This is a genomic window from Dysgonomonas sp. Marseille-Q5470, assembly GCF_951230145.1.
GTDB lineage: Bacteria > Bacteroidota > Bacteroidia > Bacteroidales > Dysgonomonadaceae > Dysgonomonas.
Window position 1 is genome coordinate 1 of the sequence record NZ_CATNVE010000010.1, and the last position, 115,343, is coordinate 115,343.

A 115,343-nucleotide genomic window follows, 5' to 3' on the forward strand; every position below is an offset into this window, starting at 1 on the left:
AAAGAACAGAAGATTATGTAAACTATCTCACAAAATAAGGATTGATTATCAATAAATTAAAAGCAATTATTTACATAATCTTTTTGTTTACATAAACGGAATTATGTAAAGGTTGACATAATTCTGTGAATGCAAATACCTTAGATATCCCAACATTATAGCCGGAGGGTATCACAGATTGTGACACCCCTATGTTTATCAATTTCATAGCTTCTTCATCCGTCAGTTCAAACATAAAGTCTTTTGGAAAACGCTCTATATTTCTTCGAACAGCCTGTTTTAAAACTCGGGTCTCAACCTGATAGAGTTCTGCCAAATGAAAATCAATCATCACACGTAAGCCGTGAACTTCAAATATTTTATTCTGAATAATTTGTAATTCCATATCAATTCAAATTTTTAAATGATGGTTTTCCTGTGTTAGCATTGAATACTATGATCATTTCAGATTTAGCTTTTGCCTTTTCGTATTCACAAAAAGCATTGAATACCCACTCCCGAAAAGCTTTGGTATATAGGGATTGAATACGGAAACTTAAGAAAATAATAACCTCTAGGTTATAATAGGTACGAATATATTCTTCTTTTTCATTTCGGGTATATCTGTATTCTTTTGTCACATCTACTTCTTTTAATAAACTGTCCCTAAAAATAGCCTTTAGATTTTTGCTGATTGTAGGTGTATATATGCCAAACAGATCAGCAATTTCATTTACTGTCATCCAAACTGTACCATCTACAATTTTTACTTCAATAATTGGTCTGTCAGTATCTATATCTGTAAACTTTATATATCCTGTTTCCATAAATTCAACTAGATTAAACAATAGCTTTTTTTGATTCGTAAGTTTTTAGTTTTCCCGCAATAGCATTCATCTCATTGGCTATCTTGTTATTAGTTATCCGGGCATATATTTGCGTTGTCTGGATTTTTGTATGCCCCAGCATTTTCGATACAGACTCGATCGGAATACCCAACGATAAAAACGTCGTTGCAAATGTATGACGGCTCATGTGATAGGTGAGGTGCTTCTCAATACCGCACAAATCGGCGATTTCCTTCAAGTAAGAGTTCATCTTCTGATTGCACATTGTCGGAAGAACTTTGTTATTTTTTTGTTTCCCCCTGTATTTCTCGATTATAGAAAGTGGTATATCCATCAAAGGAACGGTTATATCGGTATTCGTTTTAACACGCTTCTTCATAATCCATAAATTATCATCAAAATGAGGTTTTATATCGTCATACGCTAATTCGTATATGTCTGCATATGAAAGTCCGGTGAAGCAGGAAAATATAAATATATCCCTTACTTTTTCGATCCGGCCAATAGAGAAGTCTTTTTCAATAATCGCTTTTATCTCTTCTTCTGTCAGATAGCCCCTATCAACCTTCTCAAAATGAATTTTATAATTCGCATAAGGGTCTGCAATGATCCAACCATTGTTCTTTGCTATATTGATAATCTTCTTTAGAAGCCTCATATTGCGCCCGATTGTATTGGTCTGGCAATTTCCTTCAATTCTGAGATAAGTTTCAAAATCCGTTAAGAAATTGTGTTTAATATCCTTCAGTTTAATATCCTTCAGATTGTATTTGAATTTTAAGAATGTCTGAATCTTTTTATAGACACATTTGTATTTTTGCAGAATAGCCGGAGAGAATTTTGTGCCGACCAGTTTTTCCATATCTTCATTGTGCTGACGGTAGACTTCCAAAAGATAGATTGGAATATCATTAGGAGAGGAGGAGATACCCAGAATGCTGTTTTTCAATCCTTCTGCAGAAACAATCCCGTCACGATCGAATATCTCGTTGTATTTTTCATTGATAAGGCTGGTATAAGAATCTATAATCTTATTGATACTTAAAGCTTCTCTGCTTTTACCGATTGCTCTGCCTGTACTTGATTCCCATATACCTGTATTTATTGCAGCTTTTATATTAAAACTGACCTTTTCCTGAGAGATGGTAATCCGACAAAAGATAGGTGCTGTTCCGTCTTTTTTAAGTTTGTCTCGACGGATGTAATAAATGACATTGAATGTACTTTTCATAACTACTCATTTTAAATTACAAATAAAACATTATTGTTTTTCGAATGAGTAAATCTTGTACTTCCAAAAACGTCTGATACACTGCCAATTAAAGACAAATTAGGGTGAACACTTTTTTCGGTTAGGGTGAACACTTTGGGGAACGAATTAAGGCGTTCGATGCCCGTTCTATGTCTTTTTCTGGCTATATGGATAAAAAGAAAAATCCTACAATATATTGATATTGTAGGATTTAACTAACTTTTTTCGCCTATTGGCTTTAACTTTGGCGGTATGGACGGGACTCGAACCCGCGACCCCCTGCGTGACAGGCAGGTATTCTAACCAACTGAACTACCACACCATTTTATTTTTGCTTTTTTATTAGCAGCATTTCCTCTCAAATGCGATGCAAAGATAGGATAAGGATTTGAATCCTGCAATAGATTTACAAAGATTTTTTAGAATAAAATTTAACATCATTGTGTTTCAAAGGATTAAAAATAAAGAAAAATTATCGGCTTAAGTATTCTATGAAAATTTAAATGGAAAAATATAAATAAAAAAAAGTTTACGAGAATTGATACTTAAAAAAGTAGCAACAGAAACAACATTTACAATATTGATCTCTACCAAATTTATGACTTCACTAAATATTTTTTGAAATATTTTATACTTTATTTTGATTTATAAAATATTTTGTCATATTTTTGCAAATAAATAAATCAAAAAGAAACTCATAACCCATATATCTAATCAAAATGAATAATAAAGATGAATTTTAATATCTTTAAATATTTTGATTATGGAAACTCTAATTTTAGGTAAAAAAGGTTGTCTGGCTATAGTATTATTTGCTTTCCTCTCTACTTTATCCGTAAAATCGCAATCAGTTAATATTGATTTCGGAGCCGATTTAGTAAGTTCCTATGTATGGCGCGGTTATAAGCAAGCCGGAGCCAGTTTTCAACCAACATTAAGTGCTAGTGTAAATGGATTTTCACTAGGTGCATGGGCTTCTACAGATTTTACTAGCGAAAATGGTAAAAAAGAAGTAGACTTTACTGCCGCATATGAAAATAGCGGATTTAAAATTGCTGTTACAGATTACTGGTGGGATGGAGAAGGTCAGTATCGATATTTGAGTAGTCCTCACGGAAGTAACAATGGACATTATTTAGAAACATCATTAGGCTATACACTGCCCGAATCATTCCCTTTGAATGTTACATGGAATACATTCCTATTAGGCAAAGGAAATAAGAAAGAAGATGGTAAAAATTCTTATTCTACTTACATCGAATTAGCTTATCCATTCTCTGTTGCGGGAGTAGACATGGGAATATCAACAGGATTCACACCTTGGGAAAGTGCTGTTTATGGAACAAATGGATTCAATTTCACTTCTATATCTTTAAAAGCATCCAAAAGTTTAAAAGTTACAGACTCATTTTCTTTACCAATATTTGGGCATATCATCTGCAACCCAAATCTTGAAGATATACATTTTGTATTTGGTATGTCTTTTAAGTAAGAACCTCCTTATTATAAATAAAACACTTTATCATTTTTTATATGAAAAAAATTGAAGCAATCGTTCGCAAATCAAAATTTAATGAAGTCCGCCGAGCATTACATGAAGCAGATATCGACTTTTTGTCATGGTGGGAAGTCAATGGACAGGGAAGTGCCCGTCAAGGTTTAATATTCAGAGGTATAGCATATGATGTAAATACAATAGAACGTATCTATATCGCTTTTGTTGTGAGAAATATAAATGTAGAAAAATCAATTAATGCCATTTTAGGTTCAGCTTTTACAGGCGAAAGCGGAGATGGTAGAATATTCGTATCGGCAATAGAACAATCAATCCGTATACGCACCGGAGACCATGGTGACGAAGCCTTGTACGACAAGGATGAAGAGGATGAAGAGAGTAAATAAAGATTAGGTTAAAAAGCTTTAGGTAAAAAATAAAAATATGAAACATCGATTATTCAAATACGTCACTATTATATTGTTTATAGCTATGGTTTTACCCACAGCTGTATGGGCACAGGATTCTCTTACAACTGTTGCTGACTCTTTAAAAACAACAACGGCTATTCCCGTAGAAGCTGTTGCAGCAGCTACGGAAGAACCTACAGTTTTAAATTCAGGGAATACTGCATGGATTATAGTAGCTACTGTGCTTGTTATGATGATGACAATTCCCGGGTTAGCATTATTCTATGGAGGTCTTGTTCGTCAAAAAAATATTTTGAGCATCCTTATGCAGTGCCTTATGGCTACCGGTATAATTAGTATTATCTGGGTAGCTTTTGGCTACAGTTGGGTATTTGGTACTAGCTTTATGGATTCCGGCAGTCCTCTAGGTCAAATTATCGGAGGATTTGATAAGGCATTTTTACATGGTATAAAATTAGACACATATATGAGCGGAGTTGGCATTCCTGAGATTTTGTTTGCCTTATTCCAGTGTATGTTTGCAGTTATCACTCCGGCTTTGATTATTGGTGCCTTTGCTGAAAGAATCAAGTTTTCGGGTTATGTGGTTTTTATCATCCTATGGTCAATCATCGTTTACAACCCAATGGCTCACTGGGTATGGGGCGGTGGATGGCTAATGAAAATGGGTGCCATTGACTTTGCCGGAGGAACTGTGGTACATATCAATGCCGGTATATCTGCTCTTGTTATGGCTATCATGTTAGGACGCCGAAAAGGATACAGAACAATAGGTCACCCTTTTACACCGCATAACATCCCATTTGTATTCATAGGTACATCTCTACTATGGCTCGGATGGTTTGGATTTAATGCAGGTAGTGGACTTGCAGCTGACGGATTGGCAGCGAATGCATTCCTTGTAACTCATTTAGCTACATCTGCCGCCGCTGTGATATGGATGGCTCTGGAATGGATTCTTTATAAAAAGCCAACTATTGTAGGATTTTGTACAGGTGCTGTTGCAGGGCTTGTAGCAATAACTCCCGCAGCAGGAACTGCTGATGTACTCGGAGCTTTTGCCATAGGAGGAATTTCTGCTTTAGTATGTTTCTTTATGGTTGCTTATGTAAAACCAAAACTTAAATACGACGATTCTTTAGATGCTTTTGGTGTACACGGTATAGGTGGTATAGTTGGATCTATACTTACCGGCGTATTTGCCACACGAGCTATCACCGGCCCGGAGGGCGTTCAAGGAGCATTATACGGAGATTGGAATCAATTATGGATACAGGTTGTTGCAACTGGAGCTTCAGTTGTATACAGTGCTGTTCTAACATTCATACTATTCTTTATTGTTAATAAAACTATTGGACTGAGGGTAAGCAAAGATGACGAGTCTACCGGACTTGACATCTCCCAACATGGAGAAATTGCTTACAGCGAAGAAGAATAACTAGAAATCGCACTATTAAACACAGAAAATGTACCATGCAAAGAAAATATCTTTGCATGGCATTTTTTTTCTAAAAAGAGGGTAGGGGGCTTATCTTTATTACTCTGCACTCAGATCTACAACTTCAGCATCAGGTGCGTTTTTAACAACAGATGCAATACCGTTATCGCGGCTAGCTACACTTTCGTATAATTCGCTCGTTCCTATAATCTGCCCATTCGTAGCTTTTAGATTAAAATATGGTTTACCATTTTTTGATTCTAGTTTCTCAAACCGAGATTCAACCTGGCTATTTTTTCTTACAGATTCAATGCCATTTTTGCAGTTTTCTTTTTTTGTGTATCCTTCACTACTTAATATAACTTGTCCATTGCCTGCTTTAAGATTAAACTGGAATTCACCATTTTTTCTCTTCGAAATTTCAAATTTTCCCATTTTGTTGTGTTTTAAAAGTTCATATTAAAGTAAAACACTAGTTTATTATAAAAAGTTTATTATCAATCTCTATTCAACTATAATAAATTACTGATAAAAAAATAGCAGTAGAAAAAAATCTACTGCTACATATATACTTTCTATTTATAGAACTTTTTAATAGTCTTTTACTTCCCAACCTAAAGCACTTGCACCAAGTACGGCAGCATCGCTTTCTTTAAGCTCAGACATTAAAAGTTTAATTTTGTTACGGAATATAGGCAACATATTTTCTTCCATATGCTTGCGCACAGGATCAAAAATAAATTTGCTTGATTTGGTTAATCCTCCAAATAGTATAATCGCTTCGGGACTAGAAAATGCTACAAAGTCTGCAAATGCCTCTCCAAGCATCTGACCAGTAAACTCAAAAATTTCTTTTGCCAAAACATCACCTTTCACAGCAGCATCGTACACATCTTTTGATGTTATTTCGCTCGGATCAAGTTCTCTTAATAAACTTGGGTCTTTTCTTGTTTCAAGGAACTCTCTCGCTGTGCGTGCTACACCGGTAGCAGAACTGTATGTTTCAAGGCAACCTTTTTTACCACAACCACACATACGTCCATTACGTTGAATTGTAGTATGACCTAGTTCGCCTGCAAATCCATCGTGGCCATATACCAACTGCCCATTTACGACGATACCACTACCAACGCCTGTACCTAGTGTAATAACAATAAAATCTTTCATTCCACGAGCTGCTCCATAAGTCATTTCACCTATAGCCGCTGCATTCGCGTCATTAGTTAATGCCACAGGTACATTTAGTTTGTCTGTCAGCATCTGAGCCAATGGAATAACACCTTTCCATGGAAGATTAGGTGCAAATTCGATACAACCTGTAAAGTAATTTCCGTTTGGAGCTCCAACTCCAATACCTTTGATATTGCTTGATCCTCCAACCTGATCTATAATTTCTTGAACTCCGGCTGAGAGATTTGTTACATATTCGTTGATTTCTTTATAAGCACCAGTTTTGATAGAACCCTGATTAATGATGTGTCCACGTTTGTCTACAACACCAAAAACAGAATTGGTTCCACCAATATCAATCCCAATAGCATATGGTTTCTCCATGATTTATATTAATGTTAATTCAACAATGAAATTATTTCTATTAAAGTGTACAAATATAATGATTTCTAAGAAAATATTCGGTTATAAATCTGCAATAATATACGTTTCCTTATCATTTAGATATCTTCTGATAAATATCTAAGACTTTATTAGCAGCAGCAAATGAGCTTATCTGAGAATTAAGTACTTGTTCTTCACATATCCTTAATTCCTTTTGTATGACAGCATTGTTATAAAAATTATTCTTTAACCGTTCGTTAATCGTTTCATACATCCAATAGCGAGATTGATCGTTACGTTTATGCTCAAAATAACCATTTTCTTTGACAAATGCAATATATTCATCAATCATATTCCACACTTCATCTATACCTATCTCATAATATCCGGAGTAAGTTAAGACTTTGGGCACCCATCCTGATTCCGGAAGAGGAAATAGGTGTAAAGCATTCTTAAAATGAGACTGTGCTAAACGAGACTTCTCTATATTATTACCATCAGCCTTGTTTATAACAATTCCGTCTGCCATCTCCATTATACCACGCTTGATACCTTGCAATTCATCTCCGGTTCCGGCTAATTGTATAAGTAAAAAGAAATCGACCATAGAGTGTACAGCTGTTTCAGACTGCCCAACACCAACTGTTTCTATTATAATACGGTCAAATCCAGCAGCTTCACAGAGTATAATCGTTTCTCTCGTCTTGCGAGCTACACCACCTAAGGATCCGGCAGAAGGGGAGGGGCGTATAAACGCATTTTTTTCAACAGACAAACGTTCCATACGAGTCTTATCTCCAAGTATACTTCCTTTAGTCAATTCACTTGATGGATCTATAGCAAGAACCGCTAGTTTATTATTTTTTTTCAGAATATGCATTCCAAATGCATCAATAGAAGTACTTTTTCCGGCTCCGGGTACACCTGTAATACCAATTCGAACAGAATCGCCTGTATATGGCAAACATTTTTCTATAACTTCTTGTGCTATAGCCTGATGTTCTGGTTTAGAACTTTCAATAAGTGTAACTGCCTGTCCAAGAATAGATATATTTCCCTTGCGAATACCATCAACATATTCAGACACAGAATACGTTTTGCGTTTAAATTTCTTGAAGCTATTTAGATAAGGATTAATAGTCGGTTGCTCTGAAGTGCCTTTATTTACACTTAATCCTTGAAATTGTTCATCGTTCTCAATATGATCCATAAATTCTATTTTTGAATGCTAGTGAATAGATTTTTATAAAATCTAGAATTATAATCAAAGATAACTAAAAAAGAGAGAGGCGATATAACTTGTGTTTGTAATAATAGATTTTAAATACCACAATTAAACATAATAGTAATTATATAACAAACAATAGCCTTTTAAATTTGGCTATTATTCGCTATGCTATTTTTAAGATTCTATCTAAAGATAATAAGGGCAACGTCAGAATTTATTAAAACCTTTCTAGATATACTAGGTAAAAAGATCCGACCAAAAAGATTCCGTCGTTTAGTATTTAGCATAACTATATTAATGTTTTCTTTTTTGATAAATTCATTAATCGAATCCGCCATGTTTGGACCATCGATAAGTTGATAGCTAACATTCAGTTCCGGATATTTATCGATAAAATACTTCTTCATTTCAGCAAGCTCAGCCTCAGACCATTTCTCATCTTTTTTGTTTATTACATTTACATGTGTAAGCGTTATTCTTACATTAGGATAAGGCTTCAATATATTAACTAAGAAATCAAAAGCGTCCAGATCCCTTTTCTGAAAGTTTGTAAGAAAAGCTATATTCTGAAAATCAAGAGTATTTTCAATCGTAAAGTTCTCCGGAATAGCCATCACAGGCACATTGGTCATCTCAATTATATCAGCCGTTACATTCCCTACTACATTCCTCTTATTGTTACTTAAACCTTTAGTACCTAAAACAAGTAAGAATGGTTTATATTCTTCTACAAAGTTTTCTATCTCTTCACTAATGAGTCCTTCACGTAACGAATAGGAATAATTTATAGGAGGAAATTCTTTTTGTGTAATTTTCTCATCTATTTCATTACAAAAATCAAGCATTCTCCGTCTAGCTACACTTAGTACATCACTTTCATCATTTTTGTTTAAATTATCAGCAAATGGGAATGTAATTGGAAAATGTACCCGATATACATGCAGTATTTTCACTTTAGCATTCGTTTGTTGCGCTATGGTAAATGCTGCATGACAAGCCTTTATTGAGTAACTGGAAAAGTCTACAGCGACTAGAATGCGTTTTCGTCCGTCATCTATTTTAGATATCTTCTCATCATCATATCTGAATAGTTTTTTATTTTCAATTACAGATATGGCATTCATTAAATCTTCTTTATCTACACGTACGGCCAACCCCAGGCTTGTATCGTCAGTATTTTGCGAAACATTCACAAGATGTGTGTTAATACCCCTTTCTTCCAAAACCTGCTTTAAGATATAAGCTTTCTGAGGAGTATGTATGGCTATTGTTACTAATTTATCTTCTTTCATGTCTTTACGTATTTAAAGTTCGCTTCTAACAAATTTACAAAAAACTATCCACAATAAAAGTGATAAATAGCCTCAATATTAACAAGAAGCAATAAAGTTTCACCTTATTTAAACATATGATAAAACAAAAGCGTCCGGAACTAAAAAGTTCCGGACGCTTATTATTATTTATAGTATAAATATTATTGCTTATCTGATATACCTAGCTCTTTTTGAACTGCTTCATATTCAGCTGATTTATCTATATTCAATAGACTCAAGTTATAATATACATTTTGTAATTTCATTAATGCAGGTTTGATATCTAAATCAAAATCAGCACCTCTGGCTTTCAACAAATCTCTATATTTTTCAAGATATGGTAAAGATTTCTGGTAAAAGTCTGCAGTTTGCTTATCTAACTGTGCTTGTTCACTTCTACTATTTGTTTGACCAGCTTTTTCTTTTACATCCTGAGCCTGAAGTATATACAACACGCCTAAGCCTTCAAGGGCTTTCTCACAGTTAGCATCAGCAGCGATAGCTTGTAGATATGCAGGTTCTGCACTTGCATAATTTTTTTGCTCAGCATACAATGATGCTTTTACTCCTATCAATTCACAAGTATTGCTTGGATCGTTAGCAATCGCTTGATCCAAATAAGCCATAGCTTCTGCCGTCTTGCCTCCTCTAATGAACTCATTGATCAAGTTTGGTGTGAAATATTTATTACCAGGGAATTTCTTAGCACCATCATTCAATACTTGTACAAACGCAAGACTATCATTTACTTGTTGGTATTCACTAGCTAAGAGTTCATATGCATCACTTTCCTTATAAGTACTGTTCTGAACGTAAGGTTCAGCGATAATCTTCTTCAATAGTTTGATAGAACGGTCATGATCTGCCGATTGGATAGAGCTAATAACAGCATAATATTTGATAGTCTGATAAACACTATCTTGTGTATTGAAGTCTCCTTTTGTATCTTCAAACATAGCTAAAGAAGGAAGCTCCCAGTATCTTTCAAAAAAGTCAGTTGCTCTCTTAAAATCTCTCTTCTCGTTATAGTACACACCTCCATTAATATAGAACCTGTGTCCATCTCTCATATTTTTAACAATATCCTTTCTGAACTTGTTCTTTACCTGTCCTTTTTCATTTGGTATCTGACCTAGTTCATCAGCTTTGATATATGGATCATACATATTGTAAAGTCCAATATACATCTTTTCTTCATTCCCTCCTTTACCGGTGATCTCTTTTTGCATTTCTAAAGTTCGTTCATCATCAAACGCTTTGTACTCGATATCACCTGCTATTTTCCATGTTTCTGGATCATTCACAGTTTCAGGATTAGTGAGTGCGGGTTTGATTAATTCTCTTGCTTCATCAACGTTCTTCATTGCGGATTTTGCATCTTTCACAGCTTTTTTCTGGGCAAAAGAGAATCCTGCAAATATGCATAATGTTATTAATAATAAACTTCGCTTCATAATTATTTTTTTAGTTCATATATCAGTTATTTATTTCCTCATTTTCATCCAGGGTTGAGTTATTCTGGGTATCTTCATCCAACTCTATTTCGGCAAGTTCAATATCTTCTTCATCTTCGGAATCGACCTTACAAACAGATGCTATTTCATCATTCCGTTTTCCTAAATTTATGAGTCTAACGCCCTGTGTAGCACGTCCCATAGTGCGAATATCTGAAACTTTTAGACGAATTGTAATACCAGACTTGTTAATTATCATTAAATCGTTATCATCAGTAACACTATTTATAGAAACGAGCTTACCGGTCTTATCTGTAATGTTCAATGTTTTAACACCCTTACCTCCCCTACTGGTTATACGATATACAGGAATAATATTGCCATCTTCATCAAAAAGATCATTTCCTTCTTCGTCTTTATCATTCAGATTAGTACGTTTTCCATATCCCTGCTCTGAAACTACCATGATAGTATGAGTTTTCTGATCTTCTTTAGACATAGCCAACATTCCTATCACTTCGTCTTGTCCATCTTCATCTATACGCATACCCCTTACTCCGGTAGCAGTACGACCCATCTCACGAACATCTGATTCATGGAAACGAATTGCTCGTCCATTACGATTTGCTATGAGAATTTCACTGTCTCCATCAGTCATCAAGACTTCAATCACTCTGTCATCTTCACGAATAGTAATTGCGTTGACCCCATTCTGGCGAGGACGAGAATATGCTTCAAGTCTGGTTTTCTTGATAACTCCTGCTTTTGTACAGAATACAAGGTAATGGCTATTAATGTAATCAGTATCACTAAATCCTCTGACACGAATAAATGCCGTAACCTTATCGTCCGATTCAATATTCAGCAAGTTCTGTATAGCCCTTCCTTTTGAATTCTTGGTTCCTTCCGGAATATCAAATACACGCAACCAAAAACATTTACCTTTTTGAGTAAATAATAATATATAGTTGTGCATCGATGCCGGATAGATGTGTTCAATAAAATCTGCGTCACGTGTTTCAGAACCTTTAGCTCCTACTCCACCTCTGTTTTGTGCACGGAACTCGGTAAGAGGTGTACGTTTGATATATCCGAAATGAGATACTGTTATAATCATCTCATCATTTGCATAGAAATCTTCAGGATTCAGTTCTTCAGATGCATATACAATCTCTGTACGACGAGCATCACCATATTTATTCTTTATTTCTATCAGTTCATCTTTGATTACCTGCATCCGAAGATCTTCGTTCGATAGGATTTCGTTCAGGTAAGCAATTAGTTTCTGTATTTCGTCATATTCATTACGAAGTTTATCTTGTTCAAGTCCGGTTAATTGACGCAAACGCATTTCAACGATTGCACGAGACTGTATTTCGCTCAGGCTGAATCTATTCATTAAACTTTCAATAGCTTCCTGAGGCGATTTAGAAGCCCTTATAAGAGCTATTACTTCGTCTATATTATCTGATGCAATAATTAATCCTTCCAGAATATGAGCACGCTCTTCGGCCTTACGTAAATCGTATGTAGTTCTGCGGATAACAACATCTATTCTGTGTTCAACGAATAATGATATCATATCCTTAAGATTCAACGTTCTAGGACGTCCCTTTACCAAAGCAATATTATTAACACTAAATGAAGATTGTAGAGCTGTAAGCTTATACAATTTATTTAGTACAACATTCGCATTAGCATCACGCTTGATATCTACAACTATACGCATTCCTTGGCGATCAGACTCGTCGTTAACATTACTGATACCATCCAGCCTTTTTTCTCCAACCAGGTCAGCTATATGCTTGATTAATTCAGCTTTATTTACCAGATAAGGAATTTCGGTAATTACTATTTTTTCATGATTACCTTCTGTCTCTATTTCGGCACGACCGCGCATAACCACACGTCCTCGCCCTGTTTCAAAAGCATCTCTCACTCCTTGATAACCATATATAAACCCTCCTGATGGAAAATCAGGCGCTTTGATATATTGCATCAAACCATCTGTATCGATATCTCTATCGTCTATATATGCTACAATAGCATCAATAGACTCTGTCATATTGTGAGGAGCCATATTCGTAGCCATCCCAACAGCAATACCCGAAGCTCCATTTATAAGCAAATTAGGTATACGTGTAGGAAGCACTGTCGGCTCTTGTAACGTATCGTCGAAGTTTAATTGAAAATCAACAGTTTCCTTGTCAATATCTTTTAGCATTTCTTCGGCCAAACGACTTAACCTGGCCTCTGTATAACGCATGGCGGCGGGACTATCACCATCTACACTCCCCATATTACCCTGTCCATCTACCAAAAGGTAACGCATGCTCCATTCTTGGGCCATACGCACCATTGCAAAATAGACAGAAGAGTCTCCATGTGGGTGGTACTTACCTAACACTTCCCCTACAATCCTTGCGGATTTTTTGTGCGGTTTGTTTGACGTATTACCTAGCTCACTCATACCATAAAGGATACGACGGTGAACAGGCTTAAATCCATCTCTTACATCGGGTAATGCACGGGATACAATTACTGACATAGAATAGTCGATATATGCCGACTTCATTTCGTCTTCAATATTGATCCTGATAATTCTGTCCTCTGTTTCTGCCATTATCTTAAGTTAAAATTTTTATTTTCAAATATTTGTAAAGTACATTTACACTTTGTTTTTCTGACAATTAAAAAACATGCTAAGATACAAATTTTGTTTGTATTAGAAAACATAATAACATAAAAAAAGCCCGACAGAAACTTACTTGTCGGGCTTTTCATTATTATAAATATATCAAGTATTTACTTCCGATTATTCATTTCTTCCATGACAGTTTTTATACTTTTTCCCACTGCCACAAAAACAAGGATCATTGCGCCCCGGCTTTTTGTCTACTTGTATAGGAGCTGTAACTCTTGGCCGTTCCTGAGCTGCTTGCCCTTGCCCCGGAGCCGAAGCTCTTTGTTGTCCATCTTCTATATCATTACGTTCGGTACGGTAACGGCTATAGTCAGTCTTTTGTTCCGGTTCTGCCTGACGTACTTGTTCCGGTTCACGAACAGGTATCTGTCCACGCATAAGAATTGTTACAGCTTTACTATTTATGCTGTTTAACATACTCTTAAACAGATTGAAAGACTCAAGTTTATAAATCAATAATGGGTCTTTTTGTTCATAGCTGGCATTCTGAACGGATTGGCGCAAATCGTCCATTTCACGAAGATGTTCTTTCCACTCTTCATCGATTGTATGAAGGACTATTGATTTTTCAAAAGATTTGATCACATCTTTAGATTGTGTTTCGTATGCCTCTTTCAGATTACAAGAGATATTATAAACACGTCTTCCGTCTGAGATAGGAATAAGAATGTTCTCGAATTTATCACCTTGTTCTTCGTAAACCTGTTTGATTACCGGATTGGCAATTTCGGCTAAACGATCCATCTTATGTTTGAAGTTCTGGATAGCCTTATCATATATCATATCGGTCAATGTATCAGGCTTGGTAGAACGGAATGTCGCTTCATCAACAGGTGGCTCTGTTGTAAACAAACGTAACATATCAACCGTCAATCCTTCATAATCGAGATTATCGGCATGTTGCTCTGTTAAACTCACAGCCGTATCATATATCATATTCACGATATCGATACCAATACGTTCTCCCATAAGAGCATGACGGCGACGTTTGTACACAACTTCACGTTGAGAATTCATCACATCATCATATTCCAATAAGCGTTTACGAATACCAAAGTTGTTTTCTTCAACTTTCTTCTGAGCTCTTTCTACAGACTTGCTAAGCATATTATGTTCAAGCATTTCTCCTTCTTTGAAGCCCATACGGTCCATCATTCCGGCAATACGTTCCGATGCGAACAAACGCATCAAATCATCTTCTAACGAGATGTAGAATACGGATGAACCCGGGTCTCCCTGACGCCCTGCACGACCTCTCAACTGACGGTCAACACGACGAGACTCATGTCTTTCTGTACCGATAATCGCCAACCCTCCTGCTTCTTTCACACTTGGTGCAAGCTTGATGTCGGTACCACGACCGGCCATGTTTGTTGCGATAGTAACAGCTCCTGGTTGTCCGGCAAGAGCTACGACTTCAGCTTCACGCTGGTGCAACTTAGCATTCAATACATTATGCTTTATCTTACGCATGGTAAGCATCTTACCCAGCAACTCAGAGATTTCGACAGATGTTGTACCCACAAGTACAGCACGACCTTCCCCTACCAGTTTTTCTATTTCTTGTATAACCGCTGTATATTTTTCACGTTTTGTTTTATATATACGGTCATTCATATCCTTACGCGCGATCGGTCTATTGGTAGGAATTACAACCACATCCAATTTGTAGATATTCCACAACTCACCTGCTTCTGTCTCAGCTGTACCGGTCATACCCGAAAGCTTATGATACATACGAAAATAGTTCTGCAATGTAATAGTTGCAAATGTCTGTGTTGCAGCTTCTACTTTAACACGCTCTTTAGCCTCTATCGCTTGGTGCAATCCGTCCGAATAGCGGCGACCATCCATGATACGTCCTGTTTGCTCATCAACAATCATTACCTTATTATCGATAACCACATACTCATCATCTCTATCGAATAAAGCATAAGCTTTTAGCAACTGGTTGACTGTATGTACTCGTTCCGACTTGATAGAATAGTTTTGCATCAACTCGTCTTTCTTTTCTGCTTTTTGACTGTCAGTAAGCGATTGATTTTCCAAGTCAGATAATAGAGACCCGATATCAGGCAAAACAAAGAACAATGGGTCATCAGAATTACCTGTAAGCAAATCGATACCTTTATCTGTGAGCTCTATGCTGTTATTTTTTTCATCTATAGTGAAATAAAGATCATCTGTAACAATATGCATATTACGCATTTGTTCGCTCATATAGTGCTCTTCAGTCTTCAACATAGATGCCTTTATACCCGGTTCACTAAGGAACTTGATAAGAGGCTTGTTCTTTGGTAACCCTTTGAATGAACGATATAACAACAACGATCCTTCTTCTTGCTCTTTCTTATCACTGGAAGCCATTTTTGCTTTTGCTTCAGCAAGTAATTTAGTACAAAGATCTCGTTGTGCTTTTACGATAATCTCTACACGTGGACGAAATTCTTCAAACAACTGTTGTTCACCCCTAGGTACAGGCCCGGAAATAATCAATGGTGTACGAGCATCGTCAATCAATACGGAGTCAACTTCGTCAACAATCGCATAATTATGCTTACGCTGAACAAGATCTGACGGATTGATTGCCATATTGTCACGTAGATAATCGAAACCAAACTCATTGTTTGTCCCGAAAGTAATATCTGCTTGGTATGCTTTACGACGGCCTTCTGAGTTAGGCTGATGTTTATCGATACAATCTACAGAAAGTCCGTTAAACATGTAAATTGGTCCCATCCACTCAGAGTCACGTTTTGCCAAATAGTCATTCACTGTAACCACATGCACACCATTACCAGTAAGTGCATTAAGGAATACAGGCAAAGTACCTACTAGGGTTTTACCTTCCCCTGTAGCCATTTCGGCAATTTTACCTTTATGAAGCACAACACCACCAAACAGCTGTACATCATAATGGATCATATTCCATTGTATTTCTGTACCTCCTGCTTGCCAGTGATTTTGATATATAGCTTTATCTTCCTCTATACGCACGAAGTCATGATCTACAGCCAGCTCTCTATCAAACTCTGTGGCTGTAACTATAATCTCTTCATTCTCAGTCAAACGGCGAGCGGTCTCTTTTACAATAGAAAAGGCTTCGGGAAGTACTTCATCTAGTACTTTCTCATACTTGTCTGTTATTTCTTTTTCCAGCTTATCTACTTCTACCCACACATCCTCACGTTGATCAATATCCAGTGATTCGATATTGGCTTTGAGTTCTGCTATTTTATTCTTTTCTGCTGCTACGTACTCCTGAACTTTTTGTCTGATCTCCATTGTCTTTGCACGCAATTCATCGTGTGACAGACGTTCAATAGAAGGATATACAGCTTTGATACGGTCTACATACGGATTGATTTCTTTTAAGTCTCTTTGAGACTTATTTCCGAATAATGATGTTAAAATGTCAGCGAATCCCATATATTTAGTTAGTTTATTTTCTTTTTATTTTGTTTGTTTTATTGTACTACCAAATTAACTCCGGTAAAGGCTCTTCTTTTGCTCCATTGGGGGACCTTATACGCATTATATATGTTACCGAAGGAGCTATTTCTGTAGCTTTAATCGTCCTTCTTATTCTGGCGGGCTTAATATTATTGCCAAAGAAAATCACAGGGCTCACAATCGCATTATTACGAGTCTGCTTTTCTTTAAATGAAGCATCTTGCTCGTTTACGATTTTATAGCCGGGCTGTAATTCGACAAATAGATCGCCAGAGTTCTCTTTAGTATAGCCATTCTTGTAATATTCCATTACAGGATTCCACTGACCGTGCTGTATTTGATATGAAGTATATACTTCTTGCACACCGGTAAATTCAGAAACAAACTCTGCCGCTTTTTCCTGTATTTCTTGTAATGATATATTTTTACTCTTTATCAGTTCTCTGTTCAGATAAACCTGTCCTTTATAGAATTTATCAACCCATTGCCCATCTCTCCCATATATAGCCATTAAGTACATATTCAGCAAAGCTTCGCAACGATTGACATAGAACTTATTTTCTGGGATATTTGAATTTGATAAAGCTGAGGACATTGTATGTTCCGACGAATTGTAATATCCGGTAGATGTGACAAAGATCAACGTATTTTTAAGACCGACAGTCTTTTCGACCTCGTCTAACAACTTTTCTATCTCCTTGTCAAGGCAGCTATAAATATCTTGTATCTCGTATGAATAATCGGAAACTCCGGGAAAGTTCCCTGCATAGAATGTCAAAGACAAAAAGTCAGGATTAGTGCGTTTACCTAATTCTGCTTTAGAAAGCAAGGTCATAGCCGAAGATCGCACATTCTCATTGACAGCAGGAATTTGTTTCGCTAAAACATAAGTCTGCTTATCTCCTCCCATAAAGTGCTGGAAAGACGATTCGCTTTGCTCGTAAGGAAAAGCCTTATATGTACTAACTTCCTTAGAAGGACGCCAATACATACTCCAAACCTTAGATGCAAAGTTTGTTGTACTACGATTATCCTGATCTACCGACCAATAAAAATCCTTATAATAAGTAGTTGAAGCCCATTTGCCGGTATAATCATCTATCCAGAAAGCAGAATTGCCTCTTTTGCCGGATGATATCAAAGCCTGAGCTATTTGAGGAGCAAAGGAATATACGTCAGATTTTCCTTGCGATGCCATCTTCAACTCATCTGTTATAGTAGAGGTTTTGATAGCCAAAGGAGAAACTTTATCCTGTGTATAGTTACCTAAGAAAGCTTCATCTGTAAATGTCGAGACCTCTTGCTTCTTAGCTACAATGTACTTTTTATTTCCTACGATACCATGATAAAAAGGTGAAGCACCAGTGTATATAGTGGCAATTGCAGAGGCATCGTCTAAATTTGGAAAATCAAATTTTATATTCTGATATACCAGTCCTTCATTCAAGAGACGTTTGAAGCCCCTTTCAGAAAATGAACTTTGAAAGAGTTCTAGATAATCACCTCTCAGCTGATCAATAGTTATTCCAATCACCAACTTCGGCACCTCGTGAACAGAAGTCTGTGCCTGAACAGATGTTATGGTTAATACTGCAACTAAAGAGGTTAGTATTCTTATCATTTTCGCCTAGGCAAGCTATAATCAGCTCTTTTCTTTAACTTTTTAAGTTGTAAAATATTCATCCCCGATCTTATACACAACGATAAGATGAATGGGATAAAGGCTATCTCTAATTGTTGTGGTATCAAACACCATGCCAAAAGAAAAGCCAAAAGTGCTACAAAGTTAATAAAATGATAACAACTTATGAATTTTGAAAGTGATTTTACAAAGAATAAACAAGCAACGATTAATTGGAGCGGATTTAACCACACTATATTCCAGTTTGGATTAACACATGGATGAATGGAAAAGAACATCAAAAAGAAAATTACACATCCTCCAATTCCTGCTACAATAAACAATAGTGTATCATAAATTCGTCCTAATGTAAACCACCTTTTTTTATAGACTAAGAAAGACAAGAGTGTAGTAATCAACAACAAGATACAACCGGCATACAGTGGTTGTATGTGACTTTCTGATGAAACTAATTCTTGTGGCGTCAAAAGTTGCTGCTCTTTTAAAATGAAGTTTCGGTATGTCCCATCTGTATTTCTAATGTGAGCCCCTTCGTTGGCTTTCATCAAATAAGCCGGTAAAAAATCCTTTTGTTTGTCTGTGATTACCTTATCAGCATCTGCTCCAATTATGATATCTATACCAAATTTAGTCCATGGCTGTATTCCAACGCACTCCCACACTAGGTCTCTGTATGTTTGTTGCTTATCAGTTGGAGTGTATTCTATTTCTCCCTGTACATATTTCTCTACAATATCACGAGGTCGAGTAGCACAGTTATCATAGAAGAAGTTATAAAGATACTCCCTGTTTTCGGGAATAGAGTTTTGAGCTAAAGCATCAAATATCTCTTGCTTTTCTTTCAAGGTCAAATTATAAACCTGCTCGGTAACTCCTACACCTCTTTGTCCATACTCTTCTATGTAATACTTGAAAGGTATAGAGCCAACCATATAATAAGTTTCTCCCTTGACAAACCTATATATGAAATTATCGCTATTGAAGTCAAATAAGCCGTAGTTGAACACGACATCTAAATGTTGTGTTGTATCACAAACCCGAATAGCCGTATGCCCAAACAAAGCATAGATCTCTTTTTCCCATGCAGAGCTAGTCAGTAAACTTATTTGAGCTGTATCACTAAGAGTTATGGGCGACCGGAATGTATTCTGCTGTGACCGTAATCCCTGCGAAAAGGATGCTATGATCAAAAAAACAATAAAGAATAGGTTTCGCATTGTATTATTAGCGGATTTTATTCACAAATATAAAACAATAAGCGATAGAATTTATTTATAAGTATATATATTTTATTTCGAGTTGTGAATTTTACTTAAAAACAAGAGCTACACAAAGAACTTAATTCAAAAACAAGAGTTTATAAACGAATATAATTCTATATTTTTGTTTCTGTTAATTATAAAATTAGGTTACAATTATGAAAAAAGGTTTATTAGCCATTGCGTTATTTTGTTTAATAAATTGTGTCTCTGCCCAGGATATACAATTAGTTTCTCCAACCAAAACAGGAGGAAAACCCTTGATGGAGGCGCTGAATGAACGTCAGTCTCATAGATCATTCGAATATAAAGAAATGCCGGCCCAAACCCTATCCGATCTTCTTTGGGCTGCTTATGGTTTCAACAGAGAAGATAAACGGACAGTTCCTTCGTCCCAAAACCGTCAGGAAGTTGATGTATATGTAATGCTGAGCTCAGGTATATATATTTATGATGCAAAAGACAATGTACTAAAGATGAAAGAGAAAGGCGATTTCAGAAAAGCGCTTGGACAGCCCAACATTTCGGACAATGCCTCATTGACTCTAATCTATATGGCAAATATGGATAAAGCATCTAACCGAGAAGCCGGATTTATCGACAGTGGGTTTATTGCTCAGAATGTATACTTGTATTGCGCTTCAGTAGGTTTAGGCTCTGTAGCAAGGGGATCATTTACTCGCCCCGACCTACATAATACATTGAAACTTACTAACAAACAAGAAATAACATTCGTTCAACCGGTAGGATACATTAAGTAAATATCAAATTTACAGAAGCATAGAAGAGAAAGGCGTTAGCTTTTCTCTTTTTTTGTTTACAGCCCGTTTATTTCTGATAATACCATACAAGCTGTCTCTACATTTGGAATGCTCTGTATGCTCACCGAACGCCTTCCGTTCCTGTCTTTCAATTCGCACTTACGAGGATACTTCTGGATGTAATTGAGTAATTTATCGAACGCTTTCGACTGATAGTATGGTGACTCCGAATTTGTAACCAAGAATAAACTCATTCTTCCATTTTTTAAAACGACCTTTTCGATACCCAGTGTTTTGGCTATAGATCGAAGCCGAACTACCAGAATCAACTCTCGACCTTCGGGTGGAATTTTTCCGAAACGATCTTCGAGACGCTCTGTAAATTGCATTATATCCGACTCTTTCTCCATATTATCGAGCTCCCGATAGAGAGTAATACGTTCCGAATCATTTGGTATATAAAGAGCAGGGAACAAAAGTTCAAGATCACTTTCTATCTGAACATCATCAACAAAGTTTTCTCCCGAAATCTTATTATCTTCATCAGCCTCATGATAGAGTTCTGCAAACTCATCATTTTTGAGCTCATTGACTGCTTCCGTCAATATTTTCTGATAAACTTCATATCCTAAATCTGCGATAAAACCACTCTGTTCTGCTCCAAGCAGATTTCCGGCTCCACGAATATCCAAATCCTGCATAGCAATGTGGAATCCATGACCCAGTTCCGAGAAGTTCTCAATTGCTTGCAATCGTCTTCTAGCCTCAGGAGTCAAGGTATGCAACGGAGGCGCTAATAGATACGCAAAAGCCTTCTTATTGCTTCGTCCAACACGTCCACGCAATTGATGCAGATCGCTCAAACCAAAATTCTGAGCATTGTTTATTATTATCGTATTTGCATTAGGAATATCAATACCCGACTCCACAATTGAAGTTGCTATCAATACGTCATATTCTTGGTTTACAAAGTCTATAATAATCGATTCCAGCTTGGTGGGATCCATTTGTCCATGCCCAACGGCAATACGAGCATCAGGAACCTCTCTCTTTATTATATCTTCAAGTTCATGTATATTCTTTATCCTGTTATTGATAAAGAATACCTGCCCGTTACGGCTCATTTCAAACTCTATCGCTTCACGAATAATCAACGGATCGAATGTATGTACTTCAGTCTGTATCGGATACCTGTTTGGAGGAGGCGTTGTTATTGCAGACAAATCTCTTGCTCCCATTAACGAAAACTGCAATGTACGTGGAATAGGCGTAGCTGTCATCGTTAAAGTATCCACATTGGACTTCATTTGCTTCAATTTCTCTTTTACAGCAACACCAAACTTTTGCTCTTCGTCTATTATAAGCAAGCCCAAATCTTTAAACTGTATATCTTTGCCAACAATGCGATGCGTACCAATCAGTATATCAACTTTTCCTTCTTTCAGATCGTTTAGAACCTCTTTAATTTGTCCTGCCGACCGTGCCCTGCTGATATATTCTACACGGCAAGGAAAGTCTTTAAGCCTCTCTTTAAATGTTTGATAGTGCTGATAGGCTAAAACTGTTGTAGGAACCAATACTGCAACTTGCTTATTATCTGTTACGGCCTTAAATGCAGCCCGAATAGATACTTCTGTTTTTCCAAACCCAACATCGCCGCAAATCAAGCGATCCATCGGTTTGCTGTTCTCCATATCAAGTTTTACATCGGCAGTTGCTTTTACCTGATCGGGGGTATCTTCATAAATAAATGAGGCTTCGAGCTCATGCTGTAGAAAAGAATCGGGAGCAAAGCTAAACCCTTCTTCTTGTCGGCGTTTGGCGTATAGCTGTATAAGGTCGCGGGCAATATCTTTTACTTTATTTTTGGTTTTCTCCTTAATCTTATTCCATGCCCCTGTCCCTAATTTATTGATACGTGGCGGCTCGCCTTCTTTCCCTCTATATTTTGATATTTTATGTAAAGAGTGCAGGGAAACAAATATTACGTCATTATTCAAATAAATGAGTTTTATCAACTCCTGCATCTTCCCATTCATATCAGATCTTACAAGCCCACCAAATTGCCCTACACCATGATCGATATGTACGATATAATCTCCTATCTGAAACTGTTGAAGTTCCTTTAAAGAAAGAGCAAACTTCCCTGAACGTACCCTATCGGATTTAAGATTATATTTATGATAACGGTCAAAAATTTGATGATCGGTAAAACAGCAGATTTTTAAAGTTTCGTCAATAAACCCTTCTGATAGAGTCCTCTCCACAGGTGTAAAATTGATATTATCTCCCCTGTCTTCAAAAATAGACTTTAGCCGTTTCTGTTGCTTCTCACTGTCACTTAATATATATATAGTATAATCTCTATCGAGATACTTATGAAGAGTTTCACTGATCAGGTCAAAGTTTTTATGAAACGAAGGTTGTATATCTGTTTTGAATTCGACAACAGCTTCTACCTGTACTTTGTTCCCGAAATGAATATGCTTGAATCCCTTAACCAACGCATCATATTCATCCCTTAACGTCAACTTATTTTGTAAATCTTTCTCATATTCAGGATTATCCAGAATAGTAGAATCATTATATACACTCTCTACCTTGTCGCTAGCCCATACAAAATCCTTAAATGCAATAACCGTATCATTCGGAATCAGTTTCAACAATGACTCCCGATCCATATTCGACTTTTGCATGTCAGGGATAATCTGTATCTGGTTTAGTTTCTCTTTCGACAACTGTGTTTCGATATCAAAAGTTCGTATTGTACTCACTTCATCTCCAAAAAAGTCGATACGATAAGGATATTCGCTCGAAAAAGAAAAAACGTCCAGTATACTTCCCCTGATAGCATATTGTCCCGGTTCATATACATAGTCAACGTATTCAAATCCAAAACTATCCAACATCTCAGATACGAAATTACGATCGATCTCTTCATCCACCGACATCTGTATCGTATTCTTCTTCAGTATATCTTTAGCTACAGCCTTTTCGGCTAAAGCTTCCGGATATGTTACGATTATCAGGTTTTTATCTTCAACCTGTAACTGTCCCATGACCTCGGTACGAAGAATTTCATTGGCAGCATCTATCTGTCCGTACTTTATCGCCCGTTTGTATGCCGAAGGAAAGAATAAAACTTTATCCGAGTCTAAAATCTGATTCAAGTCGTGATAAAAATACCCCGCACTTTCTAAGTCGTTTAGCACAAACAAATAGCAGCTATCTGTCTTGTGAAACAAAGCTGTAGCAAGCATAGACGCTGACGAACCCTGCAAACCTTTAACATAGATATCTTTATGCTTAGACAATAAATCTATTATTGCGGGTATATTTTTGTGAGTCTCAAAAATCTGTTGTAGTATGGATAATTTTAGCACTGTAAAAAATTTAATTGGGATGCAAAATTAATAAAATTATTGTTGTGTTGTATTTGCAACGTGTTTATAATATGGATATAATATATAAATTTTATCAATCCTAAACATTTAATACCTCATATCAACTCAATGTAAATATTACTCTCAAAAAGTGACAAACCACACAAACAACAACATACTACATATCAATAATATACAAACAAAAGGTGACAAAAGTGACACTTTTTATAAAGGTTTTATACTGTCACTTTATACACACTCGAAAACCTCTACCATTAGACAATTTTACACGAATATTGTAACATCAATTGCAAGTGCTGAAGCCAATCCATTAAGAGATATTTAATGACTAGTTTCCTAGTCAACTTAAAAAAAATGGGATAAAATTTGTTTTTAAAAAAAAGTTTATAACTTTGTGATCACTTTTATAGCGAAATAATGACAAATTGCTTTTTACATATCCTCAGTCTCATTGATATTCTCCTCGTCGGTCAGAATAAATGAGAAAGGTATGTATATGAAGTTAAGTATATAATAAGGAAATTAACATAGGCCTTTCTCATTCAATGGGAAAGGTTTTTTTTTAACTGTATGTATAATTGTTATGGGATTTGAATTAAGAAGTTCGACTAGTACACAAGGACGGCGTATGGCCGGGGCCAGAGCCCTATGGAGAGCCAATGGCATGAAAGAAGAACAAATGGGAAAACCTCTCATTGCTATCGTCAATTCATTTACTCAATTTGTCCCGGGACACGTACACCTTCATGATATAGGCCAGAAAGTAAAAGCAGAAATTGAAGCTTTGGGATGCTTTGCTGCCGAATTTAATACCATAGCTATAGACGATGGTATTGCCATGGGACACGATGGAATGTTATACTCTCTTCCATCACGAGATTTGATTGCAGATAGTGTAGAATATATGGTGAATGCTCACAAAGCAGATGCAATGGTATGTATTAGCAATTGTGACAAGATCACTCCCGGTATGCTGATGGCAGCGATGAGATTAAACATCCCAACTGTATTTGTATCCGGAGGACCAATGGAAGCAGGAGAGCTTGACAATAAACACCTCGACCTGATAGATGCGATGATAAAAGCTGCGGATGATACCGTTTCCGATAAAGAAGTAAACGCCATAGAACGTGCGGCATGTCCTACATGCGGATCTTGTTCGGGCATGTTTACTGCTAACTCGATGAACTGCCTGAACGAAGCCATAGGGCTTGCATTACCGGGCAATGGAACAATCGTTGCCACTCATGCAAACCGATCTAAATTATTCCAAGATGCTGCAAAACAGATTGTAAATAATGCTTACCGTTATTACAGAGACGGTGACGAATCGGTACTTCCCAGAAATATAGCTACCAAAACGGCTTTTCTGAATGCTATGACATTAGATATAGCGATGGGAGGTTCTACAAATACGATCCTTCACCTGCTAGCCATAGCACAAGAAGGCGAAGTAGACTTCACAATGGACGATATAGACAAACTGTCGCGCAAAACACCATGTTTGTGCAAAGTAGCTCCTAATACTCAAAAATATCATATACAAGATGTCAACCGTGCAGGAGGTATAATTGGTATTTTGAACGAATTGAATAAGGGTGGGTTGATTAATACTGCCGTTTCACGAATCGATGGACTTTCTCTTGCGGAAGCTATAGAGAAATATGATATAACAAAAGCTAATCCAGAAAAAGCCGCAGAAAATTTATATAAATCAGCACCCGGAAATAAGTTTAATCTTGTAATGGGCTCTCAAAACAGCAGCTACCCTACTCTCGATACCGACAGAGAAAACGGCTGTATCCGCAGTATGGAGCATGCATATACCAAAGACGGAGGATTGGCTATATTGAAAGGTAACATCGCCCTGAATGGATGTGTTGTAAAAACTGCGGGTGTAGATGAAAGTATATTCAAGTTTTCGGGAACAGCCAAAGTTTTTCACTCTCAGGATGCGGCATGTGAAGGAATATTGAAAGGCGATGTACAAGCCGAAGATGTTGTTGTCATCACATACGAAGGACCTAAAGGAGGACCGGGTATGCAGGAAATGCTCTACCCTACATCATATATCAAATCTAAGCACCTGGGTAAAGAATGCGCCCTTATTACAGACGGACGCTTCTCGGGCGGAACATCAGGTCTTTCTATCGGTCACGTTTCTCCCGAAGCTGCATCTGGTGGCGCTATTGGCTTGGTTAAAGATGGAGATATTATAGATATAGATATTCCTAACCGTTCTATCGATGTACGTATATCCGATGTAGAACTGGAAGCTCGCCGACAAGAGGAGCTTGCCAAAGGTAAAGATGCATTCAAACCTAATCGTAATCGTACGGTATCCAAAGCATTACGAGCCTATGCAAGTATGGTTAGTTCGGCTGATTTAGGTGGAATAAGAATCATTGAATAAAACAGCACAAAATAGAGACAAATATCATGGATAAAAATAAAATTACAGGAAGTGAAGCCCTTATTCAATCTTTGTTGAGTGAAGGTGTAGATACCATATTCGGGTATCCGGGTGGAGCCATAATGCCCGTATTTGACAGTTTATATCATTATAAAGATAAAATAAATCATATTCTTGTTCGTCACGAACAAGGTGCTACACATGCTGCTCAAGGGTTTGCACGCACTTCGGGTAAAGTTGGCGTTGCGCTGGTAACATCGGGCCCCGGTGCAACCAATACCGTAACAGGAATTGCTGATGCAATGATAGATAGCACACCTATAGTTGTTATATCCGGGCAGGTTGCTTCTTCCTTACTAGGAAGTGATGCCTTTCAGGAAGCAGATGTAGTAGGTATTACACAGCCTGTATGCAAATGGGCATATCAGATTCGCAGAGCCGAAGACATCCCATCGGCAGTAGCTAGGGCATTCTATATAGCATCAACAGGAAGACCCGGACCGGTAGTTCTGGATATAACCAAAGATGCTCAGTTTGGGCAAATGGATAAATCAGAATACAAAAAAGTTGATTTTATCCGTAGCTATCAGCCTAAACCCGAAGTAAAACTATCAGAAATGGAAGTAGCTGCCCAAATAATAAACAGTGCAAAGAAACCTCTAGCACTTGTGGGACAGGGTGTTATTTTGGGCGGAGCAGAAAAAGAATTGCTTGCTTTTCTCGAAAAGGCCGGCATTCCTGCGGCATCTACGGTATTGGGACTATCTGCCATACCCTCCGACCATCCTTTACAGATTGGTATGTTAGGGATGCATGGCAATGTTGGCCCTAATCAGAAAACAAATGAATGTGATGTACTTATTGGCATTGGCATGCGTTTCGACGACCGTGTAACGGGAGATCTTAAGACGTACGCAAAACAGGCAAAAGTAATCCACTTTGATATCGATAAAGCTGAAATAAACAAGAATGTATCTGTTACAGCACGTGTACTCGGAGATGTAAAGGATACGCTACCAAAGGTGACAGAATTACTAACCCCTGCCACGCATAGCGAATGGCTTGGAGAGTTTAAAGCATGTTATCAAAGAGAGTACGACGTTGTCATAGATAGCGAACTATATCCAACATCGGGACAATTAAAGATGGGTGAAGTTATCAATAAAGTATCCGAAGCTACAAACCACGATGCTGTATTGGTCACGGATGTAGGTCAACATCAGATGATGGCTGTGCGCTACTTCAAGTACAACCAAAGCCGTAGTGTGGTTACATCAGGAGGGCTGGGCACAATGGGCTTTGGATTACCTGCTGCGATCGGCGCAAAATACGGCACACCCGATCGTACAGTATGCCTTTTTGTTGGCGATGGAGGTATTCAGATGACCATACAGGAGTTAGGTACGATCATGCAGTATAACGTTGACGTTAAAATCATTATATTGAACAACCACTTCTTGGGAATGGTACGCCAGTGGCAAGAACTATTCTTTGATGAAAGATATTCTGAAACCCGGATGAATAATCCTGATTTTGTGAAAATAGCTGAAGCATATAATATTCCGGCAAAGAAGGTGGACGACCGCAATGAATTGGACGGAGCAATAAAAGAAATGCTGGATCACAAAGGCGCTTATTTGCTAGACGTACAGGTAGAGGTTAAAGGCATGGTTTACCCGATGGTTCCTGCCGGTACTTGCGTTACAAATATATTATTAGGGAACGAATAAGTTCATTATATTGATTAGATTCGTTAAATTTGAAACTGTCTAATATTACAGTTGTAAAAATAAATCTTATGCAAGATAAAACATTATATACGATAACTATATTTTCAGAGAATACTGTTGGTCTGTTGAGTCAGGTAACCAGTGTATTCGTTCGTCGTCAATTGAATATTGAGACTCTATCTGTTTCTGCTTCAGCTTTAGAAGGCATACATAAGTTTACCATCACTGTTTTTTGTGACGAAGATGTTGTAAAAAAGGTTGTACTCCAGATAGATAAGCGAGTAGATGTGCTGAAAGCGTATTACAATACCGATGAAGAGCTTATTCATCAAGAAATCGCTCTCTATAAACTATCTACTCCCGATTTTCTTAAGATAGAATCGGTAGAAGAGCTTATCCGCAAACACAATGCGCATATTCTCGATATAAATGAAAACTGTGTTGTTTTGGAAAAAACAGGACACTATAAAGAGACTCAATATCTATTTGAAGAACTGAGTAAAAGTATTGGAGTTCTGCAATTTATACGTTCGGGTCGGATAGCGATTACAAAATCGAAAGTTGAGAGATTAAGCGACATGCTAGCGGAGTTAGATAAAAGACATAAATCGCAAGACACAAATTAATATATCCATTCAAAACTATATTTAATGTTTGCTCCTATAGGAAGATACGAATTTACGATCGATGCATACTTAACCGATTTCAGAGGCAGAGCCACTTTGCCCATGATTGGAGGTTTTATGCTGCAAGCAGCAACGAAGCATGCCGATGAACGTGGGTTTGGATACTCATCAATGACTTCTCAGCAACGAGTCTGGGTTTTGTCTCGAATGGCAATCGAGCTGTTCGAATATCCGAAAAACGATACTAACATGATAATCAAGACGTGGATTGTTAGTGTAAACAGATTGTTCACAGAGCGTCATTTTGCTTTCGAAGACTCTGACGGAAAAACTATGGGCTATGCGAGATCACTATGGGCTTCAATAGATCTTAAAACTCGTAAACCGACCAATCTGACAGAGCTGGATGGGTTGTCTGATTATATCTATACGGAAAAAGAATGTCCGATAGAGGGATTGAGCAAAATCTCAGCGTTGAAGGATGATTATGAAAAAGCGGATGAGTTTATTGTAAAATATAGCGATGTGGATATCAATAAACACCTGAACAGTATGAAGTATATTGAACATTTTGTAGATGTGTTTGATATAGATATGTTCAAGGATAAAGAAATCAGACGGATTGAGATAAATTATATATCCGAAGGGCGCTACGGCTCCAAGTTGGATATATTGAAAAGAGAAGAAGAAGATTCTAATTTTATTTTAGAAATGAAAGACGGGGAAACGAGTGTATGCTCGACCTGTATTATATGGAAACAATTTTGAACCTAAATATTTTATTTAATAAAAACAAATTATGGCAGAAATGAACTTTGGCGGGGTAGTAGAAAAAGTAGTTACCCGTGAAGAATTCCCTTTGGAAAAAGCAAGAGAAGTATTGAAAAATGAAACCATTGCTGTTATCGGTTATGGCGTACAAGGTCCGGGACAAGCATTAAACCTTAGAGATAATGGGTTTAACGTAATCGTAGGACAAAGAAAAGGTGGCAAAACATGGGAAAAAGCAATAGCAGACGGATGGGTTCCGGGCGAAACATTATTTGATATCGAAGAAGCTGCAGCCAAAGGTACTATCATACAATATCTATTGTCAGATGCTGCTCAGATAGAAGTGTGGCCACGTCTTAAGCCTTACCTGACTGCCGGAAAAGCTCTTTACTTTTCTCATGGGTTTGGTATTACATATAAAGAACGTACAGGAATTGTTCCTCCTGCCGACATCGATGTAATTCTTGTTGCTCCAAAAGGTTCAGGAACAAGTCTTCGTCGCATGTTCCTCGAAGGTCGCGGTTTGAATTCAAGCTATGCTATATTCCAGGATGCTACAGGTCGTGCATTCGAAAGAACTGTATCTCTGGGTATTGGCGTTGGTTCGGGATATTTGTTTGAAACAGATTTCAAACGTGAAGTATATTCTGACCTTACAGGTGAGCGTGGTACATTGATGGGTGCTATACAAGGTATCCTGCTTGCTCAATATGAAGTGTTACGTGAAAACGGTCACTCACCGTCCGAAGCATTTAACGAAACTGTAGAAGAGCTTACTCAATCTTTGATGCCTCTATTTGCAGAAAAAGGAATGGACTGGATGTATGCAAATTGTTCTACTACAGCACAACGTGGTGCACTAGACTGGATGGTACCTTTCCATGATGCTACAAAACCTGTATTTGCCAAATTATATTCAGAAGTAGCAAACGGTAATGAAGCACAACGCTCTATCGATACCAACTCTAAACCTGACTATCGTGAAAAACTAGAAGAAGAACTAAAAGCTCTTCGTGAAAGCGAAATGTGGCGTACAGGAGCAGTTGTGAGAAAATTGAGACCAGAAAATAACTAATTATTGATTTCAATATTATACGTATGAAGAGGCTGTTTTTATTCAGCCTCTTTTTATTTATTAGTCTATCTAATCCAAATTCTCTATCTTTGTTTTTTACGATTTATTATTAAGCTTAACACATATTTTAATCACATGAGAAAATTAACGATTTTATCACTTATTATCCTTTCCGCTATTATAACAACCCTTAGTTCCTGTTCGGGCTGTGTAAAACAAGCAACAAAAAAAGTTACAGAAACCGGTATAAATGCTATAGAAGGTGTTGCCGAGGCTGTAGACGAACACGGTGCCCGAGTTGGTGAAAAAGCAACAGATGCAGCAGGAAAACTTGCTGATGGTATAGGAAAAAGCCTAGACAGACAAATGAATGAGCATGCCGAAAAAGTAGCTTCGGTGATGGGTCGTACCTTGGTTCAGACAGTAGAAGGTCTGGATAAAGGAGCTACCGGGCAATATTATGATCCTATTTCATATAATGCAAATATTTGCACAGGTGTAAGTCTCGATTATTTAGGTAAAATCAAGTCTAAAGCTGTAGTAGATGCCTATTTTATCATCCTCGAAAAAGGAATATATAACTGTAAAATAGAGCTTGAAGGAAGTAAAGGGATATTCATTACAAAAGAAACAGAAATAGATAAGCCTGTAACCGAACGGAGATATTCACTTGTCAGCTTTGCTCTAAATATAGAAGAAGAAAAAGAGTTTTCGAATGCAGTTTCTGCAAAAGTAACTATTGTAAAAAAATAAAAAATCAGTATATAAAATGTTATTTATCAATATTTGAGAAAACAACAGTTAATAAGAAGCCGTTAAAAAAGAGGTTAGTAATTGATAATAATTAAATTTTTAAGATTATGAATACCTCGGATTTTTTAAAAGACCCGCATTTGAGTAAAGAAACCAAAGAGTATCTGAAGGTTTTGAATTCCGGTGGAAAACCTGTTGAATCATTACCTGTATCCGATGCTCGTAATGTATTGGTCGATACCCAAGCTGCAATAAAAGTAGATGTTAGTGGTATTGAGGAAACAGAAAAAGTAATATTAGTCGATGAACATGATATAAAACTATATATTGTACGGCCAGAGAAAACTAAAGGGAAACTCCCTGTTTTTATTTTTATACATGGTGGTGGCTGGGTTCTTGGAGATTATCAAACTCATAAACGCCTGGTTCGCGACTTAGTCGTTGAATCAGGATATGCTTGTGTCTTTATTGAATATAGCCGTTCGCCCGAAGCTAAATATCCAATAGCATTGAATGAATGTTATGCTGCCACAAAGTGGGTTGCAGAACATGGCGATGAAATAAATGTAGATGGAAAAAGGTTAGCTATTGTAGGAAATAGCGCAGGAGGAAATATGACTATCGGGACTTGTCTGAAGGCAAAGGATAATAAAGGACCGGATATTAAATGTCAGATTCTATTATGGCCATATTCAGACGCTGGTATAAACACCGAATCATTTAAAAAATATGGAGAAGAAAGATTCCTGACTAAATCTTTAATGATTTGGATGAGAGACAACTACTTGTCAGACAGAACGCAACACGATGATATTTATGTATCCCCTGTACGTACTACAACCAACGAGTTGAAAGGATTGCCTCCTACACTCATCGAAGTTGCCGAAAATGATATATTGAGAGATGCCGGAGAAGAATTAGGGCGCAAGCTTGATGAAGCCGGAGTTGATGTTACCACAGTAAGATTTAACGGAGTTATTCATGATTGGGGTCTATTGAATGGTTATGCAGATCTACCTTCGACCAGAAATATGATAATATTCACGGCAGCTATTCTTAAGAAATATTTAGAATAACCCTTATATAGTTAGTAAGAGAGTAAATAACTCTATATCATTTTTATTGTATAACAAAAACTTATTCTTATCTTTGCACCCGCTAATAACAATTATGTATAATTAAAATTAACTAGAAAGAAATGGCTACAAAGATCCGTTTACAAAGACGAGGACGTAAAGGTTATCCTTTTTACCACATCGTCATTGCAGATAGCAGAGCTCCACGTGATGGAAAATTTATTGAAAAGGTTGGTTCTTATAATCCAAATACCAATCCTGCTACGATAACTATAAATTTCGACAGGGCTTTGTACTGGTTACAAGTTGGTGCTCAACCTACCGACACTACTCGTAACATCCTTTCTGAAGAAGGTGTTTTGTTAAAGAAACACTTACTTGGTGGTGTTGCTAAAGGTGCATTTACTGAAGCTGATGCAGAAAGTAAATTTGAAGCATGGAAAGCTGAAAAAGAAAAAGGTACTCAAGCAGCTATCAACAAGAACCAAACAAAAGCTCAGGCAGACGCAAAAGCTCGTTTAGACGCTGAAAAAGCAGCAAACAAAGCAAAAGCTGAAGCTGTAGCTCAAAAGAAAGCAGAAGAAAATGCAGCACAGGCAGAAGCTGAAGCTGAAACAAGTGAAGAAGTAGTAGGAACACCTACTGCTGAAACAGAAGCTCCTGCAGAAGAGAAAAGTGCTGAATAATTTGTTTTAAACAGCATAAAAAAGGCATCCGATTGGATGCCTTTTCTTTTTTATAACAGATAGATATTATTTTTCATCCAACTTTATTTTATTCATTGCTTGCTTAATATAGTAACCTGACTCTATCTGTAAGCTGAGTTTTATTGTATTTCGCTTCATCTCATTATATTCCTCTTTTGTAAGAGACAATAAACGCGGCTTTATTTCTGATAATGAATTTATCGAAAAACCAACACCGTGCTCTAAAACAAATGGTGCCATAGCTGCTTGATTCCAAATAATTACAGGTAAATGACAACGAATATATAATGATACTTTGTGAGGATTATTAAATTGTAGATAAGAACCGAAACTACCGGAACAAGTATCAATAGAATCACCATCCCAAACCAGTCCAAAATCACCCGTGATACTACTGATCAGATCATCACTCTGAACAAAACCTTTATAAACAAAGTAAGGATTTTTTAATTCCTGTTCTGTAGGCTCGAAACCTGTACCATAAAGATTGAAAATAAATGAGTCTACATGCTTACTAAATTCGTATAAGAATAAATTTTTACGTCGACTAAGCCCTCCTGCATAATTAACAACATAGTTTTGGTCATCATTGAATCTAAAACTTGAGGTATTTTTGTATTTTGACAGATAATCCCAAATATCAAGAGTCACAGTCTGTCCTTTGTAATTATTCTCTTCCAACCATTTCGCCATACTCTTATTTAAGGCTATAATGTAATCGGAATTATTTAGGAGCGTAATTTCTTTATCTACAGTAAGCTTCTGTCTTCTAAAAGTTCCTAAATCGTGGATAAGTGTAATGATTTTAGTGTTTTTCAAATGAGCAATACCACAAATGAATGCATAATATTTTTTCATCGGATACTGAAGAAATAAAATACCTTTAGATGGCATTCGTATTACCGCTTTTAGTATCCCTGTAATATTTAAAACAAAATCAATGATTTTATTGTTGCTCGAACTTTGTTTCCATCCTATATTCTTAAACCCAATACCTTGTAAAATTAACTCTACATCTGTTTTTGCTTTTCCACCAGCACTCTCTATTCCTTTATAGTTTCTGGATATAAAAACCTTTTTCATAGATTTATGTTAATTCATTTTTACAAAGTTTATATAACTATCTAATCTTAAATTAGAAATATACCAACAATCAGATTATACTTGCAAAGCTCCTATAAGGTCTGTAATGGAATTGATATTATTCTTATCCAGATATTCTTTTATGCCATCTACAACCTTTACAGAAATTGTAGGGTCAATAAAATTATGTGTTCCTATCTGTATAGCAGAAGAGCCTGCAAGGATAAATTCAATGGCATCTTGCCACGATGATATTCCTCCCATACCTATCACGGGAATTTTTACAGCATTGTAAGTCTGCCAAACCATTCTAAGCGCAATAGGCTTCACACATGGGCCGGATAATCCTCCCGTAACAGTAGATAGCACCGGACGTCTTTTATTTATGTCTACAGCCATCCCCAGCAATGTATTGATCAGTGAAACAGCATCAGCACCTTCACCCTCTACAGCTTTTGCGATTTCTGTTATATCAGTTACATTAGGAGACAGCTTTACGATAAGGGTTTTGTTCCATACTTCACGTACAGCTTTTGTTACATCAGCAGCAGAACAAGCAGAAGTGCCGAATGCCATACCCCCTTCTTTTACATTTGGACAGGAAATATTAAGTTCAATAGCAGGTATTTTTTCGAGAGATACCAACTTTTGAGAACATTCTACATAATCTTCTATAGTTGATCCCGAAACATTCACAATAATGTTTGTATCAAAGTCTTTTATCTCGGGGTATATATTTGAAACAAAGTAATCTACGCCTTTATTTTGCAGTCCCACCGCATTAAGCATCCCCGATGGAGTTTCTGCCATACGAGGATAATCGTTCCCCTGCCTTTCGCGAATGGTAGTTCCTTTTACAAAAACACCACCAATTCGCCCCAAGTCCATAAAGTCAGAATATTCCTTTCCATACCCGAAAGTACCGGATGCTGTCATTACCGGATTCTTTAAATGCAGGTTTCCTATATTTATTTTTAGTTTATCCATGTCAAATTTTCTATATTAAATACGGGGCCCTCTGTACATACACAGACATTCCCTTCGCGCGTCTTCTCCACACAACATAAACAGACTCCAAACCCGCATGCCATAAGGTTTTCGAGTGATACTTCACACTCGATTTCATTCATATTGGCATATTTGGCTACAGCCACCATCATAGGCTTAGGACCACAGGTATAAATTTTAGATATTTGAGTATTTTTTAATACAGAGTGATCCGTTACATACCCTTTTTCTCCGAAACTTCCGTCTTCAGTGGTACAATACAATTCACCATATTTTCTGAAATCATCCAATTGGAGTAAATCATTTTTTGATCTTGCACCTAAAAGAAATTTAGGTTTATAGCCTGCTTCCCTGAGACGTGCGCCAAGGAATAACATAGGAGCAGTACCTACACCTCCGCCAATAAGAAGAAGTTCTTGCTCCGGATTCGAAGTAGGAACTGTAAATGTATTACCTAACGGTAATAGAAGGTTTACAATATCACCCTGTTTGTACTCACACATTTTCTTGGTTCCATCACCTACAGCCTGAACGAGTAGCCATAATTCGTTTTTTTGCTTATCCACAAAGTTTACCGAAATAGGACGTCTAAGATAAGTTGAGGGAGATCCATCAACTCTCACTTCTACAAATTGCCCGGGATGCATTTCGGTTAAGGGAGTGTTATCTGTTGTGGTGAGCTTAATGAGGCTATAGTTTTGGTTTAGTTGCTCATTTTGAGTAACAACTAAATCCATCATTTTTTTCATTAACCTATTATTTAGAGATAAATATTTCCTGAGTTATTTCGAGTACAAAGTTAATAAAGTTTGACTTTATAATAAAATTAGGAAAGACTTTAATTTATTCACAAGTTTTACTACCTTTATGTCAAACATATTACACTAATACAAGCATATATTGTATGAAAACAATCCAAAAGCACATCATTATTGCTATTAAAATATCATTTTGAAATAAGAGGTTTATAATCTGTTCTTCTTTTATTCATAGTGATTATCTATATCAAGCATTTGTCTAACATACATCTAAACATCAATAATTATGGAATTGCCTTTTGCCGAACCTTGGAAGATCAAAATGATCGAACCTATCCATAAAAGCACACGGGAAGAACGTGAACAATGGCTGAAAAATGCTAAATACAATATGTTTAAGTTAAGATCGGAACAAGTGTATATAGACCTGATAACAGACTCTGGAACAGGGGCTATGAGCGACAGGCAATGGGCTGGCATGATGGTTGGAGACGAGAGCTATGCCGGAGCGTCTTCATATTACAAAATGAAGGATATGATAACGCATATTACAGGGTTTGAATATGTTCTGCCTACACATCAGGGACGTGCTGCTGAGAATGTTTTATTTTCTTGTCTAATCAAAGAAGGAGACGTATGCCCGGGTAATTCGCATTTCGATACAACAAAAGGTCATATAGAATCCAGAAAGGCCATTGCGTTAGATTGTACGATAGATGAGGCTAAAGACACTCAACTTGAAATTCCATTCAAAGGGAATGTTGATATCAAAAAACTTGAGGAAGCACTGAAAAAGTATGGAGATCGTACACCCTTTATTATTATAACCATAACAAATAATACGGCAGGTGGACAACCTGTATCTATGCAGAATTTGCAGGAAACACGTATGATCGCAAATAAATATGCTAAAAAAGTAATATTTGACTCAGCCAGATTTGCAGAGAATGCATATTTTATCAAGAAACGAGAGAAAGGTTACGAAAACAAGACAATAAAAGAGATCTGCGACGAAATGTTCTCATATGCCGATGCTATGACCATGAGCGCGAAGAAAGATGCTATTGTAAATATGGGAGGATTCTTTGCTACAAATCTGAAAGAATGGTATGATGTAGCCAAAATAAAAGGAATTGCTTATGAGGGATACATTACCTATGGAGGTATGAGTGGACGTGATATGAATGCTTTGGCTATAGGGTTGGATGAAAATACAGAGTTTGAAAGTCTCGAAAGCAGAATAAAACAAATTGAATATCTTGGTAAGAAGCTTGATGAATATAATATTCCATATCAACGTCCGGCTGGAGGACATGCAATCTTTGTAGATGCGTCAAAAGTATTGCCAAACATACCTATAGAAGAGTTTCCGGCACAAACATTAGCTGTAGAATTATATCTTGAAGCGGGTATCAGAGGTTGTGAGATCGGTTATCTATTAGCAGACCGAGACCCTGTAACCCGGAAAAATCGTTTCGATGGGCTCGATTTACTACGGTTAGCCATACCACGGCGTGTTTATACAGACAATCACATGAATGTAATAGCTGTAGCGTTAAAGAATATATTCGATCGTAGAGAATCGATTACAAAAGGACTAACGATTACTTGGGAAGCTGATTTATTAAGACATTTTACAGTCGAACTTAAAAGGGTAAAATAGGAATATAATTATAGTATATAAGACAAAGGAACCTCTCGGAATATAAGAATTCGAGAGGTTTTTATTTTTTATGGAGAATTTTATCTTATACAAAAGTGTTCTTTGATATATTTTTGAATATATAAGAAGTTACATTAGTAATAAGTAATAAAAGTGCCATTTTTGTTACTTATTAAAGATAAACATATGTATACTAACCAATTACATTAAAAATACTGTATCGAATAAATAGAAAAGTAGATATTTATAATGGCTTGTTATCAGCATTAAATGTTTCGAAAGTACTATCAGAATAATATATAATTATTTTAGTTACTTTCCGCTCAGGTGCTTTTTGATATATAACAGATTGTTTTACAATGTCTTCTTCTACTTTTTGAGGCTTCTCAACTATTATTTCCTTGCGATATTCTGATTCAGACTTATCGGATGGCTGAGATATTTCATTCAGAGAGAATAAATCGGGCTGGAGATTCGAATTCACCGGTATAGTTGATGTAGCGAGATGCGATTTTTCTCTATTATTATCGGTTTTATACATTTTACCATTTCCGGTTAATAACCAATCCGAGTCGATATAATCCATTTTTGATAGTATACGAGATACAACATCCAAACTAGGATTATTACGTCCATTCAGTATATGAGATATAACAGCACGCCCTAATTGCAACTTATCTGCAAAAGCTGATGGCGTTAAGTGCTCATTATCCATTATAAGCTTGATTCTATCCTTCATATTTTTGTATATTATCAGAACACAAATGTAAACTTTATATTTTACAAATGGAGAATGTTTCGGTTTATATTTGTGAATTACATTTGGATACAATGATATACTTTTGTTTTATGTATATGTGTATACAATTGAATATAGCATAAATAAACACTTCATAATAAATATATAATAAACTAATTAGTATGTAAATAAATTAATAAAATACCTTATTTAGAGGCTGTATTATTGTATATAATGAATTATGGCTAATATATCTAAATTATTACTTTATTTTATTTAAATAATTATCTGATATATATAATATTATGATACATTTATTCAAGGATTTTAATATATTACAATTGTTTATTAAATGATCTATAGACAAGTTATATTCAAATGTAAACGTTACTACATTTGAGAATTTTTGTAATCATATGTTACAATATTAGTTTTGATAAGCTGTGGAACATTTGTAAACAGCTCTATAATTCACAAATGTTACAAGAAAGAAATACATTATGAAATACATCTTTATTAAAATGATACAATCATATCGCAGGAATAAATTAATTGAAGTATCTTTACGCTTATATAACAATAATTTATAATTCTATGAGGAAAATATCATTATTCATGTTATTTTGTTTTCTCTGCGAGATTCACATATTTGCTTGCACAAATTTTTTAGTTGGCAAATATGCGTCTGTCGATGGGTCAACAATGATAACATATTCGGCAGATTCTTACGCTCTATTTGGAGAGTTGTACCATTGGCCAGCAAAAAAATACTCACAAGGAGAAATGCTAAAAGTATATGAATGGGATTCCGGAAAATATTTAGGAGAAATAGCACAAGCTAGCCAAACATATAATGTAGTTGGTAACATGAACGAGTATCAAGTAACAATAGGCGAAACAACTTTTGGCGGACGTGAAGAATTGGCTGATCCGGATGGTATCATCGACTATGGAAGTCTTATATATATCGCATTGCAACGAGCCAAGACAGCAAGAGAAGCTATTAAAATAATGACCGACCTTGTTGCTGAATATGGCTACTATAGCGGAGGAGAGTCATTCTCGATAGGTGATCCGAATGAAATCTGGGTTTTAGAGATGATTGGTAAAGGTAAGGGAAACAGAGGAGCTGTTTGGGTAGCTGTACGTATACCTGACGACTGCATTTCGGCCCATGCAAATCAATCTCGTATACATCAATTTCCTCTAAAAGATCCAAAAAATTGCCTTTACTCAAAAGATGTTATTTCTTTTGCCCGTGAGAAAGGTTATTATACTGGTAAAGATGAAGACTTTAGCTTTTCTAAGGCATATAATCCCCTGGATTTTGGAGGTCAGCGTTTTTGTGAAGCTCGCGTTTGGAGTTTCTTCAACAAATGCAATAAAGACATGGCTAAGTTTGTGACCTATGCACAAGGAAAAACTCAGGAACCAATGCCTCTTTATATCAAACCAGATAAGAAATTATCTCTTGCTGATATACAAGGGATGATGAGAGACCATTACGAAGGAACTGAATTAGATTGGACTAACGATATTGGAGCCGGTCCTTTCAAATCTCCATATCGCTGGGCTCCGCTGACTTGGAAAGTAGATTCTGTAGAATATTGTAACGAACGCCCTATTGCAACTCAACAATCAGGTTTTGTATTCACATCTCAGATGCGTTCATGGCTACCAAATTCAATCGGTGGAGTATTATGGTTTGGAACAGATGATGCTGCTCAAACTGTATTTACACCGATGTATTGTTCTGTAACCGAGGTACCTGAATGTTATCGTGAAGGCAATGGTGATTTGTATACATTCTCTTGGACATCAAGCTTTTGGATTCAGAATTGGGTGTCAAATATGGTATATAATAAATACGATTATATGCATTCTGATTTGAAAAAGGTACAGGATGAATTAGAAGGAAAGTTCTTAGCTGAACAAAATAGTACTGAAAAGGAGGCATTAGAATTATATAAGAAATCGCCCGAACAAGCAGTTCAATTCTTAACTAAATATAGTGAAAAGCAAGCACAGTATGCTTTTGAAAAATGGAAAAAACTTGGTGAGTTCTTAGTCATCAAATATATGGATGGTGTTGTCCGTAAAGAAAAAGATGGTGAGTTTATCCGTAATGAACATGGAAAACCATCTTCGCCACAGCGAGTAGGGTATCCTAAAGATTTCTATGAGCGGGTAGTGAAGGAAACCGGAGATAAATATAAAGTTCTTTATTAAAATATTCAAGCCCCTCCTACAACGAGGGGCTATTTTATACATTCAGTACCTTATGTCCAAAGGATTTACATATAGTATTCTATTCGTTATAAGTATATTTATACTATTTGTTTTAAGTCTATTTCTAGGCTCTGTATCAATACCGTCGCAAGCTGTCTTTCAAATATTGCAAGGAAATGAAGTTGAGAAACAAGCTTGGACCTATATTATACTCGAATCTCGCTTACCTCAGGCCATCACGGCTCTATTTACAGGAGGAGCAATTGCTGTTTCGGGTTTGTTGCTGCAAACAGCATTTCGCAATCCTCTGGCTGATGCGGGAATATTAGGTATCAGTTCGGGTGCAAACATGGGAGTAGCAATTGTAATTCTTTTAATAGGAAATAGCTTCGGATCGGTAAATGGATTTAATTTGTCTTATTCGATGACTATTGTTTTTGGTGCTTTCATTGGTGCAGCTATTATTTTAGCTATCATTATGGGATTCGCATCTATTATCAAAAATAATGTTATGTTACTGATCATTGGTATAATGGTTGGTTATCTTACATCTTCTATTATATCTATTTTGAAGTTTTGGAGTACTAGCGAAGATGCATATTCGTTCATGATATGGGGTATGGGAGATTTTTCGGGAGTATCAAAAGAGCAATTGCCTTTTTATTGCATCGTTGTCTGTGTTAGCTTACTCCTTTCTATCCTACTAATCAAGCCCTTGAATGCTCTGTTATTAGGAGAAAGATATGCAGCAAACTTAGGTGTAAATATAAAATTTATTCGCTTTCTACTCTTACTCTGTGCAGGACTGATAACTGCAATAACTTGTGCATTCTGTGGTCCTATAGCATTTATCGGACTAGCAGTTCCACATATAGCCAGATTAATATTGGGAACATCAAACCATAAATCATTATTACCTATTACCATACTAATTGGTTCGGCAATGGCTTTGCTTTGCAATTTGATCTGTGTATTACCGGGGGCCAGTGGGGTACTACCATTAAATGCTATCACTCCTATTTTTGGAGCACCTGTAATAATATATGTAATTCTTAATCAGAAAAAAATACAATATTTCCATTAAGTTTACAAATTAATCAACTGAATATCAAATAGTTTACTTATGTAAATTAAATATTACTCACTTTTTTGAATACACTGTAGTGATTACTTATGAATAATGCAGAAGTAGTAATTAAGGCTCAAAATATTGGTATTGGCTATGCCAAATCTAAGCATAATAATATTCTTTATAACAACCTGTCATTCAATTTATATAGAGGAGAACTTGTTTGTCTGATAGGAGCTAACGGTGCCGGAAAATCGACACTATTACGAACAATTAGTGCATCACAACCAGCGCAAGATGGCGATATACTTTTCGAGGATCAAAGCATCTCATCTTTATCAGAAAAAGAATTATCACAGCGATTAGGCCTAGTCTTAACTGATAAAACTTCTGCCGGAGGATTACTTGTCAAAGAACTTATTGAGCTGGGACGTTATCCTTACACCGGATTTTTCGGTCAATTATCAGAGAATGATAAATCAATTGTTCAGAAAGCAATGGAAGATGTAGGAATAGCACATAAGGCTAATTCTTATATAGCTGAATTGTCTGACGGAGAGCGGCAAAAAGCTATGATAGCCAAAGCTTTATCGCAAGAGTGCCCTGTTGTTTTGCTGGATGAACCTACAGCTTTTCTAGATATTGAAAGCCGTATAGAGATTATGAATTTGCTCCATAATCTGGCAATGTATCAAAATAAGACAATATTATTATCAACACATGACATTGATATGGCCTTGCTCCTAGCCGACCGTCTTTGGCTATTATCAAGAGAAAAGGGGTTGACTACGGGAGTAACTGAAGACATCGTATTGTCAGGTACATTAGATGATTTCTTTAAAAGAGACAATGTTGTATTCGACAGATATACAGGCAATTTCTTACCGAGAAGAGCCAACAATAGAAAGGTCTATCTTAAAGCTGATGGAATATTACACCACTGGACAAAAAACATATTAGAAAGAAACGGATTCTCATTAACTAAGGATTTGAATGATGCTATATTCCGAATTGAAGTTCAATCATCTGAACAAGTTATAGTAGAGTATAATACAATAAAAATTGAAATTAGTAGCTACGAACAGTTAGCCTCTTTTTTGAGAAATCATAAAACACTATAATTTCTATCTACGTTTTCTTGCCATATCAATACGTAGAAATATAAATAGAAGGATTGTAAATCCCCACAAAGAAGAACCTCCATAGCTAAAGAAAGGTAAAGGGATTCCTATCACAGGGGTTAAACCTGTTACCATTCCTATATTTATCATCACATGGAAGAGAAAAATACAAGCAACACAATAGCCATATACTCTTCCGAAAGTACTTTTTTGACGCTCTGCCAGATAGAATAAACGTAGAATCAATGCTAAAAATAATAAAAGAACAAACACCGATCCGGCAAATCCTTGTTCCTCTCCTACTGTGCAGAATATGAAGTCAGTATCTTGCTCGGGAACGTATTTCAATTTAGTCTGAGTACCATTTAAATATCCTTTTCCTAAAAGCCCTCCTGAGCCTATTGCAATCTTAGATTGATTCACATTATACCCCGCTCCCATTAGGTCATCTTCCATCCCCAAAGTAACTTTTATGCGCATCTGCTGGTGAGGTTGCATAACATCAGAGAAAAGGTAATCTATTGAGCTGACGAATATAAGGCTGCTAATAGCAAAAACGGCTGTCAGAAAATATACTTTCGACCAATATTTCTTCGCCAGAACCAAAAGATATACTACAAGTACACCAAGAGCGATTAGTGAAATAATTCCAAAATCAATATTTACATTCAGTAGCGAAATCAGATATGGAATTCCAAATAACGCCAGCATTCCCAATATAATATTACGAGCTGCTACTTTATCTTGTCTATAACTTACCAATAATGCGGCACAGATCAGTATAACTAAAATTATAGTAACAAACTCACCTGTAGATATTATACCTATATCTGTATCCGAATATTTGAGTCCAATTACAAAAAATGCAATGGCTGATATTCCCAAGAACAAAATAATTCCGGGCAGTCCCTCTCTATATAACATTAATATGAAGACTGTATATACAAGCGCAGATCCTGTCTCTTTCTGCATGATGATCAGCAACATAGGGAGAAGAATAAGTCCCGCTACTGTTATCAGATTTTTAGGGGTGAGCAATTTAAAGTTGTAGGTGCTCAGCAACTTTGCCAGAGCTAAAGCTACTGCAAATTTAGCAAATTCGGCAGGCTGTATTTGCACCGAATCAGTTATTTTGAGCCACGACCTAGACCCTCTGATGTCTGTAGATAAAAATATAGTAGCTATAAGAAGTAATATAAAAGCTATATAAATATAATAAGCCAATATATCGTATAAGTTGCTATCCAGTTTTAATATTATGAAACCCAGAACAATCGATGTACCAATCCAAACCAATTGCATACCGGCTCTACCCGATATATCAAACATGCTGGTAGTACTTCCGTATTGATAACTAGCTCCATATATACTGAGCCATCCGCACAATACCATAATCAGATATAATGCGATAGTAAACCAGTCTATACTGCTTTTTATGTGTTCATCTTCTCTTCTGTACATTCCTTATTATTGATTTTCAGCAGGGTTTAATGAAAATGGTTCTATAGATGTTTCATCTACTGCACCATCTGTATTTGATACCGCAGGCTGAGAAAACTCATCATACTTCTTATTAGCCCTATTCCAATTAAAAAATGTTTGAGGCAAAATTGTCGTAGTTGCGATTCTTTCTTCAATATATTTATCAGAAGCTGGCACCTCTCCTTTCAGATACTTCTGAATCATCAGACGTCCGATAGGAACAGCAAATGTAGCGCCAAATCCTGCATTTTCAACAATAACACAAATAGCCACCTTCGGATTATCTTTAGGAGCAAAACCCATAAATAATGAGTGATCTTTACCATGTGGATTTTCGGCTGTACCAGTCTTACCACAAACCTCAATATCAGGTATATTAGCTCCTCTACATGTACCGCCTGTAACAGCAAGAGCCATCCCATCTACTACATACTGATAGTATTCTTTTTTTATTCCGGTATAGTGAGGATGCGTATATATACTGTCTAAAGGCGTATCTTGTATCTGACGCACAACATGTGGCGCATAGTAGAATCCTCTGTTAGAGATACTTGCGGCAAAGTTTGCTATTTGCAAAGGGGTAGCTGTTATTTCCCCCTGACCTATTGCTATAGAAATAACATTGGAAGCACTCCAATTCTCTCTTTTAAAAGCTCTGCTATAGAAATTGGCATTAGGAATAAAACCTCTCTTCTCAGAAGGTAAATCTACACCTAAGCGATAACCAAATCCCATATCTACCATATGATCTTTCCAAATATCAAAAGCTTCAACAGTACTTTTATACTTTTTTCTGTTTCCTAACATCGCAGATAATCCATAACAAAAATATGAATTACAAGAAGTTGCAATAGCAGGAACTAATGACAGTGGTGAACCATGAGGGTGACATTTGGGACGACCACCCAGTGGCGGATACCCTCCTGCACACGCATATAGTGTATTGGAAGTAATAATGTCTTCTTGGAGGAAAATCAATCCCTGTGTTGGTTTAAAAGTAGATCCGGGAGGATACATTCCTTGTATCGCCCTATTAAATAATGGTTTAAGAGGGTTATCTTCTAGTTCTTTATAACTCTTACTAAAGTTACGACCCAGTAGCATAGAAGGATCATAAGTAGGAGATGTAACCAAGCATAATATCTCTCCTGTCGAAGGTTCGATCATAACAACACATCCAACTTTGTTTTGAAGAAGATACTCTCCATATGCTTGTAGATCTATATCTACAGAAAGTGTTAGATTTTTTCCTGATACGGGTGATTTGTCAAACTTTCCATTTTCATATCGCCCTTGAATACGTCCATGAGCGTCTCTTAATAAGACTTCTATGCCTTTTTCTCCCCTTAGATAGTTTTCATAAGATGCTTCAAGCCCCGATTTCCCACCATAATCACCTCTTACATAGTAAGGATCATTCTCCAGTTGACTTCTACTTACTTCTGCTACGTAGCCCAGCAATAAGCCTGCATTATGATAGTTATACTGCCGCAATGTCCTATTCTGAATAAAGAAACCGGGAAATTTATACAATTTTTCTTGTAATAAACCACTCTCTTGAGTTGTAAGTTGAGTCATAAACGTTTGCATTGTATATGACGAATATCCGGGATTCAAACGACGATCTTTTATGTCGTTCATACGTTTATCAAACTGCTCCCTGGTTATATTCAATGACTTACAAAAGTCGAGGGTATCAAATGGCTGTACTTCACGAGGTATATATACTATATCATATGTAGGCTGGTTATATACAAGTATTCGATCTTTTCTATCAGAAATGACTCCTCTTGCAGGATATAATGTCCTGTTGAAGAATGCATTTCCATCTGCAAAATCCTTATATTCAGGATTAAGCACTTGTAAATTAAAAAGTTGAATTATATATATAAGAATTATGCCACAGGCTATTCCGCCTAGTACATATTTTCTTTTAGATAGGTCTAAGATGTTTTTTGCCATGAGTTTTTCTTCTTAAAAGATAAACCTTCAAATGCAAACACCAATAATGATGTTAGTAAAGTAGACAAAAGAATTCGTTGCAAAAGTATTTCCAAATTGAAGTATGAAAAAGATTCAATTGAGATTAGTACAATGTGGTGAATCAGTGTCAAAAATATAGCATATCTTATAAATGCACCTCCTAATAAAGACAATCTCGGGGTTTGCTCATCATAATCGTCAACCATAAAGAACAACTTCTGCACAGGCCAGCGAACAAGCCCCACAAAAGTGGAAGCTGCGGCATTTATTCCCGGCGTATTACAGAAAAGATCAATAACAAATCCGATTAAGAAGCTTAAAAAGATAACTAAACTTTTATTAGAGCGGATAGGCAGTTTTATTATAAAATATACATACGCAAAAGGGACTCCATATCCGAGAAATGAAATCCGATTTAGTACCAATACTTGTAATAATACAAGCAGTACAAACATTATTATATACTTTATATTACTGCTCTTGAACATTTTTTATTTTTTGCTCCAATTCTTTCCTTTCATCATCTTTTCCACTCAGTAAAAGAACTCTTTTCAATGATCCAAAATCTGTTGATAACTTGATCTTTAAAGAATAGAAATTATCATTCGTGCCGCTTTTATAGTCTTCAATTACACCTACAAATATACCCTCAGGGAAGATATCAGAGAAACCACTCGTTACAATAGTATCACCTTTCTCTACCTTCTCATATTTAGGATATTCAGTAAGGCTTGCGTATCGAGGATCTCCACCTTCCCAAACTAAAGTTCCTGCAGTATTAGAGTTTAATATCTTGCAACTAAATCTACTATGAGGATTTAATACAGGCTGAACTACAGCGTAATTTAAAGTAGCATCCCTAACAACACCAACTATACCTTGTTGAGAAACTACCCCCATATCAGTCTGAACTCCATCTTTCTTCCCTTTATTGATTATAATAAAGTTATAAATCTGTGATATAGTGTTATTTTCTACACGAGCTATAATATGCGGCTCTTTCTGTCTAGTGCCCAGAGAGTCGGTAATAAATGCATTTGTCTTTAAGGAATCATTCTCAAGATCATAAATATAGTCCTTCAATTCTGCAATTTGAGACTGTAAATCTGCATTTTTCAGTAATAACTCCTCATTCTCCGACCTTAATCCAAAATAAGACAACACGTTTCCTGAAATAGTATAAACTCTTCCAGTAAATTCGTTGGAAGAGTTAAAAAATATACTCTTTTGATAAGAGTTGCTACTGAATATAAAATAAAAACAGATTATTTCAAGGAAAATAAACACAAACCAATGGCTATTTTTTCTTAAAAAATTGATTAGGTTATGCATTCTCTGTAATTATCTATATTAAAATAGTTATGATTCGCGATTTGTTCAGAAATCACTTCTCTTTTATCTCATCAAGAAGTTAAACTTCTCTATATTCTTTAGGGCTATACCAGTACCTTTGGCAACAGCATGCAACGGATCCTCTGCTACATGGAATGCGATACCGATTCTATCAGAGAAACGTTTGCTCAAACCTCTCAGCAATGCGCCACCACCTGTAAGGTATATACCATTGCGAACAATGTCAGCATACAACTCCGGAGGTGTTTGTTCTAAAGCACTTAGGATAGCCGAATCCATTTTAGAAATAGATTTATCGAGACAGTGAGCCATTTCCTGATATGATACAGGAATATCCATAGGCAAAGATGTCATTCTATTTGGGCCATGAACAATAAAGTCTTCAGGCACATCCTCGTCAGGTAATTCAGTCAAAGCAGCACCAACTGCTATTTTAATATTTTCTGCTGTGCGCTCTCCTACTTTGATATTATGTTGACGTCCCATATACTCCTGAATATCTTCAGTAAGATCATCACCTGCAATCTTTATTGATTTATTTGACACAATACCTCCAAGAGAAATTACAGCAATTTCTGTTGTACCACCACCTATATCAACGATCATGTTTCCTTCCGGTGCTTCCACATCTAGGCCAATACCAAGTGCCGCAGCCATCGGCTCATATATCATATAAACATCGCGACCTCCGGCATGTTCTGCGGAGTCTCTGATCGCACGGGTTTCAACCTCAGTACTTCCGGATGGGATACAAATAACAATCCTTAATGAGGGTGCAAATAAACGTCCTTTGTTATTGAACATTTTTATCAGTCCGCGAATCATTTGTTCCGCAGCCGTAAAGTCAGCAATCACACCATCTTTCAGAGGTCTGATTGTTCTTATATCCTCATGGGTTTTGCCATGCATCTGTCGGGCTTGTTCTCCAACAGCTATGACTTTCCCTGTTTTACGTTCCAAAGCCACTACTGATGGCTGATCGACAACAATTTTGTCGTTATGTATGATGATAGTATTGGCAGTGCCAAGGTCCATCGCAATTTCCTGAGTAAAAGAGAATAATCCCATATTGATGTTATATTTGCTTATTTACAATTACATTTAATGTTTAAAATGACGCACTCCTGTCATAACCATAGATATATTGTGTTCGTTACAATATTCTACTGAAAGGTTGTCTTTTATAGATCCTCCCGGTTGAACCACAGCTGTGATACCTGCATTTCCTGCGATCTCGACACAGTCGGGAAAAGGGAAAAAGGCATCAGAAGCCATTACAGCACCATCAAGCTTAAAGCCAAAAGCATCGGCCTTTTCTATAGCTTGCTTGAGAGCGTCAACACGAGATGTTTGTCCTGTACCACCTGCACAAAGTTGCTTATTTTTAACGAGAATAATAGCATTCGACTTCGTATGTTTTACAAGCTTATTCGCAAATAGCAAATCTTCAGCTTCGGTTCCTTGCAAAGGTCTGTTTGTAACAAGTTTGAAATCTGAAGCGGCTTGTATACTTAGGTCTTTATCCTGAACCAAGACACCATTCAGTAATGAACGGAATTGTTTAGTTCCCTCTAAAGGCTGTTTTTGCACCAGAATAATACGATTCTTCTTTTGTTCTAGTATTTCTAAAGCCTCTTTATCATATTCGGGAGCAATTACAATCTCAAAGAAAATAGTATTTATTTCTTCAGCTGCTACCTTATCTATTTTTCTATTACTTATAATAATTCCACCGAAAGCGGAAACAGGATCTCCAGCCAATGCATCTTTCCATGCTTCAACTACTGTTTCTCTCGAAGCTATACCACAAGCATTATTATGTTTCAATATAGCTACAGTGGTTTCGTCAAACTCACTGATCAAACTTATTGAGGCTTCGATATCTAACAAGTTATTGTAAGAAATTTCACGTCCGTGTAATTGATCGAACATCGCATTGAAATCTCCGTAAAAAGTCCCTTTCTGATGCGGATTTTCTCCATATCTGAGATGCATTGCATCATCTTCGGCATAGCGAAATGCCGATCCTTCATAATTATCCATATAATTAAAGATCGCAGTATCGTATGACGATGATACGGAGAACGCTTCTTTTGCAAAGAATTTACGATCTGCAATATCTGATTTTCCGCCTTTTTCTTCCAAAAGACTCATTAAAGGAGCATATTGATCCTTTGACGCTACAATTACTACATCTTTAAAGTTTTTTGCAGCGGCGCGAATCAATGATATACCGCCAATATCTATTTTTTCAACTATATCTTGTTCTCCTGCTCCTGAGGCAACAGTTTCTTCAAAAGGATATAAATCTACAATAACGAGGTCAATCTCTTGTATATCGTACGCTTTTATTTGCTTCATATCTTCCGAAAGTTCTCTACGACAGAGTATACCTCCGAATATTTTAGGGTGTAATGTTTTAACTCGTCCACCCAAAATCGAGGGGTATCCTGTTACATCTTCCACTGCATCACAAGCGAAGCCTAGCGACTCTATAAAATTTCGGGTTCCACCTGTCGACACAAAGCGAACTCCCAAACTATCTAACTTTCTCAAAATTTCATCTAAGCCATCTTTATGATAAACTGAGACTAATGCGGTTTTAATTTTTTTCTCTAAAGACATGGTGTGTTAATATCCTTTTTTAGGGATACAAAGTTAAAAAAACTATTAGTATTACTTACCCTTTTTAGTATAATTTTTGAAGAATACATTTTGTTACATAAATCAACAAAAACTCAATATTGCGTTCACATTTTTTATATATTTACAAACAAATCTTAATTTACCTACTTAGCTTGTTAATCATGAAATTTGTCGCAATTGTAATCTTATATACAATACCTCTTTTTGCTGTATCTCAAGATTTCAGAAGTGAATATATAAAGTATAAAAGTTATAACCAAATCAAAGGTGACAAATTGATAAGAACAGATTCTGTTATATTACAGATTAATGAACGAATGGGCGATCATGATGCCGAGATACTTATCAACTATAGCAAAGGCGATAAAGTTTCTGTGGGAGATGCCTGGATAGAAGATATGCAGGGCAATATTGTAAGAAAATTAAAGAATAAAGAAATAACAGACAGAAGCTCTATTTCAAATATCTCTTTATACGAAGATGATTTTGTTAAAGCTTTTGAACTGAAACACAATCAATATCCTTACAGAATTGTCTATTCGTTCAGAGTAATTTATTCTAAATTTCTGAGTCTTGCCTCTCTCAATTATACAAATTCACGGACACCTATAATCTCAGGAGAACTTGTCGCTGAAGCACCAATAGATCTGCCTATTACATTTAAACAAAGAAACACTGATCCTCCGGTTATAGATACTATAAACAATAATATCAGATATGTTTGGATATATAATTATAGACCTCTTAAAACAAAAGAACTAAACGCTTCACCAAACAATACAGAAGCTCCCATAATACACGCTGCTCCTATCAATTTCAAATATGGAGTAGAGGGCAACAATGAGAATTGGAAATCTTTTGGAAACTGGGTATATAGATTAAATAGAGGCAGAGATATCCTACCCGCATCAGAGCAAGCAAAGATAAACTCGTTACTCTCAAGCGTAACAGATGATAAAGAAAAGGCAAAAATCTTATATAAATATCTACAGGATTATACTCGCTACATAAACGTTAGCATCAATATAGGAGGAATGCAAACATATCCGGCCAGCTATGTTTCTACCAACAAATATGGAGATTGCAAAGCTCTGACGAACTACATGCAGGCAATGCTCAAATATGCCGGAATAAAATCATATTACACATTAATATTTGCAGGAGGACAAATAGTTGACGTAGATACGACTTTCCCCTCTCAGGTATTCAATCATGCTATTCTTACAATTCCTTTCGAAAAAGATACGGTTTACCTTGAGTGTACTTCAAAAAATACGCCATTCGGATACATGGGGACATTTACTCAAGCTCGTAAAGCTTTACTTATTGATGAAAATAACAGCCATTTTGTAAACATTCCACCCTTAAACCCAAACGATATATTATGCAGCCGTTCGATTCTTGTTGATCTCAAAACGTCTAACATAAAACTTACATCAACAGCTAGAGGCGACAATTATGAAAGTTTAATCTATCTGGCTTCCGATATTAATAAAAATACGATTGATAAATATATACGAAATACTATTTTGACAGGCTCATACGATCTTATTAATTTCAATTTAGAGAAGGCTGCTTATGACAATCCTTCTATAAAGCTGAATGCTGAGTGTCAGTTTCATAATTTATTGAAAAAATATGGGGACAACTTAGTTATTGAGCCTTTTTCTATAGAGATACCTACCTACGAGACACCTGATACACGAAAAAGTGATCTCCAAATAGATTATCCAAGTTTTTATAAAGATACTATTTGCTATTCCTTACCTGACGACAAAAAAGTAAAATTGCCGGAAGATATAAATATGGAATCTGATTATGGAAAATACTCTATAAGTTATAAGCAAAAAAACAATGAAGTTTATATATATAAATCGATACTGATTTCATCGGGGAGATACAACCTTATTGAATATAAAGAATTCTATGATTTTATAACGACTGTAAAGAATAATGAACTAAAAAAAATATACCTACAGTACATATGAAAAAGACAATTACAGCTTCTATCCTATTTATAATATCTATTATAAGTGGATACTCTCAGGTCAATTATTCGCAAGAATTCGGCAAAGTCACACAGTATGAAATGTCAATGTCACAATATGAGCAAGACAAAGATGCCGAAGCTGTGGTGATATACGACTTGGGTGATTATTATTTTAGACCAGACGAAACTCGAGGCTTTTTGTTATCGATGGAACGTAAAGTAAAAATTAAAATACTGAAACAAGCAGGCACAAAATACGCCAACTTCGAAATACCTTACTATTCAGAGAATAGAGAATGGGAGTCTATCGAAAAAATAGAAGCCATAACATACAACATGGAAGGAGGACAATTAACAAAAACAATTCTCGATCCTAAAAACATATACGAAGAAAAGGTTAGCAATAATCTGAGTATAAAAAAGGTCGCATTAGCTGATGTCCGCGAAGGTTCGGTAATCGAATACAAATATCTAATTACGACTCCTTACTTTTTTAACATGAGAAAATGGGATTTTCAAAAGAAAATACCTGTTGTTTATAGCAAATTAAAATATAAAGCTATACCATACTATGAGTATACATATATACTAAGAAGTATAAATAAATTTGACGAGTATAAAGCAACACCACTAAATGACGAAATTCGCTTTGGTCATTTAGTTTATAAAGAAATGCAATATGAGTTTGGATTAAAAAACCTTCCCGCATTTAAAGACGAAGAGTACATTACTTCCGAACAGGATTATTTGATAAGCCTTTACTTCCAGCTATCTAAAATATATTATCCAAGAGGGGGCAGTAAAGAAATAATGACTACCTGGCCTGCTATGTGTGATGATTTCTTGAAAGATAATGATTTCGGAAAGTACATAAAGAATAGTGAAAAAGAAGGAAAAAAAATACTGCCCACTTTAGATATCGCAAGTAAAACACCTCTGGAACAAGTGGAGGCTATAACTAAATATGTAAAAGAAAAATACAATTGGAATGGAAATTATGGTAAACTCAGTGAATATAGTGTTTCCGATTTTATAAAAAAACAAACGGGGAATGTTGCCAATATAAACCTATTTCTAACCGGGCTAATCCGTTCTGCGGGACTAGAAGCATATCCTATAATATTAAGTACAAGAAAGAACGGATCGATAAGCTTATCTCATCCTTTTCAACAGTTTTTTAATTATACAATAGTCCTAGTGAGAATTGGAGAAAAAATATATTATCTCGACGCCACCGAACCGTTACTTTACTATAGTGATCTTCCTGAACGCTGCCTCAATGTAAATGGGCTTGTAGTAAAACCTAAATCTGAAGAATGGGTTAGTATCCGACAAAAAGAACTTTCCATTTCACAGAAGAATTTTATTCTAGATATTATTCCGGAAGAAAGTAAAATGAAGGTAAAAGCCAGATTTGCCGGGAGAGGACAAAAAGCATATAATTATCGTTCAACATATCTAGGAAAAATAGAAAATTTACAAAAAGAATTGAAAAGTAATAACAATATTGATGTAAAAGGCGATGTCAATATCGATGAAAATGATGACTTAGACAAACCTTTTGTTTTCTCTTTCGCATTTGATGCTTCTGTTGAAAATTTATCGAATAAATTATTTATTCATCCATTTTGCAACCTATCCATCAGCGATAACCCTTTTAAGCAAACCAAGCGGACATTACCTGTAGATATGATATACATGCAAAGTGATTTTTATCGATCTGAAATAAATATTCCTGAAGGATATAAGATTAATTATTTACCATCGCCTTATATTATAGATGACAACCTGGTCTCAATACAATATACAGTACAAAAAGACAATAATAAAATAATAATAAATGCAGGTTATACTCTTAAACAGAATATATATCAACCTCAAAACTATATTAGCCTAAAAATGTCTTTTGCTGAGGCAATAAAAAGGTTTTCTGAGATGGTTATTCTTGAGAAAGAGTAACTCTTCAGAGTATATATAAAACGAATAATATAGGATCTTTTTTTAATAAGGGAGCAGAAGGAGTAGGTCTTTCTGCTCCTTTATTTCTAATACTATACTAACGTATCAATTACGCCAATACTAGATAATGATCATTGTACACAATTGAATCAGACACCATAGAAAAAAAAACAATAACAATCTAACAACCAACGACATAAACCACAAACAAAAAGATATATGATACTAATAAATAATATTTATATATAAACAATTCAAAAAGATACAATAAAGTCCTATTTTTTTTATTCTTTTGTTGCTGTTTTTAAATAAGAAGTATAAAAGGGTTAGTTTTTTATCGGAAAGTGAATCTTAATAATGTATATTAAGAGATTATGTATGTGTGCATAGTAATACCCTTTCCCTCAATATGATATAGTGAATTGTAGGTAAACCTTATTAAAGCTTAAAGAATCTCTTATTTGGCTTTTTTAGGGTATATCTCGACCAATTATGAGTAATAGCAAGCTTATATTCTTAAACTGTATCAACAAAGTAGCCATTATCTGGTAAAAAACAATCAGAAGAAATCATCGCTTTCTATCTATTATCTTCCTTCTATAATTATTAATATTATAAAAACAAAGAAATCCTTATTTTTTTCAAAGTCAATATTTGCATCATAAACCACATAAAACAACGATTAATGCATTTTTAACAATATAAATAGATTAAATACGAATTCGGATTATATAAATAATACAATATGGTTTTAAATTTAAGAATAATAGGATTTTAGAAAAAAACATGTGTATAATACTCAAAAAATGAAACTACACATCATTAAGCAATCTGTATTTTTGCAATTAAACAAAAGAATACACTTTAATTAGTCACAAACATTTAAGTCTTAACTCAACTTAGGCATTGAGATTATAAAAACACACTTTTTTCTTTTGATAAAATACTAAATACTAATATTATAGAGGAAATAAAATGAATAATTTAGATTTTAATAATGTGAGGGAGACAAAAATAGATAACACAGTTCATAAAAAACTAATTAATGCCATCAGAACAGTAATTGTAGAAAAAGAAACACTAACTAAATCAGACAAAGAAAAAGTAGCTTCAGTTCTTGCAGACATCCTCTGCCTTGGTAAAGAGTCGGTTTATAGAAGACTTAGAGGAGAGGTTCGCTTTTCTTTTGACGAAGTTGCATTGATTGCCAAGACTTTATCATTTTCGGTTGATAATATTATTGGGTCCCAAATAAATGAGAAAGCTATTTTTGAGATTAATTTAATAGATGCAAACCAGATAAACAGTGCATATACCAAAACATTGGAGAATGATATCAAAATCATCAAGAATATAAACAAAACCAAAGATTCAGTGTTAAAGTGTGCTTTTAGTAACCTGCCTTATCTATTTTATTTACATCATCAAAACTTATCAAAGCTCAGGCTTTTTAAATACGCTTATCAAATTAAGAAAAGTCAACCTCTACCATTCAAAGACTTTATTATTGATAAAGAGGTTTTTAACACTCAAAAAATATTAACTTCGGAACTAAAAAAAATAAGACATTCCAGCGTCATCATCAGTCATGATATATTCTCGTCTATTATTAGAGAAATCAATTATTTCTACAATCTCAATTTACTAGATGAACATGATTTAATCTCTTTAAAAGATGAATTAAACGATTTGTTAAACGAATTATATACATATACTGTATCAGGACAATATGCAAACGAAGCAGACCTATTCCTTTATTTATCAAATGTAGATATTGAATCATCGTATATATTACTTGAAGGTAATGGTATCTCTCTGGCACATCTCGCTATTTATGGAATCAGTGGTATGAATTCTCAGAATAAAAACATTAGAAATGTCCATAATGAATGGATTGAATCATTAAAAAGATACTCTACCCTTATTACTTTTGGTGGAGAAATTCAAAGACACAATTTTTTTTAAGGAACAAAAAAATATTATTAATACTATACATCCTTAATTCCACATTTTGTATATACAAAACACGAAAAGAAAATCAGATACAATTTAAAATTGACAACATACACCTTGCACAGTATTTATAAATAATAGTGTAAGGTGTTTTTCATTTACACATATCAATACTAAGTAACCGCCATCCAGCTAACCAACTAACATATAACAATTAACTCTAAAAAATAGTAGAAAAGCCTCTAAAATAATTAGAGGTAATTTGACTTTGTGACATTTTTTCTTCAGCAAAATAAGTTTTGACTTTATCTGAACTATTTATAAAATAAATTAAAATACATATATGTATTAAAGAATCATAAAATGCATTTACGTATTAATTAAATAAATAAAACAACAATTTTTGCATTTTAACAATTACCATATATCACATTATACTATAATATTATGAAAATACATGGAAATTAGAAACTAAAAACTGCAATATTCTACAAAAATGCACATATAATAAAGTTATATAAATAGATATTTGTACAAAGCAAAATAACATAAACAGCCTTTTAATTATTTAATTTTCAATAAAGATTTTCTAAATTTTATGAAATAAAAATAAATAGTGGCTACATATAATAGAATAAAAGATTACAAATATGCGCAAATTTTATATTAAACACGGTTTAGAGACAAACTGTAGGGATAAATGTTGCTATAACAGTAAAGAAATAGAGTTAATTGGTTTTATTTTTTATAAAATTACAGGAAATGCCTTTCGAGTTTATTAACAAAACACTGGTCATTATATATCTCAAGAAAATGAATATTTATCAACAATTAAGAAGTGCCTGTTTAGCCTTTTTGATTTTTTTTAGCTTTTCTACTGTTGTAAAAAGTCAGGAAATAGCTATAAAAACAAATCTAGCTTATTGGGCAACCACAACGCCTAACTTAGGGCTAGAAGTTGGTTTAAGTAAAAAGAGTACGCTAGAAATTGGCGGAGGATTAAATGTATTCTCTTTTTCCGACAATAAGAATTTTAAGCATTGGCTTGTTCAACCCGAATACCGTTGGTGGTTTTGTGAATCATTTAACGGACATTTCTTAGGAATACACGCACATGCTTCTCAATTCAATGTGGGAGGCTGGGATATTCCTATCGGACGTTTAGATGTCCTTAAAGATAAAAGGTATGAAGGTTATCTATACGGAGGCGGTATAAGTTATGGTTATCAATGGGTAATCAGTAACCGTTGGAATTTTGAATTTAATATCGGAGCCGGTTATGCTCGTATTCATTATGATGAGTATCCATGCGAAGAATGTGGTACAAAGTTAGATGAAGGAAATTATAATTATTGGGGAGTAACTAAGCTAGGCCTATCTTTTATTTATTTCTTAAAATAAAGATTCATGAAAAGAACAATAATCTTAAAAATATATTTGTTTGTATCGTTGGCAGGATTTATAATACCTGTACACTCACAAGCGCAATCCGAGCAAGTTAAGGTATCTGGAGAGCACTTTATTAAACAAGATAATAAAGTTGCCATTAAAATGGATGTCATTCTGGATGAAATACATGTAAATAGAAATGACATGGTTATTTTAACTCCAATACTTAAGTCTAATCAAAACAAACTGGATAGTCTAAGCCTCCCTCCTGTCGTTGTAACAGGAAGCTTGCGAAATAAAATATTGAATCGTAACAGCACATTCGGAAAAGATCTTCCTTTTAGTACTGAGCCTAATGCTATAATAAAAAGAAATAACAACACAGCTCAATCCGTAGACTATAATGTATCTGTACCTTACAGAGCATGGATGGACGATGCTTCCATATCTATGTTGAGAACGACCTCTGGTTGTGCAAATTGTTATACCGTATTAGACGATCAGCTAATAGCGCAAAACATACTACCCAAAAGAGATCTAGCATCTTATCAACTCTCGTTTATTGTTCCTGAAGTAGAGGTAAAAGCTCGAAAAGACCGACATACTGCAACATTTAATTATATTGTCGATCGTTATGAGCTACTTCGTGATTTCGGAAACAATCAGAGTGAGTTCGATCAAGTAGACAGAGTTATTGGCGAAATACAAAACAATAATGATCTACAGATAACTGAATTTAGTATCGCAGGATACGCTTCTCCCGAAGGCGGATTTGAGCATAACAAAGTACTATCAGAAAACAGGGCTAATTCTTTTGCCGACTATCTTGTTACAAAATTTGGCATCATCCGCAATAAATTTACTGTAGAGGGCTTTGGTGAAGATTGGGCAGGGTTGAAAAATGCTGTTTATGCATCTAATTTATCTAATAAACAAGCTATTTTAGACATAATAGATAAGACCTCGAACCCTGATGCTCGCGATGCAAAATTAAAGAGGTTATCGAATGGAGAAACCTACCGTACATTATTGAACGAATATTATCCTCCATTACGCCGTACAGAATATGCTATTGCTTATGTTGTTCGCCCATTTAATGTTGAAGAAGCCAGACAGATTATTAAAACGAACCCAAAACTACTTAGTTTGAATGAAATGTATCTGGTAGCCCATAGCTATCCAACTAGCAGCAAAGAATTTAGAGAAGTGTTTGATATTGCAGTAAGATTGTATCCTGAAAGTGATATCGCTATAATGAACTCTGCCGCTGCAGATATTGAAGGTAAAAATCTAGATGCTGCAATTGACCGTCTAAATAAAATAGAACGTAATCCTAAAGCTTGGAATAACCTTGGTGTAGCCTATATATTAAAAGGAAATACAGAGAAAGCTTTAGATTATTTTGCAAAAGCAGCCGATAGTGGCAGCGTCGATGGAAAGAAAAATCTTGAAACACTACAAAAAGCAATCAATATAAAATAAATATAAGCAAAATATTTAATTGTAAAATTTCAGAAAGTAAAACATGACGTAATAATTTAAAAAGAATGAAAAAAGCAAAACTATTCTTAATAGCTGTACTAGTCCTAGGGCTTGCTTTTACAGCCTGTAGCGATGATAATAATTTAAATTCACCTACTGAACAAGAGACTACTACAAATGTTAGTATCACTCTTAGTATGTCTTCGAGCACAAGAAAAAGTTTACCGGACGACTATCGTTTGATTGGAGAATGGGCGGGAAGAGATGACATTACCAAAGTGGCTATTTATCTTATTGACGGTGCTTCCGTTACTGCTCAATCTTTTAATGTAGGAACGGATTATAAAAAAGAAGTAATAAGTGGGCAGGTGACTCTAGTTCCTCAAGAATCGGCTGCCATTAAAACAACTGCCGGAGTTAAAAAGGTTTATGTATTAATAAATGGAACGACAGAGGTTGAAAATGCTTTGGCTAAAACACCTGTTGCTGAATTCGAGAACGCATATGCTCAAGCTGCTTTGTATATAGCTAATTCGGGTACAAGTACAACTGTAAGTACTTCTGCCGAAAAATTAGCTATAAAAAATGGAACAACAGACGAGAAAATTCTAATGACTTGTGTTGAACCTAAAACAATTGATGTCGTTAATTATGTGTCTGCTGCTGAAACTACTGCCGCTGCATCTCCTAAAAACCGTGTTAGTCTAGTTGTAGAAAGAACTGTTGGACGTGTTATGGTATCCACTGAAGGACTAACTTATGATGTTCCTGCAGGAAACGGTTCTACCATCTTAGGTACAATTTCTGAAATCAAATGGGTATTGGCACAAGGAGAAAGCTCTCTTTATCTTCAACGTAAAGCTGATTTCGCAACACCTAATTTTGGATGGGTACCAACTACCGATGCTCAATATTGGGGTACCGAAATTACAGGTTCAAGTTCGAAATATGATTACTCAGGTTTATTCGAAGAATATGATCCAACAACTCAGTTTGGAGGAACTAATGTTGCTACTATGAGTGACTATGCAACAAATCCATCATCGGCTATAACAGATGAATTAGAAGCTAGCTTATCCGGTAAATTTATCCTGCCAAACACTCACGCCTATGGAGCCGGAAATGAATCCGGTTACAAGAAGGGTAACACTGCATATGTTCTTATCAGAGCTAAATTCACACCTTCTGCTGCGGCTTTTGCTGACGGAGAAACTTATACAGCAGGTGATGACTTCTTCGTAGGAGCGAATGGTAAATTTTATGTGAGCGCTGCAAATGCTGTAACACCAAGCAAAGGTGGTGTAACCGGACAAACTGTAGCAAGATATGTAAAAGGTAAAGTATTGTATTATGCATGGGTTAATCCTGATAATATTCCTACATGGTATAATTCTCCGGTTGTAAGAAATAATGTATATCATATCCATATTACAGGATTTAAAAATTTAGGAACTAACTGGAATCCATTGTTCCCTGAAGATCCGAATAATCCAAAAGGAGAACCGGTAGATCCATCAAATCCGAATGGTCCTAAAAAACCATTGAATCCCGATCCTAGGCCAAACGTACCAGGTGTAGAGGAACCGGAAAATCCTGTAGATCCAACAGATCCGTTGACTACTCCTGAAACATGGATGAGTGTAGATGTTACCGTATTACCTTGGCAACTTCATTCTTATAGTATTGATCTGGGAATCTGATTTATAGAAAATTTATAATTCTAATTATATCTGGGGGAAGTAAGGATTCCTTTTTCCCCCAGTCTTTTAAAACATCAATTATATACAAAATGCAACAAATGAAGAATTTGCGAATTAAGATATTGATGACCGCGTTAACATTAAGCGCAATTTTTTGGGGGTGTGATTCTCTTATTTATGACGACTTAGAAGACTGTCCCCAAGGTGTATACGTGAAGTTTTTTTCAATGACACCTTGTGCTGTAGATTCAACGTTCATAGGTGAAGCATCATCACTCACAGTGTTTGCGTTTGATGAAGAGGGTAAACTTGTAACTTCAGTGAGCAAGCAGAATGTAACTCTTAACCGCGATTTTGAAGTGCTTGTTCCTGTTTCGAACGGAAACTTCTCATTTATTGCATGGACAGGAGTAAACGAAAACTTTACAAGAAGCACTTTCTCTTCCGGCATTACAACAAAGAAAGATGTAATGTTAGCTATTAAGTCATCAGAAAGTAGAGCGGCTAGTTTAAGCAATACTGAACGCATTTGGCAAGGTGAAAGCCCAACGGTATTTTTGCCCGATCCTGAAAAAAGTGGATCACTATATAAGCATACTAAAATCAATTTGCGCGAGTTAACCAATCGTGTTAAAGTGATTGTCGAATTTGATGCAACAATCACAGAGTTAAAGCCTCAAGATTTAGCTGTGGCTGTATCATCGGCTAATGGAACTATAAATATAGATGGTTCTATGCCATATAATTCTCCTGTAATATATTATCCTCAACAAAATACTGTTTACACAGATAATAGTGTAACATGGAATTTCTCTATGTTAGAGCTTGTTACCGGATATCATAATAATTTGACTATCAATTATCCCAAAACAGGCCAGCAAGTATTTAACGGAGACCTTATAGGTAGTATTTTGATGAATACTGTTAATGGAGGAATTAATTTGAATTGTGAAAACGATTTTACAATAAAATTTGTACTTAAAGATTACTGTGCAGAGTGCGGGACAAATTTCAGTTGCGCAATCTATGTAAACAACTGGCTTGTACATAGCTATAGCACAGATTTATAATTATAAAGCATTCTTTGCTTTAATAATCTATATGATTATGACAAGATTATACTTAATATATATATCACTTTTAGGACTTTCATTATCATTTGCAGGTTGTGATTCTCTAATTTATGATGATCAAAAGAACCCGCAATCCGAGCCGGTAGTTTATCTCTCGGTAACTAAAGCCCAGGCAGAAGGATTAGAGACTTTGAATGCAGATGATATAGAGTATGAAGACCGGGTTCATGACTTGGCTATGCTGGTCTTCGATTCATCTAGCGGTATAAAGGTGGGTGAATACTTTGATGAAAATATTCCTATTTCAGAAAAAGACAAGTCTTTTATTGTACAACTGAATCCGGGGCCCGGTCAACGTGATTTTTATTTTGTAGCTAATATGCCCATAGCAGCCTTAAAAAGCATAACCACGCGGTCTGCTATGGAATCATATATGAATACCTTTAGAGATTTAGACACAGACTTATATCTAAATGCTACTGAAACAAAAGGGTTCCCAATGTCTCGAATATACAAGAATCAGACCATTACTCAAGGCGGAAATATTTACTCACCCCTACCCTTTCGTCCTAATGGCGAAGACAGAGTAAAACTTATTCGAGTACTAGCAAGACTAGAGGTAAAAATAGACGGTTCTACAACTAATTTGGGCGTAAAAAGCATATATTATAAAAATGCTTATCGACAATTTAGTCTACAATCTCCGTTAACACCAATCGTACCGATTTATTACGAAGATAAACCGTTAAAAAAGGTAGATAATTCGTTTATATATTACATGCCGGAGGCTCTGATGTCAGCTCCTAGCTGGTCGGCAAGCTCTCATCGGCCTGTCAATTACTTTGTTATTGAAACATTGAACGGAACGCTATACGAAATTCCGATCATAACATATGACGGTACCATAGCTGAGAGCGATTATTTGTCTTTTGCCACAGGAAATCAAACAGAAAAACCAGATTATAATATTTACCGTAACCATCATTATTTTTTTAGTATAAAAAAATTACAAACAATCGAGATCATTTATAGTATCGATCCATGGAAGATCAAGCAGAGCGCAACTTACATGGGATATGGCTACAATGTAGGAATTGATGAGGACGGAAAAATAACAATAAGCAATACGATAGAAGCTTGTGCTCCGCATGACATTGTGCTGAAGACAGTCGCACCATTCAAGTTTTCTGATAATACGACCGAAAAATCGTTTAATAATTTTGATCCTACGGCATCTGTAGGATATACCCTAAGCACTATTCCTAGCGTGGGAGATGGGTCATACCTTCAGGTATATTACAACGATGCATTGGTAAAAACTTTTAGCAAATAAAAGATAAAGACTATGAAAAAAATAATATATGTAACATTCTTTCTGAGCCTTTTCTTTGTTGCTTGTTCAAATGAAGAGACGCCGGAACCAGGATTCGATAACAACAATATAGAATTGTCATTAAGTGTAAATAATTACATTAAAAATATAACGAAAGCCGAAAGTGATGGAACGGAAGAAGAGCAGACTGTAAATGATTTATATGTATTCCTTTTCCCGACTACAAGTTCTCAGACGTTAATTAAATATTATATTTCAGGAGTAACATTTACCGGAGGGTCTTGGAATAGTAGCACAAAGAAAGTCTCATTGAATCTCACACAGGCTGAGGCTGGTAATAGAAATGTATATATAGTAGCAAATTGCTCTACAATTAAAACAAACCTTGATGAAGTATCAGCTATAGAAGACCTACAAGCTATTTGGCAAAGAGTAAATAACCCATGGTCTGCGAACATTACAACCCCATTGTTAATGTCCGGAAATAAGACTCATGATTTCAATACGAACTATCAACTCAATAATGTATCATTAGTTAGGGCTCTAGCAAAAGTTCAACTGAATGTAAAACTTTCTGCGCAACATTATAGTACTCCTTTAGTAGACAGCAAAGCTCAATATAGTTACAAATACATTGATTTTGATAAAAATACGTATGTATTTAAACCATCTACAAAAACAGATAATCTAGCAAGTTCTAACGACTGGACAGCTTGGAGTGCAACTGGCTCAGTTTCATCCTATACTTTAGATCAAGGAAATGTTACAAACTTGACATTAATCACTTATATAAATGAAAGAGATAATGCAAGTAGTGCCATAGAGATAAAATTACCATATCAGGCTACGGGTCCATTACCTCCTCCTGAATTTGGTGATGAAACATATAAATTGTTACTGCCATCGAAGATTGAGCGTAATCACTGGTATGTATATGATGTGGAAATTTAAAAATTAATACGAAGGTTTGCAATATAGCCACAAAAGTAAATTAATGATAGATTGGTTAAAAGCTGAATATAAAACATCAGGGATACGATCCAATAAGTCTGTTAATTATTTGAATTATGAATAAAAAATACCATACTCAGGTTTATCCGAATCAAAGTTTGAAAGTTGAAAGATACTTTTTTACTCATCATAAAAGATCAAACCTTTATCTATTATTTCTATTATTGTTTTTTACAATATCTGTATCATATATTCATGCTGAAGGTTCCGGTAACTGGAAAGGCTCTACGACAGTAAGTCGTCTAAGTTCGTTGTATGTTCCCGGAAATACTGCAGGAAATACAGGCTACGATACTCGCGGAAGCATGATGAGGCCTAGTGCAACTACGAATTATGATACGAATCACCGCTTCTATGTTTATGTAAAAGCGGGTGAAACTGTCTACTTTAGCTTTAAGAGTTCGACCACCAGCAATTTTACTTGGTATTATGATAACTCATCGACAGGATATAATACATTTTTCCCTTCAGGACTTTCAGGTTCAGGACAAACGGCAGTTACAACAGCTAATAGTAATTTACAAGGAAGAACGAGTACCAATACAAGTCTGACACAGGCTCAAGCTTTTGTCGGCCCCTCTGCTTTAACGTCGGGAGGTTATCCTACCACAGGAACCGCAAGTGCTACCAATACGAACGCAGGTGGTCAATTTACAAACAATACCGGTCAAGATAGAGCTTTTTGGGTAGAAATGGCTAGTCCGGGTAACACTGGTTGGGAAATTACCGATTGGGATGTTACGGTTGCCTCCGGAACGACCAAGCGTCCAGGCCGTGTATATTGTAGGTATTGGAGTATTTATAGTGGCCTTCCTACTACAGCCGGTCAAACAAATACTTCTTCATTTCACGATGATTTTGGATTCTATGTACCCGTAGATAATACATATTCTGCACAAACAGACGATTATTATATTAAGTATGTCAATTTTGGAAAATCGAATGCGGGTTATGTAGTATTTTTTGCTAATGACTCTGGACCACTAAACGAGAAATTAGCGAATGGAGACCCCAATATTGAAGAAAACCGCAAGTCTATTAAAGGAACATCCAATCGCTATCAGTATCCTTTATTTGTTGCAGAACCGGATGAATCTATTTGGAAAACTTCACGAGGTCCGGTTGCTAGTACAGACGTAAGATTTGGAAGAAAAGCGGATGCTACAGGTGGAGAAGCATATTTTATCGTATATGTGGATACTCCCGGAATTCTGGATATCCTAGTAGACATTGATGGCTCAGGAAGTTACTCTGCTGGTGATGTTCGCCTTTTCAGATACTTTAATGATGCAGGAACCTATGATGTGTATTGGGATGGGAAAGATGATAATGGCAACATTGTTCCGGCAGGGACTGTTATTAAGCTATTCACATCAGCAAATTTCTTTCCGGTCCATTTCCCTGTCTACGATATGGAACAAAGTCTTGGGATAACAATGAAAAACATCAGACCGGTAGATATGAATAAAGCCACGGTTAAACTGTATTGGGATCATAGTAAAGTTTACACAGGGGGTCCCGGTAACAGAAATACCAATTGGTTTACAGTTCCAGCTAATCAATCCGGCACTTTTGCTAATAATAATGTACAATCTCCGGCTATAAATACTACGGGGGCTGATAGCCCTGCGAATATCTGGTGGGCTAGTGGAAATAATGGTATTGGGAATGAAAATACATTTAATGTTTATGCAGGGTCATGGATGGAAACGATGGAGTTGAATTTTACATTCAACTGGGATAAGTCTGATATAGAAGTCGTCAAAACAGTTAGCAACTCTACGCCGGCCATAGGAAGTGAGGTTACTTTCACGATCAAAGTAGCCAACAAAGGTATGATGTATTCTCAGAATATAACGGTAGACGATTTATTACCTTCGGGGTATGAATATGTAAGTCATACAGCCTCTATGGGCTCAACTGTTACCCCTTCACCTATAGGAAGTAATGATCCCGAAGTTTGGAATCAACAACAAACGACCTATGATCCAATTATCGGAATATGGACTGTATATGATATACCATATGATGCACTTGATCTAAGCAAAAACGAAAGAGTATTAACTATTAAAGCGAAGGTACTCAAATCGGGTATATATAATAATACAGCAGAAGGATATCCGCAGACAAAAGAATCAGATCCAGATCTAAGCAACAACATTTCAACAGTTACGATAAATCCAACGAATACAACGAATGCTGTTAATGATATTAATGTAACACAAGAAAACAAATCAATCAGCGGAAATGTATTGACCAATGATTTCGATTTGGAAGGACATACCCAGACCGTTACTTCTACAGGTTCTTTCACAACAGTAAACGGTGGAACAATTGCAATAAATGCAAATGGCACTTATACATATACCCCTGCTAATGATTTTATCGGAACCGATTCTTTTACTTATACTGTATGTGATGATGTTCCTGCACCTCTTAAAGCATGTGCAACAGCAACAATTACAATCAATGTTATTCCAGAACGAGACCCATCGATTAATAACAATGTTGTAGCAAATGATGACACAGGTGTTACCGAACAAGACATACCTCTATCGGGAAATCTTTTAACGAATGACTTTGACCCTGACGGAGATAACCTAATTATAAATACAACCCCGACAACTCCTCCTTCACATGGTACAGTTACAATATCATCAGACGGAACATACGTCTATACTCCAGATGCTGGCTTTAAAGGTGTAGATACTTTTGTATATGAAGTATGTGATGATGGTGACCCTGCAACATGCGACAGAGCAACAGTAACAATTACTGTATTACCAAAAAGTGATAAGACAAATCATACCTATGCAAATGATGATGCTTATTATAGTGAAGTAAATAAAACAGTAAATGGAAACGTATTACTGAATGATTTTGATCCCGAAGGCGATAACCAGATAGTAAACACTACTCCGGTTAATGCTCCGGTTCATGGATCTTTAGTTCTAAATATTGATGGTACGTTTACTTATACTCCAAATAATGGATTTACAGGAACAGACAGTTTCGTATATGAAGTATGCGATAATGGCACTCCCGTAGCTTGTGACAAAGCGACTGTATACATTCACGTAAATCCAGAACCAGTATCTCCATGTGAGGAACAGACTATATTTTTTGAAGATTTTGGCACAAGTGATAAATCTATCAACTTTGGTAGAACAACCTCACCATATATGCCTTCCGGAAGTTTTACCTTAGGAACGCCATATCCAGAGACTGATGATTATAATCTATATGCTATTGATAATAATCACTATGCAGTTGTTGCTCCCGGATATATAAAATTAGGGCATCGTGAATATCAATATTATTTCTGGACTCCGGCATACAACGAAAACAATACCGTACAAGACCGTTCTAATACAGAAAATGGGGCTGTAATGGTTGTTAATGCTGGACAAATCTTAAATTCATTTTATAAAAGGGAGCAACTTCTACAAGTCGGTGCTTCATATAGAGCTTCACTTTGGTTGTATCTTGTTAATGGACCTTCGCAGATAGCAATTGACGTAAGACATCCTAAAACAGGAGAAGTATTAGCTACAGTAAAATCAAAAAAATTAGAAGACTGGGATACTTCAGTAAAAAATCATTGGACATATCTGGAACTATACTTCTCTGTACCTATACCTGATGATGAAGAAAGTTGTAAAGTAGATAATATAGTATTATCATTCAGAAATGACTTGACCGGAAATCAAGGAAATGATTATTATATAGATGATATTCGTTTAGAGAAAGTATGTAATGTTCCTGACGGAACAATTATAATAAGATGTCCTAATCCTAATTATAAGAATTTCTGGCATGGTACTATTGATAACGATTGGACTAAAGAGCCTAACTGGACAGCAGAATTAATTCCCGCTTCTGGAGATGATATTGAGTTTGCAACCGCTTCTAATAACGGACCTTCAGGTAATGGAAATGGTGCGGGAGCAGCTATTAATGATCTGTATTTAGATAAAGACCGAATTATTGGAGATCTTACCAATAACTCGGATATGAACCTCGTAGTAACAACCCAAAATCAATTAACTATAAACGGAACCGTCAACGACAGTAACTCTGATAAAGGAACTATCATCGTAAAAACATCTCCAGATGAAGCTACAGGAACACTTATTTTTACCAATCCGGCAACGAACTTAGCAGTAAATGCGACTGTCGAATTCTATAACAAAGCATACGAATGTTCTACTTGTGGATACTATAAGAGACAGTGGCAATATTTCGGGATACCGGTAAATAGCTCTGAATTTCCTTCTACCGGAGTAGAAACTGTAAACCAATGGGTAGAGCCTTACAGCGGAGACAAATGGCGTCCTGCACCATATAGCCCGGATACTCAATTAAAAGCATTCAAGGGCTATGAAATGACCAATAGTGCTACTTCTTTACCTGACAAAATATATAATTTCACAGGTACACTAAATGTAGGTGATGCGATTGTGCCATTAACAAAAACATCGAATGTGAATTATTCAGGCATGAATTTGATTGGTAACTCATATACAGCAGCAATCCCTATTTCAACAGATGCAATTACTTTTGGTACCGGACTATTGGAAGAAGAAACTGTATACTTATTCAATACAGGAACCCGTGACCAATGGCGTAAGCTAAATGGATCTACTGCTACCGGTATTAGCGGAGGACAATATCAAGCTGTACCATTCAGCTTGGCTGGTCAAGCAACTTTACCTGATAGGATCTTATCGATGCATACATTCATGTTGAACGCTAAAACATCCGGTTCGATAACTTTGAAATACGCTAAATTAGGAAAGAACGAATTGATTAATCAATCAGCATGGCGTTCATTAAAAAGTAGCAATAGCGAAGCTTATCCTCATATTATTATGGATGTAATAGGTGATTCATCGGCCGACCGCGTATGGTTGTTCGAAAATCCGGCAACTACAAACGGATTTGATAATGGTTGGGATGGATACAAGTTACTAGAAAATGGTTTGACTCAGATTTACGTATCAGGTACAAATAAAGAGAAGTTCCAAATAGCAACAGTACCACAAATAACAGGTACAGCTTTTGATGTAAAAACTTCAATAAATGAAAATTATACATTAAACTTATCTGTTACTCCGGATATAGAAAATCGTAAACTATACCTTCGAGATTTAACAACAGGACACATCTACCCTATTGTTAATAATGGAGAATATGCGATTAATGGAAAAAGTAGTTTAGATAAAAATCGCTTCGATATTGTTTCCAGCAACTCTGTACTAACTGACGATGATGAAGGTTCAGCATTAATCAATATTACAGTAAATAACAATGTTATCGTAGTAACCAATATGTCTGAAGTAGATTGTCTGGCTATTGTATACGATCTGAACGGTAAAAAAATATTTAGTAAAAACGTTAAGAAATATAGTTCCGAAAGCTTCACTGACGCTTACTTTATTCAAAACAGCGTTTATATAGTTAAAGTAGCAGATAATAAACAGACAGTAAAAAAGACTAGCCGGATATTTATGAAATAAAAGCTGGAGTAATAATTCTGATTAAAACGGAAAATAAAGAAAGAGACATTCTTAAAATATACTATCAACCAAGATAGTAGTGTAGTTTTGTAAAAGTTTTTGAGAACCTATGAGTCGTGAGATTCGTAGGTTCTATTTTTATTATTAATAATTAGAGATTTAGTGCTGAGCAATATTTGACCTCTACTTACAAGGTAATTCATCGAATATTTTGTAATATACCATAAGCTCCAATCACTTATTGTGACCGAGAGAGACGATAAACAAAAGAAACTTGGTAAGAATCAGTATTTGTATAGTCTACAAAGAAGAAAGAATGTAGATATTAATTTGGTGCTTTAGAATATAAGTATGCAGCTATAAACATAAATACAATATTCGGTATCCATACGGCCAGCATTGGGGGCATTGTACCTGAAACAGCAAAAGAAGAGCTTACCGTCTGAAACATAATATAGGTTACACTCAACCCTAATCCGATTCCAATATTAAGTCCCATTCCGCCCTTCATTTTCCGAGCAGATAAAGATGCACCTATTATGGTGAGTATAAATGCTGAAAATACTGATGCGAATCGCTTATGGAATTCTATTTCGAATTGAGTAATACTTACCCCTCCGACATTAGCCAATCCTTTGGCCTTTTGTCGCTGTATATACGAATACAACTTAGGCGTTGACATCTGCTCAAAATCATTTACAGATACTAGGAAATCACTCGGTATAACATTCAGTGTGGTATCTATCCGAGTCCCGGTTGTGATTTTTTCTTTCATACCATGAAATTCGCGTATAGAATAATTATTAAGAACCCAGTGATATGCTGTATCATATTCTATTCTGCTTGCAACCAGTCTCGATTTTAATTCCTTACCTTCAAATTTATCTAAAGAAAGATTATATCCTAGTCGTGTTTTATTATCAAAACGTTCGATATAAAGAATAACTCCTTTATCTACCTGCATTTGTATACGACTTGCATAATCGACACTTTTATCCTTTATATATTTGTTCTGAAATTTTATACGCGTTTCGTTGGCTGGTGGAATTATGAAACTACTTAGAATGAATGATCCTATTGCGATAATACCTGCTGAAATCATATAGGGCTTCATCAATCGTTTGAAACTCATCCCATTTGATAACATTGCTATAACTTCAGAATTATCAGCAAGTTTGGACGTAAAAAATATTACCGCAATAAACACAAATAATGCACTGAAAAGATTGGTGTAATATGGTACAAAATTCATGTAGTAGTCGAATATGATCGCTTTTAAGGGAGCATTATTACTTAAAAACTTATCAAGTCGTTCGTTTATATCAAACACTACGGATATAGAAATAATAAGAATAATTGAGAATATGTATGTTCCCAAAAATTTCTTTATTATGTACTTATCAAGTATTGATAGTATTTTCATTCTATTCAGTTAATCACAAACGTCTTGAAACATTCTCAATCATCATTCTTTTCCAGCTCAAAAAATCACCTGCTATTATATGCTGACGGGCTTCTTTGACAAGCCATAAATAAAAAGCCAGATTATGTATAGAAGCGATCTGTAATGCTAGAATTTCATTCGTTATAAATAAGTGACGAAGATATGCTTTTGTGTACAAAGTATCAACAAATGAAGCTCCATTTTCTTCTATTGCAGAAAAATCTTTAGCCCATTTCTGATTTCGCATATTCATAATCCCATTGCGAGTAAATAATTGTCCATTACGTCCATTACGTGTGGGCATTATACAGTCAAACATATCTACTCCACGTTCTATCGCTTCGAGAATATTGGCCGGTGTACCTACCCCCATCAGATAACGAGGTTTATCCTTTGGTAAAATCTCATTTACAACCTCTATCATTTCGTACATCTTCTCTGTAGGCTCTCCAACAGCTAACCCTCCAATAGCATTCCCGTCCGCACCTTTAGAAGCGACATTCTCTGCAGCTCGTCTGCGTAAATCAGGATATACACATCCCTGTACAATAGGAAATAATGCTTGTTTATAACCGTATTCACATTCGGTTTCATTAAAACGTTTTATGCATCTATCAAGCCATCGTTCTGTAAGGTCTAGCGATTTTTTTGCATAAGTATAATCTGCATCGCCAGGTGTACATTCATCGAATGCCATCATTATATCAGCGCCGATAGTACGTTCGATATCCATTACGTATTCAGGAGTAAATACATGTTTAGAGCCATCGATATGAGAGCGAAAAATGGCACCTTCTTCAGTAAGCTTTCTATTATGAGCCAAAGAAAAAACCTGAAATCCCCCACTATCGGTCAAAATAGGCTTATTCCAACTATTAAATTTATGTAAACCTCCTGCTTGTTGTAAAATATCTAACCCCGGACGTAAATACAGATGGTATGTATTTCCTAAAATTATTTGTGCCTGTATATCATTCTCGAGCTCAGTCATATGGACGGCCTTTACAGCACCTTGCGTCCCCACGGGCATGAATATAGGAGTCTCTATTTGTCCATGATCTGTCGTTATCAACCCTGCGCGAGCACTAGACTGATCATCGGTATATTGAAGTTCAAAATCCATTCTATTTTTTTATTCAAATCTGAGATGTTCTGGCTTGTTCTGTATCTTCAGATTCTTCATCTTGAGCCAGATCTTTGAGTTGCACTAAAACTATCGAAGCCTTATTTTTCTTTACTACAGTAAACTGATAGTCTTCGGCTTCAAGCTTGTCGTGAGTATTGGGAATGCGACCAAACTTATCTATTAAATAGCCAGCCAATGTATCGTATTGCTTATCTTTATCGATAGGATGTGGTAGTTCGTCATTAATATCAGAGATGGCAGCAGTGGCAATTACAGAATATGTATTATCTCCGGTTTGTTCTACAAAAGGAATTTCATTGTCATACTCATCTTGAATCTCACCTACCAATTCTTCGAGAATATCCTCCATCGTAATAACCCCTTCTACCCCACCATACTCATTAAGCACCATTGCTATTTGCTGATGCTTTACTTGAAATTCTTTCAGTAATTGACCAATCCTTTTGGTCTCTGGGGTAAATGAAACAGGACGAATAATAGAACGTATATCTACAGTTCCATTTATTCGCATCTTTTTCAATATATCCTTTAGATGAACAACACCAATAGTGTTATCTATATTATCTTCATAACATGGAATGCGAGAATATCCCTCTTCTATTACAAATTCGAGGGTTTTCTCATCATAATCGTTAGCATCAATAGCTACAACTTGAGTGCGAGGAACCATTATCTGACGTGCTGTCCGTTCTGAAAAATCAAATGCATTTTGAATAATATCAAATTCGGCACTATCTACATTTCCGCTTTCCTTAGCCTGATCAACAAGATAGCGCAGCTCGTCACTACTATACACTTCTTGCTCCGAAACAGTATGTAGTCCAACTAGTTTCAGTATAAAATTAGCAATACCATTTAGCATCCAGATAAATGGACGACACAGCCAATAAAAAGCATGTAAAGGATATGCTACAGCCAATGTTGTCTGTTCCGAACGCTGTATTGCCAACGATTTAGGAGCTAATTCGCCTAAAACAATGTGGAGTATAGTAATAATAACAAATGCCGTAATAAGAGAAATAGTCGAAAGAATATTCGGAGCAAGTTCCAATCCGAATAGCCCTATTAATTCTTTTATTATTTTAGATACGACAGGCTCACCAATCCACCCTAAAGCCAAGCTGGCAATAGTAATACCAAACTGAGTAGCTGCAAGATATGCATCAAGGTGTGAAACTATACGCTTTGACAGGATTGCAGTACGGCTACCAGCCTGAGCTTTCAGTTCCAGTTGAGAAGATCTTACTTTGACAATTGCAAATTCGGCTGCAACAAAAAAACCATTAAGAAAAACAAATAAAAGTGTAATTAGTATCGATATGACAATGTCCATATTTTTATATGAATGGTAATAGCTACAAAGATAATATAAATGTATATTTGTTTAACAAAAACGAATAAATCAATATAAATTAGTATTAATAAATTGTTGGAAATATATCATCTATTGATAGGTAAAACTTCAATCCAATAATCATCGGGGTCGTTTATAAAATAAAGTCCCATACTATGATTTTCGTAACAAACACACCCCATCTCTTTGTGATATTCTCTGATTTTATCATAATCACCATCTACTCTTATACATAAGTGACTTTCATTTTCACCCAATTCATATGCTTGAGGATGGTCTCTCAGCCATGTTAATTCTAAAGAAAAAGGGCTAACACCATCTCCCAAATATACAAGAGTAAAAGATCCGTCTGAAGCCTCTTTACGCCTTATTTCGTTCAAGCCCAATGCTTTTTTATAAAAACTGATGCTTTTATCCAAATCTGTTACATTTATATTGAAATGATCAAATCTTCCTTTTATTTCCATAATTATTTTTCTTTTAATAAGAATACAAATATAATATGAATAAAATAAACGGTTGACTTTATATCTTGTCTTTTGATAATCTTTTACATGTAGATTATTATAAAGATTTGATTTACAAACCTCTAATTTATTTAAGCACTAAAAATTGAAAACTTTTGAAATAAAATCTTTTTCTTTTTATAAAAAGTACTATCTTTGCACTCGCTTAAAAGCAAAAGGTGAGGTCCCGTAGCTCAGCTGGATAGAGCAACAGCCTTCTAAGCTGTGGGTCAAGCGTTCGAATCGCTTCGGGATCACAATACAGGAATTATAAATAGCTATATATCACAAGATGTATAGCTGTTTTTTTAGAAGACTATAGTGAGTATACACCAGAGATTTATTACAACATTTTATTGCAAACTTTTTACGCTTGATTTATTAAACTATCTACATAGCACAAGCGATACTATATATTGAAGACATAAATAACAAGAGAAAAAGAGATGAGACATGTTCGCAAACAACAAACCAAATTTATTTTGTATCATTAAATAGATCTGTCACAGAAGACATCAACAGTCTAATTATAAATAAGATAAGAATAAACAAAAAAAATATCTCCTGTTAAGAGATATTTAATTAATTACAAAATTAGAAAATAAATTGAATTTAAGTAATTAAAAGACATAAAAAAGAAAAAGGCATAATCTGCAATATGTTCATAAATTTAATTTAGATAGATCTATGAATATATATAATACACGTTATCAGCATATTACATATTAAAGTATATCTCTTAACAGGAGATATACCCTATACGATAAATTTTTGCCTTTGCTCTATACATTACATTTGTTGATTAATCAGAAAAATCAATGAGATAGCAAACTTTAGAAAAATAAATTATAGCATAATGTTTCTTTTCCACTCCAGACATTTACACGAACTATATATACCCATACAAAAGTTTCAATACCCTATAAAACGGGGTAACCACTTGTTTGTCTTTAATTTGTTTGTCTTTAATATTTGTTGTCATCCCATTTATTTTCAACCGCCGCTTGGGAAAGTATTCGGAAGAGAATATAGGGTATTGAAGTTTTTATACGGGATAGAATTATATAAGCAAAAAATGAGTGATTAATTATTTCATTATAAAACTAAAACATTTACTAAATGAAACCAACAAACTTCAAACTAAACAGAAGCAAACTGAAAACATTATTCATAGTTATAATGTTAGGAGCTTCTTCTTTATTACGTGGCCAGGTAACCATCGGTTCGGGATATGAACCAAATTCAAATGCGTTACTCGATTTACAGGAGAATTCCGACCACAGCTCTACAAAAGGGTTACTGCTACCACGCGTTTCACTTTCATCAACAACATCATTTTCTCCTTTACTAGCGCATGTAGCAGGAATGACTGTGTATAACACTGCTACGACTAACGATGTAACCCCCGGATATTATTATAATGATGGGATTAAATGGATAAAACTTTTTGCGGAAGTTTCAGCAGTTACACCGAAATTCTTTTATATGCCATCTGTTGTGCTACCGACAGATACCGCAGACCCATCTTATAACACAGCTACACAAGAGTTTACTATTGACTTATATACTCTTTACAGAGAACAATTTGAACTGACTAATTCAGCGTCGTCTATCAAGGGTGCGGGTGCAACAACTTTACCGGTGTTAGCAAGTAATGACTTAGAGTATTTCATTCCTTATTATGATAATACGGTTTTCCAGAATATCACATTAAGTAATACAGGGATTTTGAAATACAAACTTTTCGCACAATTTACTTATTCCGAAAAAACGTTTATGAACATTGTTTTTAAGGTTAAATGACAATAGTTTGTACAAAATAAAGATTAGTAAATTATGAAAATATTTTATGCATTAATATTTTGCGTATGCACCATTTCTGCATTTGCGCAAAACAATATAGTAAAGGATGTAAAACAAGAGACTAATGGAAATTATTGGTTTCGTAGTGCCACAATAAATGTTCGTAACTATGAGACTAAAGCTGAAGTATTGACGCATACCTTTAATGACACCACATCTCTAGATGGGATAAACAAGCTGCCATTTCCCATTCATCCCATATTCTTATCGGTATATATACAATCGGGAAAGCTAGCTGCTTGTACTCTGTGGAACAACCTCGCGGAATATAATGTAATCAATGAGGGAATGTTACTATTGCCAGCTAAAGAATCTGAGAAGGAAATAGATCCAAAACCAGAAGATAATTTTTCTTCGCCATATTCCTTATCTCCTCTGTACACTTTGACTATAGAAGGAAATACTGCAACATTTACTTTTCCAGAGATTTATGGAAATAGTGATTATAACTTCCCATTAGAGGGTACATTGACTATTGTTCTTGTTAAAGACGAATCTTATAAAAATATATTATGACAAAAAGAATTATTTATATATTCTCTTGTTTGTGTATAAGTTTACTTAGCTCGTCACAAATTGGAGCACAGACTTGTAGTCCCAACTTCACTGTAAGTACCCAAATAAAGAATTCTACCTGTTTGTCGAATGGAGAAATAACCGTAACATTAGGGGGAGATACCACAAATATTTTTAATGTGCAATACGGACTTAGTTCTGAGGGCGGTTTTTCTATAAATCCTCAAAGTGATCATGTGTTGCGAAATATACCTCCCGGTACATATCAGCTGACTGTTCGAGCTTTTTGTAAAATAGACAGTGAGTATAGTACGGTTAAAAATCTCTCAAATCTGATTGTAGGAGGTAATTACAAAGTACCGGAAGTATCGCTTAATTCTGATGTCTCACGTAAATCATATCTAGGATGTGGTACAGGTATTATTGCGCTGAATGTTACCAATGGTAGTGGAAATTTTAAGTTTACGATTACCTCGGCACCCGCAGGGGTTGCTACTCCACAGACGGTGACGCCCACAAAGAGTGGAAGTGTTTACACATTTCCTAACACAAATTACCCTGCAGGGAATTACACCGTACAAGTAAATGACGGATGTTATACATCAGTAAGAGATTTTACATTGGGTACTATTTCTGGATTTCCTACTTTTAGTAACCTTACTCAGACTGCTTTTCTCCCCGATTTGGATAATACTCAAGGTTCATGTGGATATGTAAAATGGACTGCCTCTTCTACTGAAATATCGGCTAATCCTGATTATAAAAGATATTACAACGATAGGATGTATGAAATAGGAGCAGCTCCCGCCGGACAGATACCAACCCAATGGTCAGACTGGAACAGTACTGCCTCTGGCGGAATGTTATTGAATATATCTCCTTATAATATAGCTAATTTTTATTCATCAAATAGTCTTGCTATTTATATACGTTTGAAAGGTTGTAATGACATTTACAAAAGCTTCACTACGAATATAAAAAAACCTACCTATTTCACTTATTCTATGCGTGATCGCAATTGCAATACCTATACATATACCGTAAGACCATGGACAGATTATGATGGATTATTTTGTTATCCATTACATATTGTAGTAAAAAAAACAACAGGGGGAGATATCGTCTATAATAATCCAAACTGGTTGAACAGTGTCAACTCGAATGATATAATGACATTAGAGTATGATACTCAGTATACAGTTACGTGTACAGATCAAAATGGAACAGTAGTCACGAGTTCAATTTCCGCTATAAACCGGAACATTTCATTTACAACCAATAGATTTGATTGTGACAGTTATCAACTAGTTTATTATCTACCAACCGGAACCCATAAGTGTATACCTGTTGAGGTGACTATTACCGACCCCAATAATGTGGTGGTATGTACCCAAACCCTAACTAATACTGCGACTAATTATTCTTGCCCTTTAGAGTATGGTAAAACATATACATTCACTGCAGTTTATGCTAATGGATTTACTTATACTACTACACGTAATATAGCATCCACACTACCGACAAGTTATGCATTGAGCACAAGCAGTTCGTACGATGATAAATGTACTGTAGATAAAGGACGCTTATATATATCCGCAAATGCAGGCTGGCCAATAGGAACCACTTTAACAATAACAGGACCGACTGGATATGTTTCACAATCGGCAACAATGACATCGTCATCTGCCTCTTATACTATGCCTGCAACAAACTTACCTCCGGGAACTTACACTCTCACAGTGAATCATGGTTGCGGAAATCCGATAGTCTCAACCTTCAATAATCCGGGGATATATAACTATAAAGACCTTGGATATACTAGTCAACAAACTTGTTCGGGGATGAAAATAACTCCAACGGGTACTATAACATATAAACGTAATCCTACAAATACATATTACCGCTTAACTAGTGGTCCTACGGGATATGATAAAACGGTAATTGCCCCCGGCGGATCCTTTACTTTCTCTGCACCGGGAACTTATGTGCTAGGTATATTAACAGATAATAATTCTACCGCTTGTGTTATTGGTGATACAACGATTGTTTATACAGCTCCACCGTTAGATCTCGACCCTAAGGCTACTTCGGCATATGTATGTGTAGGAGGAACAACCGGAAATATTTCGGTGAAAGCTATGAATGGAGTTGCTCCTTATACCTATCAGTTGTGGAATGCAGATAATACAGTGAAAATACCAGGTGTTGCAGATATAACAACCAGCGGTATTGCTCATTTTACTTACGGGCTAGCAGATGAGACTTATACAATTCGTATCAACGACCAATGTGGAAACGCATTTAAGCAGCAGATAATGATATCAAACCTAGAGACGGCAAAAATAGTATATGCGAGTTCAAATCCGATTTGTACAGGAGGAACAATACAGCTTAAATGCATAACTCTGGGGAGCACTAATTATACATGGACAGGACCAAATGATTTTACTTCTGATATGCAGAATCCGACTATTAGCAATGTAGATACAAATATGACAGGTTGGTATAAAGTATCAGTTACACCTGAGTTTTGTGGTATAGCGAAACTCGATAGCATACATGTTACAGTGACACCAGCTTTGCTACCCACACCGAGTACCGCAGACCAATCTTTAGAGGTATGTGTACGAGAACAAGTAACTCTAACGGCAGAAGTGACAGGTGGAGAGGGATTCTATACCTATCAATGGCAATCGAGTACAGATGGCGTATCCTGGTTTAATATAGCCGGAGCTATCAGTGCTTCCTATATTCCTCCGACACAAATAAGATCAGGAACATATTATTATCGCAGAATAACCTCCGACACGACTTGCGGTACAACCTACAATCTGATAAAAGTAAATGTAAAGGGATGCTACATACTTGTAAATCCAAATATACGCAGTAAAATAGAGCGAAAAAAAGACGGGACTTTCTGACCTTAGCCCGAATAAAACTACATATTTAAAGATGCAGAGTAAATAGAAAAAGACTATTTACTCTGCATCTTTAAATAATACCAACGGTTTTTTGTCTATTATTTGATATTAAGAATATTAAGGTATTATCAATAGGTATTGGTTGTATATAAAAAGAGTATGCTCAAAAAAACGAACATACTCTTTTCACTTATAAATCAAGAAAGCACTATATAAAGGACTGGTATTATAAGCCCCAATAGTAGGTACCATTTGCCCCGTCCACTAATACCATTCTTCCCTTTTACCATAATAAGACCTGACAAGGCAAAGAAAATGAGAGATACGGCAAAGAAATCTGCCATTACACTCCAGCCCTTTACTTTATTGTAATGAAGCTTATTTATCCAATAAACGAACTGTCGTTTGCTATGCTTTTCGTAATCCAGCATTCCACTGCCAGAATTATAAACGCCGACTCCACCGTCTAGCATCAATCTAAGATGCTGATCATCTATCGATAGAATTTTCCGCAAAGGCGGAACATCTTTCCTATCGTTCCACCAATATGTCAACTCTTGCGAACTAAGTCCTTTTTCAGCTCGCAAAGTTATCTCTTCGGTATGAAAAGCCGGGTCTTTTCCGTTCATATGATTCAATAGAATTCCTGAAATCGCATAAACAAGACTGACTCCAACCATTAGAAATCCTAAGTCCCTATGAATAATCCTTGCCCAACGGCGCAATGTTCTACTGCTCGACGATACTGAATTCTTCTCCATCTAAATAGTAAATGGCGTAATAATCTTTATTGTTTTTCTTCATCCAATCACGCATCTCACTAATATTAGCAAGTTCGGCCTGGCAAGTTTCAGCAGAACCGTCTTCCTTCACTTTCTTTTCGTTTACATCCTTTTCATACTGATCTATATATTCTTTAGTCAAACGACGTTCTTTTAAGATTCCGGTGATTGCTAATTCAGAACCTACTAATTCGCGATTGAAGCCACCGATATTTCCTTTAGCTTCTACCCGCATAGATACATTTTCGTTGTCACCTACAATAAAGCAACGTTTGCCCGAATGCTTACATGTGTGTGTTACACTACCTTTAACTATTACTTTTTTATTAACTAATTGGTCTGCCTCAGCCAATAAGCTATCTAATGAATACATGGCAAGACCCGATACTTGAGCTACAGAAGTCGAATCTGTATCATTTTCTTTATTATCCGTACTCTTGCTTGTGCAAGAAACTAAACAAATAGCCATATAGGCTAATAACATAATTTTTTTCATATACACTTTATTTATTTTTTGAATTAGGCAAGATTAACAAAGCTACTAAGCCAGCTATACCGGTTAAAAAGATATATATTCCATTAAAAATCTTCCTTTTAGGAGAGCCCGTTATAAAAAGAACTGTCAAGAATGCTATAATTAGATTTACTGCAAAGCCATAAATCCCTATATAGTGAAAATAGGGTTGTATATAGCTAGTCTCTGATTTTTCGAGAGTTAAATATACAGGAAATGTCCATTTAGAAACAGCATCCCATCTACCGGGCGTACGGTCAATAGTATGCTCTCCAATTCTTTTTAGGGTTTCGGCATCTAGTGCATAAATCTTTTTAGCAAAAGGTGTCACGACGGAGACAGTCCAATCAAATATATTACCCATCAAAATAACTTCGTCTTTTTGCATATCTATCGGATCGATATCCAATTTCACCTTCTTATAATTAGCTCCATCATTTTCGATAATAAATAGTTCGCCTTGTTTGCTGAAAAGAAATCCATAGAATCTTTTATCGGCAACTTCCAGCATCGAGAAATATGAAGCCTGTATCTTCTCTCCGATTTTTGTATTCTTTATATAAGGACGGTTGTTAACCATCTTCATATGAAATAATTGATTGTTAGCATCCAATACAAAATATCCTTCGTCGTAAGGCTTACGTGGATTTGGATTTCCTATAAGCCATTGGGCGGGATACTGAAACCCTTCTTTGTCGAGAGCCTGTTGAAAAAGCCTACTTTTTTCAACTTCCAATGTATTGGTTTGCGCATCTATAAACTCAATGTTATTTTTAAGACGAAACACATCGTTCGGAATTTCTAATCCTACACGCTTAGGCATAGTTTCTAATAAAATATAAAGCCCATTGACAGGAGTATTTATATCTGAAGGCTTGTATTTATAAACAACAGATTTAGATCGGAGTAACTGCGGGGTTATTTTTTGCCCATTGATACTATCCGGCAATTTCCCATCAGTCATCAACTGACGATAATTCAACATTGGCATCAGGGAGTCGAACTGCGCTGTATTATATTCGTTCCCCTTCAAATCTTCCATCGGGAACTTTTTGTTTTTGTAATCTATTAAGCCAATATCTTTCAGTATTGTACTGTAATAGGCAAAAGGATATTGGTCTGAGTTATATGTTGCTTTATTTACCAAAGCAGGAATTGCCCACATTCCTATTAAGGTTATGAACAACAGTATGATTATATAAATAATATTTTTAAACTTCATTTCTGTAACTTTCTATCAATTAATATTCCGTTATTGTGCCCCATCTTTAAACCGATACATAGAATAGAAGGGAAAGAAAAAGCAAAGAATCATTAAAACTACAAGATATGGCATAAATGGCATGTAGGCTCCTGAAACGGAGCGGATGAATAGGAAAGAAAGAAAGCCAATAGAGGCCAATGTATATCCTATTCGTTGACGCCATACGGGTTCAAGGCTTATCCATGCAGCGAATAAGTATCCAAAAACACCAGCAAACAAATATGGTAGGTTTCCCCATATCATTGCTTTTATAATTTCGGAAGGATAATAGAAAGAAAAAGAAAACGATAAGACAAGATAGCTTAACAAAAAGATAAATAATAAGATGCCTATTCCAAAAAAGAGTAAAACAGACATAATTTTTGTTTCTAACATAGGTAAATGCAAAGTCAATTTAAGACGCTTGTCATGCATTTCAGGGGCAAATTGAGAAACACCTAATAAAAGACCAGCCAAAAGAGGAATCCATTGTGCAAATCCGGGGAGAATAGGCATATCTTTAAGTATCACTGTCGACCAAATTTGTACAGCGCCTCCAAGACGAAATTGTTGTCCTGTGTTTATTAGTGTGTAAATAATCAGAGCAACGAAGATAATTCCAATTAAGGTAACCACACGTCGGGTTTTAATCCATTCTTTAAATAAAAGAGCTTGTATCATATCTATTATATTCTGTTTCTTATTAATATTTACCTGTCAAACCTATAAAAGCGTCCTCTAATGTCAATGCTTCCTCTTTTACCTCAGCAACAGCAAAAGGAGCTAGTTTTTGATTCACAGCTTCTATTCCGTCAAAGGAATAAGTTTCCCAAACCGATCCGATCTTTTCTGTATTCCATAATCCATCTACAACACCTATCTCTTCAGTCTTGGCTGTAAAGCGATAGCGTTTAAATTTATTTATGATGTAACTTGTAGGTTGGTGAAGTAATATTTTACCATAATCGAGAATAATACAATCATCGATAAGCATTTCCATATCTTGTATTATATGGGATGTAAGGAAAATCGTTTTATCTTCGGCTGTCGCATATTCTTTCAGATATTCGATGAACAAGCGGCGATAGCCGGGATCTAATCCCATAGAGAAATCGTCGAGAATCAGCAAATCGGGGTTTTGCGCAAATAGTAATCCGAGAGCTACTTGTGAACGTTGCCCGCAAGACATCGTACTTATCTTCTGAGTTTTAGTTACCTGTAGTTTTTTCAGCAATTCATAATACGCATCTCTGTTCCAATTTGGAAAAAAACTACTATAGAATTTCTCTATTTGTACAACATTAAAATACGTATGCTGTATATGTCCTTCGAGCAAAAGACCTATACGAGCTTTGGTCTGTGGCGTAAAGTGATCCATTTCTTCACCAAAAATTCGACATACACCTGCTTGTGGGCGTAGATATCCGTTGAGGATATTTATAATTGTGGTCTTTCCCGTTCCATTTTTTCCGAGCAATCCTAATATCTTACCTTTCTTGACTTCAAAACTCAAGTCTTGGTAGATAAGTTTTGTTCCATAATAGTGTGTTATTTTGTCACACTGAATAATTGTATTCATAATTGGTTCTTTTATGATAGTTGTTCTTAGTGATTCCTTATTCTATTTATTAAAAGCCAACTCCTACCGATAGAGCGAGCTCATTAAAAGTTTTACCAATGTATTTGGTAGAAAAGGCATTTGTCAAAGCATAATTAAATTGTGCATACCCTTTTATCTTGCCTGGAAAAAGCCTTGAATAACGAAAGGTCACATTTCCTCGGACACGGTCTGTCGTCAGATATTCGAATTCCCGGTAGATATAACGATCTAAACTAACAGAGGTAGATCCTTGAGTGGAAGAATCATAAGTCCCATCTTTCTTTTCGTTACCTCCTCCTGAAATATAACCGAGTCCAAGAGTTAAACTATACTGATTTAATGATTTTATAATATTACGACTGGCGGACATCCCTACATTCCATTGATTTATATCTTGTTTGCGGTAATTCGGATAAATAGAAACAGTTTGCTTCATATTATTTGCTTCTCCATTAATCTTCAATATCCATATAGGAGAATAATCTTTTACTCCAAGATATGCGGTATACCCAGCACTAAATCTCCAGATTGTCTTATTCAACATTTCTTCTTGGCTCGAATAGTCAATCACGTTAGTTCCATTGGGTAGCGTACTTCTTTGATATGAATTTTCATAGTTTTTGAGCAATTCTCTGCTTATATTAAATGAGAGTATGTGGCGATCGTTACTATTTAGCAATGTCAAATTCCCCCGATACTCATTTATTTTAGAAGTATGTTCTGTATATACAACAGACGATGTGCCACGCTTACCATAATATCCGTCTCTCCACTTCAAAGTCAATTCATTAAAAAATAATATGTTAGGAGATAATGTAAAATTTAATTGAAAGGATGCTCCTTGAAACTCTTCAAATAGAGGTTTGAAAGTATTAGCCTCTGTATAACCATCACTTTTACTGAATCGTACCTGATGCCCATAAAAAACACCAAAGTCTATCAATGAGTTAAACTGTTGATCGGTATTCCCATATGATTGAAAACGTATTTCTTCGTCCCTACGTCGATATGTATAATTAATACCAGCTTCCCAAAATGGAGATATCCGGTAAGCTGCTCCTAATGTGAGTATCAAGTCCATTTCTCTGTTTTCATGACGAAGATCTTTAAATTTGGCATAATTAGAAGTTTTATAATCTAATTTTGTTCCTACATTAAATCCTCTGGCAAGTTCCGTACTAAATGCCCCTGTCAGATGATATATATCCAACGCTTTTTTCCCCTGCGTACTATCTGCATATTCCACTATGTTGAATGGGCTTACATAAGGATCAATAAAGGTAGCTCCCCCCATATTTTTGCCTTCAAAATGACTATAATTTACATTTCCATAAAATACTGTTTTGGAATTTAATCGATATAAAGATTTCACATCTGCTCCAGATTGGAAACTATTATCAGACTGAAAGTAGTTTCTTAACTTACCATTTTTCTTATTAAAATAAGCTTCTGCATAAGAAAGATTGTCGATAGTAATAGTATGAAGCCCGGCTGCATTATCAGAATACAGCCAGGGATTTGATTCTTGTACATACTCATAACTTTCCCATCCTGTTTTTTCGTATTGCGCAATTAGCTTTTTGGGTATACAAAATCCAACCAGAAGCAAAAGAATCGTTATATTATGTACTTTTTTAGCCATTATTTTTGTGTATTAATCTTTCAGCGAAGCTTTCTTACGTTGATGAAAGTCGTTTGTTGAATTATTGGTATCTTTATATATAATGCGCGCACCATTTTTAATTGAAGCTTCGGCATCGATTGTACTTGGATCGGTTGTTCCATCTTGTTGATCGGTTGTTCCCAATGAATAACTATAAACCAATTTCCCTGCATTACTTTCAACTGCTTCCGTTGCTTCTTTATCTACATTACGGTATATTGAGTACCCAAAACCATTAATCATTGTTACATAGCCCGCATCAACGGTAGAGGTTAATCGCTTAACGCCATCAACTCCTTGTCCTTTTATTTCTACACCATCAAGAATCCATTCTACCGGAACCTTTAAGTTTACTAATGCCGTACTTCCGAAATAATCTTCTTTTTTTGTTGCATCACTGGCAAATGCTGCCGGAGTTGTTCCTTGTGTATTAAAAATAAAGAATGTTGGAGATATAGTACTTAAAGGCCATGCATTACCCGCTCCATAAACAGATGCTGACAAGTAATGACTTGTAGGAATAACAGAAGCTGGAGAAGGATAAGAAGTCGTATTTGTATATTGTCCCGAGATATCATATGTACAATAATATTCAGAGTTCGCTAAATTTACCGAATTACTATAGGTTGTAGTATTGTCTACTGCATTTTTTAAAGCAATTACAATTTGCTTACCGGACGCTATTTTTACCGGATTCTTAAAATACCATATAGCAGCTCCTGCCGGAACCCATCCTTCTGCCTCATACGAAAGCTTTCCGTTCGAATAGTATTTATTAGCAGATGTAAAATTGTAAGGTATAGTTGTACCTAACGCTGTATTTTCCAAGCTCAAATCAATACTTGAGTTATTATACAAAACAACGTATGCATCATTCTGAAATTTTCCCGATCCATCATTCTTTTGACATCCTCCAACATATAATTCTTTGATAACTATTTGTCCTGTCTTAGATGCATTCAATTTTAATTCAACCGGGGTGGCACTAACCCAATTATTTCCAATCGTAAGATTCGATTGACCATTCAAAACATAAGAGCTTCCACCAACGGCCCTATTATCAGTCGCTGTTACCTGATAGATACCTGTAGAGACTTTAAAAGATGCCTCCCCCGAAGCGTTTGTTGTAGCGGTATATGCTGCTTTCGTAGTTGTATTAACGAGTGTAACAATAACATTTTCAGATGAAGTGTAATCATCCGGATAAACCAGTTTTACAGCCACGTCATAAGTTTGGTATTTATCATCATCAGTGTCACTACAAGAAGTTCCAATTGTAAGAACTGCTATTAGTAAGAAAAATAATTTTTGTAAATTCATAAGTTACTTTTTATATGTTTATATTTATTTTACATCTTTCTCAACCATCTTTTTACAATTTGATACGAAGAGTTAGTCCGTAATAAAATTCAGGTAAATAACCTGAGCCGAATAAAGAATATTCACTGTTATTTTGTTTATTCTTAACCTTTGCAACATTATTAAAAAAGTTATTTGCCAGAAATGATATTGAAACATGATCACCCAACTCTTTTGTCACATTCAGATTCGCCGAAAAATATGCGGATATATCTGTAGGTTTGAAATAGTAATTGACATTTGACCGAACCACCATTCTTGCCAACTCGTTGAATAAAGCGGAATCATTATCTTTGGCCCATAAGAACTTTTCTTTAAATGGAATTTTTGTATTCATATCATCCAAGCTCACATAATATAAAGGATAAAGAGCAACGAAATAGTCTCCTTTATAGATATTTGTCTCTGAATTTGAAGGGATGTAATCACTTCTATTGTCTATTACAAAACCTCGTGAGCCTGTAGATGATTCGCTCAATTTTTGCTTATAATCGTACAAGCAACTTTCCAATCGAAGAGATACTATGAGGCGTATTGCTGGTATATGAGTACTTATCGAAAGATTATTTGTTATTTTTTTAGAGAGGCTGCCATTCGCAACTTCATCTGTACCTTCATATAGACCGATATATTTATAAGGATTTCCGTCAGCCATATTTTGAGAAAGGCTGGGCGAATATGCTATCAACTTTGTTTTTAGACCCTTATAATAGTTGTAAGATCCATCTACTTGGAATGAAGTATGAATAGAGGGGATTTTTCCGAAATTAATTACCCATTCCAGCCCTCTTTTCGAAAAATCAGATTCATTGTAATAATAACTATTGGTCTTAAATGTATTCCTTTCTTTATAAGCTAATTGTTGGCTAGGCAAATTCCCTGTCAAATCTGAAACGGTAACTATTCCGGTAGTCTTATCTATTGCGTATGAACGGTTAGCTTCAGGAATTAAATTATTGTCAAGTGCTGTCTGATCTGTAAATTTATAAGAATACGGAGTGTATAGGGTAGCATCAGCATAGGGGGCTATTGTCTTACTATTATAGGCTAATAACGAAATATCTACTTGTCCAATACGAGCATTGAATTCTAATTCTATTAAACGGCTTCTTTGCCATTTAAGATTCGGATTGTAAATAGTTGTACTGGGCATCGTATTATATGCGTAATACGTTGTATTTTCTGCCGTTGTACCTGGTGTAAAGACCAATCTATCCTGATAGGTAGGAGTTGGATTTAATATATATGAAGAAGGAAGCTTTACAGCATCTCCAAATCCTGCACGTAAACTCATTAAAGAAAGAGTGTTTTTGGGACGATTCCAGAATATATATTTTGCACTAACCCGAGGAGACAAGCTATTAATTGTTCCGTACTCGGATTTACTTATATATGTTAAATCACTTCGAAGACCAATTGATGCCTTTAATGAAGTTTCACTAGGTAAGAGAAAAGCTACCTCATTTTCGGCAAAAAGAGCCAGATTATTTACTGCAGACTGATCGCTATATTTATATTCTCTCCATGTAGGAGCATAGCGCATATCGGTATAATATATTCCCTTGCCTAGATTTGTAGTCCGATTAAAATCTGATCCAAGCATGAATCGATTAGTAACATCTCCGAATTTTCGTACCCAATTAGCTTTCATCTTTGCCGTAAACAAAAGAGGTTTACTATCTTCTCTTCTTGTTGTATACCAATATCCTCCGGGGATCAGTATAATCTCGGCATTCGGGTTGATGTCATACAAAGAACCAATAAAATAACCAGATTCTGATGTATGAATAGCAGCAGTTGAAGTATTACTATCCTTGTTTTCTTTCTTCTCAGATTGTAGATCCGAATAATTAAGAGTTCCCGAAAATTCTAATTTAGTAATCCACGGTTTGTTAATTAGCCAATCTAGCTTCATATTCAACCGAAGTGCATTATCCCTTTCTTTAGTGTAAGTATCTACAAAAGCATCCGGATCTCCTTTCGAATTATAGCCACCAACATTCCCGGTCAAACCCAAAGAAAAATTTAAAGGATTATTCCGATATGGATTAAATACCTTGGAATAAATCAGAGATAGATTGTTCCGGACATAAGTCGTATAAGGCGAAGCTATATCGGAGTTGGATTTTGTATGCTCAAAACTCGTATTAAGTATCCCCCACTTCTTTCCTAGGAGGAAGCCTTTGTCGATAGCTATAGATTTCGTATTCGGCTTGGTACTTAGTTCTATATTTAATGGCGATTTGCCTTTCTTGGAATTTATACGTATCATCCCATTAGATAAGTCTCCATGCTCGACAGAAGGAACTCCGGTTATAACCTCTACAGACTCAATATTATTTGAAGCGATATTGCGGGTATCAGCCCCCTTTACTTCTTTTATAAATTGACTATTGTTGGATATTCGTACACCATCGACTTCAACTACTGTTCCAAAAGAAGATAAGCCTAGTTCACTTCCTCCGTTAGAGCGAAGATTGAAGCTATCAGCAGCACCCCTAACGCCAGCTAAATGTGTTTTTTTACTGGTTTGACCCCCAGGTAAAAGAGCTGCTATTTCAGTGATATTCAACACTTGTATCTGATCCAATGCTGCTCGTTCGATAGTATAGGCTGTTGTAAGATCTTCCACTTTCTTCTCTGCAGTAACAACTATTTCATTCAATAGTAAGTTATCCTCTGCCAAATAAAAAAGCAGATCGTTTTTATTCTTATCTACTTGTATTTTGAATGCTTTTTTCTCATATCCCAAAATAGAAATATTCAGCTCAAAAAATCCCGCTGGAATATTTTTAATAGTGAATTTCCCTTCAATGTCGGAAGTAACAGCTAAGCCAAGATCTGAGATAGAGATTGTAGCATACTCTATGGGCGTCTGATGTTTCTTGTCTAAGAGTTTTCCCGATATAGTGTAGAACTGGCAATATGCAGATTCAATAATGCATAAAAATAAAAAGCAGAGTAATAAACTCTTTTTCATTGATTTTATAAAATATTAGAAATGCAAATTTAGTTGTTGAAAGAAAGGCCTTCAATCGCATTTTCTTGGTATTTTAGGTCTAATTAATAACATATAGTAGGTATCTCGACTCTGTTTTTATAAAATAGCTATTAATATTTCCTAATTCGTTTCTTGTAGTATAAAACCAGGATTAAGGAAAATCATTACTATATGTTGTAACAACATGGAGTAATTCATTATCTTTGTTGATGAATGAACGAAAATTATAGATAATCATTATGAGTTCAAATCAAGATAATGCATCCCGATGGCTGAGTAAAAAAATAACAGAGGCTAAAGGTTCATATATTGTAGCTGCGGTATTTACTATTTTAAGTGCGGTATCTTTTATCGTTTTTTGCTGGTATTTATCACAATTTGCAGCCTTATGGCTTAATCGAGAATTACTTCAGCCAGACCCTCTCCTATATTCATTAGTGTTTCTTACGGCTAGATATATCTTTGCTCATTTTGCTTCGATATTCAACTATAAAGCGGGAAATACGATTGTATCCAAAGTCAAAAAAAATCTATATCCCATATTATTAAACAACAATAAATTAGACTCTGTAGCAAGCACTCTCTATATTACCAGAATTTGTGAGGATTTGAAACCTTTTTATGCCTTTTTTATTCCATACGCAATGGCATCTCTTTTGGTTAGTGGAATGATACTTGTTGTTAGTTTTTGGATCGAAAAATGGGTTGGTCTTACACTGTTGGTTTCATTGATTGTTATCCCAATGCAAATGATAATAATAGGCATAGGTGCTGAAGCTCTTCATAAAAAACACATTAATCTCTTTTTGAAATATTCAGCTGTATTTTATAATCGCCTTCAGACTATTGCCGAAATAGTTAATTTAGATAACTTCAGACCTCAATATAATTTCTTGTCAGAAAAAAGTAAGGAGTTAAATAAAGCAACGACTAATGTCATGCGAGTGGCTATTTTATCGTCAGCAGTATTAGAATTATTTGTTACTATTTGTATTGCTGTCGTTGCAATCTATTTAGGGATGAGTCTTCTCGGTATTATGACAGGACCTAATTACGGAAAAGGTTACGACTTTCAGATTGCATTATTTTTACTAATGATGTCTCCTTATTTTTTCTTTTATTTACGGAAATTCGTGAGTGCCTACCATGACAGAAACAGAGCTGTGGCTGCAGCAAAATTATTAATACCAATATTAAATGAAGGCATCGACACAACTTCAATCAATATTGATCATCAGTTTAACAATTTAGCTATTAACAATTTGAACTTCGCTTATCCCGATTCACCGGTGAAAGTTCTACACAATATTAATGTACAATTTCCTTCAAAAGGACTAGTATTAATAAAGGGAATTTCGGGCTCAGGAAAATCAACCTTGCTAAAAATATGCTCCGGAAGCCTGTGTTTACAGGACAATAGTATTTCAGTAAACGGAAAGGATACTAAGTATTCGCAAAAGTGGCTTAGAACCAATTCTTCATACATGAATCAATTTCCTTTCGTTTTTGACGAAACTTTGAGATATAATGTTTTCTTAAAAAATGAAACGAATAAATCACAAAAATACCCTGAGTTTTTAGATAAAATACTTGCTAAAAAGGACGATGGTTGGGAAACTAAACTAAGTCATAATGGCAAACAACTGTCAGGAGGAGAAAAACAATTAGTTACACTTGCTCGAATGATGTTGTATCCAAAACCAATAGCAATATTAGATGAACCTACAGCCAACCTAGATCCCGATACAATCGAAATCATCATTCCGGAGATAATGAAATTAGCAAAAGACCGATTAGTAATAGTCGCTTCCCATGAGAAGTTGTTCGATAATATAGCGAATACAATCGTAAACTTAAATTGGGGAGAGCAAATGAGTCATGAATAAATTTATAAGAGTATATATATTAAAGCCCTTAGCTGGCAAATGGTTGCGAGGAGCATTTCTTCTATTATTGTGGACGATCTCTTTTATTGCTCTTCCGGCTATCTCAGGATGGTTTTTGGCGATCTGTAGTGTGGTGTTTGTTACTGCAAGTACTACTTTTTCGTATCTGGTACCATCTGCTATAATCCGTTTAATGGCATTTTTCAGAACGGCTGCAAGATACTTTGAGCGATTGGAAAACCACAAAGCCACACTAGATGCTCAGCAGAGCTTGCAATTGAGAATCTTTCAGTCCGTAGCCAGATTTCCCTATTTCAAAAAACAGGTAAATAATAATTCCACACTACTCGAGAATAGTACACATGGAATCGACCAGATATTGAACCACATTCTTTTGTGGCTTTTACCTTTTACGGCACTAATCATTTCACTCAGTATATATTTTTTCTTTCTTATTGTCTTTTCTCAAACTATTGCAATAGAATTTTTGATTTCATCTGCTATTCTTTTATTTATTATTCCTCAATTAATTTTCAGGAAAAACAGAAGACTCTATGAAGAACTAAAGATATGCCGCGAAGAGAACAATCAAATTCTTATACAAAGCTTTAGAGGGAGAATAGAAATATCGAAATACAGTTTGGAAGAGAAAGTTATCGGACAATACGAACAACGGCTATTACGCCTCGAACAATTGGAAGACAAGTTACAAACCAATTCATTTTGGTTGCAGCTAATTGCGGGACTCGGTTTTAGTTATATTGCATCGCTTTTACTATGGAGTTCATCTGGTAATGGTATAGATGCACCTACAGCCATCGGGATATTTTTCGGTATTATGGCACAGGCCGAATTGGCAGAAATGCTATTTTCGGGAAAATCAGAAAAGAGTGCTGTTGCTCATCAAGTTGAAGATGTTGATAGGATTATCAAGGATGGAGAGAAACCTCTGGAAACTGTAATCGTACATTCAAGAATGGAGAGCCTAAGTCTTAAAGATGTGAGTGCAATGATCCCTGAGACATCTGTGACTACTTCAGAGGTGTCATTAGAAATAAAAAAAGGTGAATGGATTTCACTATTCGGAGAAACTGGAAAAGGAAAAACGACTTTGTTAAACAGCCTTTTTTATCCTGAATACCGTAGATGTGGATCGTTAGTCTGGAATAACGATATTGAATTGTCTCATCTACCTGTTCCGGAATGTATTTATGTTACCCAAAAAGCTTATTTATTAACGGGAACATTGCGCGAAAATTTTGAAGGTCATCCGGATGAAGCTATTGAACACGTACTAGATACAGTAGATCTTACTAGCTGGCGTTTATCGCTTCCCGATGGACTAGATAGCTGGTTGGGAGAGAACGGCGAAATTCTGAGTGGTGGGCAGCGTAAGAAATTACTTCTGGCACAAGCCTTGCTTAAAAAGCCACAACTATTAGTTGTGGATGAACCTACAGCCGGTATTAGCTCCGAAAATGCTATTGCTATATTTCAGAATATAAAACGTGAATATCCCGACATTACAATTTTAATGGCGACTCACCTAAAAGATTTTGAATATGTATCAGATAAAATTGTAAGGATATAAATGCTCTTAGACAGTTATAAATATTTACTTAAGGTTTTTATTCCTTTTTTCAAGTTATATCCTGAGATCGCAATATCTGGCCTATCATTTTTTATTATATCTGCACCATAAAGACAATCCTAAAAATAAATATTTTTGTAATATACTAATATAAAAAACTATTATCATGCAAGGAAGAATGAAGCATCATCAGTTATCGAAGATAGAGATAGATGATGTATTGAAAAAAGCAGAAGTTGGACGCATAGGTACACACAATGAAAATGGGTATCCATATGTTGTCCCTGTACATTTCATCGTCTATGATGAAAAAGTATATATCCACGGACTGATCAAAGGACAAAAGATTTCAAACTTGACTAAAAATGATAAGGTTGGATTTGAAGTGGATGAAATGGGTGCAATCATTCCTGATAACGAAAATGTTTGTGATACAAATACTGCATTCAGAAGTGTAATTATCTTGGGTACAGCCAAAATGGTGGAAGATAAATCGCTCAAAGAAAATGTGCTACATGCTGTTGTTTCAAAATATACCCCTCAATTATCTCATTTGAGCTTTCCTGAAAAAATGCTGAAAGCAACGGGTATTATAGAGATAAATCCAATTGAAATCACAGGGAAATATTATAAATAAAAGGACATTTAATAAAAAATGTCCTTTTACCATCAAGGGATTTTGTAACAATCTCGATATTTTAATTCATTATCAATGAAATGAATTATTATATAAGATCATACAGCCCTATCAAAAACAGGTATTAAATAAAAAAAATTAGCGCCCGGTTACTTGCAAATACTCAATCCGTTTCTTTTGATAATTAGCATACGATTCAACATACTTATCTCGATTCTGTTGTAATAATGTCTGGGCATCTAATACATCCGTAAGAGTTACTGTACCGACTTTATAATACTGATTATTAAGACGCAAGTTTTCTGTAGATTGCTCAACACCATCTTTAGCCAACAATATTTGCTTATAAGTATTATCCAATTCATTTTTTACGTTCTGCATTTGTAACAACAATTGTTCTTCAATATCTATTTTATTGTTTAATGCTATCTTTTCTTGTATTTTCTGCTGCTTGATAGCATGAGAACCACCCCACCATCCGGAAATTGGAATATTGACAGAAACAAAAACGGCCCCATTCGTATTCCATTTATCCATAAAGTTATCTCTGGAATATGTTGCACCAACAGCCACTGTGGGTAAATAATCAGCTCTTTTTATTTTAGTCTGCAGCTTCGAGGCTTCTACGTTTTTATCAAGGAGTTTTGCTTCTGCTCTATTGGGTAAAACATTTTTATGATCCACATAATATTTTATAGGCGATTCTACGTCTTCAATATTAGGAACCTGTATATCTAAAGAATCTGCTGAACTCAAATCCATAGCCATTTGCTGACACAAAGACATTTTTAGCAATTTGATATTATTATCTAGATTAATACGATTACTTACGACCTCATTCTTTTTTAATTTTACCTTCAAAACATCGTTATTGTTAATCATTCCTGTCTGATAAGACAACTCTACATCTTTCAACAACTGATCTACCTGACTGTCTATAACATCCAGAGTTCTTCTTTTTTCATACAAAGAAACCAATTGCCAGTAAAGATTCTCTGTATTCAGCAACATATCATTTTCGGATAGTTTAGCCTGATATTGGCTTACCTGAATTCCTAAGTCAGCCAATTTATTACCATTGATTATTTTGCCTCCGGCAAAGATCGGTTGCGTCGCTGTAATACCAGCACTCATCCCATTCTTAAGAAATCCGATCGGGGCTCCTCCCATGTTCATCGTAACCAAAGGATCTTTAGCCGAGAATCCAAATGCTGAAGCACTGACCGATGGAAAATAATTAGTAAATGCATCCTTTTTCGTTTCCTTGGATGATTCGATTTCCAACCGACTATTTTTAATTTTTCGATTGTTCTCGATAGTCAATTGCTTGCAGTCTTCGAGACTATACTTCGTCTGTGCAGATATAAATATAGTTATCATACACATTGTTACTATTGTTATATATTTTTTGATCATAATTGTTCGGTTTCGTCTTTAGATATATTTTTATCTTCATGCTTATAGATTAGCCAATAAGCAAGGGGTAATAATGTAAGGATGAATATCATGGAGAAAATAGTTCCAAAACTGATAACTGTTCCCATCGGACACCAAAGCGGGCTCTTACTTATGATCATAGGAATAACTCCCATAGATGCGGCAGCTGATGTAAGGAATATAGGGCGCATCCGTCGTTTTCCGGCCTCCAATGATGCTTCAAATACTGTTTTACCGTGTTTATGCCTTAACTCTTCGGTGTAATCGTACATAATAATTCCATTACGAACGATAATACCAATTAGGCTCACAATTCCCAACACAGCCGTTATACTAAAGTCCACATTCATCACCTTTAAACCAATAGCCGCGCCAAAAATGCTCAAAGAGGTAGAAGCCAAAACGAGTGTAGCTAAACTTATCTTTTTGAAGTGAAACACAAGTATGAAAAAGATGATAACGATTGAGATAGAAAGAGCTTTAATCAGTTTTGGCATTGTCTCGCCATCAGATTCCTTCACTCCTCCATATGAAATAGAAACACCTTTAGGTAACGATTTCGCAGCCACTGCATTCACAATCTCCTCTACCTTTGGTTGAACCAGTCCCGATCTTTCGCCTCTCTTTAGATCAACGAAAACGGATAGGGTGCGTACTCCGTTCCTTCGGTTGATTTGACCTTCAGTCCAGTTTGCTGAAACATCAGCTATCTGGCGTAAAGGGACACTTGGTGATAATAAACCTGCAACATACTCATTCGATACATCCTCGGCCACAGGATCTTTATTCTCCCATTTGGATTTCAATACAACAGGCAATGAATAATCATTTTCCCAGATATTAGTGATTGGTGTTCCCCCGAAACGGGAAGCCAAACCTAACGCCAAAGTTCCTTCATTTACGCCCAACCGATTGGATTCTACAGGGTCTAGTGTTATCTTTATACCGGGCAATGGCTCCTCATAATTTGTATAAATTCTGATCGGTTCATCCAGTTTCTTTAATTTAGTCATTAAAGTGTCTGCCACTTTCTTCAGATCAGCTATATTCTCTCCCGATATACGAACGTCAATGTCAGCATCTACTGATTCGTACTCTAATTGTTTGAATTTTACAAAGGCATTCGGATAATGATAGGCATATTGAGTGGAATACTTATCCAACAACAATTCTGTATCTTCATTCGATGTTGTATTTACAATAAACTGAGCAAAATTAGGTCCTCCCACTTTAGGAGCATAAGCTGTCTGAAAACGAGGAGATCCCGTTCCGATAAAAGACGTTACAGAAACAACAGTCTTCTCCTTCCTCAAAACCTTTTCAAGATCCTGAGCTATCACTTCTGTCTGTTCCAGAGAGCTGCCGTTCGGTAAATATATTTCAACTGCAAACTGGTTCCTTTCAGCTATAGGCATGAGCTTCTGTGGAACATTGGCAAACATGTAAATACCCGATATGATAGAAATGATACCTATCGTAAGAGATATCTTCGGGTATTGAAATACTTTTTCCAATAGCCAATTATATCCGTTTTGTAATTTATCTAAGAATGTTTCTTTCTGCTTCTTACCGGGCTGATGTAATCCATTGCGTATAAAGAAATATTGTAGGAATGGTATAAGAAGAACAGCCACAGCCAAAGATACACCCAACGTAATAAGTACAGTCCAAGGGAAGAGCTTTACAAAGTCGAGAAACTGTCCTGTAAGCATCACCAAGAATGGAAAGAAAGTTAGACTGATTGCCAGTGTTGCCGAGATGATTGCTTTAGCATATTCTTTGGCACTTTCTATCGATGCCTGCCAACGAGGAATACCATGATCCAATTTTTCAAGATAGCTGTCTACAACTACGATCGAATTATCTACAATCATACCCAATACCACGATTAGGGCAGCCAATGTCACCGTATTAAGCTCCATGCCAAAAGCAAGCATCAGCCCTAAAGAGATAAAGATAGATATAGGAATGGAAGATGCCGCAACGCCGGCAACCCGTAAGGGTAATAATATCATTGTTACGAGTATAACAGCTACAATAGCAATCATTAACTCTTTTAGGAAAGTTGTGATAGAATGAGCCACAACTTGAGGTTGATCGGCTACACGATAGATATGAATATCACTAGGAATATCATTCTGGAATTGTTCGAGAACCTTTTCGACATCTTTTCCATATTGAATAACGTTATAGCCTTCACGCATTTCAGTAGATAAAACGAGACACTTTTTGCCATTGTTGGTAGTATAGCTGTTAGGCTTAGGATATTCCCGAACAACTTTCGCTATATTCTTCAATCGAATATGATTTTCCTGAGCATCTGAATAGATGATTTGTTCTTCCAAATCCTTCTCAGATTGATAGGGTCTCTCGATATGTATTGGCACATCCATATCACGATTATCAATCTTACCTGCAGTAGTAATAAATCCCTTCGTGATGAGCGTCTGATACAGGTTCAATATATTAATACCATATGCTGCCAGTTTTTCTTTTTCAACATATATACTTATCTGTTCATTTTGTTCACCATAACGACGCAGATTGGAAACAGATTCTATAGTTCGTAAACGGTCTTCGAGATTTTCTAAATATGTTTCCAATTGTCGATAAGTTTTGGTCTCCGATTCAAGCGTTATTAGTAATGCCGAAGTATCTCCAAAATCATCATTAGCAATAAGAGCCAAAACTCCTGAAGGTAACTGCATTTTGAAAAACATCAATCCATGTTTTATTTTTGACCATACCTCGTCCTTGTTATTTACATCATCATTCAGCTCGACATATACATAGACAATTCCATCTTTGGAATGTGAATATGTCTTCGATTTCTTTACTTCCTTGTATGTAAACAAGAAATTCTCTAGAGGTTTAGCCAATTGCTCTTCTACTTCGGCAGAAGTGGCTCCGGGGTACACTCCCACTACAACTCCCTGACGGATTGTAAATACAGGAAATTCCTGTTTGGGCATCACATTGAGAGCATAAATTCCAAATAAACTTAACACTATTACAATGAGCAATATAATTTTATTATACTTCATTGCCCAGCCGATAATACCAGATTCTGATTTCATATCTTCTTCTTATTTAGCTATTTCGACTGTTACACCCGGACTTACATTCTGATAGCCTTCAATGATTAGGTTATCCCCATCTTGCAGTCCCTCCTCTATTACAACTCCATTACCTATCAGTTTACCTTGAGTAATTTCTCTATATACGGCCTTATTTTGGTCGTCTTTTAACCAAACAAATTGTTTACCGGAAAAGTCTACTTGTATGGCTTTTAACGGAACTATAATATTCTTTTGACCTGAAACTTCTGATGGATTTATTAGATAAGCTTTGCACACCATTCCCGGCATAATCTGTGAGTTGGGATTATTTACCTGTACCTTGATATCGTAGGTATGTGATAACGGATTTGCAGATACTCCTTTCTCCTGAATCTTGCCTTCAAACTCAGCATCATTCAACGCAGATATTTTTATCCGTGAAGATTCACCAATCTTTATTGCTGAAATTTCGTTCTCTGGAATAGCTATTTTTATTTTCACTGAATTTATAGTTACCAAATTATAAATTGGAGTACCAGGAGCGACATTTGCTCCTGCTTCTTGATAGCGTTGACTTACTACACCAGATATGGGAGCATACAAATTACAGTCTTGTAAATTCTTACGGGTAATTTGCTCATTAGCTTGCGCCTGCTCTAACTGAGTCTTCGCCTCTATATATTTTATTTCCGGAAGGCTGTTATTCTTATAGAGAATAGACAAGCGATTATATGCATCTTGTGCCTGATTAAGGGTCGATTTTGCTGCATTGTGCATACTTTCAATAGAACTTGTATTCAATCGGGCTAACAATTGTCCTTTTCGAACATTTTGTCCTTCCTGTACATATACTTGTTCAATATTTCCATTTACTTGAAAACTAACATCAACCGCATTCTCACCTTCTACAGTTCCTATATACTCTTGTTGGTATATATCATCACTATACTTTATTGTTTGTATTTTTACCGGAACAGGTCTTGAATTGGCTTCTTCACTCTTTTTTGCGGAACAGGAAACCATTCCTAAAAATAGAAGACACAATACCGATCTACTAAAAAATAATTTCAATTTATCCATAACTTTCATTAAAAGTAATTTTACAACTATTCATTTCTGTCGCAAAGATCTCTTTATAATATGGTTCTGTCTAAATCAATACTACGCCAAAAATGTTCAAAACTTCGTTTTTTATGCAGTTTTCAACATTTATTTATATTTTTAGGGCCAAAATGAAACATATAAGATCATGAATAAGGAAAATTATGCTAAAATATCGCTGGATGACTTTAAAGATCAAACCTCAAATCACGGAATAAAGAACTTTGTTATATCCGATGATGGTGCTAATATTGATGATTATGCTTTTGATTTCAGATATCCGCAAATTATGGAAGGAATAGCTTTTGCTATTTGTGTGAAAGGTACCGGACGAATCAAAATTAACTTACGCGAGTACAAAATTGAGCCTTGTACTATTATTGTTGTTCTGCCTAATTATATTTTAGAATTGATAGAGCAAAGTGAAGATTTAGTTGTAGAGTTCTTATTATTTTCTTTTGACTTTATTTCCGATATCAAGTTAATTATAGATATTGATATTCCTAAAAAAATAGATCAGATGGCTTGTTTAAAGATAAGTGAAGAAGAAACGAATGATTTATTGGAATTGCATGCCTTTATTGTAAAGCGTTACAAAAGAACAAATTTTCTTTACAAAGAAGAAATTGCACGAAGTTTATTGCAGACATTAATTTATGAAGTTTTGCAGCTATACCAGGACAAGAAGATTGACTATAAGGTATTGACACGCAAAGAAAAATACTTACAAACTTTCATCAGCTTGTTATTTGAATATCATATGAAAGAACGTAGTGTTCGTTTCTATGCAGATAAAATGTTTATTACGCCCAAATATTTATCTCAAATAGTGAAGGATGCTAGTGGTATACATATCCAACAATGGATAGACGATATGGTTATTATGGCAATTAAAGCATTACTAAAGAGCTCAAATATGACTATCTTACAGATATCGGAGGAGATGAATTTTCCAAATTCTTCCTTTTTTGGCACCTACTTTAAAAAGAGAACTGGCCTGACACCTTTACAATATAAGAAGAATTAAGATTTTCAATAAAATATATCGAACGTTATATAGATAATCCTTAAAATAAAAAAACCGCCCTACTTATCACAAGCAAGACGGCTAGAATAATTTAAATTCAAATTTGCGTAAGAAAATATAGTCGAACTTCTGTATTTCTTTGATTGGAGACTATTTTGATTCTACACGAGATCTGATTAATTATTTAATTGATCGGTTATATATAAATGTATAATAATGGAATAGACATATATTTTAGACTATTTTAATATACATAGGAGCACCAAAAGAGGTTCTTTCCAAAATTTTGATTTCCCCATTCAGTTCCATTTTAGTTATCAAGCTGTATACCCTCAATTTTTCTGCTCCTGAATATGCTATTATATCAACAACAGAAGCCTCATTACCGCACCTCTCAAGATAATCCAGAATCTTGAGGCGGTCTAAATTTGCATAATTCATATTTCAGTGTAATTCTTGCTTATTTCGTTTTTAATGGTAAGCAATTTCTATTCAGACAAACAGAGATTAAACAGTAAACTAATGATAATCAAAACAATTCTACTTTATTAAACTCACAGTTTCTCTGATATTTCTTTCTGAAGAAGCACCAAAAACAACGGATTGTATATTCAGAGCATTAATAAATTCATAAGCTTCAGGGGCACTAATTGCTCCGGAAGCAAGTGTACTCATTGCCATAAGTTGATATTTTGAAGAATCATTATTTCGAATTGTATCAACATACGCTTCTACCGAAGGGGACATAAGGTAACCTATCTTATTAATAGAACTGCATATAACAACCTCCTCTATTCCCCACTCAGATAGTTTTTGCTTCAAATAAGGCATATTTTGAGTAATAAGCCCCGGAATCAATTTATATTTCTTACGAACATAGTCGCAATATGCTTCAAATATATCTTTTGTTCCATATCCAAGAAGAAGATCTGTTATGATGTTTTGCAGGAATAACACTTTAACATTTAATCCCTTAAACATTTTTACTTCGGCATCTATCAACATCTGCATCATCTTTATAGGGTCTTTTCCTAATACTGCCATTCCTCCTTTGGCAATCATAGACAATGCTCCTACTGCTGAGTTATTAGAAAATATTACTTCATTGATTGCAGGAAATATCCCTTTTTCTGCAACCAGATTTGCATATTTGTGTGGATAAGGAATTGAAGGATACCATACGATATCATTATATTTTGATTTATTCTGACGAAAATATTCGCATATATCTTTTGCGCGATCATTACTATTAAGCATAACAGCTCCAATGCCATTTTTGAAAGCAAGATCATATACTTTGTAGATATTCTTTATGTCATGAAATTTTTCGGAAAGTTGTTGAGCTTTCTCTTGTGACATGTGATTAATCCCGAAAAACTGATTATCCCCAAAGATGACTTTATCTATTCTTTCCATATTTAATCTTGTTTATTTTTATTATCATAGTCATTGAACATGTCGTGCACCAAACGTTGCGTATTATATCCGTCTTCAAATGTACATTGGGTAGCTCCAACAATCTTACCATCTAAAACACTGTCAGCAAAATGATATAATTGTCTAGTAAATTCATTTCCTCGAACGTAGAAAGGAACAGGTTTAAAGATGTCTGTGATGTATATAGTATTCCAACCTTTTCTATAATCATGATCTGAGACAGGTTCATTTAAAAATATCTTCATTTCGTACTGGTCTACCAGTAATTTTCCATTTGTACCAAATATTTCAATTTTGTTACTAGGTTTTCTATAACTCGAATCACTCCAATTCACGTATAATGTCCCAACACACCCATTATCGTATGCTAAAGTACTTGAAACCATATCCTCCACATGCTTCGAATATATTTGGTTCATGCTGGTACCAATAACTTTATTTGGAACGCCTATTATATAATTAATAAGGTCTAACACGTGGACAGCCATTTCATAAACAGCCCCGCCACCACTCTCTCTTTTACCACGCCAGCTCTCACCTGTTTCGGGTTTTGAAATAGTGCAACTGAACATTTCCGATTTAAACCTTACAATATCACCGAGTAAGCCTTCTTTTACATATTCTCGCGCTGTTGTGAACATATCATTAAAGCGGTTTACATACCCAACTTGATTAATTAAGCCTTTTTTGTTGAACATTTCTTGTAGTTCATTAGCCTCTTCGGTGGAAAGAGTAAAGGGTTTTTCGCAAAAAACATTAATTCCCTTCTCACAAGCATATTTACATATTGCATAGTGATAATTAGGTGGGGTACAGACGATAATAGCATCCGGCATTGTTTTATCAATCAACCCCTTGTAGTCTGTAAATACTTGAAGCGATGGTATGTATTTTTTCAATAAGTCCAATGTAATTTTTGAAGTATCGGAAACTGATACAATATTTACATTAGGGTGTGAATTGATAATAGAGAAATGGGTAATACCCATTCGCCCCATTCCGATAATAGATAATTTTATTTCTTTCATTGTGAATTTATTAAAAACACAGAATTATTTATTGGATTATTTCTTTTACGAAATCTATAATATTCCGCCTACGAGGTATTACATCTGAAGGCAACATCTGCTTGTATTTTTCGATTATTTCATTATTGACTACAGACGAGTTATCGCATACGATTGTATTCTCTTGGTTGAAATATCCGCTTTTAAATATATTCCTGTTATTCGTTATTATTTTTGTTCCACAGCTCACAGCCTCAAAGCATCTCATAGTAATACCACTTTGTTTGGGATGAGCAAAATCAAGCGTGTACTTTGATTTATATAATACATCTACATATTGGTCATACGACAATGTTTTAAGATGTATATATCGTCGTAGTTTAATGTACGTAAACGGATGTCTGATAAAATTCAGAGCCATTGTTACATAATTACTTTCATGTAGATATACGTATGAATTCTCGGGCTGGAACAGATGTAATATTTTATTGGTATATGACAAGCGTTCGGAATGTATCTTTTGTATTACAGATATATCATATACTCTTTCTACATTTTTCTCCTGCTTTTCTATTGCAGAAAACAATTCTATTATTTTGACATCATAGCTCTTTGCATCATGATAATCAAACGTATAAAAATTATCGACCAAGCGATACCAAGAGAGTGATAAAGGATGAAAGGCAAAAGAATCGAAATTATAACCAACTATACATGAACACTTTTTATATATTTCATCTATCAGTTTTTTATCTATTCCGTATCCTTTCAAAATGATACAGATATCATATCTTTCGTCTTGAAGGAAGTGGCGAGTTATATGATTGTATGTTTTTCTATATAACGTTTTAGTTATGCCTATTTTCCACAGAACTTTTGTGAATAAATTATCCGGATAACGATCATTGCAAATTCTCACATCATAACCACATTCGTTCAATCCGGATATTATCTGATTGCCCATCGAATAAAAACTCAATGGCATGATGAGTAAACACCTCTTTTTCATTTTATTTATATTGTTAGTAAGGTGCTGATAAAGGATTGTATAGAAAATTCATCGAAACGAACGTCCCTATCTTTTATAGGTTCTTGTATAAATTCTTTGATACCATCGAAGTTCAATTCGTCAAAAACAAAGAAGCGGTTGGAAGAATAAAATGACTCACCAATAGCACGCTTGTTATTCGTAATGATCTTTTTCCCTGCGCACATATTTTCGATGAATCTCATTGTGTATCCAGACTGTTTATGATTGGCAAAGTCGAATGTCGCTATTGAATATTGTAGTAAATGAATAAAATGAGATCGAGAAATGCTTCTTAGCTTAAGTCCTCTAGGGATAAAACCTTTAATCAATAATTGAATTATTACAACAGGTGTACACTTAATATACTTCTTGAAGCGAATATCGTTTTCTTTACAATATCTTTCGAATGCCTGAATAGCCCTATACCGGTCTGGTTTAACCAAATTTCCTACCATATATACATCAGTATCCGGCTCTACAATAGGGAGATTCTGAAAGTCTCTTACACAAAACAACGGTAGATAGTTCAGTCCATAGTTTTCAGCATCTGTCGGATCGAAGGTGTAAACCTTATCAAAATACGGAATGTAAGGAACATAATTTACAAGAGGCGACAAAGCATCCCATGTGTATAATATAAATTTCGACTCGGGATGATCATCTTTAAGTTCTAAGAAGTTAGACATAGAGATCGTGTGTACTTGCAAAAAAATAATATAATCATATTTTTCTTTTTTTTCCTGTCTTATCATTAGAGAATGATACCGATCAAGTTTGTCTATGTATGACGAAGGCGAGAGCGTACGAAGAATCTTGTCTTTTGTTTTACGTAATTCTACAGGATAGAAAGTAACCGTATGCCCTTGAAACTCCATCTCATCTGTAAGTGCCTTTATGTAATTATGATAAGGTAGCCCGATGAAAAGTATTTTGCTCATAATTTATTTTTAAATTTTTGACGATGTAAATAGATATAAGTTCCACCGAAAAGAGTTGGTAAAAAATATGAGATATTCTTTATGTAAACCATAACCGTCAAGTCGAAAAGCTTCATAGAACCTGTTATAGCGATTATTGCTATAGCAGAAAATACTCCTACAAGTCCAGATATTAGCAATGGAGTGAAGTTTTTCCATGCATTTAAAGTAGCAGATACCGAGTAGTATAATAATTGTGACATTAAACCCGGAATCAAAAAAAACACATAGTGAGTATTGCCCGAGTGACTTGGAAATAATATATCTACCAATGGTTGAAGTGCAGTAAGTACGGCAAGAACTACACATATACCATATCCCATCAGGACTAATGTATAATTACGTACATGCCGCCTGAATTCTGCCATTAATCCATTTTCATATGAATAAATGATATTGGGAAGGAAAAGGTAATTAATGGACGTTGGGACTAAAACAAATAAAGAAGAGAATATAAAAACAAGATAAAAATTACCTAATTCTTCCACATTCAGTATATATGCTATAGACCAACGTTCGATCTGAATATTGACAATTGTAAATATTCCAATCATAAATGGGACAAATCCTAACGATAGAATATATTTAATTTCCTTTCTGTCAAAACATATTTTATCCGGTCTTAAGCTTTTATGCATTAATAATGCCAGGACAACAAAAACTATAGGTTGCATCATAATACTAATGATACCTCCCATAATGCCATAAAGATAGACAAGAGGAATTAAGGCTATAGATATAATACCTGAGATGAGATTTCTGATATTAATATCTTTAATCATCTTTTTCACCGTCATAGTATTTGTCAGCCAAGTAGATATCAAAGAAAATAGGCCTGCAATGAACGTTAAAATCAGATACCGGGGGCTGATCAGTAATTCAATATCTAATACGCTTAATATAATCCATATAAGCAATAAGGCTAATGCAATGACACCAAAAAGGCTAAAAAGAATATTATTAACCTTCGTTTGATCACTGGTCTTCTTATAAGCAAAAACCCTATATCCACCGTTTAGGAACCCAAACTGTAAGAGTCCAATAAACATTATACATGTTTGAATGAGGCTGATTATACCCAGTTCTCTCATATCCATAACACGCATAAATACCATAGAACGGATAAAGTTGATGGCAGAAGTAAATAAATTTATTAGAATAAATAAGGAACTTGAACTAAATATAATCCGCTTTATTGCTTTGATATTTATTGACATTTTGATCTAAATAGGTGCTTTTAGTTTCAGTATAATTAAACAAATCATTCCGAAACAAGCTTTTTTATAAAAGAGCTTAAGTAAAATTCTTCAAATCTGGCAGACGGATCAGATAATGGTGTCCTCAGAAATTCTTTTACACCATTAAAATCTAAATCATCGTAAACAAAAAATCTGTCAGGAGAGTAAAAAGACTCATTTAAAACATTCCGATTGTTCGTGATGATTTTCTTTCCGGCACACAAATTCTCCATCACTCTCATCGTGTAGCCATCTTGTACGTGGTTTGCAAAATCAAATACGGTTGATGAGCGTTGCATCATGTCGATAAATGTATTATTGCTAATTGATGATGTATGAAGATACTTGAGAGACTTCCCTTGCAGCAAAACTTTTATATTTTTACGTAGCGTTCCTTTTAGATACCAGTTGAAACTGATTTGTTCTTTTTTGCTATATTCTTCAAATTGCTTAATCGCATCATACCGTCTGAAATTAGCTAAGTTCCCGACCATATATACATTATTCCATTCGACTTCGTTTTGCTTTAGATTCTGAAACTTCCGTACGCAAAAGAGTGGTAAATAGTTTATGCCATATTGTATCGCATCTTGTCTATCGAAAGTGTATGCTTTATCAAAACAGCCCAAGTAATCAGATATATTGATCCCCTTTCTTATATATCCATTGGCTGCATCCCATAAATACAATATAAATTTTGCCTGCGGATGATCATTTCTTAAGTTTTGTAAGCAATCGAAAGAGAAAAATGGTAATAACAAAAATACAATGTCATATTTATTGTCTTTTTCTTTTACAACAATTTCCTGATGTCTCGAATGCTGCACTTCCTTATCCCATTTCTTAGAAATCAGATTTCTTAGTTTCGTAGCCGGAGAAAATGATACAACATTATAAAATGTGACATCATATCCGGATAACTGAAACTCTTCTATCATTTCTCGCGTATATATTTGATAGTCCCAACCGATGAACAATAGTTTTTTCATAACAATTAATTATTTATTGTCTTTGCATCCAGTCCCGAATAAACGAAAAGTAAAAAAAACGGAGTCATAGCCAAAGGCTCAGAGCTTAGAGATAAAATCAGTAGAATTGCCATTAACCAGCGATTCTTGTATAAGATATTCTGTCTTATTAATGCCCATAAGTACCACAAAGAAAACGGGATTCCCCATATGTACATTAGACTTATTATGCCATTTGTTGTTCCGCTATCTTTCGTTTTTGAACCACTCAATTTACCTTGCCAAGCAATCTTACTTCTCATTTGCTTAAATCGATCGGTATTCGCACCAATCCCAATCACAGGATTCTCGGCTGCAATGCTCAATCCGGCAATTACATCGGCCTGACGAACAAAAAAAGATCCAGACTGAGCTCCGGCGACTTTTTCTTCAACATTTACAGACACAATATTATTCCACACAAAAAAAAGCGCAATGATAGTTGTACAAAGGATAGATACAGAACTGTACAGATTTCGTTCTTTATAAAAGAAGCGAGCCGAAATATATCCCAGAATGATAATGGCGATAAGATATCCTGTAGTAGATTTTGTCAAATAGATAGCCAATAATGTTGCTACAATCCACAATTTCTGTCTGAAATAGAAGATCTGGATTAATAAAAAGATATTAAGATATATTTGAAAAATTCCGGGTTCCCAGAAAAAGCCATAAAGCCTCGAAGATAAACCTTGGATATCCAGTCCTTTATAAAATAGAAAAGCGATATGACTTACTGACCTTTTATCCCCATAACTATCTATAAATGTATACTTTGAAAAAAGATCAGGGGTAAAAGTATAAAGTAAAAAAGAAATCAATCCCAAAACGATGAAAATCTTTAATAAAATAGTAACATCGTTAATCAATGCATTTATTCCTTCATACTTATAATAAGTATAGACAAACAGACCTGCAATAACGCTAGATAATGCGGCTAATGCGGCACTATCAAGATCCCCCCCCAGTATAGTTTGTGATACTATTATTACAAGAAATGTTGTTATGAATAGCCATAATTTTGAGGAAACATATTTTAATGTTATACCATTATTCAATCTGTAAATTTTCAGACCATATCCGGCTATTATCAACAAACATATAGGATTTCGAGGGAACAAATGGTTACCGCCACTGATCATCATCACTAAAAATAACAGGATGATTCCAAACCAATCTCTTCTCTCTATAACAAGTGGACTAGAAGTCATATTTATTTATTAGATAATATCATTCTGATTTTGGTATCGTTGCCATAAACACATGGAGAATCATAGTCTCTATCGGGAAACACACCATATTCTAGACTGATATCCAAGTTGTTTTCTTTAAGAAAGGCTTCCACGCGCTCGCCTAAACTCATAGGTTTGCCTGAACAGCAATTAATTATACCTGAAATATCTTTCTGTGTAATTACAGCTGAAATCTGTAATGCTAACTCTTCAATTTCGATAAAATCATATTTGTTTTTACCCGATGTAAAAGGAAATCTTTTCTTTCCTTCGAGGACGGCTGTTCTGATTTTAGCGAATATAGAATTACTTTTCAAATCATCGCCAACAATATAGTATGCCCTGATCCATTGCAAGATACAGTCATGAGATTTGGCATATAATTGTATGCTACGGCGTAAAGCATCTTTTGCTATTCCATACGGCGATATTGGATAACAAGGTGTGTCCTCTTCAATAGCACCTTCATAATAACCCACTTCATGCATCGTACCCATTACAGCAAGTTGCTTCAATCCACCATCAATCAACGAACACATAAATTTGTAATGGTTTGACACATCTCCCATATGATTAGATGAATTATGTACAAACCCATCGCGCCATGCCATATGTAAACAAACGTCGGGGCTTCCAAGCTCCTCATAAGCATTAAGATATGAACCTGATAAAATATTATATTCTAGCAAAGTGGCACGCTTGTCCACTTCTGTCAATCGAACATCGCAAGCCGTAACTTCATGTCCTTGATCCAATAATTTGCACACGACGTGACGACCAATGTAACCATTGGCTCCGGTAACTAAGATTTTCATATTAAAACGATTTTGTGATTCTAGGAATATTATATGTGTAGAAAGACAGAGAAGAAAGTATTTTAAATAAAATTACCGTCTCTGTCCGTTTTTTCCCAATTCTGAGTATTGGGGTTATAACGTTTTACGATGCGGGCAGGATTACCTACAACAACGCAATAGTCTGGAATATCCTGTTTAACAAATGAATATGCACCGATGATACAGTTTTTCCCAATTGTGCAGCTTATAATACACACATTACGACCAATCCAGGTTCCGCTACCGATAACAACCTCTCCTGTATATTCTACTTCTTGATCGCGAATAAACCTGTTTATATCATTATATGCATGGGTATTATCTGAAATATACACATTCTCAGCAGCTACAACTCCATCTTCGAGAATAATACTTTGTAGAGCATATATCTCGGAAAATCGACCAATTCGAACCTTATCTTTAATAACAAGTTTTGAATCAGACCGATTTGAAGATACTGCAAGCCACACCTTATCTCCTATCCATAAATTGCTACCGAGATGTATGTGCTGAGGATTCCAAACTTGAGGATCAAAGATGAAAACGTTTTTCCCAAATTGCGCGAAATTATGTTTATTAAGCAAGATGAATATCTTACATCTTAACTTTCGTAATTTTTCGTGTAACATAATATCTTCAGATAAAATTTCCGCTTTTATCGGTCTTTGTCCATTTTTCGGTCTCGGTATTGTAGCGTTTTACTATATAAGCAGGATTACCTACAACGACTGAATAATCAGGAATATTCATTCTGCTAACAAATGCTCCGGCAGCAATAATACTGTGTTTACCTATGGTTGAACCAATAATACAAACATTCCTTCCAATCCAACAGTATTCTCCTATCTCAACAGGATTTACAAGTTTGATCTCCTGTTTGATAAATGGGGTATTTATATCATCATAGGTATGAGTGTTATCAGAAATGTATACATTGTCTGCAACTCGAACCCCTTTGTGCAATATGATAGAAGTGTGTGCAAATATCTCTGACAAACGCCCGATTTTGACTTCATCTTTAAGTACCAAATGAGGATTTTTAGCCTTTGAATGAGATTCTTTTATGACTCCTAACCAAACAAAAGACTCGATAGAACATCTCTGATTGATATAAATACGAGCCGGATTCATAACCCGAGGTTTAGTTATAGTTGTACCTTTACCTAGCGATCCGAAAAAAGGTCGCCAAATAGTTCTATATATAAAACTATTAATCTTTATAATTCCAAAATGATATATATCAAATAAATTCGTTGTCATAAATATGTTGAGTTGTAAATATGTATTTGAATTTTATTTTTCATTATACATGCTTTCGTAATATTTTTGATATTCTCCGGAAGTGACGTTATCCATCCATTCCTTATTATCAAGATACCAACGCACTGTAATCTCTATGCCTTCTTCAAATTGCAGACTAGGCTCCCACCCGAGCTCGCGCTTGAGCTTACTTGAATCAATAGCATAACGTAAATCATGTCCTTTACGATCGGTTACGTATGTAATCAGATCCAGAGAATGATCTTCGGCATTACCCAATAAACGATCGACAGTCTTAATAATAACCTTGATTATATCTATATTTTTCCACTCATTAAAACCTCCTATATTATAGGTTTCAGCATTTTTTCCATGATGGAATATAACATCAATAGCACGGGCATGATCCACAACATAGAGCCAGTCACGTACATTTTCGCCTTTTCCGTATACAGGTAGTGGCTTCCGGTGAATAATATTATTGATAAATAAAGGAATTAACTTCTCCGGAAATTGATAAGGACCGTAATTGTTAGAGCAGTTTGTTACTATTACGGGCATGCCATAAGTATCGTGAAATGCACGGACAAAATGATCGCTACTAGCTTTGGATGCTGAATATGGACTATGAGGATCATACTTGGTCTCTTCTGTAAACAGTGTATCGTCAAACATCAGAGCACCATATACTTCGTCGGTAGAGATATGATAAAACTGCTTACCCTCATAACCTTCGGGCAATGTTTCCCAATATAATTTTGCCGCTTGCAGGAAGGTAAGAGTACCCATCACATTAGTACGAGCAAAAGTAAATGGATCTTTGATTGAGCGATCAACATGACTTTCAGCAGCCAAATGAATAATACCATCTACGTTATATTGCTTTAATAGCTGCATAACGAAATCGAAGTTGCAAATATCTCCTTTTATGAACGTATAGTTGGATTTATCTTCTATATCCTTGAGGTTAGACAAATTGCCGGCATAGGTCAGGTTATCGAGATTGATAATATGGTATTCGGGATATTTGTTCACAAACAGACGAACAACGTGTGAACCTATAAAACCAGCCCCTCCGGTAATTATAATATTTTTCATTTTTATAATCAATTGATTGTTTGTTAAAATAATATACTATCAGGATAGGTATATTTATATACTTACGGATGTCTCGGTATAGTAATCGATGTTGTAATCAAATAGTTCAGTTGCATCCTTGAGAAATGGGTGCCGAGTATCCTTTTCAGAAAGAATTATATCTTCAGGAGCTACAATCCAATCGATACCAATCTCCGGGTCATTCCATGCAATAGCCCCCTCCGATTGCGGTGAATAAGAATTATCACATTTATACTGAAATACAGCTTCATTGCTGAGTACGACAAAACCATGAGCAAAACCACGAGGAATAAATAGCTGACGGTGGTTCTCACCCGATAGTTTCACAGCAACATGTTTACCAAATGTAGGCGAATTGCGGCGTATATCTACCGCCACATCCAATACTTCTCCTTCGATGACACGTACCAACTTACTCTGTGCAAAGGGTGGTTTTTGAAAATGCAATCCCCTTAAAACTCCGTAACACGATTTAGACTCATTGTCCTGCACAAAACGCACTGTGCGAATGGATGTATTAAATTCAGTCTGATTGTAGCTTTCAAAAAAGTATCCCCTGTCATCTCCGAATATCTTCGGTTCTAGGATCACTACATCTTTTATTTGAGTTGTTATAATATTCACCATTGCTTATTGTTCTATTTCTTCTATCATTTTCAGTAGATATTGCCCGTATTGATTTTTGATCATTGGTACAGCCAGAGTACACATCTGTTCTTGGTTAATCCATCCTTTTTGCAAAGCAATACTCTCAAGGCAAGCAATCTTCAAGCCTTGTCGTTTTTCTATAACCTCAACGAAAATAGATGCTTCGGCTAATGAATCGTGAGTACCGGTATCGAACCAAGCAAAACCACGCCCCAGAGTCTTTACTTTAAGGCTTTTATCTTGAAGGAACTTTTGATTAACAGTCGTGATTTCCAACTCTCCACGAGCAGATGGCTTAATATTTTTTGCGACGTCTACCACCTTGTTTGGATAAAAGTAGAGTCCTACAACCGCATAATTAGATTTAGGCTTCTGAGGTTTTTCTTCAATAGAGAGACAATTACCCTCTGAATCAAATTCGGCAACACCGTATCGTTCCGGATCATCAACCCGATATCCAAATACTGTAGCAATACCTTCATCCTCTGCGTCTCGTACTGCTTCCTTGAGTGATGCGGAGAAACCTGTTCCATGAAAAATATTATCTCCCAGTACCAGACAAGCTGCATCATTTCCGATAAATTCTTCGCCGATAATAAAGGCTTGTGCGAGACCGTCAGGTGAAGGCTGTTCTGCATATTCAAAATGCACACCATAATCTGCCCCATCGCCCAATAAGCGTTTAAATCCGGGTAAATCGACAGGGGTTGATATGATTAATATTTCTCGTATTCCGGCAAGCATCAATACCGATATGGGATAATAAATCATGGGCTTATCATAAATGGGAAGGAGTTGTTTGCTTACACCCTTCGTTATCGGATATAATCTTGTACCCGAGCCACCAGCCAATACTATTCCTTTCATCTTAAAGTTTTTTTTATTAATTTTCTATTATGTGTATATATATAAGTCAGATCGTTATTTATTTCTTTTCTTTGTTTGATTATTGGATCCGTAATAACCATATTGATAGCCATAACGATAGCCATATTTATGGTATCCGATACCACTGGTCGTACCATTCAGGATCAAAGCCATATTCTTGAAACGTTCTTCCTTATAGATGTTATTCAAATCGGAGAGCATGCTTCGTTCTAACAATCCTGCACGAACAACAAAAAGAGTTCTATCTGCAAGCCTTTCAATAATTTGGGTATCTGCTACAATATCTATTGGTGGACAGTCAATAAATATATAATCATATTTACTACGCATATCGTTTATCAATGTTTCTAAACGTTCGTCAAATAGTAATTCTGTAGGATTCGGAGGAATGGTGCCCACCGGTAAAATACTAAGATTTGTATATTTCTCGTCGACAATAATTGTATCATATATATTATCGATTTGTTTCCCCAGATAGTCACTCAAACCCTGCTTCGGTGAATTAACAAAAGAGGAAGTAGAAGCATAGCGCAAATCACCATCTATAACCAATACTTTTTTACCTTTTATAGCCAAACTGATAGCCATGTTTATTGTCAGGAATGTCTTACCACTCCCGGGATTAAACGATGTCAAGATAATTACATTCAAATTATCTTTCTTAGCTGTCATAAACTCAAGGTTGGTACGTAAAACACGAAATGCTTCATTGATGACATCTTTATTTTCTTCTTTTACAACCACTTTACTCTCTTCAGGTTGTTTTTTCCAGAATCGCCAGCCACGTTTCTGTGGATAGAAAAGAGGAATTTCTCCGATAAAAGGCAAGATCAGATTATCCAAATCTTTCCGTCCCCGTATTGTAGAATTCGTATTCTCTCGAATAAATATTATCACTACCGGAATAAGGAGACCTAATACAAAGGCAACCAATAATATATTTCTTTTCTGTGGTGCTATCGAGTTCAAATTACCATAAGGAGAGGTTATCATACGTGTATTGTATGCAATAAAGGCCTGAGATAATTCATTTTCTTCGCGTTTCTGTAATAAAAATAAATAAAGAGCTTCTTTTACTTTCTGTTGTCGTCCTACAGAAAGCAAATATTTTGCTTGATCAGGGTTGGCTGCTATTTGAGCTGTTGTTTCTTGTTCGTTGCTCTGTAAATTCTTTGTTTGAGTATTTAAGGTTACAATCAGATTATCTATCGATGAAACAATTGCTTTACGCATAGATTGAAGAGACTGATCTAAATCCACGACTAAAGGATTCTGTTCGCTGCTATTAGAGACCAAATTGTTCCGCTGCAATTGAATGGTATTGTATTCCGTTATTTGATTTTCAACGCTAGCACTCTCGATACCTGAATTTGCAGGAATCAATTGGTTGTTATTTGTAGAAGTCATCAAATGGTTGCGCATATAGCGAGCCATTGATAATCGTGTATTTAAATCCAACATAAGATTACTTGTCTCCCTCGATTGTGCCATATACATGCTGGAGGCGGTTTCTACGTCCGGCACCAAATTTTGTCTTTTGTAAGAAGAGATATCTTCATCCACATCACCCAATTCGCGTTCAATTCCACTCAAACGATCAGTGATAAAGAGGCTGGTACTAACTGTTATAAGGTTCCTGTCTTTCACCCAATTTTCTTTATAAACGGATATTAATGTATTCAATACATCTTCAGCCCGTTGTGTGGAAACATCTTTATACGACAGATCGATAACAGTTGCTTTTTCCTCGCTTAAAGATGCTGTCAGATTCTGTTTGAATAAATCCGTAGCACTATATAAGTTAGTACGGGAAATATATATCAGAGGCATCTCATTTTTAGTGTAATACGAAGTTGGGACTACTATTATTTTCCCTAATGGGGTGTCGATCGTATCATTAAACTTGCCTTTGATTACGTTGTTAGCAATATCCTTATTATCAGATGTAAAGTCAGAGCACTCAAATGTCCCATCAGCCAACAATTTTATAACAAGCTCTGCAGATTCATTATCTGCCAAATCGGCAAAAGAAACTGTGATTGGAAGATCTGGACCGTATAAGACTTTTTTGTAAAAGGAATCTTTAATCTGATAGTTTACATCC

The 115,343-nt window shown here is 35.5% G+C and carries 85 protein-coding genes, 2 tRNA genes and 1 pseudogene (1 of these 88 running past the window's edge); 34 read left to right on the top strand and 54 right to left on the bottom strand.

Features of this window, described 5'->3' with window-relative positions:
- Positions 1–82: 82 nt before the first annotated feature.
- The 4 genes and pseudogenes from QOX35_RS13995 to QOX35_RS14010 form a co-directional block, all read right to left on the bottom strand.
- Positions 83–385: pseudogene (locus QOX35_RS13995) on the bottom strand (ORF6N domain-containing protein); the annotation flags it as partial.
- 1 nt (position 386) lies between these two features.
- Positions 387–806 carry a virulence RhuM family protein gene (locus tag QOX35_RS14000; RefSeq protein WP_283687448.1) on the bottom strand — a complete coding sequence of 140 codons (420 nt, stop codon included), beginning with the start codon at positions 804–806 and terminating at the stop codon, positions 387–389.
- 13 nt (positions 807–819) lie between these two features.
- Positions 820–2,058 carry a site-specific integrase gene (locus QOX35_RS14005; RefSeq protein ID WP_283687449.1) on the bottom strand — a complete coding sequence of 413 codons (1,239 nt, stop codon included), beginning with the start codon at positions 2,056–2,058 and terminating at the stop codon, positions 820–822.
- A 266-nt stretch (positions 2,059–2,324) separates the two neighbouring features.
- Positions 2,325–2,401, bottom strand: a tRNA-Asp gene (locus QOX35_RS14010).
- Positions 2,402–2,842: 441 nt separating this feature from the next.
- On the opposite strand from QOX35_RS14010, the gene QOX35_RS14015 reads away from it, so the two are divergent.
- The 3 genes from QOX35_RS14015 to QOX35_RS14025 are packed head-to-tail and all read left to right on the top strand — an operon-like array spanning position 2,843 to position 5,443.
- The gene (locus QOX35_RS14015) at positions 2,843–3,571 is read left to right on the top strand and encodes a TorF family putative porin (protein ID WP_135106113.1); all 729 of its coding nucleotides are present in this window, start codon (positions 2,843–2,845) and stop codon (positions 3,569–3,571) included.
- Positions 3,572–3,612: 41 nt separating this feature from the next.
- Positions 3,613–3,981 (top strand): P-II family nitrogen regulator, encoded by a 369-nt coding sequence (locus QOX35_RS14020; RefSeq protein ID WP_135106111.1) that lies wholly within the window; start codon positions 3,613–3,615, stop codon positions 3,979–3,981.
- Between the two features lie 37 nt (positions 3,982–4,018).
- The gene (locus QOX35_RS14025; RefSeq protein ID WP_283687450.1) at positions 4,019–5,443 is read left to right on the top strand and encodes an ammonium transporter; all 1,425 of its coding nucleotides are present in this window, start codon (positions 4,019–4,021) and stop codon (positions 5,441–5,443) included.
- Positions 5,444–5,542: 99 nt separating this feature from the next.
- On the opposite strand, the gene QOX35_RS14030 is transcribed toward QOX35_RS14025, so the two are convergent.
- The 9 genes from QOX35_RS14030 to QOX35_RS14070 form a co-directional block, all read right to left on the bottom strand.
- Positions 5,543–5,878 carry a YegP family protein gene (locus QOX35_RS14030; protein ID WP_006843962.1) on the bottom strand — a complete coding sequence of 112 codons (336 nt, stop codon included), beginning with the start codon at positions 5,876–5,878 and terminating at the stop codon, positions 5,543–5,545.
- A 156-nt stretch (positions 5,879–6,034) separates the two neighbouring features.
- Positions 6,035–6,997 (bottom strand): ROK family protein, encoded by a 963-nt coding sequence (locus QOX35_RS14035; RefSeq protein WP_283687451.1) that lies wholly within the window; start codon positions 6,995–6,997, stop codon positions 6,035–6,037.
- 112 nt (positions 6,998–7,109) lie between these two features.
- Complete coding sequence (gene meaB / locus QOX35_RS14040; RefSeq protein WP_283687452.1) at positions 7,110–8,207, bottom strand: methylmalonyl Co-A mutase-associated GTPase MeaB; 1,098 nt, start codon at positions 8,205–8,207, stop codon at positions 7,110–7,112.
- A 200-nt stretch (positions 8,208–8,407) separates the two neighbouring features.
- Positions 8,408–9,517: a universal stress protein gene (locus QOX35_RS14045; protein ID WP_283687453.1), complete on the bottom strand. Its 1,110-nt coding sequence runs from the start codon at positions 9,515–9,517 to the stop codon at positions 8,408–8,410.
- Positions 9,518–9,699: 182 nt separating this feature from the next.
- Positions 9,700–10,992 carry a tetratricopeptide repeat protein gene (locus QOX35_RS14050; RefSeq protein WP_135106101.1) on the bottom strand — a complete coding sequence of 431 codons (1,293 nt, stop codon included), beginning with the start codon at positions 10,990–10,992 and terminating at the stop codon, positions 9,700–9,702.
- Positions 10,993–11,014: 22 nt separating this feature from the next.
- Entirely contained in the window at positions 11,015–13,615 is a 2,601-nt protein-coding gene (gene gyrA, locus QOX35_RS14055; protein ID WP_283687454.1) for a DNA gyrase subunit A, read from the bottom strand.
- Positions 13,616–13,807: 192 nt separating this feature from the next.
- Positions 13,808–17,125, bottom strand: coding sequence for a preprotein translocase subunit SecA (gene secA / locus QOX35_RS14060; RefSeq protein WP_283687455.1), 3,318 nt, complete (start codon positions 17,123–17,125; stop codon positions 13,808–13,810).
- A 46-nt stretch (positions 17,126–17,171) separates the two neighbouring features.
- Complete coding sequence (locus tag QOX35_RS14065) at positions 17,172–18,770, bottom strand: alkaline phosphatase family protein (protein ID WP_283687456.1); 1,599 nt, start codon at positions 18,768–18,770, stop codon at positions 17,172–17,174.
- The gene (locus tag QOX35_RS14070) at positions 18,767–20,008 is read right to left on the bottom strand and encodes a lipoprotein N-acyltransferase Lnb domain-containing protein (protein WP_283687457.1); all 1,242 of its coding nucleotides are present in this window, start codon (positions 20,006–20,008) and stop codon (positions 18,767–18,769) included. Before QOX35_RS14070 ends, QOX35_RS14065 begins: the two co-directional genes overlap by 4 nt.
- Before the next feature lie 200 nt (positions 20,009–20,208).
- On the opposite strand from QOX35_RS14070, the gene QOX35_RS14075 reads away from it, so the two are divergent.
- Positions 20,209–20,811, top strand: coding sequence for a SagB/ThcOx family dehydrogenase (locus QOX35_RS14075; protein WP_283687458.1), 603 nt, complete (start codon positions 20,209–20,211; stop codon positions 20,809–20,811).
- Positions 20,812–20,867: 56 nt separating this feature from the next.
- Here the strand turns inward: QOX35_RS14075 and mfd are convergent, their stop codons facing one another.
- Positions 20,868–24,071 carry a transcription-repair coupling factor gene (gene mfd, locus QOX35_RS14080; protein WP_283687556.1) on the bottom strand — a complete coding sequence of 1,068 codons (3,204 nt, stop codon included), beginning with the start codon at positions 24,069–24,071 and terminating at the stop codon, positions 20,868–20,870.
- A gap of 727 nt (positions 24,072–24,798) precedes the next feature.
- Between mfd and ilvD the strand changes: the two genes are divergently transcribed.
- From ilvD to QOX35_RS14120, 8 genes are all read left to right on the top strand, one after another.
- Entirely contained in the window at positions 24,799–26,628 is a 1,830-nt protein-coding gene (gene ilvD / locus QOX35_RS14085; protein ID WP_283687459.1) for a dihydroxy-acid dehydratase, read from the top strand.
- A 26-nt stretch (positions 26,629–26,654) separates the two neighbouring features.
- Positions 26,655–28,358, top strand: coding sequence for a biosynthetic-type acetolactate synthase large subunit (gene ilvB, locus QOX35_RS14090; RefSeq protein WP_135106086.1), 1,704 nt, complete (start codon positions 26,655–26,657; stop codon positions 28,356–28,358).
- Positions 28,359–28,426: 68 nt separating this feature from the next.
- Positions 28,427–28,984 carry an acetolactate synthase small subunit gene (gene ilvN / locus QOX35_RS14095; protein WP_135106084.1) on the top strand — a complete coding sequence of 186 codons (558 nt, stop codon included), beginning with the start codon at positions 28,427–28,429 and terminating at the stop codon, positions 28,982–28,984.
- A gap of 24 nt (positions 28,985–29,008) precedes the next feature.
- Entirely contained in the window at positions 29,009–29,752 is a 744-nt protein-coding gene (locus QOX35_RS14100; RefSeq protein WP_283687460.1) for an acyl-[acyl-carrier-protein] thioesterase, read from the top strand.
- A 31-nt stretch (positions 29,753–29,783) separates the two neighbouring features.
- The gene (gene ilvC / locus QOX35_RS14105; protein ID WP_135106081.1) at positions 29,784–30,830 is read left to right on the top strand and encodes a ketol-acid reductoisomerase; all 1,047 of its coding nucleotides are present in this window, start codon (positions 29,784–29,786) and stop codon (positions 30,828–30,830) included.
- Positions 30,831–30,965: 135 nt separating this feature from the next.
- Entirely contained in the window at positions 30,966–31,583 is a 618-nt protein-coding gene (locus QOX35_RS14110; protein WP_252637427.1) for a hypothetical protein, read from the top strand.
- A 107-nt stretch (positions 31,584–31,690) separates the two neighbouring features.
- Positions 31,691–32,659, top strand: a complete 969-nt coding sequence (locus QOX35_RS14115) for an alpha/beta hydrolase (RefSeq protein WP_283687461.1) — start codon at positions 31,691–31,693, stop codon at positions 32,657–32,659.
- A gap of 122 nt (positions 32,660–32,781) precedes the next feature.
- Entirely contained in the window at positions 32,782–33,345 is a 564-nt protein-coding gene (locus QOX35_RS14120) for a 30S ribosomal protein S16 (protein WP_283687462.1), read from the top strand.
- Positions 33,346–33,411: 66 nt separating this feature from the next.
- Here the strand turns inward: QOX35_RS14120 and QOX35_RS14125 are convergent, their stop codons facing one another.
- From QOX35_RS14125 to QOX35_RS14135, 3 genes are all read right to left on the bottom strand, one after another.
- Positions 33,412–34,449: a glycosyltransferase gene (locus QOX35_RS14125; protein WP_283687463.1), complete on the bottom strand. Its 1,038-nt coding sequence runs from the start codon at positions 34,447–34,449 to the stop codon at positions 33,412–33,414.
- A 75-nt stretch (positions 34,450–34,524) separates the two neighbouring features.
- The gene (locus QOX35_RS14130) at positions 34,525–35,436 is read right to left on the bottom strand and encodes a dihydroorotate dehydrogenase (protein ID WP_283687464.1); all 912 of its coding nucleotides are present in this window, start codon (positions 35,434–35,436) and stop codon (positions 34,525–34,527) included.
- Positions 35,424–36,206, bottom strand: coding sequence for a dihydroorotate dehydrogenase electron transfer subunit (locus QOX35_RS14135; protein ID WP_283687465.1), 783 nt, complete (start codon positions 36,204–36,206; stop codon positions 35,424–35,426). Before QOX35_RS14135 ends, QOX35_RS14130 begins: the two co-directional genes overlap by 13 nt.
- Before the next feature lie 295 nt (positions 36,207–36,501).
- Here QOX35_RS14135 and tnaA point away from each other — a divergent pair, with 295 nt between their 5' ends.
- On the top strand, positions 36,502–37,878 hold the full coding sequence (gene tnaA / locus QOX35_RS14140; RefSeq protein WP_283687466.1) for a tryptophanase TnaA: 1,377 nt from the start codon (positions 36,502–36,504) through the stop codon (positions 37,876–37,878).
- Positions 37,879–38,122: 244 nt separating this feature from the next.
- Here the strand turns inward: tnaA and QOX35_RS14145 are convergent, their stop codons facing one another.
- A complete protein-coding gene (locus QOX35_RS14145; RefSeq protein WP_283687467.1) occupies positions 38,123–38,617 on the bottom strand; it encodes a helix-turn-helix domain-containing protein in 495 nt (164 codons plus the stop codon).
- A gap of 594 nt (positions 38,618–39,211) precedes the next feature.
- On the opposite strand from QOX35_RS14145, the gene QOX35_RS14150 reads away from it, so the two are divergent.
- The 3 genes from QOX35_RS14150 to QOX35_RS14160 all read left to right on the top strand — a co-directional run bounded on the left by QOX35_RS14150 (position 39,212) and on the right by QOX35_RS14160 (position 43,036).
- Positions 39,212–40,846 (top strand): dipeptidase, encoded by a 1,635-nt coding sequence (locus QOX35_RS14150; protein ID WP_283687468.1) that lies wholly within the window; start codon positions 39,212–39,214, stop codon positions 40,844–40,846.
- Between the two features lie 52 nt (positions 40,847–40,898).
- A complete protein-coding gene (locus QOX35_RS14155) occupies positions 40,899–41,930 on the top strand; it encodes an iron chelate uptake ABC transporter family permease subunit (RefSeq protein WP_135106063.1) in 1,032 nt (343 codons plus the stop codon).
- A gap of 89 nt (positions 41,931–42,019) precedes the next feature.
- Complete coding sequence (locus QOX35_RS14160; protein WP_283687470.1) at positions 42,020–43,036, top strand: ABC transporter ATP-binding protein; 1,017 nt, start codon at positions 42,020–42,022, stop codon at positions 43,034–43,036.
- A 3-nt stretch (positions 43,037–43,039) separates the two neighbouring features.
- On the opposite strand, the gene rodA is transcribed toward QOX35_RS14160, so the two are convergent.
- The 6 genes from rodA to purH form a co-directional block, all read right to left on the bottom strand.
- Positions 43,040–44,497: a rod shape-determining protein RodA gene (gene rodA / locus QOX35_RS14165; protein ID WP_135106059.1), complete on the bottom strand. Its 1,458-nt coding sequence runs from the start codon at positions 44,495–44,497 to the stop codon at positions 43,040–43,042.
- Between the two features lie 6 nt (positions 44,498–44,503).
- Entirely contained in the window at positions 44,504–46,480 is a 1,977-nt protein-coding gene (mrdA, locus tag QOX35_RS14170) for a penicillin-binding protein 2 (RefSeq protein WP_283687471.1), read from the bottom strand.
- Positions 46,462–46,956 carry a rod shape-determining protein MreD gene (gene mreD, locus QOX35_RS14175; RefSeq protein WP_228093915.1) on the bottom strand — a complete coding sequence of 165 codons (495 nt, stop codon included), beginning with the start codon at positions 46,954–46,956 and terminating at the stop codon, positions 46,462–46,464. The genes mrdA and mreD overlap by 19 nt, the downstream gene beginning before the upstream one ends.
- Positions 46,957–46,972: 16 nt before the next feature.
- Positions 46,973–47,833, bottom strand: a complete 861-nt coding sequence (gene mreC / locus QOX35_RS14180; protein ID WP_135106054.1) for a rod shape-determining protein MreC — start codon at positions 47,831–47,833, stop codon at positions 46,973–46,975.
- Positions 47,834–47,896: 63 nt separating this feature from the next.
- Entirely contained in the window at positions 47,897–48,922 is a 1,026-nt protein-coding gene (locus tag QOX35_RS14185) for a rod shape-determining protein (protein ID WP_006843992.1), read from the bottom strand.
- Positions 48,923–48,955: 33 nt separating this feature from the next.
- Positions 48,956–50,479: a bifunctional phosphoribosylaminoimidazolecarboxamide formyltransferase/IMP cyclohydrolase gene (purH, locus tag QOX35_RS14190; RefSeq protein WP_283687472.1), complete on the bottom strand. Its 1,524-nt coding sequence runs from the start codon at positions 50,477–50,479 to the stop codon at positions 48,956–48,958.
- 182 nt (positions 50,480–50,661) lie between these two features.
- Between purH and QOX35_RS14195 the strand changes: the two genes are divergently transcribed.
- From QOX35_RS14195 to QOX35_RS14240, 10 genes are all read left to right on the top strand, one after another.
- Complete coding sequence (locus tag QOX35_RS14195; protein WP_283687473.1) at positions 50,662–52,488, top strand: DUF3858 domain-containing protein; 1,827 nt, start codon at positions 50,662–50,664, stop codon at positions 52,486–52,488.
- Entirely contained in the window at positions 52,485–54,449 is a 1,965-nt protein-coding gene (locus tag QOX35_RS14200) for a DUF3858 domain-containing protein (protein ID WP_283687474.1), read from the top strand. Before QOX35_RS14195 ends, QOX35_RS14200 begins: the two co-directional genes overlap by 4 nt.
- Positions 54,450–55,424: 975 nt before the next feature.
- The gene (locus QOX35_RS14205; protein ID WP_283687475.1) at positions 55,425–56,414 is read left to right on the top strand and encodes a helix-turn-helix domain-containing protein; all 990 of its coding nucleotides are present in this window, start codon (positions 55,425–55,427) and stop codon (positions 56,412–56,414) included.
- Positions 56,415–57,215: 801 nt separating this feature from the next.
- On the top strand, positions 57,216–57,803 hold the full coding sequence (locus QOX35_RS14210; protein ID WP_252637454.1) for a DUF3575 domain-containing protein: 588 nt from the start codon (positions 57,216–57,218) through the stop codon (positions 57,801–57,803).
- A gap of 6 nt (positions 57,804–57,809) precedes the next feature.
- Positions 57,810–59,273: a DUF3868 domain-containing protein gene (locus tag QOX35_RS14215; RefSeq protein WP_283687476.1), complete on the top strand. Its 1,464-nt coding sequence runs from the start codon at positions 57,810–57,812 to the stop codon at positions 59,271–59,273.
- Between the two features lie 65 nt (positions 59,274–59,338).
- Positions 59,339–60,973, top strand: coding sequence for an Mfa1 family fimbria major subunit (locus QOX35_RS14220; protein WP_283687478.1), 1,635 nt, complete (start codon positions 59,339–59,341; stop codon positions 60,971–60,973).
- 98 nt (positions 60,974–61,071) lie between these two features.
- On the top strand, positions 61,072–62,043 hold the full coding sequence (locus QOX35_RS14225; protein ID WP_283687479.1) for a FimB/Mfa2 family fimbrial subunit: 972 nt from the start codon (positions 61,072–61,074) through the stop codon (positions 62,041–62,043).
- Between the two features lie 37 nt (positions 62,044–62,080).
- The gene (locus QOX35_RS14230; RefSeq protein WP_283687480.1) at positions 62,081–63,379 is read left to right on the top strand and encodes a fimbrial protein; all 1,299 of its coding nucleotides are present in this window, start codon (positions 62,081–62,083) and stop codon (positions 63,377–63,379) included.
- Positions 63,380–63,391: 12 nt separating this feature from the next.
- Positions 63,392–64,330 (top strand): fimbrial protein, encoded by a 939-nt coding sequence (locus QOX35_RS14235; protein ID WP_283687483.1) that lies wholly within the window; start codon positions 63,392–63,394, stop codon positions 64,328–64,330.
- Positions 64,331–64,446: 116 nt separating this feature from the next.
- Positions 64,447–69,909 carry a cadherin-like domain-containing protein gene (locus tag QOX35_RS14240; RefSeq protein WP_283687484.1) on the top strand — a complete coding sequence of 1,821 codons (5,463 nt, stop codon included), beginning with the start codon at positions 64,447–64,449 and terminating at the stop codon, positions 69,907–69,909.
- Positions 69,910–70,234: 325 nt separating this feature from the next.
- Here QOX35_RS14240 and QOX35_RS14245 read toward each other — a convergent pair whose 3' ends face one another.
- The 4 genes from QOX35_RS14245 to QOX35_RS14260 all read right to left on the bottom strand — a co-directional run bounded on the left by QOX35_RS14245 (position 70,235) and on the right by QOX35_RS14260 (position 74,321).
- Complete coding sequence (locus QOX35_RS14245) at positions 70,235–71,332, bottom strand: LptF/LptG family permease (RefSeq protein ID WP_283687486.1); 1,098 nt, start codon at positions 71,330–71,332, stop codon at positions 70,235–70,237.
- A gap of 13 nt (positions 71,333–71,345) precedes the next feature.
- Complete coding sequence (tgt, locus tag QOX35_RS14250) at positions 71,346–72,476, bottom strand: tRNA guanosine(34) transglycosylase Tgt (RefSeq protein WP_135106028.1); 1,131 nt, start codon at positions 72,474–72,476, stop codon at positions 71,346–71,348.
- A gap of 13 nt (positions 72,477–72,489) precedes the next feature.
- Positions 72,490–73,833, bottom strand: a complete 1,344-nt coding sequence (locus tag QOX35_RS14255; protein WP_252637464.1) for a hemolysin family protein — start codon at positions 73,831–73,833, stop codon at positions 72,490–72,492.
- Between the two features lie 107 nt (positions 73,834–73,940).
- Positions 73,941–74,321 (bottom strand): VOC family protein, encoded by a 381-nt coding sequence (locus tag QOX35_RS14260; RefSeq protein WP_135106024.1) that lies wholly within the window; start codon positions 74,319–74,321, stop codon positions 73,941–73,943.
- A 222-nt stretch (positions 74,322–74,543) separates the two neighbouring features.
- Here QOX35_RS14260 and QOX35_RS14265 point away from each other — a divergent pair.
- The 4 genes from QOX35_RS14265 to QOX35_RS14280 all read left to right on the top strand — a co-directional run bounded on the left by QOX35_RS14265 (position 74,544) and on the right by QOX35_RS14280 (position 79,660).
- Positions 74,544–74,617, top strand: a tRNA-Arg gene (locus tag QOX35_RS14265).
- Between the two features lie 862 nt (positions 74,618–75,479).
- On the top strand, positions 75,480–76,163 hold the full coding sequence (locus tag QOX35_RS14270; protein ID WP_283687487.1) for a phage tail-like protein: 684 nt from the start codon (positions 75,480–75,482) through the stop codon (positions 76,161–76,163).
- Between the two features lie 33 nt (positions 76,164–76,196).
- Positions 76,197–76,739 carry a hypothetical protein gene (locus QOX35_RS14275; protein ID WP_283687488.1) on the top strand — a complete coding sequence of 181 codons (543 nt, stop codon included), beginning with the start codon at positions 76,197–76,199 and terminating at the stop codon, positions 76,737–76,739.
- Complete coding sequence (locus QOX35_RS14280) at positions 76,736–79,660, top strand: DUF8696 domain-containing protein (RefSeq protein ID WP_283687489.1); 2,925 nt, start codon at positions 76,736–76,738, stop codon at positions 79,658–79,660. The genes QOX35_RS14275 and QOX35_RS14280 overlap by 4 nt, the downstream gene beginning before the upstream one ends.
- A 197-nt stretch (positions 79,661–79,857) precedes the next feature.
- On the opposite strand, the gene QOX35_RS14285 is transcribed toward QOX35_RS14280, so the two are convergent.
- The 8 genes from QOX35_RS14285 to QOX35_RS14320 are packed head-to-tail and all read right to left on the bottom strand — an operon-like array spanning position 79,858 to position 89,801.
- Positions 79,858–80,421 carry a PepSY-associated TM helix domain-containing protein gene (locus QOX35_RS14285; RefSeq protein ID WP_283687490.1) on the bottom strand — a complete coding sequence of 188 codons (564 nt, stop codon included), beginning with the start codon at positions 80,419–80,421 and terminating at the stop codon, positions 79,858–79,860.
- Complete coding sequence (locus tag QOX35_RS14290; RefSeq protein WP_283687491.1) at positions 80,390–80,938, bottom strand: hypothetical protein; 549 nt, start codon at positions 80,936–80,938, stop codon at positions 80,390–80,392. The genes QOX35_RS14285 and QOX35_RS14290 overlap by 32 nt, the downstream gene beginning before the upstream one ends.
- 7 nt (positions 80,939–80,945) lie before the next feature.
- Positions 80,946–82,178, bottom strand: coding sequence for a DUF4857 domain-containing protein (locus tag QOX35_RS14295; RefSeq protein ID WP_283687492.1), 1,233 nt, complete (start codon positions 82,176–82,178; stop codon positions 80,946–80,948).
- 30 nt (positions 82,179–82,208) lie between these two features.
- Complete coding sequence (locus QOX35_RS14300) at positions 82,209–82,880, bottom strand: hypothetical protein (RefSeq protein ID WP_283687493.1); 672 nt, start codon at positions 82,878–82,880, stop codon at positions 82,209–82,211.
- 22 nt (positions 82,881–82,902) lie between these two features.
- Positions 82,903–83,778 carry an ABC transporter ATP-binding protein gene (locus QOX35_RS14305; protein WP_283687494.1) on the bottom strand — a complete coding sequence of 292 codons (876 nt, stop codon included), beginning with the start codon at positions 83,776–83,778 and terminating at the stop codon, positions 82,903–82,905.
- Between the two features lie 49 nt (positions 83,779–83,827).
- Positions 83,828–85,441: a DUF6850 family outer membrane beta-barrel protein gene (locus tag QOX35_RS14310; RefSeq protein ID WP_283687495.1), complete on the bottom strand. Its 1,614-nt coding sequence runs from the start codon at positions 85,439–85,441 to the stop codon at positions 83,828–83,830.
- 12 nt (positions 85,442–85,453) lie between these two features.
- The gene (locus QOX35_RS14315; RefSeq protein ID WP_283687496.1) at positions 85,454–86,782 is read right to left on the bottom strand and encodes a DUF4876 domain-containing protein; all 1,329 of its coding nucleotides are present in this window, start codon (positions 86,780–86,782) and stop codon (positions 85,454–85,456) included.
- A 52-nt stretch (positions 86,783–86,834) separates the two neighbouring features.
- A complete protein-coding gene (locus QOX35_RS14320; RefSeq protein ID WP_283687497.1) occupies positions 86,835–89,801 on the bottom strand; it encodes a TonB-dependent receptor in 2,967 nt (988 codons plus the stop codon).
- Positions 89,802–90,061: 260 nt separating this feature from the next.
- Here QOX35_RS14320 and QOX35_RS14325 point away from each other — a divergent pair, with 260 nt between their 5' ends.
- From QOX35_RS14325 to QOX35_RS14335, 3 genes are all read left to right on the top strand, one after another.
- Positions 90,062–91,708, top strand: coding sequence for an ATP-binding cassette domain-containing protein (locus tag QOX35_RS14325; protein ID WP_283687498.1), 1,647 nt, complete (start codon positions 90,062–90,064; stop codon positions 91,706–91,708).
- Positions 91,701–93,299: an ATP-binding cassette domain-containing protein gene (locus QOX35_RS14330; protein WP_283687499.1), complete on the top strand. Its 1,599-nt coding sequence runs from the start codon at positions 91,701–91,703 to the stop codon at positions 93,297–93,299. The genes QOX35_RS14325 and QOX35_RS14330 overlap by 8 nt, the downstream gene beginning before the upstream one ends.
- Positions 93,300–93,465: 166 nt before the next feature.
- The gene (locus tag QOX35_RS14335) at positions 93,466–93,936 is read left to right on the top strand and encodes a pyridoxamine 5'-phosphate oxidase family protein (RefSeq protein WP_283687500.1); all 471 of its coding nucleotides are present in this window, start codon (positions 93,466–93,468) and stop codon (positions 93,934–93,936) included.
- A 138-nt stretch (positions 93,937–94,074) separates the two neighbouring features.
- Here QOX35_RS14335 and QOX35_RS14340 read toward each other — a convergent pair whose 3' ends face one another.
- Genes QOX35_RS14340 through QOX35_RS14350 form a run of 3 tightly spaced genes read right to left on the bottom strand, consistent with a single transcriptional unit; the run spans position 94,075 to position 99,512 of the window.
- Positions 94,075–95,316, bottom strand: a complete 1,242-nt coding sequence (locus QOX35_RS14340; RefSeq protein WP_283687501.1) for a TolC family protein — start codon at positions 95,314–95,316, stop codon at positions 94,075–94,077.
- Between the two features lie 32 nt (positions 95,317–95,348).
- Complete coding sequence (locus tag QOX35_RS14345; protein ID WP_283687502.1) at positions 95,349–98,450, bottom strand: efflux RND transporter permease subunit; 3,102 nt, start codon at positions 98,448–98,450, stop codon at positions 95,349–95,351.
- 9 nt (positions 98,451–98,459) lie between these two features.
- Positions 98,460–99,512, bottom strand: coding sequence for an efflux RND transporter periplasmic adaptor subunit (locus QOX35_RS14350; protein WP_283687503.1), 1,053 nt, complete (start codon positions 99,510–99,512; stop codon positions 98,460–98,462).
- A 169-nt stretch (positions 99,513–99,681) separates the two neighbouring features.
- Between QOX35_RS14350 and QOX35_RS14355 the strand changes: the two genes are divergently transcribed.
- On the top strand, positions 99,682–100,560 hold the full coding sequence (locus tag QOX35_RS14355; protein ID WP_283687504.1) for a helix-turn-helix domain-containing protein: 879 nt from the start codon (positions 99,682–99,684) through the stop codon (positions 100,558–100,560).
- Positions 100,561–100,794: 234 nt separating this feature from the next.
- Here QOX35_RS14355 and QOX35_RS14360 read toward each other — a convergent pair whose 3' ends face one another.
- From QOX35_RS14360 to QOX35_RS14430, 15 genes are all read right to left on the bottom strand, one after another.
- Positions 100,795–101,001 carry a hypothetical protein gene (locus QOX35_RS14360; protein ID WP_283687505.1) on the bottom strand — a complete coding sequence of 69 codons (207 nt, stop codon included), beginning with the start codon at positions 100,999–101,001 and terminating at the stop codon, positions 100,795–100,797.
- Between the two features lie 99 nt (positions 101,002–101,100).
- A complete protein-coding gene (locus tag QOX35_RS14365) occupies positions 101,101–101,976 on the bottom strand; it encodes a hypothetical protein (protein ID WP_135105986.1) in 876 nt (291 codons plus the stop codon).
- Positions 101,977–101,978: 2 nt separating this feature from the next.
- Entirely contained in the window at positions 101,979–103,025 is a 1,047-nt protein-coding gene (locus QOX35_RS14370) for a Gfo/Idh/MocA family protein (protein WP_283687506.1), read from the bottom strand.
- 28 nt (positions 103,026–103,053) lie between these two features.
- The gene (locus QOX35_RS14375; protein ID WP_283687507.1) at positions 103,054–104,013 is read right to left on the bottom strand and encodes a WaaS/CpsH family glycosyltransferase; all 960 of its coding nucleotides are present in this window, start codon (positions 104,011–104,013) and stop codon (positions 103,054–103,056) included.
- A 5-nt stretch (positions 104,014–104,018) separates the two neighbouring features.
- Positions 104,019–104,972 (bottom strand): WaaS/CpsH family glycosyltransferase, encoded by a 954-nt coding sequence (locus QOX35_RS14380; protein ID WP_283687508.1) that lies wholly within the window; start codon positions 104,970–104,972, stop codon positions 104,019–104,021.
- Positions 104,969–106,228, bottom strand: a complete 1,260-nt coding sequence (locus QOX35_RS14385) for a lipopolysaccharide biosynthesis protein (RefSeq protein WP_283687509.1) — start codon at positions 106,226–106,228, stop codon at positions 104,969–104,971. The genes QOX35_RS14380 and QOX35_RS14385 overlap by 4 nt, the downstream gene beginning before the upstream one ends.
- 44 nt (positions 106,229–106,272) lie before the next feature.
- Entirely contained in the window at positions 106,273–107,238 is a 966-nt protein-coding gene (locus QOX35_RS14390) for a WaaS/CpsH family glycosyltransferase (RefSeq protein ID WP_283687510.1), read from the bottom strand.
- A gap of 5 nt (positions 107,239–107,243) precedes the next feature.
- Positions 107,244–108,467: an O-antigen ligase family protein gene (locus QOX35_RS14395; RefSeq protein WP_283687511.1), complete on the bottom strand. Its 1,224-nt coding sequence runs from the start codon at positions 108,465–108,467 to the stop codon at positions 107,244–107,246.
- 2 nt (positions 108,468–108,469) lie between these two features.
- Positions 108,470–109,303, bottom strand: coding sequence for an NAD-dependent epimerase/dehydratase family protein (locus QOX35_RS14400; protein ID WP_283687512.1), 834 nt, complete (start codon positions 109,301–109,303; stop codon positions 108,470–108,472).
- A gap of 62 nt (positions 109,304–109,365) precedes the next feature.
- A complete protein-coding gene (locus QOX35_RS14405; protein ID WP_283687513.1) occupies positions 109,366–109,953 on the bottom strand; it encodes an acyltransferase in 588 nt (195 codons plus the stop codon).
- A 7-nt stretch (positions 109,954–109,960) separates the two neighbouring features.
- Positions 109,961–110,584: an acyltransferase gene (locus QOX35_RS14410; protein WP_283687514.1), complete on the bottom strand. Its 624-nt coding sequence runs from the start codon at positions 110,582–110,584 to the stop codon at positions 109,961–109,963.
- Positions 110,585–110,617: 33 nt separating this feature from the next.
- Positions 110,618–111,682 (bottom strand): dTDP-glucose 4,6-dehydratase, encoded by a 1,065-nt coding sequence (gene rfbB, locus QOX35_RS14415; RefSeq protein ID WP_283687515.1) that lies wholly within the window; start codon positions 111,680–111,682, stop codon positions 110,618–110,620.
- A 54-nt stretch (positions 111,683–111,736) separates the two neighbouring features.
- Positions 111,737–112,330, bottom strand: a complete 594-nt coding sequence (gene rfbC / locus QOX35_RS14420) for a dTDP-4-dehydrorhamnose 3,5-epimerase (RefSeq protein ID WP_414647322.1) — start codon at positions 112,328–112,330, stop codon at positions 111,737–111,739.
- A 3-nt stretch (positions 112,331–112,333) separates the two neighbouring features.
- Positions 112,334–113,218: a glucose-1-phosphate thymidylyltransferase RfbA gene (gene rfbA / locus QOX35_RS14425; protein ID WP_283687516.1), complete on the bottom strand. Its 885-nt coding sequence runs from the start codon at positions 113,216–113,218 to the stop codon at positions 112,334–112,336.
- Between the two features lie 54 nt (positions 113,219–113,272).
- On the bottom strand, positions 113,273–115,343 hold the 3' portion of the coding sequence (locus QOX35_RS14430) for a GumC family protein (RefSeq protein WP_283687517.1). Its footprint extends 344 nt past the window's final position; only the last 2,071 of its 2,415 coding nucleotides appear in the window; the start codon falls outside the window, past its right edge; the stop codon is at positions 113,273–113,275.

What these genes read in the sequence shown, in the direction of transcription:
- QOX35_RS14000 (WP_283687448.1), bottom strand. Translation starts at nt 806, where the DNA reads ATGGAAACAGGATATATAAAGTTTACAGATATAGATACTGACAGACCA.
- QOX35_RS14005 (WP_283687449.1), bottom strand. Translation starts at nt 2,058, where the DNA reads ATGAAAAGTACATTCAATGTCATTTATTACATCCGTCGAGACAAACTT.
- QOX35_RS14015 (WP_135106113.1), top strand. Translation starts at nt 2,843, where the DNA reads ATGGAAACTCTAATTTTAGGTAAAAAAGGTTGTCTGGCTATAGTATTA.
- QOX35_RS14020 (WP_135106111.1), top strand. Translation starts at nt 3,613, where the DNA reads ATGAAAAAAATTGAAGCAATCGTTCGCAAATCAAAATTTAATGAAGTC.
- QOX35_RS14025 (WP_283687450.1), top strand. Translation starts at nt 4,019, where the DNA reads ATGAAACATCGATTATTCAAATACGTCACTATTATATTGTTTATAGCT.
- QOX35_RS14030 (WP_006843962.1), bottom strand. Translation starts at nt 5,878, where the DNA reads ATGGGAAAATTTGAAATTTCGAAGAGAAAAAATGGTGAATTCCAGTTT.
- QOX35_RS14035 (WP_283687451.1), bottom strand. Translation starts at nt 6,997, where the DNA reads ATGGAGAAACCATATGCTATTGGGATTGATATTGGTGGAACCAATTCT.
- meaB (WP_283687452.1), bottom strand. Translation starts at nt 8,207, where the DNA reads ATGGATCATATTGAGAACGATGAACAATTTCAAGGATTAAGTGTAAAT.
- QOX35_RS14045 (WP_283687453.1), bottom strand. Translation starts at nt 9,517, where the DNA reads ATGAAAGAAGATAAATTAGTAACAATAGCCATACATACTCCTCAGAAA.
- QOX35_RS14050 (WP_135106101.1), bottom strand. Translation starts at nt 10,992, where the DNA reads ATGAAGCGAAGTTTATTATTAATAACATTATGCATATTTGCAGGATTC.
- gyrA (WP_283687454.1), bottom strand. Translation starts at nt 13,615, where the DNA reads ATGGCAGAAACAGAGGACAGAATTATCAGGATCAATATTGAAGACGAA.
- secA (WP_283687455.1), bottom strand. Translation starts at nt 17,125, where the DNA reads ATGGGATTCGCTGACATTTTAACATCATTATTCGGAAATAAGTCTCAA.
- QOX35_RS14065 (WP_283687456.1), bottom strand. Translation starts at nt 18,770, where the DNA reads ATGATAAGAATACTAACCTCTTTAGTTGCAGTATTAACCATAACATCT.
- QOX35_RS14070 (WP_283687457.1), bottom strand. Translation starts at nt 20,008, where the DNA reads ATGCGAAACCTATTCTTTATTGTTTTTTTGATCATAGCATCCTTTTCG.
- QOX35_RS14075 (WP_283687458.1), top strand. Translation starts at nt 20,209, where the DNA reads ATGAAAAAAGGTTTATTAGCCATTGCGTTATTTTGTTTAATAAATTGT.
- mfd (WP_283687556.1), bottom strand. Translation starts at nt 24,071, where the DNA reads ATGCTTGCTACAGCTTTGTTTCACAAGACAGATAGCTGCTATTTGTTT.
- ilvD (WP_283687459.1), top strand. Translation starts at nt 24,799, where the DNA reads ATGGGATTTGAATTAAGAAGTTCGACTAGTACACAAGGACGGCGTATG.
- ilvB (WP_135106086.1), top strand. Translation starts at nt 26,655, where the DNA reads ATGGATAAAAATAAAATTACAGGAAGTGAAGCCCTTATTCAATCTTTG.
- ilvN (WP_135106084.1), top strand. Translation starts at nt 28,427, where the DNA reads ATGCAAGATAAAACATTATATACGATAACTATATTTTCAGAGAATACT.
- QOX35_RS14100 (WP_283687460.1), top strand. Translation starts at nt 29,009, where the DNA reads ATGTTTGCTCCTATAGGAAGATACGAATTTACGATCGATGCATACTTA.
- ilvC (WP_135106081.1), top strand. Translation starts at nt 29,784, where the DNA reads ATGGCAGAAATGAACTTTGGCGGGGTAGTAGAAAAAGTAGTTACCCGT.
- QOX35_RS14110 (WP_252637427.1), top strand. Translation starts at nt 30,966, where the DNA reads ATGAGAAAATTAACGATTTTATCACTTATTATCCTTTCCGCTATTATA.
- QOX35_RS14115 (WP_283687461.1), top strand. Translation starts at nt 31,691, where the DNA reads ATGAATACCTCGGATTTTTTAAAAGACCCGCATTTGAGTAAAGAAACC.
- QOX35_RS14120 (WP_283687462.1), top strand. Translation starts at nt 32,782, where the DNA reads ATGGCTACAAAGATCCGTTTACAAAGACGAGGACGTAAAGGTTATCCT.
- QOX35_RS14125 (WP_283687463.1), bottom strand. Translation starts at nt 34,449, where the DNA reads ATGAAAAAGGTTTTTATATCCAGAAACTATAAAGGAATAGAGAGTGCT.
- QOX35_RS14130 (WP_283687464.1), bottom strand. Translation starts at nt 35,436, where the DNA reads ATGGATAAACTAAAAATAAATATAGGAAACCTGCATTTAAAGAATCCG.
- QOX35_RS14135 (WP_283687465.1), bottom strand. Translation starts at nt 36,206, where the DNA reads ATGAAAAAAATGATGGATTTAGTTGTTACTCAAAATGAGCAACTAAAC.
- tnaA (WP_283687466.1), top strand. Translation starts at nt 36,502, where the DNA reads ATGGAATTGCCTTTTGCCGAACCTTGGAAGATCAAAATGATCGAACCT.
- QOX35_RS14145 (WP_283687467.1), bottom strand. Translation starts at nt 38,617, where the DNA reads ATGAAGGATAGAATCAAGCTTATAATGGATAATGAGCACTTAACGCCA.
- QOX35_RS14150 (WP_283687468.1), top strand. Translation starts at nt 39,212, where the DNA reads ATGAGGAAAATATCATTATTCATGTTATTTTGTTTTCTCTGCGAGATT.
- QOX35_RS14155 (WP_135106063.1), top strand. Translation starts at nt 40,899, where the DNA reads ATGTCCAAAGGATTTACATATAGTATTCTATTCGTTATAAGTATATTT.
- QOX35_RS14160 (WP_283687470.1), top strand. Translation starts at nt 42,020, where the DNA reads ATGAATAATGCAGAAGTAGTAATTAAGGCTCAAAATATTGGTATTGGC.
- rodA (WP_135106059.1), bottom strand. Translation starts at nt 44,497, where the DNA reads ATGTACAGAAGAGAAGATGAACACATAAAAAGCAGTATAGACTGGTTT.
- mrdA (WP_283687471.1), bottom strand. Translation starts at nt 46,480, where the DNA reads ATGGCAAAAAACATCTTAGACCTATCTAAAAGAAAATATGTACTAGGC.
- mreD (WP_228093915.1), bottom strand. Translation starts at nt 46,956, where the DNA reads ATGTTTGTACTGCTTGTATTATTACAAGTATTGGTACTAAATCGGATT.
- mreC (WP_135106054.1), bottom strand. Translation starts at nt 47,833, where the DNA reads ATGCATAACCTAATCAATTTTTTAAGAAAAAATAGCCATTGGTTTGTG.
- QOX35_RS14185 (WP_006843992.1), bottom strand. Translation starts at nt 48,922, where the DNA reads ATGGGATTATTCTCTTTTACTCAGGAAATTGCGATGGACCTTGGCACT.
- purH (WP_283687472.1), bottom strand. Translation starts at nt 50,479, where the DNA reads ATGTCTTTAGAGAAAAAAATTAAAACCGCATTAGTCTCAGTTTATCAT.
- QOX35_RS14195 (WP_283687473.1), top strand. Translation starts at nt 50,662, where the DNA reads ATGAAATTTGTCGCAATTGTAATCTTATATACAATACCTCTTTTTGCT.
- QOX35_RS14200 (WP_283687474.1), top strand. Translation starts at nt 52,485, where the DNA reads ATGAAAAAGACAATTACAGCTTCTATCCTATTTATAATATCTATTATA.
- QOX35_RS14205 (WP_283687475.1), top strand. Translation starts at nt 55,425, where the DNA reads ATGAATAATTTAGATTTTAATAATGTGAGGGAGACAAAAATAGATAAC.
- QOX35_RS14210 (WP_252637454.1), top strand. Translation starts at nt 57,216, where the DNA reads ATGAATATTTATCAACAATTAAGAAGTGCCTGTTTAGCCTTTTTGATT.
- QOX35_RS14215 (WP_283687476.1), top strand. Translation starts at nt 57,810, where the DNA reads ATGAAAAGAACAATAATCTTAAAAATATATTTGTTTGTATCGTTGGCA.
- QOX35_RS14220 (WP_283687478.1), top strand. Translation starts at nt 59,339, where the DNA reads ATGAAAAAAGCAAAACTATTCTTAATAGCTGTACTAGTCCTAGGGCTT.
- QOX35_RS14225 (WP_283687479.1), top strand. Translation starts at nt 61,072, where the DNA reads ATGAAGAATTTGCGAATTAAGATATTGATGACCGCGTTAACATTAAGC.
- QOX35_RS14230 (WP_283687480.1), top strand. Translation starts at nt 62,081, where the DNA reads ATGACAAGATTATACTTAATATATATATCACTTTTAGGACTTTCATTA.
- QOX35_RS14235 (WP_283687483.1), top strand. Translation starts at nt 63,392, where the DNA reads ATGAAAAAAATAATATATGTAACATTCTTTCTGAGCCTTTTCTTTGTT.
- QOX35_RS14240 (WP_283687484.1), top strand. Translation starts at nt 64,447, where the DNA reads ATGAATAAAAAATACCATACTCAGGTTTATCCGAATCAAAGTTTGAAA.
- QOX35_RS14245 (WP_283687486.1), bottom strand. Translation starts at nt 71,332, where the DNA reads ATGAAAATACTATCAATACTTGATAAGTACATAATAAAGAAATTTTTG.
- tgt (WP_135106028.1), bottom strand. Translation starts at nt 72,476, where the DNA reads ATGGATTTTGAACTTCAATATACCGATGATCAGTCTAGTGCTCGCGCA.
- QOX35_RS14255 (WP_252637464.1), bottom strand. Translation starts at nt 73,833, where the DNA reads ATGGACATTGTCATATCGATACTAATTACACTTTTATTTGTTTTTCTT.
- QOX35_RS14260 (WP_135106024.1), bottom strand. Translation starts at nt 74,321, where the DNA reads ATGGAAATAAAAGGAAGATTTGATCATTTCAATATAAATGTAACAGAT.
- QOX35_RS14270 (WP_283687487.1), top strand. Translation starts at nt 75,480, where the DNA reads ATGAAACCAACAAACTTCAAACTAAACAGAAGCAAACTGAAAACATTA.
- QOX35_RS14275 (WP_283687488.1), top strand. Translation starts at nt 76,197, where the DNA reads ATGAAAATATTTTATGCATTAATATTTTGCGTATGCACCATTTCTGCA.
- QOX35_RS14280 (WP_283687489.1), top strand. Translation starts at nt 76,736, where the DNA reads ATGACAAAAAGAATTATTTATATATTCTCTTGTTTGTGTATAAGTTTA.
- QOX35_RS14285 (WP_283687490.1), bottom strand. Translation starts at nt 80,421, where the DNA reads ATGGAGAAGAATTCAGTATCGTCGAGCAGTAGAACATTGCGCCGTTGG.
- QOX35_RS14290 (WP_283687491.1), bottom strand. Translation starts at nt 80,938, where the DNA reads ATGAAAAAAATTATGTTATTAGCCTATATGGCTATTTGTTTAGTTTCT.
- QOX35_RS14295 (WP_283687492.1), bottom strand. Translation starts at nt 82,178, where the DNA reads ATGAAGTTTAAAAATATTATTTATATAATCATACTGTTGTTCATAACC.
- QOX35_RS14300 (WP_283687493.1), bottom strand. Translation starts at nt 82,880, where the DNA reads ATGATACAAGCTCTTTTATTTAAAGAATGGATTAAAACCCGACGTGTG.
- QOX35_RS14305 (WP_283687494.1), bottom strand. Translation starts at nt 83,778, where the DNA reads ATGAATACAATTATTCAGTGTGACAAAATAACACACTATTATGGAACA.
- QOX35_RS14310 (WP_283687495.1), bottom strand. Translation starts at nt 85,441, where the DNA reads ATGGCTAAAAAAGTACATAATATAACGATTCTTTTGCTTCTGGTTGGA.
- QOX35_RS14315 (WP_283687496.1), bottom strand. Translation starts at nt 86,782, where the DNA reads ATGAATTTACAAAAATTATTTTTCTTACTAATAGCAGTTCTTACAATT.
- QOX35_RS14320 (WP_283687497.1), bottom strand. Translation starts at nt 89,801, where the DNA reads ATGAAAAAGAGTTTATTACTCTGCTTTTTATTTTTATGCATTATTGAA.
- QOX35_RS14325 (WP_283687498.1), top strand. Translation starts at nt 90,062, where the DNA reads ATGAGTTCAAATCAAGATAATGCATCCCGATGGCTGAGTAAAAAAATA.
- QOX35_RS14330 (WP_283687499.1), top strand. Translation starts at nt 91,701, where the DNA reads ATGAATAAATTTATAAGAGTATATATATTAAAGCCCTTAGCTGGCAAA.
- QOX35_RS14335 (WP_283687500.1), top strand. Translation starts at nt 93,466, where the DNA reads ATGCAAGGAAGAATGAAGCATCATCAGTTATCGAAGATAGAGATAGAT.
- QOX35_RS14340 (WP_283687501.1), bottom strand. Translation starts at nt 95,316, where the DNA reads ATGATAACTATATTTATATCTGCACAGACGAAGTATAGTCTCGAAGAC.
- QOX35_RS14345 (WP_283687502.1), bottom strand. Translation starts at nt 98,450, where the DNA reads ATGAAATCAGAATCTGGTATTATCGGCTGGGCAATGAAGTATAATAAA.
- QOX35_RS14350 (WP_283687503.1), bottom strand. Translation starts at nt 99,512, where the DNA reads ATGGATAAATTGAAATTATTTTTTAGTAGATCGGTATTGTGTCTTCTA.
- QOX35_RS14355 (WP_283687504.1), top strand. Translation starts at nt 99,682, where the DNA reads ATGAATAAGGAAAATTATGCTAAAATATCGCTGGATGACTTTAAAGAT.
- QOX35_RS14360 (WP_283687505.1), bottom strand. Translation starts at nt 101,001, where the DNA reads ATGAATTATGCAAATTTAGACCGCCTCAAGATTCTGGATTATCTTGAG.
- QOX35_RS14365 (WP_135105986.1), bottom strand. Translation starts at nt 101,976, where the DNA reads ATGGAAAGAATAGATAAAGTCATCTTTGGGGATAATCAGTTTTTCGGG.
- QOX35_RS14370 (WP_283687506.1), bottom strand. Translation starts at nt 103,025, where the DNA reads ATGAAAGAAATAAAATTATCTATTATCGGAATGGGGCGAATGGGTATT.
- QOX35_RS14375 (WP_283687507.1), bottom strand. Translation starts at nt 104,013, where the DNA reads ATGAAAAAGAGGTGTTTACTCATCATGCCATTGAGTTTTTATTCGATG.
- QOX35_RS14380 (WP_283687508.1), bottom strand. Translation starts at nt 104,972, where the DNA reads ATGAGCAAAATACTTTTCATCGGGCTACCTTATCATAATTACATAAAG.
- QOX35_RS14385 (WP_283687509.1), bottom strand. Translation starts at nt 106,228, where the DNA reads ATGTCAATAAATATCAAAGCAATAAAGCGGATTATATTTAGTTCAAGT.
- QOX35_RS14390 (WP_283687510.1), bottom strand. Translation starts at nt 107,238, where the DNA reads ATGAAAAAACTATTGTTCATCGGTTGGGACTATCAAATATATACGCGA.
- QOX35_RS14395 (WP_283687511.1), bottom strand. Translation starts at nt 108,467, where the DNA reads ATGACTTCTAGTCCACTTGTTATAGAGAGAAGAGATTGGTTTGGAATC.
- QOX35_RS14400 (WP_283687512.1), bottom strand. Translation starts at nt 109,303, where the DNA reads ATGAAAATCTTAGTTACCGGAGCCAATGGTTACATTGGTCGTCACGTC.
- QOX35_RS14405 (WP_283687513.1), bottom strand. Translation starts at nt 109,953, where the DNA reads ATGTTACACGAAAAATTACGAAAGTTAAGATGTAAGATATTCATCTTG.
- QOX35_RS14410 (WP_283687514.1), bottom strand. Translation starts at nt 110,584, where the DNA reads ATGACAACGAATTTATTTGATATATATCATTTTGGAATTATAAAGATT.
- rfbB (WP_283687515.1), bottom strand. Translation starts at nt 111,682, where the DNA reads ATGAAAAATATTATAATTACCGGAGGGGCTGGTTTTATAGGTTCACAC.
- rfbC (WP_414647322.1), bottom strand. Translation starts at nt 112,330, where the DNA reads ATGGTGAATATTATAACAACTCAAATAAAAGATGTAGTGATCCTAGAA.
- rfbA (WP_283687516.1), bottom strand. Translation starts at nt 113,218, where the DNA reads ATGAAAGGAATAGTATTGGCTGGTGGCTCGGGTACAAGATTATATCCG.